At 69.9% G+C, this 84,052-nt stretch carries 78 protein-coding genes, 6 pseudogenes and 1 riboswitch; of the genes and pseudogenes, 63 read left to right on the top strand and 21 right to left on the bottom strand.

Translation table 11 applies throughout. The features are described from left to right. Positions 1 to 1,104, bottom strand: a 1,104-nt coding sequence (locus tag VJN29_RS05860; protein ID WP_324142650.1) for an FG-GAP-like repeat-containing protein, incomplete at its 3' end; no start/stop codon positions are given. 176 nt (positions 1,105 to 1,280) lie between these two features. On the opposite strand from VJN29_RS05860, the gene dapB reads away from it, so the two are divergent. Further along, the gene (gene dapB / locus VJN29_RS05865; protein WP_324142651.1) at positions 1,281 to 2,045 is read left to right on the top strand and encodes a 4-hydroxy-tetrahydrodipicolinate reductase; all 765 of its coding nucleotides are present in this window, start codon (positions 1,281 to 1,283) and stop codon (positions 2,043 to 2,045) included. Positions 2,046 to 2,077: 32 nt separating this feature from the next. Here dapB and VJN29_RS05870 read toward each other — a convergent pair whose 3' ends face one another. From VJN29_RS05870 to VJN29_RS05890, 5 genes are all read right to left on the bottom strand, one after another. Next, positions 2,078 to 2,974 (bottom strand): alpha/beta fold hydrolase, encoded by an 897-nt coding sequence (locus VJN29_RS05870; protein ID WP_324142652.1) that lies wholly within the window; start codon positions 2,972 to 2,974, stop codon positions 2,078 to 2,080. Between the two features lie 246 nt (positions 2,975 to 3,220). After that, positions 3,221 to 3,595: an MmcQ/YjbR family DNA-binding protein gene (locus VJN29_RS05875; protein WP_324142653.1), complete on the bottom strand. Its 375-nt coding sequence runs from the start codon at positions 3,593 to 3,595 to the stop codon at positions 3,221 to 3,223. Then, the gene (locus tag VJN29_RS05880; protein WP_324142654.1) at positions 3,595 to 3,909 is read right to left on the bottom strand and encodes an AzlD domain-containing protein; all 315 of its coding nucleotides are present in this window, start codon (positions 3,907 to 3,909) and stop codon (positions 3,595 to 3,597) included. The genes VJN29_RS05875 and VJN29_RS05880 overlap by 1 nt, the downstream gene beginning before the upstream one ends. After that, entirely contained in the window at positions 3,906 to 4,673 is a 768-nt protein-coding gene (locus tag VJN29_RS05885) for an AzlC family ABC transporter permease (RefSeq protein WP_324142655.1), read from the bottom strand. The genes VJN29_RS05880 and VJN29_RS05885 overlap by 4 nt, the downstream gene beginning before the upstream one ends. Continuing rightward, positions 4,670 to 5,260, bottom strand: coding sequence for a GNAT family N-acetyltransferase (locus VJN29_RS05890; RefSeq protein ID WP_324142656.1), 591 nt, complete (start codon positions 5,258 to 5,260; stop codon positions 4,670 to 4,672). The genes VJN29_RS05885 and VJN29_RS05890 overlap by 4 nt, the downstream gene beginning before the upstream one ends. 80 nt (positions 5,261 to 5,340) lie before the next feature. Between VJN29_RS05890 and paaA the strand changes: the two genes are divergently transcribed. From paaA to VJN29_RS05945, 11 genes are all read left to right on the top strand, one after another. Further along, on the top strand, positions 5,341 to 6,384 hold the full coding sequence (paaA, locus tag VJN29_RS05895; RefSeq protein WP_324142657.1) for a 1,2-phenylacetyl-CoA epoxidase subunit PaaA: 1,044 nt from the start codon (positions 5,341 to 5,343) through the stop codon (positions 6,382 to 6,384). Beyond that, positions 6,381 to 6,689 (top strand): 1,2-phenylacetyl-CoA epoxidase subunit PaaB, encoded by a 309-nt coding sequence (gene paaB, locus VJN29_RS05900; RefSeq protein ID WP_324142658.1) that lies wholly within the window; start codon positions 6,381 to 6,383, stop codon positions 6,687 to 6,689. The genes paaA and paaB overlap by 4 nt, the downstream gene beginning before the upstream one ends. Positions 6,690 to 6,766: 77 nt before the next feature. Then, the gene (paaC, locus tag VJN29_RS05905) at positions 6,767 to 7,525 is read left to right on the top strand and encodes a 1,2-phenylacetyl-CoA epoxidase subunit PaaC (protein WP_324142659.1); all 759 of its coding nucleotides are present in this window, start codon (positions 6,767 to 6,769) and stop codon (positions 7,523 to 7,525) included. A gap of 5 nt (positions 7,526 to 7,530) precedes the next feature. After that, the gene (gene paaD, locus VJN29_RS05910) at positions 7,531 to 8,040 is read left to right on the top strand and encodes a 1,2-phenylacetyl-CoA epoxidase subunit PaaD (protein WP_324142660.1); all 510 of its coding nucleotides are present in this window, start codon (positions 7,531 to 7,533) and stop codon (positions 8,038 to 8,040) included. Position 8,041: 1 nt separating this feature from the next. Continuing rightward, positions 8,042 to 9,163 (top strand): 1,2-phenylacetyl-CoA epoxidase subunit PaaE, encoded by a 1,122-nt coding sequence (gene paaE, locus VJN29_RS05915; RefSeq protein ID WP_324142661.1) that lies wholly within the window; start codon positions 8,042 to 8,044, stop codon positions 9,161 to 9,163. Positions 9,164 to 9,169: 6 nt separating this feature from the next. After that, positions 9,170 to 9,640 (top strand): hemerythrin domain-containing protein, encoded by a 471-nt coding sequence (locus tag VJN29_RS05920; protein ID WP_324142662.1) that lies wholly within the window; start codon positions 9,170 to 9,172, stop codon positions 9,638 to 9,640. A gap of 133 nt (positions 9,641 to 9,773) precedes the next feature. Then, a complete protein-coding gene (locus tag VJN29_RS05925; protein ID WP_324142663.1) occupies positions 9,774 to 10,586 on the top strand; it encodes a thymidylate synthase in 813 nt (270 codons plus the stop codon). Positions 10,587 to 10,615: 29 nt separating this feature from the next. Then, positions 10,616 to 11,080 (top strand): dihydrofolate reductase, encoded by a 465-nt coding sequence (locus tag VJN29_RS05930; protein WP_324142664.1) that lies wholly within the window; start codon positions 10,616 to 10,618, stop codon positions 11,078 to 11,080. A gap of 232 nt (positions 11,081 to 11,312) precedes the next feature. Beyond that, the gene (gene dapA, locus VJN29_RS05935) at positions 11,313 to 12,197 is read left to right on the top strand and encodes a 4-hydroxy-tetrahydrodipicolinate synthase (protein WP_324142665.1); all 885 of its coding nucleotides are present in this window, start codon (positions 11,313 to 11,315) and stop codon (positions 12,195 to 12,197) included. 65 nt (positions 12,198 to 12,262) lie between these two features. Next, positions 12,263 to 13,948, top strand: coding sequence for a ribonuclease J (locus VJN29_RS05940; protein WP_324142666.1), 1,686 nt, complete (start codon positions 12,263 to 12,265; stop codon positions 13,946 to 13,948). Beyond that, the gene (locus VJN29_RS05945; RefSeq protein ID WP_324142667.1) at positions 13,945 to 14,922 is read left to right on the top strand and encodes an endonuclease/exonuclease/phosphatase family protein; all 978 of its coding nucleotides are present in this window, start codon (positions 13,945 to 13,947) and stop codon (positions 14,920 to 14,922) included. Before VJN29_RS05940 ends, VJN29_RS05945 begins: the two co-directional genes overlap by 4 nt. A 14-nt stretch (positions 14,923 to 14,936) precedes the next feature. Here the strand turns inward: VJN29_RS05945 and VJN29_RS05950 are convergent, their stop codons facing one another. Continuing rightward, positions 14,937 to 16,364 carry an aminotransferase class V-fold PLP-dependent enzyme gene (locus VJN29_RS05950; protein WP_324142668.1) on the bottom strand — a complete coding sequence of 476 codons (1,428 nt, stop codon included), beginning with the start codon at positions 16,362 to 16,364 and terminating at the stop codon, positions 14,937 to 14,939. A 36-nt stretch (positions 16,365 to 16,400) separates the two neighbouring features. Then, a riboswitch (SAM riboswitch) is annotated at positions 16,401 to 16,535 on the bottom strand. Positions 16,536 to 16,746: 211 nt separating this feature from the next. Here VJN29_RS05950 and VJN29_RS05955 point away from each other — a divergent pair. Beyond that, on the top strand, positions 16,747 to 19,701 hold the full coding sequence (locus VJN29_RS05955; protein ID WP_324142669.1) for an FtsK/SpoIIIE family DNA translocase: 2,955 nt from the start codon (positions 16,747 to 16,749) through the stop codon (positions 19,699 to 19,701). Positions 19,702 to 19,928: 227 nt separating this feature from the next. Continuing rightward, on the top strand, positions 19,929 to 20,675 hold the full coding sequence (locus tag VJN29_RS05960; protein ID WP_324142670.1) for an ion channel: 747 nt from the start codon (positions 19,929 to 19,931) through the stop codon (positions 20,673 to 20,675). Between the two features lie 111 nt (positions 20,676 to 20,786). On the opposite strand, the gene VJN29_RS05965 is transcribed toward VJN29_RS05960, so the two are convergent. Further along, positions 20,787 to 21,968: a dipeptidase gene (locus VJN29_RS05965; protein ID WP_324142671.1), complete on the bottom strand. Its 1,182-nt coding sequence runs from the start codon at positions 21,966 to 21,968 to the stop codon at positions 20,787 to 20,789. Between the two features lie 37 nt (positions 21,969 to 22,005). Between VJN29_RS05965 and rimO the strand changes: the two genes are divergently transcribed. The 4 genes from rimO (at position 22,006) to VJN29_RS05985 (ending at position 25,084) form a co-directional block, all read left to right on the top strand. After that, positions 22,006 to 23,469 (top strand): 30S ribosomal protein S12 methylthiotransferase RimO, encoded by a 1,464-nt coding sequence (gene rimO / locus VJN29_RS05970; RefSeq protein ID WP_324142673.1) that lies wholly within the window; start codon positions 22,006 to 22,008, stop codon positions 23,467 to 23,469. Beyond that, positions 23,469 to 24,131 carry a CDP-diacylglycerol--glycerol-3-phosphate 3-phosphatidyltransferase gene (gene pgsA, locus VJN29_RS05975; protein WP_324142731.1) on the top strand — a complete coding sequence of 221 codons (663 nt, stop codon included), beginning with the start codon at positions 23,469 to 23,471 and terminating at the stop codon, positions 24,129 to 24,131. Before rimO ends, pgsA begins: the two co-directional genes overlap by 1 nt. Before the next feature lie 7 nt (positions 24,132 to 24,138). Further along, positions 24,139 to 24,627 carry a nicotinamide-nucleotide amidohydrolase family protein gene (locus VJN29_RS05980; protein WP_324142674.1) on the top strand — a complete coding sequence of 163 codons (489 nt, stop codon included), beginning with the start codon at positions 24,139 to 24,141 and terminating at the stop codon, positions 24,625 to 24,627. Between the two features lie 157 nt (positions 24,628 to 24,784). Then, positions 24,785 to 25,084 carry a helix-turn-helix transcriptional regulator gene (locus tag VJN29_RS05985; RefSeq protein ID WP_324142675.1) on the top strand — a complete coding sequence of 100 codons (300 nt, stop codon included), beginning with the start codon at positions 24,785 to 24,787 and terminating at the stop codon, positions 25,082 to 25,084. Positions 25,085 to 25,162: 78 nt separating this feature from the next. Here VJN29_RS05985 and VJN29_RS05990 read toward each other — a convergent pair whose 3' ends face one another. Then, positions 25,163 to 26,776, bottom strand: a complete 1,614-nt coding sequence (locus tag VJN29_RS05990; protein ID WP_324142676.1) for a DUF3352 domain-containing protein — start codon at positions 26,774 to 26,776, stop codon at positions 25,163 to 25,165. A 147-nt stretch (positions 26,777 to 26,923) separates the two neighbouring features. Between VJN29_RS05990 and VJN29_RS05995 the strand changes: the two genes are divergently transcribed. The 6 genes and pseudogenes from VJN29_RS05995 to VJN29_RS06020 all read left to right on the top strand — a co-directional run bounded on the left by VJN29_RS05995 (position 26,924) and on the right by VJN29_RS06020 (position 30,735). After that, the gene (locus VJN29_RS05995) at positions 26,924 to 27,178 is read left to right on the top strand and encodes a DUF3046 domain-containing protein (RefSeq protein ID WP_414654326.1); all 255 of its coding nucleotides are present in this window, start codon (positions 26,924 to 26,926) and stop codon (positions 27,176 to 27,178) included. Further along, complete coding sequence (locus tag VJN29_RS06000; protein WP_324142677.1) at positions 27,175 to 27,720, top strand: O-acetyl-ADP-ribose deacetylase; 546 nt, start codon at positions 27,175 to 27,177, stop codon at positions 27,718 to 27,720. The genes VJN29_RS05995 and VJN29_RS06000 overlap by 4 nt, the downstream gene beginning before the upstream one ends. Positions 27,721 to 27,957: 237 nt before the next feature. Further along, positions 27,958 to 28,809 (top strand): annotated as a pseudogene (gene recA / locus VJN29_RS06005) (recombinase RecA); the annotation flags it as partial. A gap of 3 nt (positions 28,810 to 28,812) precedes the next feature. Beyond that, a pseudogene (locus VJN29_RS06010) lies at positions 28,813 to 29,424 on the top strand (recombinase RecA); the annotation flags it as partial. A gap of 102 nt (positions 29,425 to 29,526) precedes the next feature. Further along, a pseudogene (locus tag VJN29_RS06015) lies at positions 29,527 to 30,093 on the top strand (recombinase RecA); the annotation flags it as partial. A 78-nt stretch (positions 30,094 to 30,171) separates the two neighbouring features. After that, positions 30,172 to 30,735, top strand: coding sequence for a regulatory protein RecX (locus VJN29_RS06020; protein ID WP_414654327.1), 564 nt, complete (start codon positions 30,172 to 30,174; stop codon positions 30,733 to 30,735). A 106-nt stretch (positions 30,736 to 30,841) separates the two neighbouring features. On the opposite strand, the gene VJN29_RS06025 is transcribed toward VJN29_RS06020, so the two are convergent. After that, positions 30,842 to 31,450, bottom strand: coding sequence for a YceI family protein (locus VJN29_RS06025; protein ID WP_324142679.1), 609 nt, complete (start codon positions 31,448 to 31,450; stop codon positions 30,842 to 30,844). Between the two features lie 176 nt (positions 31,451 to 31,626). Between VJN29_RS06025 and miaB the strand changes: the two genes are divergently transcribed. From miaB to VJN29_RS06065, 8 genes are all read left to right on the top strand, one after another. Beyond that, entirely contained in the window at positions 31,627 to 33,186 is a 1,560-nt protein-coding gene (gene miaB / locus VJN29_RS06030; protein ID WP_324142680.1) for a tRNA (N6-isopentenyl adenosine(37)-C2)-methylthiotransferase MiaB, read from the top strand. A gap of 159 nt (positions 33,187 to 33,345) precedes the next feature. Then, positions 33,346 to 33,966, top strand: a complete 621-nt coding sequence (gene def, locus VJN29_RS06035) for a peptide deformylase (RefSeq protein ID WP_324142681.1) — start codon at positions 33,346 to 33,348, stop codon at positions 33,964 to 33,966. Beyond that, positions 33,963 to 34,874: a tRNA (adenosine(37)-N6)-dimethylallyltransferase MiaA gene (gene miaA / locus VJN29_RS06040; RefSeq protein WP_324142682.1), complete on the top strand. Its 912-nt coding sequence runs from the start codon at positions 33,963 to 33,965 to the stop codon at positions 34,872 to 34,874. Before def ends, miaA begins: the two co-directional genes overlap by 4 nt. A gap of 106 nt (positions 34,875 to 34,980) precedes the next feature. Further along, positions 34,981 to 35,340, top strand: a complete 360-nt coding sequence (locus VJN29_RS06045; protein ID WP_324142683.1) for a metalloregulator ArsR/SmtB family transcription factor — start codon at positions 34,981 to 34,983, stop codon at positions 35,338 to 35,340. Further along, a complete protein-coding gene (locus VJN29_RS06050) occupies positions 35,337 to 37,046 on the top strand; it encodes a SulP family inorganic anion transporter (protein ID WP_324142684.1) in 1,710 nt (569 codons plus the stop codon). The genes VJN29_RS06045 and VJN29_RS06050 overlap by 4 nt, the downstream gene beginning before the upstream one ends. Positions 37,047 to 37,170: 124 nt before the next feature. Further along, complete coding sequence (dapF, locus tag VJN29_RS06055) at positions 37,171 to 38,022, top strand: diaminopimelate epimerase (RefSeq protein WP_324142685.1); 852 nt, start codon at positions 37,171 to 37,173, stop codon at positions 38,020 to 38,022. Positions 38,023 to 38,130: 108 nt separating this feature from the next. Continuing rightward, the gene (locus tag VJN29_RS06060) at positions 38,131 to 38,559 is read left to right on the top strand and encodes a DUF1801 domain-containing protein (RefSeq protein WP_324142686.1); all 429 of its coding nucleotides are present in this window, start codon (positions 38,131 to 38,133) and stop codon (positions 38,557 to 38,559) included. Positions 38,560 to 38,602: 43 nt separating this feature from the next. Next, on the top strand, positions 38,603 to 39,835 hold the full coding sequence (locus tag VJN29_RS06065) for a cysteine desulfurase-like protein (RefSeq protein ID WP_324142687.1): 1,233 nt from the start codon (positions 38,603 to 38,605) through the stop codon (positions 39,833 to 39,835). Between the two features lie 37 nt (positions 39,836 to 39,872). On the opposite strand, the gene VJN29_RS06070 is transcribed toward VJN29_RS06065, so the two are convergent. Then, a complete protein-coding gene (locus VJN29_RS06070) occupies positions 39,873 to 40,484 on the bottom strand; it encodes a class I SAM-dependent methyltransferase (protein WP_324142688.1) in 612 nt (203 codons plus the stop codon). A 78-nt stretch (positions 40,485 to 40,562) separates the two neighbouring features. On the opposite strand from VJN29_RS06070, the gene hflX reads away from it, so the two are divergent. Both hflX and VJN29_RS06080 read left to right on the top strand, forming a co-directional pair. Then, on the top strand, positions 40,563 to 42,044 hold the full coding sequence (gene hflX, locus VJN29_RS06075) for a GTPase HflX (protein WP_324142689.1): 1,482 nt from the start codon (positions 40,563 to 40,565) through the stop codon (positions 42,042 to 42,044). A 127-nt stretch (positions 42,045 to 42,171) separates the two neighbouring features. Further along, a complete protein-coding gene (locus VJN29_RS06080; protein WP_324142690.1) occupies positions 42,172 to 43,269 on the top strand; it encodes a GNAT family N-acetyltransferase in 1,098 nt (365 codons plus the stop codon). Positions 43,270 to 43,342: 73 nt separating this feature from the next. On the opposite strand, the gene VJN29_RS06085 is transcribed toward VJN29_RS06080, so the two are convergent. Then, positions 43,343 to 45,058, bottom strand: a complete 1,716-nt coding sequence (locus tag VJN29_RS06085; RefSeq protein ID WP_324142691.1) for a formate--tetrahydrofolate ligase — start codon at positions 45,056 to 45,058, stop codon at positions 43,343 to 43,345. 98 nt (positions 45,059 to 45,156) lie between these two features. Between VJN29_RS06085 and VJN29_RS06090 the strand changes: the two genes are divergently transcribed. The 4 genes from VJN29_RS06090 to holA all read left to right on the top strand — a co-directional run bounded on the left by VJN29_RS06090 (position 45,157) and on the right by holA (position 49,892). Further along, on the top strand, positions 45,157 to 47,397 hold the full coding sequence (locus VJN29_RS06090) for an ATP-dependent DNA helicase (RefSeq protein ID WP_324142692.1): 2,241 nt from the start codon (positions 45,157 to 45,159) through the stop codon (positions 47,395 to 47,397). Positions 47,398 to 47,530: 133 nt separating this feature from the next. Beyond that, complete coding sequence (locus VJN29_RS06095) at positions 47,531 to 48,508, top strand: phosphotransferase enzyme family protein (RefSeq protein ID WP_324142693.1); 978 nt, start codon at positions 47,531 to 47,533, stop codon at positions 48,506 to 48,508. Positions 48,509 to 48,582: 74 nt separating this feature from the next. Continuing rightward, positions 48,583 to 48,753 carry a hypothetical protein gene (locus VJN29_RS06100; protein WP_324142694.1) on the top strand — a complete coding sequence of 57 codons (171 nt, stop codon included), beginning with the start codon at positions 48,583 to 48,585 and terminating at the stop codon, positions 48,751 to 48,753. 179 nt (positions 48,754 to 48,932) lie between these two features. Next, on the top strand, positions 48,933 to 49,892 hold the full coding sequence (holA, locus tag VJN29_RS06105; protein ID WP_324142695.1) for a DNA polymerase III subunit delta: 960 nt from the start codon (positions 48,933 to 48,935) through the stop codon (positions 49,890 to 49,892). Positions 49,893 to 50,010: 118 nt separating this feature from the next. Here holA and VJN29_RS06110 read toward each other — a convergent pair whose 3' ends face one another. After that, positions 50,011 to 50,280: a hypothetical protein gene (locus tag VJN29_RS06110; RefSeq protein WP_324142696.1), complete on the bottom strand. Its 270-nt coding sequence runs from the start codon at positions 50,278 to 50,280 to the stop codon at positions 50,011 to 50,013. Between the two features lie 271 nt (positions 50,281 to 50,551). Between VJN29_RS06110 and rpsT the strand changes: the two genes are divergently transcribed. Further along, the gene (gene rpsT / locus VJN29_RS06115) at positions 50,552 to 50,812 is read left to right on the top strand and encodes a 30S ribosomal protein S20 (RefSeq protein ID WP_324142697.1); all 261 of its coding nucleotides are present in this window, start codon (positions 50,552 to 50,554) and stop codon (positions 50,810 to 50,812) included. Between the two features lie 66 nt (positions 50,813 to 50,878). On the opposite strand, the gene VJN29_RS06120 is transcribed toward rpsT, so the two are convergent. Further along, entirely contained in the window at positions 50,879 to 51,400 is a 522-nt protein-coding gene (locus tag VJN29_RS06120; RefSeq protein ID WP_324142698.1) for a type II toxin-antitoxin system PemK/MazF family toxin, read from the bottom strand. A gap of 147 nt (positions 51,401 to 51,547) precedes the next feature. On the opposite strand from VJN29_RS06120, the gene VJN29_RS06125 reads away from it, so the two are divergent. The 3 genes from VJN29_RS06125 to VJN29_RS06135 are packed head-to-tail and all read left to right on the top strand — an operon-like array spanning position 51,548 to position 55,220. Further along, positions 51,548 to 52,579 carry an extracellular solute-binding protein gene (locus tag VJN29_RS06125; RefSeq protein ID WP_324142700.1) on the top strand — a complete coding sequence of 344 codons (1,032 nt, stop codon included), beginning with the start codon at positions 51,548 to 51,550 and terminating at the stop codon, positions 52,577 to 52,579. 26 nt (positions 52,580 to 52,605) lie between these two features. Continuing rightward, the gene (locus tag VJN29_RS06130; protein ID WP_324142702.1) at positions 52,606 to 54,186 is read left to right on the top strand and encodes an iron ABC transporter permease; all 1,581 of its coding nucleotides are present in this window, start codon (positions 52,606 to 52,608) and stop codon (positions 54,184 to 54,186) included. 20 nt (positions 54,187 to 54,206) lie between these two features. Continuing rightward, complete coding sequence (locus VJN29_RS06135) at positions 54,207 to 55,220, top strand: ABC transporter ATP-binding protein (protein ID WP_324142703.1); 1,014 nt, start codon at positions 54,207 to 54,209, stop codon at positions 55,218 to 55,220. A gap of 119 nt (positions 55,221 to 55,339) precedes the next feature. Here VJN29_RS06135 and VJN29_RS06140 read toward each other — a convergent pair whose 3' ends face one another. Then, the gene (locus VJN29_RS06140) at positions 55,340 to 55,693 is read right to left on the bottom strand and encodes a cupin domain-containing protein (RefSeq protein ID WP_324142704.1); all 354 of its coding nucleotides are present in this window, start codon (positions 55,691 to 55,693) and stop codon (positions 55,340 to 55,342) included. Positions 55,694 to 55,925: 232 nt separating this feature from the next. Here VJN29_RS06140 and lepA point away from each other — a divergent pair, with 232 nt between their 5' ends. The 3 genes from lepA (at position 55,926) to VJN29_RS06155 (ending at position 59,152) form a co-directional block, all read left to right on the top strand. Further along, positions 55,926 to 57,779 carry a translation elongation factor 4 gene (gene lepA, locus VJN29_RS06145; protein ID WP_324142705.1) on the top strand — a complete coding sequence of 618 codons (1,854 nt, stop codon included), beginning with the start codon at positions 55,926 to 55,928 and terminating at the stop codon, positions 57,777 to 57,779. A 36-nt stretch (positions 57,780 to 57,815) separates the two neighbouring features. Continuing rightward, positions 57,816 to 58,673, top strand: a complete 858-nt coding sequence (locus VJN29_RS06150; RefSeq protein ID WP_324142706.1) for a helix-turn-helix domain-containing protein — start codon at positions 57,816 to 57,818, stop codon at positions 58,671 to 58,673. A gap of 65 nt (positions 58,674 to 58,738) precedes the next feature. Then, positions 58,739 to 59,152 carry a VOC family protein gene (locus VJN29_RS06155; RefSeq protein ID WP_324142707.1) on the top strand — a complete coding sequence of 138 codons (414 nt, stop codon included), beginning with the start codon at positions 58,739 to 58,741 and terminating at the stop codon, positions 59,150 to 59,152. A gap of 39 nt (positions 59,153 to 59,191) precedes the next feature. On the opposite strand, the gene VJN29_RS06160 is transcribed toward VJN29_RS06155, so the two are convergent. Continuing rightward, complete coding sequence (locus VJN29_RS06160; RefSeq protein ID WP_324142708.1) at positions 59,192 to 59,479, bottom strand: hypothetical protein; 288 nt, start codon at positions 59,477 to 59,479, stop codon at positions 59,192 to 59,194. Positions 59,480 to 59,498: 19 nt separating this feature from the next. Between VJN29_RS06160 and VJN29_RS06165 the strand changes: the two genes are divergently transcribed. Continuing rightward, positions 59,499 to 60,218 carry a Gmad2 immunoglobulin-like domain-containing protein gene (locus tag VJN29_RS06165; protein ID WP_324142709.1) on the top strand — a complete coding sequence of 240 codons (720 nt, stop codon included), beginning with the start codon at positions 59,499 to 59,501 and terminating at the stop codon, positions 60,216 to 60,218. Positions 60,219 to 60,307: 89 nt separating this feature from the next. On the opposite strand, the gene VJN29_RS06170 is transcribed toward VJN29_RS06165, so the two are convergent. Continuing rightward, positions 60,308 to 61,123 (bottom strand): tyrosine-protein phosphatase, encoded by an 816-nt coding sequence (locus VJN29_RS06170; protein ID WP_324142711.1) that lies wholly within the window; start codon positions 61,121 to 61,123, stop codon positions 60,308 to 60,310. Positions 61,124 to 61,382: 259 nt separating this feature from the next. Between VJN29_RS06170 and VJN29_RS06175 the strand changes: the two genes are divergently transcribed. From VJN29_RS06175 to VJN29_RS06185, 3 genes are all read left to right on the top strand, one after another. Next, positions 61,383 to 63,233, top strand: coding sequence for a sialidase family protein (locus tag VJN29_RS06175; RefSeq protein WP_324142712.1), 1,851 nt, complete (start codon positions 61,383 to 61,385; stop codon positions 63,231 to 63,233). A gap of 88 nt (positions 63,234 to 63,321) precedes the next feature. Then, entirely contained in the window at positions 63,322 to 64,563 is a 1,242-nt protein-coding gene (gene hemW, locus VJN29_RS06180; protein WP_324142713.1) for a radical SAM family heme chaperone HemW, read from the top strand. Between the two features lie 10 nt (positions 64,564 to 64,573). Next, positions 64,574 to 66,010 carry an aldehyde dehydrogenase family protein gene (locus tag VJN29_RS06185; RefSeq protein WP_324142714.1) on the top strand — a complete coding sequence of 479 codons (1,437 nt, stop codon included), beginning with the start codon at positions 64,574 to 64,576 and terminating at the stop codon, positions 66,008 to 66,010. Here the strand turns inward: VJN29_RS06185 and VJN29_RS06190 are convergent. Then, complete coding sequence (locus VJN29_RS06190) at positions 65,988 to 66,881, bottom strand: DUF3097 domain-containing protein (protein WP_324142715.1); 894 nt, start codon at positions 66,879 to 66,881, stop codon at positions 65,988 to 65,990. The genes VJN29_RS06185 and VJN29_RS06190 overlap by 23 nt on opposite strands. Positions 66,882 to 67,123: 242 nt before the next feature. Between VJN29_RS06190 and hrcA the strand changes: the two genes are divergently transcribed. The 3 genes from hrcA to VJN29_RS06205 all read left to right on the top strand — a co-directional run bounded on the left by hrcA (position 67,124) and on the right by VJN29_RS06205 (position 70,176). Then, positions 67,124 to 68,167, top strand: a complete 1,044-nt coding sequence (gene hrcA, locus VJN29_RS06195) for a heat-inducible transcriptional repressor HrcA (RefSeq protein WP_324142716.1) — start codon at positions 67,124 to 67,126, stop codon at positions 68,165 to 68,167. A gap of 130 nt (positions 68,168 to 68,297) precedes the next feature. Further along, positions 68,298 to 69,425, top strand: a complete 1,128-nt coding sequence (gene dnaJ / locus VJN29_RS06200; RefSeq protein WP_324142717.1) for a molecular chaperone DnaJ — start codon at positions 68,298 to 68,300, stop codon at positions 69,423 to 69,425. Between the two features lie 7 nt (positions 69,426 to 69,432). Then, positions 69,433 to 70,176, top strand: coding sequence for a 16S rRNA (uracil(1498)-N(3))-methyltransferase (locus VJN29_RS06205; protein WP_324142718.1), 744 nt, complete (start codon positions 69,433 to 69,435; stop codon positions 70,174 to 70,176). 111 nt (positions 70,177 to 70,287) lie between these two features. Here VJN29_RS06205 and VJN29_RS06210 read toward each other — a convergent pair whose 3' ends face one another. Both VJN29_RS06210 and VJN29_RS06215 read right to left on the bottom strand, forming a co-directional pair. Then, on the bottom strand, positions 70,288 to 71,466 hold the full coding sequence (locus VJN29_RS06210; RefSeq protein ID WP_324142719.1) for a Gmad2 immunoglobulin-like domain-containing protein: 1,179 nt from the start codon (positions 71,464 to 71,466) through the stop codon (positions 70,288 to 70,290). Then, the gene (locus VJN29_RS06215) at positions 71,463 to 72,104 is read right to left on the bottom strand and encodes a SigE family RNA polymerase sigma factor (protein WP_324142720.1); all 642 of its coding nucleotides are present in this window, start codon (positions 72,102 to 72,104) and stop codon (positions 71,463 to 71,465) included. Before VJN29_RS06215 ends, VJN29_RS06210 begins: the two co-directional genes overlap by 4 nt. A gap of 68 nt (positions 72,105 to 72,172) precedes the next feature. Here VJN29_RS06215 and VJN29_RS06220 point away from each other — a divergent pair, with 68 nt between their 5' ends. The 9 genes and pseudogenes from VJN29_RS06220 (at position 72,173) to VJN29_RS06260 (ending at position 79,367) form a co-directional block, all read left to right on the top strand. Beyond that, on the top strand, positions 72,173 to 72,526 hold the full coding sequence (locus VJN29_RS06220; protein WP_324142721.1) for an HIT domain-containing protein: 354 nt from the start codon (positions 72,173 to 72,175) through the stop codon (positions 72,524 to 72,526). Then, entirely contained in the window at positions 72,526 to 74,133 is a 1,608-nt protein-coding gene (locus tag VJN29_RS06225; protein ID WP_324142722.1) for a S10 family peptidase, read from the top strand. Before VJN29_RS06220 ends, VJN29_RS06225 begins: the two co-directional genes overlap by 1 nt. A gap of 34 nt (positions 74,134 to 74,167) precedes the next feature. Continuing rightward, positions 74,168 to 74,896 (top strand): annotated as a pseudogene (locus tag VJN29_RS06230) (PhoH family protein); the annotation flags it as partial. Between the two features lie 348 nt (positions 74,897 to 75,244). Then, a pseudogene (locus VJN29_RS06235) lies at positions 75,245 to 75,718 on the top strand (LAGLIDADG family homing endonuclease); the annotation flags it as partial. 252 nt (positions 75,719 to 75,970) lie between these two features. After that, a pseudogene (locus tag VJN29_RS06240) lies at positions 75,971 to 76,381 on the top strand (PhoH family protein); the annotation flags it as partial. After that, positions 76,378 to 76,845 carry an rRNA maturation RNase YbeY gene (gene ybeY / locus VJN29_RS06245; RefSeq protein WP_324142724.1) on the top strand — a complete coding sequence of 156 codons (468 nt, stop codon included), beginning with the start codon at positions 76,378 to 76,380 and terminating at the stop codon, positions 76,843 to 76,845. The pseudogene VJN29_RS06240 and the gene ybeY, both read left to right, overlap by 4 nt. 12 nt (positions 76,846 to 76,857) lie before the next feature. Beyond that, a complete protein-coding gene (locus VJN29_RS06250; RefSeq protein WP_324142725.1) occupies positions 76,858 to 78,174 on the top strand; it encodes a hemolysin family protein in 1,317 nt (438 codons plus the stop codon). Continuing rightward, the gene (era, locus tag VJN29_RS06255) at positions 78,155 to 79,126 is read left to right on the top strand and encodes a GTPase Era (protein WP_324142726.1); all 972 of its coding nucleotides are present in this window, start codon (positions 78,155 to 78,157) and stop codon (positions 79,124 to 79,126) included. Before VJN29_RS06250 ends, era begins: the two co-directional genes overlap by 20 nt. A gap of 88 nt (positions 79,127 to 79,214) precedes the next feature. Then, on the top strand, positions 79,215 to 79,367 hold the full coding sequence (locus VJN29_RS06260) for a hypothetical protein (RefSeq protein ID WP_324142727.1): 153 nt from the start codon (positions 79,215 to 79,217) through the stop codon (positions 79,365 to 79,367). A gap of 343 nt (positions 79,368 to 79,710) precedes the next feature. Here the strand turns inward: VJN29_RS06260 and VJN29_RS06265 are convergent, their stop codons facing one another. Continuing rightward, positions 79,711 to 80,934, bottom strand: coding sequence for a DMT family transporter (locus VJN29_RS06265; protein WP_324142728.1), 1,224 nt, complete (start codon positions 80,932 to 80,934; stop codon positions 79,711 to 79,713). A 70-nt stretch (positions 80,935 to 81,004) separates the two neighbouring features. Here VJN29_RS06265 and VJN29_RS06270 point away from each other — a divergent pair, with 70 nt between their 5' ends. Then, positions 81,005 to 81,952, top strand: coding sequence for a LysR family transcriptional regulator (locus tag VJN29_RS06270; protein ID WP_324142729.1), 948 nt, complete (start codon positions 81,005 to 81,007; stop codon positions 81,950 to 81,952). A 201-nt stretch (positions 81,953 to 82,153) separates the two neighbouring features. Beyond that, positions 82,154 to 83,929, top strand: coding sequence for a 2-isopropylmalate synthase (gene leuA / locus VJN29_RS06275; RefSeq protein ID WP_324142730.1), 1,776 nt, complete (start codon positions 82,154 to 82,156; stop codon positions 83,927 to 83,929). Positions 83,930 to 84,052 lie beyond the last annotated feature (123 nt).

Genomic DNA, 84,052 nt, shown 5'->3' on the forward strand with positions numbered 1-84,052 from the left:
GAAGTCCCCGGGGCCGATGATGGAGTTGAAGGGGTTCCAGCCCGTACCCACCCGTACACGGGAGCTGGACCAGCCGCCCTTGCCCGTGGTCCGGTACATCCACAGGTAGCCCGTGGCCGGGTCGCGGGCGAGGACGTCGAGTGCGCCGTCACCGCTGAAGTCACCGACCGTCTCCAACGCGCTGAACGGGCCCCAGCCGCTGCCGATTTGGACGTGGGAGGAGATCCGGCCGTCCCCCCGGCCGGCGTAGAGGTGCAGCGTTCCGGTTGCCGTCCACCGAGCGAGGACGTCGTTGTTCCAGTCGCCGTTGAAGTCTGCCGTGGAGTTGGAGAGCGTCGAGGCGGGAATCGGCAGGTCGCTGAACGCATACGTCCCACAGGTCCGGTCGTAGTCCCGGGTGTCGTCGTACCACTGCGAGAGGTACACGCGCCCACCCGAGAAGCTCGCCTGGGTGCACCGGTCCAGAGCCTCGTCGGGGTAGTCCAGCTCCCCGGCCGTCGCCCACACCGGCACGCCCGGGAGCCGCCAGCCGCCGGTGATCTCCTGCCAGCCGTTGGTGAACGAGTAGAGGCCGTAGGCGTAGCCGTTGTCGCGCAGTCCGCGCATCAGTCCCTCGATGACGTAGCGGTTCTCGCGGTACTGGGCGGCATTGCTCGTGGGCCAGGGCTGCGCCGGCCGCGGCTCGACGTCGATCCATACCACCGGCGGCGCCCACCCGACGCGGTCGAGGCTCGCTGCGGCGTAGGTCGCCTCGGCATATCCGACGTTCGACAGCTGGCCGGCCCGCGTGCTCGTCGACCAGGGTCCCTGCGAACCGTAGGTGCTCAGCTGGGCGCTCGTGGGGAAGGCGGCCATCGTGTACCCGTGGGCCGGCTTGCTGCGGTCCTGGACCCAGTCGACCTGGGACGCGAGGCACGGGTTCTCGGTGAACGGCAGGCCCTTCGTCAGGCCCACGATGACGAAGTGGGTGCTCTCCGGGGGCATCGGCAGATCGAAGCCGCCGACGCTCGACGAACACTGCGGCCACGAGATGTCGTGCCCGAGCAGGGGTGCGGCCTGGGCGGGGGGCGCGATGGCGGGTAGCAGCCCGGTCAGCAGCGCCACGGCCGCGAGCGGGGCGAGGAGGATCCTTCGGACGCACCGTACGCTGCTGCGGGCATGACGATCGCGCATGATGACCACTCCCTCGATCTGTTCCAGTGTGCTCCCGGATGGTCGGTCCAGCTGGAGCTTTGGTCCCGAAACACGGACTCCCGGGTCGGCCTCGATAGGGTTTCGCCGTGACGGACATCAAGGTTGCGGTGATCGGCGCGAACGGCCGGATGGGCTCCGAAGCCGTCAAGGCAGTCGGGGCGGCTGAGGGACTGAGGATCGTCGGGACCTACGGCTCGGGTGACGAGCTGGGGGACCTGGGCGGCGCCGACGTCGCTGTCGAGCTGACGGTGCCGGCGGCGTCACCCGACAACGTGGCCCACTGCGTCGACCGGGGAGTCCACGTCGTCGTCGGCACAAGCGGCTGGGACGACGCTCGCCTCGAAGCGCTCCGGCACCAGCTCGAGGCAGCTCCACCCTCCAGCACCGGCACCGGGGTCGGCGTGCTCATCGCGCCGAACTTCGCGATCGGGGCCCTGCTCATGATGTCGTTCGCCGCCAAGGCGGCGGCGTACTTCGAGTCCGTCGAGATCCTCGAACTCCACCACCCGAGCAAGGTCGACGCACCATCCGGGACCGCAGCCCGCACGGCTGCGCTGATCGGGGCCGCGCGTGGCGAGGCGGGCCGGCCCGCCATCCCGGACGCGACCACCCACGATCCTCATGGCGCGCGCGGGGCCGTGCTCAGCGGCATACACGTCCACTCCGTCCGGCTGCGTGGGCTCGTCGCGCACCAGGAGGTTCTCCTCGGCAACGCGGGCGAGCAGCTGACGATCCGTCACGACTCGTTCGACAGGGCCTCGTTCATGCCGGGGGTCCTCGCCGCCGTCCGGGCGGTGGCCGACCACCCCGGTCTCACGGTGGGACTGGAGCGGTACCTCGGCCTCGACTGACCCTCAACCAACACCGGAACGCAGCGCTCCGGTCATCCCAGGGCGGGAATCGCCTCGAACGCCCTCATCACCGCCGCGGGCTGCTCGAAGGCGGGGTCGTCGGCGGCCCCGTCGATGATGTGCAAGGGCCAGCCGTATCGTGCGCTGGCGCGTTGTCCCACGGACAGTGGCGTCTGGCGGTCCTCGCGACCCCAGATGAGCGTGGTCGGCACCGTGATCCTGGCGAGGTCGGCCTCGGGGATCGACCGGGTGCCGAAGGCGGACATGAGGCTGCGCATGGCCGTCTTCTGCTCCCGCGACCTGGCGCCCTCCAGACCCAGCGTCATCAGCGGGTCCCAGTGTGGGCCCAGCCCGTCCTGCAGCTGCGGGACATCGACGAAGCACTGCCGGAAGAAGCGGTCCCGGCTCGTGGGCGTCGGATGCGCGATGAAGGTGGCCAGGGTGATGGCGAACGCCGGGGACGGGCGGAGGCGGCTCAGGCCGTGGGTGTCGACCAGGGCGATGCCACGCAGCCGGCCCGGTCGATCGAGCGCGAAGCGCATCGCGATCGCACCGCCAACCAGGTGGCCGGCCACGTAGGGAGGCGAGGGGCAGGTCTGCTCGATCAGGTCGTCGAGCCAGGACAGCACACGCTCGCGGTCGAGCGGCCCGTCTCCCAGACCGGAGGCGCCGTGGCCAGGCAGATCGGGAGCCACGACCCGATGCGCCGTGGCGAGCGGAGGTATGACGCGCATCCACGTCAGGGCGAACTCACCCGGCCCGTGCAGCAGCACGACAGGAGGGCCCTCGCCCCCGACGAGCACCGCCGTTGGTATTCCGGCCGCGGTCAGGTGCTGCTCGACGAGTGGAGTGGCTGCGATCAGCTGCCGGCGCTCCCGCGCCGCACCGTCGACGACCGGTCCTCCATCACGCGCTGGTTCGCTGCTCATCGGACTCGCCTCCCAAGGGTTTGTCATGCAGCTCGACGCTACGTTCAGGCAGCATCAACCGCGTCGGGAGATGTGCCCATCTGGATGCGCCGGCCATGGGTGGAAATGCCCATGCGCCGCGCAGGGGTGACGAACGCCGCGACCCGGCTTTGGGTCGGCGCAGGCGTCGTCGGCCTGCACGAGGACTGCGCACTCCTGGTGAGGGGTGCTGCCCGTGGAGAGCGAGGCCAGCGCCATTCGGTTGCCCTATCGCGCGGCGTCGGGCAGATCCGCGGCGAGGTCCGCTGGCGCCCGCATGCGCCAGGCATCCGTCACCAGCTCGGCGAGCCGCCCGGTGTCGACCGCCTCGAGACGCAGCATGACGAGTGGCCAGCCGTCGTAGGCGGGGGTGGTGAAGAACAGGGCGGGCTCACCGAGGAGCAGTGCCTGCTTCTCGGCCTCGTCGCCGACGAAGAGGACGGCGATGTCGGTGCGGATCACCCGGCGCCTGCCGGGGCTGCGCTCCGGGTAGGACCACACGAATCCCTTGTCGCCGACCCGGAAGTCGAAGCCGTCGCTCTCGATCTCCACGACGTGGGGCAGGGCGAGCGCGATGCGACGCACCTCGTCCGAGCCAGCCATCACGCCCAGCCGGCGAGGCGCAGGAGCGCCGCGGTCAGGGCGCCGAGTGCGACGACGACGATGAACGGAGCTCTGAGGACCAGCGCCACGATGGCCACGCCGACCGCCGCGACCCTCGCGTCGAGCGTCCAGACGCCACCCGAGCCGGTCAGGGTCTGGATCGCGACCAGCGCGGCGAGGAGCGCGACGGGCAGCGCCGCAGTGACGCGCTTGACGTGCGGCTCGGCCAACAGGTCCGCTGGCACGAGGTAGCCGAGGAGCTTGAGCCCGAACGCGATGGCGGTTGCGATGAGCAGGGCGACCCACATGCTCATGAACGCACCTCCGACTCTCGCCCCGGCTGCGTCGGGCCGTGGCCGCGGTGGGAACCCTCCGGGACGTCCTCGACCTCCGCGGTCGCACGTGGCTCCCGCCACGCGATGAACGCAGCCAGCGCGGCGACGATGACCGGGATGCCGGGCGGCGTGGCGGGGGCGAGCACCACGGCGACCACGGCGGCGACGACGGCGATCGCCACCGAGTCGCGGTTCTTCAGCCGCGGCCAGAGCAGGGCGGTGAACGCGGCGCAGGCGGCCGCATCCAGACCCCACGCCTTCGGGTCCCCGAGGGCGTTGCCCACGAGGGCGCCGACCAGCGTGGTGAGGTTCCACAACGCGAAGACCGTCAGACCGGTCAGCCAGAACCCCAGGCGAGCGGCCCTGACGTGCGACTGTGACACCGCCACCGCGGTGGACTCGTCGATGGTGATGTGCGCAGCGGCGAGCCGCCGGATTCCTCTCACCCCGAGCAGCTGGGTCAGCTCCAGCGCATAGAGCCCGTTTCGCACGCCGAGGAGCGATGACGCGGCGATCGCGGCGGGGGCTGCCTGCAGGCCGGCCGAGATGATCCCGATGAAGGCGAACTGGGAACCGCCGGTGAACATCAGCAGGGAGAGTGCGCAGGTCTGCCACACGTCGAGGCCGGCAGAGACCGCCAAGGCGCCGAAGCTGATGCCGTAGGCGCCCGTCGCGATGCCGACGGACAGGGCTTCCCGGGTGACGAGGCGACGCTCCTCCGTGGTGAGGGCCTCTGACCTCACGCCGCCTCCAGCGAAGCAGAGAGGCGGAGCTCCTTGGCGGTCTCGCCGTCGGGGCCCACCACGCGCTCCCGGTTCGCGCCGTCCGGGCCGAGTCCAGCCGCGACGAGGAACTCGCGCACCGCGCCAGCGGAGGCCAGGGCCCACGCAGTCAGCCGGTCGCGTCCCCGGGCCCGGGCGGTGTCGACGACGGCATGGAGCAGGCGGGAGCCGTGGCCCTGGCGGCGTGCGTCCGGATGAACGGCGAGCACGAGCAGCTCGGCGGTGCTGTCGTCGGCATCGGGGTCGCTCGAGGCTCCCACCGCGGCCAAGCCGACGACCTGCTCACCCGCACACGCGACGAGGAGCACGCCGTCGTCCGCGGCCGCACCCTCGAGCGTCGTCCGCCACGCGCTCGCGAACGCCTGGGGCTGGAACTGGGCGACGACCTCGGGAGCCAGCAGAGCGGCATACGCCTCCCGGAACACGACCGCCTGCACGAACCCCACGGCGGGGGCGTCGGAGACTCGGGCCACCCGGACGCTCGCGTCGGCGAGGGGGCCGGGCGGGTGGTCGTGTCCGTGATGGACGGGCTGGTGCGGCTGGCTCATCACAGCATCGTCTCAGGCGCTCCGCGGGTCCGAGAAAGGCCACTTTGGTGCGACTGGCGCCCATCTCGCATACTGGACGCATGTATGGCAACGACGTCATCGACCCGAACGAGCCGTTGAACGCGGCGGAGACGGGCGCCTACGACGAGGCTCTCGCGCACGAGGACCGCCGAGAGCAGGTCGGGGGTGACTTCGATGCGCTCATCACCGCCGATCAGCGGATCGAGCCCCGCGACGCGATGCCGGAGGAGTACCGGCAGACGCTGATCCGTCAGATCGCCCAGCACGCCCACTCCGAGATCATCGGCATGCAGCCCGAGGGCAACTGGATCACCCGCGCGCCCTCGCTCCGACGCAAGGCCATCCTCATCGCCAAGGTCCAGGACGAGGCGGGGCACGGCCTCTACCTCTACAGCGCTGCCGAGACGCTCGGCGTCGACCGCGCCGAGCTGCTCGACCGGCTGCACAACGGCAAGCAGAAGTACTCGTCGATCTTCAACTACCCGACGCTGACGTGGGCCGACTGCGGCGCCATCGGCTGGCTCGTCGACGGTGCCGCGATCATGAACCAGGTGCCGCTGTGCCGGTGCTCCTACGGCCCCTACGCGCGAGCCATGATCCGCGTGTGCAAGGAGGAGTCGTTCCACCAGCGCCAGGGCTTCGAGATCCTCTGGAACCTCATGCGCGGCACCGAGGCGCAGCAGGCCATGGCCCAGGACGCGGCCAACCGCTGGTGGTGGCCGGCCCTGATGATGTTCGGCCCACCGGACACCGGTGAGGCCGCCAAGGGCGGACACACGGCCCAGTCGATGGCGTGGGGGATCAAGCGGTTCAGCAACGACGACCTGCGCCAGAAGTTCGTCGACATGATGGTCCCGCAGGCCGAGAAGCTCGGCATCGTGCTGCCCGACCCGGAGCTGAGGTGGAACGAGGAGCGCGGCCACTACGACTTCGGGCCCATCGACTGGGACGAGTTCTGGCGGGTGCTGCGCGGTGACGGACCGTGCAACGCCGAGCGGATCGTCCACCGCCGCCGCGCCCACGAGGAGGGTGCCTGGGTGCGCGAGGCTGCCAACGCCTATGCCCGCAAGCACGCCGACGAGCTGAAGGGAAGTGCCGCGTGAGCGAACCCGTCTCCGGGACCACCGAGCGGAGCTGGCCACTCTGGGAGGTGTTCGTGCGCGGCAAGCGAGGGCTCTCGCACGCCCACGTCGGCTCGCTCCACGCGCCGGACGCCCAGATGGCGCTGCGCAACGGTCGCGACGTCTACACCCGCCGCCAGGAGGGCGTCTCGATCTGGGTCGTCCGTGCCTCGGACATCGTCGCGAGCAGTCCGGAGGAGAAGGACTCGTTCTTCGATCCCGCGGCCGACAAGGTCTACCGGCACCCGTCGTTCTACGAGGTGCCCGAGGACGTCGAGTACCTATGAGCGCCGACCGGAGTGGGGACACGAGCGAGGAACGAGCGAGGCCCGGAGCGGACGGAAGGGGCGCGACAGAGGGTGTGATGCCCGAAAGCTCCTCTGCCGCATACCTGCTCGGACTGGCTGACGATGCGATGGTCTACGCGCAGCGGCTGGGCGAGTGGATGACCAACGCCCCGCAGCTCGAGGAGGACATGGCGCTCGGCAACGTCGCGCTCGACCTCCTCGGACACGCCCGCGGCCTCTACCCCTACGTCGGGAGGCTGGACGGCACCGGGCGGAGCGAGGACGACTTCGCGATGATGCGGGACGAGCGGGAGTGGCGCAACGTCCACCTCGTCGAGCAGGAGCGGGGTGACTTCGGGCAGGAGATGGCGCGGTTGCTGTGGTTCTCCGCGTACCAGAAGCAGTTGTATGCCGCTCTGCTCGCTTCCAGCGACGGCGTCCTCGCCGGGGTGGCCGGCAAGGCGCTCAAGGAGGTGCGCTACCACTTCGACCACGCGGCCCAGTGGGTCGTGCGGCTCGGTGACGGCACCGATGAGTCGCACCGCCGGATGCAGGCGGGCCTGGAATGGGTGTTGCCCTACCTCGCCGAGATCTTCGACGACGATGACGCGTCCATGGCGGCCGCGCAGGCCGGCATCGGGGTGCTGCCCTCGTCCCTGCACGACCCGGTCGTCGCCGCCGTGGGTGCCGTGGTCCGGCAGGCGACCCTGACTCTGCCGGACGGCCCGACGTGGCGCTCCCGGGGCGGACGTGCCGGGATCCACTCGACGCCGATGGGATACCTGCTCGCCGAGATGCAGCACATCGCGCGCTCTCACCCCGGTGCGACATGGTGATCGGGATGCCGACCCTGTCAACGGAATCCCCTGTGGCCGAGGCGATCTCACGGATCCCCGACCCGGAGATCCCGGTCATCACCATCGCCGACCTCGGCATCCTGCGCGACCTGGAGGTCGACGAGGACGCCCGCGCGCTCGTGGTGACGATCACCCCGACCTACTCCGGCTGCCCCGCGATGGCGGCGATCACCGACCGGATCACCTGGGAGGCCGAGGCCCATGGCTATCGAGCCGAGGTGCGGACCCAGCTGTCCCCGGCGTGGACGACCGACTGGATGACCGAGGAGGGTCGCGCCGCGCTCGAGGGCTTCGGCATCGCGCCGCCCGGGCCGGTCTCCGATGGGGAGGGCCGTGGTCCCGTCGCCGTCCAGCTCCAGCGGCACGTCGTCAGCTGTCCGCAGTGCGGCTCGGACGACACCACGGAGATCGCCCACTTCGGTTCCACCGCGTGCAAGGCCCTGCGCCGGTGCAACGCGTGCGGTGAGCCCTTCGACGAGTTCAAGGCCATCTGAGATGACCGACCTCACGACCGAGGGCGCTCCCGCTCGCCACCGGGCGCGCTTCCACGACCTGACCGTGGCCGACGTCGAGCGCCTGACCGACGAGTCCGTCGCCATCACGTTCGCCGTCCCGCCCGAGCTCGCGGACGAGTACCGGTTCGAGCCGGGCCAGCACCTCACCGTGCGCGCCACCATCAACGGCGAGGAGGTCCGGCAGTCCTACTCGATCTGTCAGTCGCGCGCGAGGGCAGGGGCGACCCGCACCCTGCGCGTCGCCGCCGCGCGGGTCCCTGAGGGACGGATGTCGAACTGGCTCAACGACGTCGTGGCCACCGGGGATGTTCTCGAGGTCATGACCCCGTTGGGCAGCTTCACGTGCGCAACCCGGCCCAGCGGCATACGGCATCACGTGGCGATTGCGGCGGGATCCGGGATCACGCCAGTGATGTCCCTGCTCTCGACGGCGCTCGAGGAGGAGCCACGCTCACGCGTGACGCTGCTCTACGGCAACCGGAGGACGAGCTCGATCATGTTCCTCGAGGAGCTCGAGGACCTCAAGAACCGCTTCCCGGGACGCTTCCACCTGGTCAACGTCCTCTCCCGCGAGGCGCAGGACGTCGAGCTCTTCAGTGGGCGGCTCGACCGGGAGCGGCTTGAGCGGATCTTCGCCGCGCTCGTGCCGATCGAGTCCGCGGACGAGTGGTACCTCTGCGGACCCTTCGGGATGGTGACCGCGGCCGAGGCCCTGCTCACGGAACGGGGCGTCCATCCGCGCCACATCCACCACGAGATCTTCCACGTCGACGACGGCACCGAGCCGAAGCGGAAGGTCGTCATCGACGAGGGCGCGCCGCCCGAGGCGACGGTGACGGTCAACCTCGACGGGCGCACGACCGTGGTCCCCATGCCGAGCCGGGACGAGACGATCCTCGACGCGACGCTCCGCCTGCGGCCCGATGCCCCCTTCTCGTGCACCAACGGCGTCTGCGGCACGTGCCGGGCGAGGCTGGTCTCCGGCGAGGTACGGATGGACCGCAACTACGCACTCGAGCCGGACGAGGTCGCGGCAGGCCTGGTGCTCACCTGCCAGAGCCACCCGGTGACCGACGACGTCTCGCTCGACTACGACGCCTGAGCCGACGTGACTGACCGCGAGACGGCAAGGGTCGTCGCATGGAGCGAGGAGCTGCGCCGGGTTCATGCCCGCCTTCGTGAGGCCCTGGACGTGACCCGGGACGCGTTGCAGGAGGGGACGGGCGCGGCAGACGTCTCACAGGACCTGCTGCTCCACTGCCATGGCTTCTGCGCCGCGCTCGACGGCCACCACCAGGGCGAGGACCGCACGCTGTTCCCGGCCATCGAGGCGGCGCACCGGCAGCTGGCGCCCGTGCTCAGGGCGCTCGAGCACGACCACTCGATGATCGCGCACCTGCTGGGCGAGCTTCGTGCTGCCATCGATCGGGCCGCGCCGCCCGAGGAGCTGCACAGCCACCTCGAGGGCGTCGCAGCGATCATGGAAAGCCATTTCCGGTATGAGGAGCGCCAGCTCCTCACCGTCTTGGAGACCCTCGAGCTTCGCGCCGAAGCGGCGGAGGTTCTCGGACCGCTGTGATCCGGGCGCGACTCCACAGGTCGGCCCGGTTTCGATCTGGATGGGCTGGAAGAGTGGGTCGCGGGGGAGCCGGCCGAGTGGTATCCGGCCCCACCTCCTCGGTTGTGACACCGGGGCGAACTACGCTGCCTGTGTGCGGCAGTACCTCGATCTCCTCGACCACGTCCTGACCCACGGCCAGGAGAAGTCCGACCGGACCGGGACCGGGACGCTCAGCGTCTTCGGCCACCAGATGCGCTTCGACCTCGCGGACGGCTTCCCCGCGATGACGACCAAGAGGCTGCACCTGCGCTCGATCATCGGCGAGCTGCTGTGGTTCCTCCGGGGTGACACCAACGTGCGGTGGCTCCAGGAGCGCGGCATCTCGATCTGGGACGAGTGGGCCGACAAGGACGGCAACCTCGGGCCGATCTACGGGTACCAGTGGCGCTCGTGGCCGACGCCGGACGGGCGCCGCGTCGACCAGATCGCCAAGGTCATCGAGCAGATCCGCACCAATCCGGACTCCCGGCGCCTCATCGTCTCGGCCTGGAACGTCGCGGATGTCGACGACATGGCGCTGCCGCCGTGCCACACGCTGTTCCAGTTCTACGTCTCACCTCCCGGCGCTGATGGCGAGCGGCGCCTCTCCTGCCAGCTCTACCAGCGCAGCGCCGACGTCTTCCTCGGTGTGCCGTTCAACATCGCGAGCTATGCGCTGCTGACGCAGATGGTCGCCCAGCTGACCGACCTGCAGCCCGGTGAGTTCGTCCACACGCTGGGCGATGCCCACCTCTACCTCAACCACCTCGAGCAGGCGCGGCTCCAGCTGGCGCGCACCCCGCACCCGCTGCCGACCATGCGCATCACCCCCGGCAGGACGAGCATCGACGAGTTCGACCTGGACGACTTCGAGCTCGTCGACTACGTCGCGGAGCCGAGCATCCGCGCCCCGATCGCTGTCTGAGCCGGGGCAGGTGCTGCCACAGTGGCTCCATGACGAACGTGACGATGATCGCGGCCGTAGGGCGCAATGGCGTGATCGGTGACGGCTCCTCGATGCCGTGGCACATCTCCGAGGACCTCAAGTTCTTCAAGCGCACGACGATGGGCCACCCGATGATCATGGGCCGGCGCACGTTCGAGGCGATGGGCGTGCTGCGTGGCCGCCGGAGCATCGTGATGACCCGGCGGGAGGACTGGCGCCACGCGGACGTCGAGACCGCGCACTCGCTCGCCGAGGCCCTGAGCCTCGCCGGCCCTGCCGACGAGGTGTTCATCGTGGGCGGCGGCGAGGTCTACCGGGAAGCGATGCCGTATGCCGCTCGCCTCGTCATCACCGAGGTCGACCAGTCCCCGGACGGCTCGGTGACCTTTCCCGAGATCGACCAGACACAGTGGCAGGAGACCGAGCGCGAGTCGCGCGACGGGTTTGCGTGGGTCACCTACGTCCGCCGCTGACAGCCCGCCAGAGATTCGCCCGAACGGTGTAACGCTGCCGCCGGCCGCGCGATGGTAGGGGTGGCGAGGCACTACTCGGACCCCCGAGCGAGTAGTGCCTCGCTTCGTGCGCTCAGGCACGTCCTGATCGAGTGAACAGCTTTCGGGCGGGTTCGAGCCCGAATGTTGTCCACTCGATCGGGGGTGGGCGCCGCATGGAAGGACGGGAACCAGCGGGCGCTAACCTTGCCCCATGGCAGACGCACCCCGGCTAGGACGTGTCCTCTCGGCGATGGTGACGCCGATGCGGGCGGACGGATCAGTCGACCTGGACTCCGCCCAGCGATTGGCGGCGCACCTGGTCGACCAGGGCCACGACGGCATCATCGTGTCCGGGACGACGGGCGAGTCGCCGACGACCACGGCTGCCGAGAAGGAGGACCTGCTCAGGGCCGTCATCGGCGCTGTCGGTGACCGGGCCGTGATCGTCGCAGGCGCGGGCAGCAACGACACCACCAAGAGCGTCGAGTCAGTGCGCGTCGCCGAGAAGGTCGGAGCCGACGCGGTCCTCGCCGTCACGCCGTACTACAACAAGCCGCCGCAGTCTGGCCTGGTCGCCCACTTCATCGCACTCGCTGACGCGAGCGACCTGCCGGTCATGGTCTACGACATTCCCGGTCGATCCGGCATCGCCATCGCCCGCGAGACGTACCTGCAGATAGCCGAGCACGAGCGCATCGTCGCCGTGAAGGACGCCCGTGCCGACCTGTGGCTCGCCAGCCAGCTCATGGAGGCGACCGGCCTCGACTGGTACTCCGGCGACGACGCGATGAACCTGGCCCACTTCGTCAACGGCGGCGTCGGATTCGTCGGCGTCACCTCGCAGACCTGCCCCGCGGTCTACCGGCGCTTCGCCGACGCTGTCGTGGAAGGGAGCTGGGACGATGCCCGCGCCATCCACCGGTCGCTTCACGCCATGGTGGACGCCGTCATGAACGTCACCCAGGGCGCCATCATGGCGAAGGCGGCCCTGGCCGAGCAGGGCCTCATCGAGTCCGCCATGGTGCGGCTCCCGCTCGTCGAGGCGACCCCCGAGCAGCGGCAGGTCGTTCGCTCCGCTCTGGCCACGGTCGCCTGACCAGTGCGCCCCCACCGCTGGCCCAGCCAGCTCGCCTGACCTCGCACCCGACCGACAGGAACCCTGTGAGCCACCCTCACCCCGAGCTGACCGAACCGCCCGCACTGCCCAGCAACGGCCTGCGCGTCGTCGCCCTGGGTGGGCTCGGCGAGATCGGCCGGAACATGACCGTCCTCGAAACCCAGGGCCGGCTGCTCGTCATCGACTGCGGCGTGCTCTTCCCCGAGGACCACCACCCGGGGGTCGACCTGATCCTGCCCGACTTCTCCTACCTGGAGGACCGTCTCGGCGACATCGAGGCCATCGTCCTCACGCACGGGCACGAGGACCACATCGGAGCCGTCCCCTACCTGCTCCGCCTCAAGGAGGACATCCCGCTCATCGGCTCGACCCTGACCCTGGCGCTCGTCGAGGCCAAGCTCAAGGAGCACCGCCTCCGGCCCTTCACGCTGGCCGTTGCCGAGGGGCAGCGCGAGCGGGTCGGTGCCTTCGACCTCGAGTTCGTGGCGGTGAACCACTCGATTCCCGACGCACTCGCCGTGTTCGTGCGCACCCGGGCCGGCAACCTGCTCCACACCGGCGACTTCAAGATGGACCAGCTGCCACTGGATGGTCGGATCACCGACCTGCGCGCCTTCGCCCGACTGGGGGAGGAGGGTGTCGACCTGTTCCTCACCGACTCGACGAATGCCGACATGCCGGGCTTCACCACCCCTGAGCTCGAGATCGCGCCGGCGATCGACAAGGTCTTCCGGCATGCCGAGCGGCGCATCATCGTCGCCTGCTTCAGCAGCCACGTCCACCGGGTCCAGCAGGTGCTCGACGCGGCCGAGAAGGCCGGACGCAAGGTCGCCTTCGTCGGCCGCTCGATGATCCGCAACATGGGGATCGCCTCCGATCTCGGCTTCCTGCACGTGCCCGACGGCATCCTCGTGGACGCCAAGCGCTTCGGCGACCTCCCTGACGACAAGCTGGTGCTCGTCAGCACCGGGTCGCAGGGTGAGCCGATGGCGGCGCTGTCCCGGATGGCCAACGGTGACCACCGCATCAACGTCGGAGCCGGCGACACCGTCCTGCTCGCCAGCAGCCTCATTCCCGGCAACGAGAACGCCGTGTACCGGGTCATCAACGGCCTCATGCGCCTCGGTGCGAACGTCGTGCACAAGGGAAACGCCAAGGTGCACGTCTCGGGCCACGCCAGTGCGGGCGAGCTGCTCTACTGCTACAACATCGTGCGACCCCGCAACGTCATGCCGGTGCACGGGGAGTGGCGCCACATGTACGCCAACGCCCAGCTCGCCATCCAGACGGGCGTGCCGGAGCAGAACGTCGTCCTCGCCGAGGACGGCGTCGTGGTCGACCTCGTCAACGGACAGGCCTCGATCACTGGAGTCGTGGACTGCGGCTACATCTACGTCGACGGGACCAACATCGGCGGCGCGGACGAGGCGCTGCTCAAGGACCGTCGCATCCTGCGGGACGAGGGCTTCATCACGTGCATCGTCGTGCTCGACGCCGCGACCGGGAAGATCGCGTCCGGGCCGGAGATCACGGCGCGGGGCTTCGTCGAGGACCAGGAGATCTTCCGACAGGTGATCCCCAAGGTCGAGCGGGCGGTCGAGGAGGCCGTCGCCAACGGTGTTCGTGATGACCAGCAGCTCCAGCAGGTCATCCGGCGGGCCGTGGGCTCCTGGGTGGGCGGCAAGGTCCGCCGGCGCCCGATGATCATCCCCGTCGTCCTCCAGGCGTGACCAGGTCCGAGGTGCGTCCGAGGTGGCGCTGGGCCGACCTCGGTATCGCGGCTGTCCTCGTTGTCCTCGCGGTGGTCGGCGCCGCGCGTTGGCTCGACACGACGGCCCGGCCGGTCATCGTGCTGCAGACCGCCGGCCCGTTCGTCGCGATCGGCCTCCTCGGCCTCCTCGTCGCGACTGCCGTGCTGCGGCGGTGGTGGATGCTGCTGCCGGTGACCGTGGCCGTCGTCGTCGCGGCGACCATCGCGCTCCCGGGATGGTTCGCCCACACGTCGCCAGGGGCGCCACGTGAGCTCACGGTCATGACGATCAATCTCTACTTCGGCAGGGCGGATCCGGACCAGGTGGCGGAGGCAGTACGGGCGCACTCCGTCGACGTCCTCGTGGCCACCGAGCTCACGCCGGAGGCAGAGCTGGCGCTGGACGCGTCCGGGCTCGACGAGTGGTTCATCGAGCGGGCGGGGGAGGCGCGCCCGGACTCCTCCGACGGCACCATGGTCTACTCGCGTTTCCCGATCACCGAGGTCACTGGTACCGACCCGGTCGACGCGTACACGCCGAGCGTCCAGCCGGAGGTCATCGTGGACGTCAGCGGCACACCGGTGCGGGTCAAGGCCGTGCACGTCACGGCGCCAACGCATGAAGGCGAGCAGTGGCGCGCGGGACTGCGTGCCCTGGCCACGTGGCGCGACCGCCAGGGCGAGCAGGCAACCGTGCTCGTCGGCGACTTCAACGCGAGCCAAGGGCATCCCGCCTTCCGCAGTCTCGTGGAGGAGGGTCTGGAGGACGCACACCGCGTGGCCGGGTTGGGCTGGGTCCGGGCGTGGCCATTCGGCGGCCGCCGGGTGCCGCCCTACGTCCAGCTCGACCACCTGCTCACCCGCGGGTTGAGCGTCATCGAGGCGGGACAGGTCGCCATCCACGGCACGGACCACGCCATCATCTGGGGTGCCTACTCGCTGCCGAGCCGCTGACCGACTGCCCCGGTTTACCAGGGCCGGGCCACCTCACGGTCGCGCGGGTCGTTGCCCGAAACCACCCAACCGGTGTCGCCGCGCGACCACGTGGCTGCGGGTCCGGCTTCGACGAGCTCGCGCACCGCGCCGATGAGTCGGTCCACCGCTTCGACTGTCGTGCCGAGGCCGATGCTGGCGCGCACGGCGGTCGCGAGCCCGCCGCCGGGCAAGGTGTCGCCCGTGACTCTCGCGTCGGCCAGCAGGTCATCGACGAGCAGGTGGGCGCAGAACCTCCCGTCCCGCACGCCGATGCCGTGCTCGACCGAGAGGACCTGCGAGACGAGGGACGGCTCGAGACCTCGGACCGTGAACGCCACCACGCCCACCCGGTCGTGGCCGTCGCCGAAGGCCGACAGCTGCTCGACCCCCTCGATCGACCGCAACCCGTTGCGCAGCCGCGCCAGCAGGCGCGCCTCGTGCGCCTCGATCGCCTCGCGGTGGCGGGCGATCGTCGCGCAGGCGGCTGCCAGGGCAATCGCCCCGATGACGTTGGGGCTGCCGCCCTCGTGCCGCGCCGGCCCGGTCGCCCAGCTCGTCCCGTGCTCGCCGACCGTGCGGGTCGCGCCGCCGCCGCGCAGGTACGGCGTGCCGGCGTCAAGCCAGTCGGACCGCCCCGCAAGCACGCCGGCGCCGAACGGTGCATAGGTCTTGTGCCCCGAGAACGCGACGTAGTCGACGTCCCATCCGGCAAGGTCGATGGGCCGGTGCCCCGACAGCTGCGCGGCGTCGACCGCGATCCGGGCGCCGTGGACGCGTGCGACCCGGGCGAGTTCCTCGATCGGCCACACCTCGCCCGTGACGTTGGACGCAGCCGTGACGACGACAAGTCGCTCACCGTCACGATCCACCGAGCGGGCTCGGGCGAGCGCCGCGCCCAGAAGGGAGCGGGCCTCCTCGACGCTGCGCGGCACGGGAAGCCGGACGGTGCGGTCGTCACCCCAGGGCAGCAGGGTCGAGTGGTGCTCGGACGCGAAGACGAAGACCGTCGTCGCGGCCGGCAGTGCCGACGAGAGCAGCGCCCACGAGTCGGTCGTCGTCCGCGTGAAGACGACCGAGTCGTCGGCCCGGGCCCCCACGAACTCGGCCACCTGTGCACGGGCCTGCTCGTACCAGGCACTCGTCAGCCGGGACGCATGGCCCGCCCCTCGGTGGACCGAGGCGTAGGTCTCCAGCGCACGGTCGACGGCTTCCTTGGCGGCGACCAGTGCGGGTGTCGAGGCAGCGTGGTCCAGGTTTGCGTAGGTCGTGCCCCCCGACAGGGTCGGCACCTGCAGCTCGGCGCCGACGACGGCAGGCAGGGCCGGCCCTTCTGTCCGTGCGCTCTCGACTCGGGGACGGCTGTGCAGCAAGGGTGCCGGGGCACTGCAGGTGGACGTGGGGGTACTCGGAATGACGGACATGCAGTGGCTCCTGGGGTCGGGGACCCACCGGATGCGGGTCCGCGCTTGCCGCCTCGGGTGCCACGGACATGACGGACGTGGCGAGGACGGCCTGGTCGTCACCCGGAGCACCCCACCGCGGAGGAGGGTTGCTGGCCAGCTAGCCGGGGCTTGTCGCTGGCGCTCATGACCTGTCGATGACGATAGACACCGCCCTCCTCGGCTGTCCACCGCCAGTCGGCCACGTGTTGCCATCTGAGACACCACAGTGATGCCGTATGCCGCTGAGCTCGCTCTCGCTGTCCGTCCGCCGGGTGCCTGACAGGTGCCCGGTCAGGATCGAAGTGGCCGTGGTGCGCGTGTGACGCGTGAGTTCAGCGTGGCATTGACGTACCGTGCCAGCATGGCGACACGTGGGTCCAGCAGTGCGCGCTCGAGCACCTCGGCAACGAGCCGTGCGGCGACCGGTTCCCGGGGGTCCGGCTCCGGGCGTGGCCAAGGGGCATCGTCCCGATCGAGCACTGGGCGCGGCGGCGGACGCACGACGAAGCGGCCGGCGCCACGGGCCAAGGCCAAGGGCGGCGGGCTCCCGTTGCCGTTGCGGGCGGTGCGCAACACCTGGATGGGGGTCTCGCACGTCGCGGGTGGTGCGGTTCGCCGGGTGGGCACGAGCGCGCGCGAGCTGGAGCCGCAGCATCGTCGCGACGGGCTCGGCTTCGCCCTCATCGCGCTGGCCATCGTCGTCGCGGCTCGCGAGTGGTGGGGCGTCGACGGCGTCTTCGGTCAGGTCGTCCACGCAGTCTTCGCGGGCACGTTCGGCCGCATCGCCTATGCCGTCCCCCTGGTGCTGCTCGCGCTCGGTCTGCGCCTGCTACGCGCTCCCGAGGACGAGGCGGCAACCAACCGCATCATCGTCGGCACCATCGCGCTGACCTTCGCGTCATGCGGCCTCGCGCATCTCAGCGACGGGATCCCCAACCCGCCGGACGGGGCCGACGGGATGCGAGCGGCGGGAGGCATCATCGGCTTCCTCGCGTCGAGCCCGCTCGCAGCGGCGGTGTCGCAGTACGGAGCCCTGGCGATCCTCATCCTGCTCGGCAGCTTCGGCCTGCTCGTGATCACGGCGACTCCGGTCAGCCTCATCCCGCACCGACTGCGCCAGCTGCGTGAGCTCGTCCTGCACCGCGACCACCCGTCGGAGCAGGCCCAGGACGAGGCCGCGGAGGGGGTCGCCAAGCGGGGCCGACGCAAAGCGGTGGACCTGTCGGAGCGTGAGGGCGACGAGGCCTTCCGTCAGGCCGCGACGCGCGGCGCCGAGGACGAGCAGACGCTGCAGCTGCGGCCCGGCGAGAAACGCCCCACGGCGCCCGGGCTGCTCGCGCCGCGTCCATCGGGTGTGTCCAGCTCATCCCAGGCGATCGACGCCACCGACCCCCGGACCCACGGTGCCCCGGACACGCAGACGGGCTCCAAGCCGGACCTCGCGCCGCCTCCGACGTCGACGATGCCGGCACGTGTCGAGCAGCTCTCTCTGCAGGGCGATGTCACCTACCACCTGCCGGACCTCGCGATGCTGGCTCATGGCGCGCCGCACAAGACGCGCAGCCAGGCGAACGACAAGGTCGTCGAGTCGCTCACCCATGTCTTCGAGCAGTTCGACATCGACGCCGCCGTCACCGGCTTCACCCGCGGTCCGACGGTGACGCGCTACGAGGTCGAGCTCGGTTCCGGGACGAAGGTCGAACGCGTCACGGCGCTCTCCAGGAACATCGCCTACGCGGTTGCCTCCGCGGACGTGCGCATCCTCAGCCCGATCCCGGGCAAGAGCGCGATCGGGATCGAGATCCCCAACGCCGACCGTGAGAACGTCGCGCTCGGTGATGTGCTGCGCAGCCACACCGCCCGGTCCAACGAGCACCCCATGGTCATGGGGGTCGGCAAGGACGTCGAGGGCGCCTACGTCATCGCGAATCTCGCCAAGATGCCGCACCTGCTGGTCGCGGGCGCCACCGGCTCCGGCAAGTCGAGCTTCGTCAACTCGATGATCACCTCGATCCTCATGCGTTCCACGCCCGAAGAGGTGCGCCTCGTCCTCGTCGACCCCAAGCGGGTGGAGCTGACCGCGTACGAAGGCATCCCGCACCTGATCACCCCGATCATCACCAGCCCCAAGAAGGCGGCGGAGGCGCTGCAGTGGGTGGTTCGCGAGATGGACCAGCGCTACGACGACCTGGCGGCGTTCGGGTTCAAGCACGTCGACGACTTCAACAAGGCCGTTCGCGCGGGCAAGGTCAAGCCGTTGCCGGGTTCCGAGCGGCAGCTGACCACCTACCCCTACCTGCTCGTCGTCGTCGACGAGCTGGCGGACCTGATGATGGTCGCGCCCCGCGACGTCGAGGAGTCGGTCGTCCGCATCACGCAGCTCGCTCGGGCAGCAGGCATCCACCTCGTGCTCGCCACCCAGCGGCCCTCCGTCGACGTCGTGACCGGCCTCATCAAGGCCAACGTCCCGTCGCGGATGGCCTTCGCGACGAGCTCTCTCGCCGACTCGCGGGTCGTCCTCGACCAGCCAGGAGCGGAGAAGCTGATCGGCCAGGGGGACGCCCTCTTCCTCCCCATGGGCGCCAGCAAGCCGATGCGCGTCCAGGGTGCATGGGTCAACGAGTCGGAGATCCACGAGGTGGTGGGACGCGTCACCACCCAGCTCAAGCCGAACTACGTCGAGAACGTCACCGTCGCCCAGCCCAGGAAGCAGATCGACGATGACATCGGCGATGACCTGGACGTGCTGCTGCAGGCGACCGAGCTCGTCGTGACGACCCAGTTCGGGTCGACGTCGATGCTCCAGCGCAAGCTGCGCGTCGGCTTCGCCAAGGCGGGGCGCCTCATGGACCTGCTCGAGTCTCGCGGGGTCGTCGGCCCGAGCGAGGGGTCGAAGGCGCGCGACGTGCTCGTCCGACCGGACGACCTGGAGCAGACCTTGGCGCTGCTGCGCGGCGAGGACGTCCCGCACCCCAACGAGCCGGTCGACCCAGCCGAGGAGCCCGTGCCGTTTGCCGCCGACCCGAGCATCGTCGAGCGGCAGCAGGTGGAGGACGGGGCTGCTGAGGAGGGGGTCGCAGGCGAGCCCAGCCCAGCGGCATCCGACCCCATGCCCCCCGTCGGAGATGGCCAGGTGCGCACGGCGGCGATCGTCGTCCAGCGCGGCCAGCGCCGTGCGCACGGAGAGGACCTCGACGACCTGTCCAGCGGCCCGGTCGCAGCCTGGCAGCCGGGTGACCTGACCCCGGTCGCCACCGAGGACGACGACGAGTCGGAGGATGCCTGGCAGCTGACCGATCGGCGCGACGAGCGCTGAGGAGGCGTCGGCGTGGCACCCTGGCCTGATCGAGTGAACACGTTTCGGGGCGAACTCGCCCCGAATGCTGTTCTTTCGATCGTCTGGGGAAGTGGCCGTATGCCGCTGGGCCGGCTCGCGGCCCACCCTGCCCTGATCGAGTGAACCCGTTTCGGGGGGCGGCGACGGCGTCCGGCCTCTCGCGCAGGGGATCCCGTCGGGGGCCCCTGCGGGCTAGAGTCGGCGTCGTGAGCGCATCACTGGAGCTCTGGCCGTCGACCTCGCGTCGGGCCGGACCACCGACCCGCTGGGACCGGCTCCGTCGAGGCTTCGTCGAGACCCCCTGCGCCGTGCTGCTGGGAGTTCAGCTCGTCGCCCTGCTCGCGTACCCGTTCATGGAGACCGCGACGCTCGGTGAGTTCCGCGAGTTCGGTCGGATGCTCTTCGGCCTCGTCGGCCTCGTCGTGCTGTTCCTCGCCATCCGCGCCGTCCAGGCGACGCCCGCGCACACCTGGGTGGCGGCGGTCATCGGCGTCCCCGTGGTCGCCCTGACCATCGCCGAAGCGGTCTGGCCCGACAGCGACCCGGTCCTCTTCTGGAGCTCGCTGCTGCACGCGCTCTTCTACTTCTACACGGGCTACGGGCTGCTCCGGTACATGTTCGCCGACAACTGGGTGACGCGCGACGAGCTCTTCGCCACTGGCGCGACGTTCACGGTGGTGGCCTGGGGTTTCGCCTACCTCTACGTCGCGGTCCAGATGATCTGGCCGAACTCCTTCACGATCTACGGCGAGGCCCTGCCGGGTGAGCGATCGTGGTACGAGCTGCTCTACCTGTCCATCACGACGATGACGTCCACCGGCCTGTCCGACATCTCCGCGGTGACGCCACACGCGCGGTCGTTCATCATGCTCCAGATGATCACGGGCATGCTCTACGTCGCGCTCGTCGTCGCTCGCCTCGTCGGCCTCACCATCGCCCGATTCCGCCAGTAGTCGGTGACCGCGCCCTTCCTGCCGAGTGGTCCTCGATGTCGTGTGCCTCCTCGGGCTGGGCATCAGGCTCGGGACCTGATCGGCGGACTCCGCCCGGGCGACGAGGAGGAGTCAGCCGTCGAGCTCCTCGATCGTCCTGAGACTGGGTCCCCGCGCTACCGACAGGTGCCGCGAGACGGCCTCGACGTCCCGCATGACCCGCAGGGTGTTGCCGCGGGCGAGCTGCGCGATGTCCGCATCCGACCACGTGCGCTCGACCAGCGCAGCGACGAGCCGCGGGTAGCCGCTCACGTCCTCGAGCCCCACCGGATAGGTGTCGGTGCCGTCGTAGTCCCCTCCGATTCCCACGTGGTCGATACCCGCGACGTCGCGCACGTGCTCGAGGTGGGCGACGACGTCCTCGATCGTTGCGTCGGGCTTGGGGTGCTCCCGCCGGTAGTCGGTGGCGAAGCGCTGGAAGGCTACCCAGTCCTTGGCGTCGACGCCCGCCCCTGCGGCTGCGGCCGCCGCTTCGAGGCGCCACTCTGCGGTCGCAGGGGAGACGAACTCGGGGACGAAGGTCACCATGCACACGCCACCGTTGTCCCGCAGGGCCTCGAGGACGTCGTCGGGCACGTTGCGCGGTGAGTCACAGAGCGCCCGGGCGGAGGAGTGGCTGAAGATCACCGGGGCAACGCTCACCTCGAGGGCCTGCCGCATCGTCGATGTCGCGACGTGGCTGAGGTCGACCATCATCCCGATCCGGTTCAGCTCCCGCACCACCTCGCGGCCGAACGCCGTGAGCCCGCCCACGGCCGGGACGTCCGTGGCGGAGTCGGCCCAGGGCACGTTGTCGTTGTGCGTCAGCGTGAGATACCGCACCCCGAGGACATGGAGCGCCCGCAGCGTGGCGAGCGAGCAGCCGATCGAGTGGCCACCCTCCGCGCCGAGGAGCGAGGCGATTCGCCCTTGGGACCTGGCCACGTCGACGTCTGCCGCGGTCCGCGCGAGAGCGAGCTCAGCGGCATACGACCTGATCATGTGGTGGACGCCGTCGATCTGTTCGAGCGTGGCGGTCACCGCGGCGTCGCCCTGGAGGCTGCTGGGCACGAACACGGACCAGAACTGGCCGCCGACACCGCCCGCTCGGAGGCGGGGCAGGTCGGTGGCCGTCGAGGCCACGGGCGCGGAGATGTCGAGGCGCTCGAAGTCGTAGCGGGCCTGCACCCTGGCCTCCCACGGGAGGTCGTTGTGGCCGTCCAGGAGCGGGTGCTCGGCGAGGAGTGCGTGCGCACGGGCCAGGGCGTCGGGCATTCAGCCATTGAACACCGGCCCATCTAGAGTGGGGCGCATGACCCCTCCCGCCGCGGCCCCGTCCCGGAGTGTCGCCCTCGTCACCCTGGGGTGCACCCGCAACGAGGTCGACTCGGAGGAGCTGGCGGGCCGGCTGCAGGCGGAGGGGTGGACGCTCGTCGACGACGCTGCGGAGGCGGACGTCGCGGTCGTCAACACGTGCGGCTTCGTCGAGCAGGCCAAGAAGGACTCCATCGATGCCCTGCTCGAGGCCTCGGACCTCAAGGAGGACGGCCGCACCCGGGCCGTCGTCGCGGTCGGCTGTCTGGCCGAACGGTACGGCAAGGACCTCGCCGAGCAGCTGCCGGAGGCCGATGCGGTGCTCGGATTCGACTCGTACCGGGACCTGTCCACGCATCTGCGGACGATCCTGGGCGGTGGACACGTGCCCAGCCATGCGCCCGGCGACCGGCGACGCCTGCTTCCCCTCTCGCCCGTGGCGCGGCAGGACATGGCGGTGCAGGTCGCGCTTCCCGGACACAACACCCTGTCGTATGCCGCTGAGCCGGGTCCCGCACCCGCGAGCGGTCCGCGCGTGGTCCGTGCCCGCCTCGACGGACGGCCGTGGGCACCGCTGAAGATCGCATCAGGGTGCGACCGGCGCTGCTCCTTCTGCGCGATCCCGATGTTCCGGGGGGCCTTCGTCTCCCGCCCGCCCGCCGACGTCCTCGCGGAGGCGCGGTGGCTCGCGGCCCGAGGTGTCAAGGAGCTCTTCCTCGTCTCCGAGAACTCGACCTCCTATGGCAAGGACCTGGGGGACCTGGGGCTGCTCGAGAAGCTGCTGCCGGAGCTGACCGCGGTGGACGGGATCGAGCGGGTGCGGATCAGCTATCTCCAGCCCGCCGAGATCCGGCCGGGGTTGCTCGAGGCGATGGCACGGACTCCGGGCGTCGTGCCCTACTACGACATCTCCTTCCAGCACGCGTCCGAGCCGGTGCTGCGGCGCATGCGGCGCTTCGGCTCGCGCGAGGCCTTCCTCGACCTGCTGGCGCGCGTGCGGGCGACTGCTCCCGAGGCCGGGATCCGGTGCAACGTCATCGTCGGCTTCCCCGGCGAGGCGGAGCCGGACCTCGAGGAGCTGGAGGCCTTCCTGACCGAGGGCGGGCTCGATGTGGTCGGCGTGTTCGGCTACTCGGACGAGGACGGGACCGAGGCGGAAACCTACGCCGAGAAGCTGCCGTCAGAGGTCATCGCCGAGCGCGTCGACCGCGTCACGCGTCTCGTCGAGGAGCTCAACGCGCAGCGTGCCGAGGAGCGGATCGGCGAGGCCGTCGAGGTCCTCGTGGAAGAGGTCGACGCGGAGGACGGACGGGTCGTCGGACGGGCGGCCTTCCAGGGCCCCGACGTCGATGGCGTCACGTATGTGGAGGCTGGCCACGGGCGGCAGGCGGCAGTGGGCGACCTCGTGCCCGCCGTCGTCGTGGCCACGGAGGGCATCGACCTCGTCGCGGAGTGGCGATGATGGAGCCGCCCCTGCTCCCGCACGGTGAGGGCCCCTCGCCACGCCCCACGGACTGGAACATTCCCAATGCGCTGACCGTGCTGCGTTTCCTGCTCGTGCCGGTCTACGCGGTGCTCCTGCTCCATGACGGTGGGGCCGATCCGTGGTGGCGCTTCTGGGCGTTCGTCGTGTTCGCGCTCGCCGCGGTGACCGACTGGGTAGACGGGCGCCTCGCGCGACGCAACGGCCAGATCACCAACTTCGGCAAGGTCGCGGACCCGATCGCCGACAAGGCCCTGACCGGGACCGCCTTCATCGGGCTGTCGGTGCTCGGGCTGATCTGGTGGTGGGTGACGATCGTCATCCTCGTTCGCGAGATCGGGATCACGCTGCTCCGCTTCATCGTCATCCGCCACGGCGTGCTCCCCGCTGGGCGCGGCGGCAAGCTCAAGACGATGCTCCAGACCCTCGCCCTCGGCGGCCTCACCCTGCCCCTCTGGGTGTTCCCACTCGGTGAGCTCTGGACGTGGCTGGCCCACGGGATCCTCGCGGCCGCGCTCGTCGTCACGGTCGTCTCGGGGGCCGACTACGTCTCCCAGGCGCTGAGCCTGCGGGAGAACAGCGAGCGGACCCGGGTGCGGCGCGCGGCAAGGGCCAGCAGGCGCTCGGACGGTCTGCCGTGAGTACCCGGTGACCGACCGCCGGAGCCTCTCCGAGCGCATCGTCTCCCACCTCACGGCCGTGGGTGAGACCATCGCGTGCGCGGAGTCGCTGACGGCCGGGCTCGTCTCGGCCACGATCGCGGACACCGCCGGGGCCTCGCTCGTGCTCCGCGGCGCCATCGTGGCGTATGCCGCTGACGTCAAGGTTGCGCTCCTCGGTGTCCCCCCGTCAGTCGTTGCCGAGGCAGGAACGGTGGACCCGCGCGTCGCGCGCGCCATGGCCGAGGGCGCGAGACTCCGACTGGGTGCGACCTGGGGCGTCTCGACGACGGGTGTGGCCGGGCCGGGACCTGCCGAGGGGAAGCCGGCCGGCACCGTCCACCTCGCCGTGGCTGGGCCGAGGGGAACAGTCACGAGGGAGTTGCGGTTGAAGGGTACGCGCGACGACGTGCGGAGAGGGGCCGCGGCGGCCGCGCTTGAGCTCGCCCTGGACGTCATGACGTACCCCGCCGCGTAGGGCGAGAGCCCCGTGCCGCGCGACCCGGTTCACGACGCTGACGGCCAAACCCCTGCGCCGTCCTGACGGGCAGGCGGTACGGTAGGAACAGCGGCGCCTGCTTCCCGCACTTAACCAACGGACACGACGACGGATACGACCACTGGAGGAGGACGGCATGACCCTGTTGCGACGTGAGCTCGGAGACGTCCTCCGGGAGCGCCGGCGCGCACAGGGGCGCACGCTGCGTGAGGTCTCGGCCACCGCCTCCGTCTCGTTGGGCTACCTCAGTGAGGTGGAGCGGGGCGAGAAGGAGGCCTCCTCCGAGCTGCTCGCCTCGATCTGCGGCGCCCTCGAACTGCCGCTTTCCCAGGTCCTCATCGATGTCTCGAGCCGCATGGCCGAGTCCGAGGGCTTCGCCCCCACCGTCACACTGCCCGTCCCCTCGGACGAGGTCGTCGCCGCGTCTGCTGCGTGAGCTCTTCCCACCGCCGGTTGAGGTGAACACGCCGGCGACCATCCGGCGCGTCCACGTCGAACCGCAACGGGTGGTCCGTCAGTTTGCGACGAGGCGGAACGCGAACGCAGCCTCACCCGGACCGGTCACCGTGGATGAGATGCCGACGGCGCGCATCGCTTCGAGCGCCGCGCGGGTCTCGCCGTCGGCCTCCTCGAGGTAGAGCTTCTCGAGCCGGTCGAGGTCCACGTAGACCGCGTAGTCGGCGTCGGACGCGTCGCCGACGGCGGCCTTGAAGCCGTCGGTGTCACCGAGGTTCCCGCCCGACTTGAGCCGGTCGACGTAGTCCGGGGTGGTGGCGACGTAGAGCCGGTCTCCGTCGACGCTCTTCGTCAGAATGCCGGCCGAGCCGCTCGCGTCCTCGATCGTGGACACGACCTCCTCCGCGCGCTGGGCGTCGCTCGTCACGACCTTGGCGCCGATGGCCGGGACGTCGCTGCCGAACACCTGGTCCGGCAGGGCGAGCGTGAACGAGCTGCCGAGGAGCACCTTGAGGTCGTCAGGCAGGGCGAGACCGAGCTCGTCCTCGATCTCGCCGAGAGGGTCGTCCATGCCGCCCGACGAAGCCACGTCATTGATCTGCTTCTTCAGCTGGGGCCAGGCCTGGTCCAGGAGCTGCGCCCCGCCGGAGATGTGCACCGCAGCGAGCGTGTCCTCGGGCAGGGCGGCCAGCTCAGACAGGTCGCCGTCCACGGGCTGGATCGACTGGGCGGCACCGCTGAAGCCACGGGCGATCCCGGCGATCTCGGCGTAGCCGGGGTCGAAGCGCAAGGCTGCGGCCACCCGCCCTTCGAGGTCCTGCGGGGCGTCCGGCCCCCGTACACCGAAGAGCAGAGCCGAGGAGAACTCCTTGGCGATCGGCCCGACGTTCCACCACGTCGTGGCGACACCCTGCTCGCCGAGAGCAGCCATGTCGCCGCTGAACGTCGCGTTCTGCGACAGCGTGCCCTTGGCGATCGCCGCGAGCATGTCGTCGCCCTGCCCGTGCTTGGTGACGAGGACGTAGCCGTCCTTGGCACGGAGGTCGACCTGGTCGCCTCCCTCGCCGCAGTCTGCGAGGCGGCCGAGCGTCGACATGGCCTGGTCCTGGTCCTTGACCTGGAGAGCGGCGACGACGTTCGGGTCATCGGCCGTGCCTCCGGGGCGCAACCCGAAGCCGACGCGGTCACCGAGCCAGGGGTCGATGTCCCGCGCGAAGTCGAAGTCCCTGACGCAGTCGTCGTCCGACGAGGCGACGGCGAGGTCCCAGAGCTTCTTGCGGGTGTCGCCCGACTCGAGGTCCTTGATCTCGGGGATCTTGCCGAGGAAGCGCACCGCCGCGAGCTTCTGGCCGGCAGAGGGGTCGATGTCCACCTGGACGTAGCCGAAGGTGTCGCCCGGCAGGACGTCGGATGGACGCGGACCGCTGCCGCTCAGCTGTTGGATGGCGACCGCACCGCCGACTCCGAGCACGAGGACGGTGGCCACCCCGCCGACGAGAAGCGCTCGGCTCGTCTTGCGGCGGGGCGGGGTGGCGGGGCCACCTTGGCTCGAGACTGGATCCGTGAGCCCGACCGGCTCGGTGGCACCGGGGAACGTGTACGACGTCGGACCACCGTGGGCCGGCTGGGGCGGGTTGTTCTCGGGCATGGAGGCGTCGGTCGGCTGGTTCATGTGATTTCCCCTGGTTGGATCGAGCCCGCCGTCGCGCGGGACGAGGACGACCCTACCGGCCTCCTCGCCAGCTCCTCAGCGGGTTTGGCAACGGTCAGACGACGATTCGCGCCATGGCGGTTCCCGGTTCGGTGGCAGACTCGGCTCGTGCGGATGAGCCACTTCTGGACCCTGATGAACGACGAGTTCGGCGAGGCCTACGCCGGGTCGCTGGCCCGGGACCACGTGCTGGGTGCGCTCGGTGGTCGCACCGTCCTCGAGGCACTCGAGCAGGGCGAGCCACCCCGCGCCGTCTGGGAGGCCCTCTGCGACGACATGGACGTCCCGCCCGAGCGCCGCCTGGGCCGTAGCGCCCGCGTGGCGCGGGGCGCCCAAGGAAGCCAGCCGGAAGGCAAGCCATGACGGGAACGAGCCCAGCGGCATACGGCATCGAGCTGCTCCGCGGCGACATCACGACCGACACGGAGGCGGATGCAATCGTCAACGCGGCCAACCAGTCGCTCCTCGGGGGCGGCGGTGTGGACGGGGCGATCCACCGGACGGCAGGTCCGGAGCTGCTGGCCGAGTGCCGCACGCTCGGCGGCTGCGAGACCGGCGACGCGAAGATCACTGGGGCAGGCCGGCTGCCGGTGCGCCACGTCATCCATGCCGTGGGACCGGTCTGGCGCGGTGGCAGTGCCGGAGAGGCTGAGCTGCTGGCGTCGTGCTATCGACGGAGCATCGAGCTGGCGGCCGGCGCGGGGTGCGCCGTGGTGGCGTTCCCGGCGATCTCGTGCGGGATCTACGGCTACCCGGTGGGGCAGGCCGCGGGCGTTGCCATTGGTGCGGTGGCCGAGGCGATGGCGGAGTTCGGTGTCGTCGAGCGGTCCCGCTTCTGGCTCTTCGGCGACGAGACGTATGCCGCTTTCGACCGAGCGCTCCAGGGTGCCGTCCGTCGGCAGTGACGGGTCAATACGCCGGTGTCGGCGTGTCGTGGGTGACCTCCACTGCGTCGAACACGTGTTCGGTAGTGTGATCCACAGGTGGGGCGCCATGCTCGACGTCGTCCACAGGCCGTCTCGTGGGAACACCCCGATGTCGGTGCCCTCACCTAACGTCTGACCCGACAGCGAGACCGGACGAGCCGTCGCTGGGGGTCGAAGGTAGACGACCGCAGCGCAGACGGCAGATAGGTGACCGAGATGGCATCGGCGCAGGACAAGGACAAAGCCCTCTCCACCGTGATGGGGCAGATCGAGAAGAACTTCGGCAAGGGCGCCGTGATGCGCCTGGGCGACGACGTGCGCCCACCCATCGAGGTCATCCCGACGGGGTCGATCGCCCTCGACGTCGCCCTCGGGATCGGCGGTCTGCCGCGCGGGCGGATCGTGGAGATCTACGGACCGGAGAGCAGTGGAAAGACGACTGTGGCGCTCCACGCGGTCGCCAATGCGCAGAAGGGGGGCGGGATCGCGGCGTTCATCGATGCCGAGCACGCGCTCGACCCTGACTACGCCAAGAAGCTGGGTGTCGACACCGACGCGCTTCTCGTGTCGCAGCCGGACACGGGGGAGCAGGCCCTGGAGATCGCGGACATGCTGATCCGGTCGGGGGCGATCGACATCATCGTCATCGACTCCGTCGCCGCACTCGTGCCGCGCGCCGAGATCGAGGGCGAGATGGGCGACAGCCATGTCGGCCTCCAGGCGCGCCTCATGAGCCAAGCATTGCGGAAGCTGACCGGTGCGTTGAATACGACTGGTACGACAGCGATCTTCATCAACCAGCTCCGCGAGAAGATCGGCGTCATGTTTGGCTGCATGAGCTACAGCACCCGGGTCACCCTCGCCGACGGGACGACGGAGAAGATCGGCAAGATCGTCAACCAGAAGCTGCCGGTAGAGGTGCGGACCTATGACCCGGAAACGAACCGGATCGTCGCGCGGCCCGTGACGAACTGGTTCGACAACGGCGTGACCGAGCGGTTCCTCCAGTTCACCGTCGCCAAGTCCGGCGGCAACGGCAAGTCCCAGTTCGCGGCAACCGAGAACCACTTGGTGCGCACGCCCGGTGGCTGGTGCGAGGCAGGCGAGATCATTGCTGGCGACCGGGTCATGGTCAACGAGACGGCTCGCCTGAGCGGGCACCAGTGGCAGGTCGTGCTCGGTGGTCTCATGGGCGACGGCCACCTCGCGCCGAACACCCACGGGCGCAGCGGGGTTCGCTACCGGATGGGTCATGGGGAGAAGCAGGTGGCCTACCTCGACTGGAAGGCGGCCCTCCTCGGCAACATCGGCCAGAGCCGGTCAGTGCGGCCGACCGGTGCGGTCCACGTCGACCTGACACCACTGCCGGAGCTCGGCGAGCTGCGGGAGGTCGTGTACTGGGGCGACGGCAAGAAGCACCTCACCGACGACGTCATCAAGCTGCTCTCGCCCCTCGCCCTCGCGATCTGGTACATGGACGACGGGTGCTTCACCCTTCGATCGAAGGGACTGCAGGAGCGCACCGCCGGCGGAAGCGGGCGGATCGAGATCGGTGTCGAGGCGATGAGCTCGGGAAGCCGTGACCGTCTCGTCGACTACCTGCGTGACACACACGGGGTCGAGGCACGGTGGTTCCTCAGCGGCACTGCCCAGAAGGCAGTGCTCCAGCTGACGACTGCGGGGTCGACTCGCTTCCAGGAAATCGTCGCGCCCTACATCCACCCATCGATGGACTACAAGTTGCTCCCGCGCTTCCGCGGTCAGTTCACCGTGAAGCCGGAGTTCGTCGACCCGACCCAGGTGCTCGTCCCGGCGCGGGTCCTCGACGTCCATGTCAAGCCAAAGACGCGTTCGATGCACCGCTTCGACATCGAGGTGGCCGGCACGCACAACTACTTCGTCGACGGGGTCATGGTGCACAACAGCCCCGAGACGACGACGGGTGGCAAGGCGCTGAAGTTCTACGCGTCCGTCCGTCTCGACGTGCGTCGCATCGAGACACTCAAGGACGGCACCGACCCGGTGGGCAACCGGACGCGCGTCAAGGTCGTCAAGAACAAGGTGTCCCCGCCGTTCAAGCAGGCGGAGTTCGACATCCTCTACGGGCACGGCATCTCCCGTGAGGGCGGCCTCATCGACATGGGCGTCGAGCACGGCTTCATCCGCAAGGCCGGTGCCTGGTACACGTACGAAGGCGACCAGCTCGGTCAGGGCAAGGAGAACGCGCGGAACTTCCTGCGCGACAACCCCGACCTCGCCGACGAGATCGAGAAGAAGGTCAAGGAGAAGCTCGGCGTCGGCCCCAAGGTGGACAAGCCCGCCGACGTCGCGGACGTGCCCGTCGAGTTCTGAGCCTGAGCCACCGTGTCGGCCGAGATCCACGACGACAAGCTGGCCCGCGCCGCGGCCGCCCTCGCGAGAGCAGAGGGTCTGGCCGCGGCGGAGGGGTCAGGTCGAGGGCGTCGTTCGTGGACGCCCCCGCCCGAGGACCCCGAGCAGACCCGTGCGGACGCCGATCCCGAGTCGGTCGCCCGGGCGATCGTGCTGCGCCAGCTGTCGATGGCCCCGCGCAGCCGGGCGCAGCTCGAGCGCAAGCTGAGCCAGCGTGGCTGTGATCCGGAGGTGGCGGCCCGGGTCCTCGACCGGATGACCGAGGTCGGGCTGGTCGACGACGAGGCCTACGCCGAGATGCTCGTGCGCTCGAAGCAGGGGACGAAGGGTCTCGCCCGCAAGGGTCTGGCCCATGAGCTGCGCAAGCAGGGGATCGACCAGGAGACCGCCGAGGAGGCGCTCGGCCAGGTGGGCAGCGACGACGAGCGCGCCAAGGCCGAGGAGCTCGTGGCCAAGAAGCTCCGGACGATGACGGGCCTGGCGCCCGACGTCCAGGCGCGCCGCCTCGCGGGCATGCTTGCGCGCAAGGGCTACTCGGGCGAGGTCGCCTGGCCGGTCATCCGCGACGCCATCAACGACGCTCCCGAGCACCAGCGCGACTGAGCGCGGTGTGGGTGGTGGGCCCAGCGGCATACGGCATGGTCTTCTGGGCATGAGAAAGGGGCGGGGACCATACGGTCCCCGCCCCTCTCTGGGTGGTCGGTGTCGCTCAGGCCTGGGACGGGACCAGTGCGATCGCCGACACGTCGAACTCGAGCTTGACCTTCTCGCTCACGAGGACGCCGCCGGTCTCCAGGGCCGCGTTGAACGTCAGGCCCCAGTCGGTGCGGTCGATGGTGGTCTCACCCTCGAAGCCGATGCGGATGTTGCCGAACGGGTCCTTTGCGGAACCGGTCTCGTCGAACGGGATGGTGATCGACTTGGTGACCGCGTTGATCGTCAGGTCACCGGTGATGGCCCACTCGGAGCCATCGCGCTCGACGTTGGTCGAGACGAAGCTGATCTCCGGGTAGTTCTCGACGTCGAAGAAGTCGGGGGTCTTGAGGTGGCCGTCGCGCTGCTCGTTGTGCGTCGTGACGCTGGCGGCCTTGATGACGACCTTGACGGAGGAGTTGGCCGGCGTCTGCGTGTCGACGTGGGCGGTACCCTCGAACTCCTCGAAGTTGCCGCGAACCTTGGTCACCATCGCGTGGCGGGCGGAGAAGCCGATGCGCGTGTGGCTCGGGTCGAGCGTGTAGTCGCCGGAGATGTCGTTGACGGCGACGGAAGGGGCCTCGACGGTCTCGGTGGCCTCGGCCTTGCGGTTGAACAGTCCCATGATCAGTCCTTAGGGGGTTGTGGTTGAACCTTCAACGACAACTATGTAGCACTTTCGTTGAACTGTCAAATATTGCGCCGTCCAGCTCGGCGCTTCTCCGACCCGATTCGCGACGTCCAACCGGTGAGCGCGAACGACGTACCCTTGTCCATGCCCATGACGGCCCATGACGGCCCATGACGGCCATGACGGCCGTGACGGCCATGACGATGCGGAAGGCCATGCCCAGGACCTACGACGTGCGGACGCACGGCTGCCAGATGAACGTGCACGACAGCGAGCGCCTCGCCGGCCTGCTCGAGACGGCGGGCTACATCGACCTTGCCAGCCTGCCGCAGGACGCGCGACCCGAGGTCGCCGACGTCGTCGTCTTCAACACCTGCGCCGTGCGGGAGAACGCCGACAACAAGCTCTACGGCAACCTGGGCCAGCTCCGCCAGGCCAAGCAGAAGCACCCAGAGATGCAGATCGCCGTCGGTGGCTGCATGGCCCAGAAGGACCGCGGCACCATCGTCGAGCGGGCTCCGTGGGTCGATGTCGTCTTCGGCACGCACAACATCGGGTCCCTGCCGGCGTTGCTGGACCGGGCGGCGCACAACAAGCGCGCCGAGGTGGAGATCCTCGAGAGCCTGGAGACCTTCCCGTCGACGCTCCCGACGCGGCGTGACTCGGCCTACAGCGGGTGGGTCTCGATCTCGGTCGGGTGCAACAACACGTGCACCTTCTGCATCGTGCCGAGCCTTCGGGGCAGGGAGCAGGACCGCCGCCCGGGCGAGATCCTCGCCGAGATCGAGGCGCTCGTGGCACAGGGCGTCGTCGAGATCACCCTGCTGGGGCAGAACGTCAACACCTACGGCGTCGAGTTCGGCGACCGGCTCGCCTTCGGCAGACTGCTGCGCGCCTGCGGCGAGATCGACGGGCTCGAGCGGGTCCGCTTCACGAGCCCACACCCGGCGGCCTTCACCGACGACGTCATCCTCGCGATGGCAGAGACGCCGAACGTCATGCCGAGTCTGCACATGCCGCTCCAGTCGGGATCCGACAAGGTCCTGAAGGACATGCGCCGCTCGTATCGCAGCGCCAGGTTCCTCCGGATCCTGGATACCGTCCGCGATCACATCCCGCACGCCGCGATCACGACCGACATCATCGTCGGGTTCCCGGGCGAGACCGAGGAGGACTTCCAGGGCACGCTCGACGTCGTGCGCGAGGCCCGCTTCTCGAGCGCCTTCACGTTCCAGTACTCCATCCGCCCCGGTACGCCCGCGGCGACCATGCCCGGCCAGGTGCCCAAGGCGGTCGTCCAGGAGCGGTTCGACCGACTGATAGCCCTCCAGGAGGAGGTCAGCTGGGCGGAGAACCGGCGTATCGAGGGCCAGTCAGTGGAGGTGCTCGTCGCGCCTGCCGAGGGTCGCAAGGACGTTGCCACCCACCGCCTGTCCGGCCGGGCCCGCGACAACCGGCTCGTCCACTTCGCCGTGCCCGAGGGAGCCGCGGTCCCGCGCCCCGGCGACCTCGTCACGGTGGGGGTGACCTATGGGGCGCCGCACCACCTCGTCGCCGACGCCGCCCTCACCGGTGGTCCCTTCGCGGTCCGTCGGACCCGAGGCGGGGACGCATGGGAGGCCCTGCAGGCGGACCCCGCGAGCAGCGGAAAGCCGAAGGTGAGCCTCGGCATCCCCACGGTTGGCCGGCCGGTGACGGTGCCCACTGCACCCGCTTGCGCCACCCATTGAAGGTCCAGCCTGGCCACTCTCCGATCGAGTGGACACATTTCGGGCTGGTTCGTCCCCGAAGTGGTTCACTCGACTGCGGAGGGGTCGTATGCCGCTGGGCTGGCTTCCCAGTGGAAGACGGGTTGGGGCGCGGCGAACTCGCGTGCTTGGATGCAGGGCATGGCCGTTCGACCCATCGTCATCGCCGGCGACCCGGTGCTGCACCGCCCCGCCGCGCTCGTGACCGAGTTCGACGAGGACCTGCGCACTCTCGTCCAGGACATGTACGAGACGAATGAGGCCGCCAACGGTGTCGGCCTGGCTGCTCCGCAGATCGGGGTCGGTCTCCGAATCTTCGTCTGGAAGATGGAGAACCAGGACGGCGTCCCCGTCCAAGGGCACGTGATCAATCCGACGGTGACCACCTCGCGCATTCCGCGGGAGCGGCCGGACCCTCGCGAGGAGACCGAGGGATGCCTCTCCGTGCCGGGTGAGTCCTTCCCGCTCAAGCGGGCGGCGACGGCACACGTCGTCGGGTTCGACGTCGACGAGCAGCGGGTCGAGTTCGACGCGACCGGCTGGTTCGCGCGCTGCATGCAGCATGAGTACGACCACCTCAACGGCACCCTCTACATCGATCGCCTGGACGACCGTCAGTCGAAGAAGGCGCGCAAGGCCGTCAAACGCAACGGCTGGGGCAAACCCGGTGGCACGTGGATGCCCGGCGTGGACCCAGACCCGTTCGGCCATGACGAGGACGTCGATCACGAGCACGAGCACGCCCACAGCGAGGGCATGTGACGGCTCCGGCCAACCTGCCGATCATCGCCGTCGTCGGAGCCACCGCGACGGGCAAGAGCGGACTGGGACTGGATCTCGCTGAGCGCCTCGGCGGCGAGATCATCAATGCCGATGCGATGCAGCTCTACCGTGGCATGGACATCGGTACCGCCAAGTTGACCCCCGAGGAGCGGCGCGGCATCCCGCACCACCAGCTCGATGTGCTCGAGGTCACTGAAGAGGCAAGCGTGGCGGCCTACCAGGAGTCCGCTCGCCGGGACATCGCCGAGATCAGGCGTCGAGGTCGTCTGCCCATCCTCGTCGGAGGATCCGGCCTCTACGTCCGGGCCGCCCTGGACCGGCTCGAGATCCCACCGACCGACCCTGCGGTGCGCGGCCGCCTCGAGGCGCAGGCGTCCGACATGGGGGCGGAGTCCATCCATCGCCTCCTGCTGCAGAAGGACCCGGCCGCGGCGGCGCAGATCCAACCCGCCAACGTCAGGCGGGTCGTCCGCGCGCTCGAGGTCATCGAGCTGACCGGTCGACCGTTCAGCGCCTCCCTGCCGAGTCGCGAGTTCGTGGCACCCGCGGTCGTCATCGGGCTGTCCGTGGACCGCTCTGCCCTCGACGCGCGGATCGACGCCCGGGTCGACGAGATGTGGCGCACGGGCCTGTGCGGGGAGGTCGAGGGCCTGCTTGCCCTGGGTTTGCGGGACGGGTTCACCGCCAGCCGAGCCATCGGCTACGCCCAGGCGATCAGTGTCATCGACGGGCGGTCGACCGAGCCCGAGGCCATCGCCGAGACCGGCCGGGCGACGAGGCGGTTGGCCCGGCGGCAGGAGAGCTGGTTCCGCCCGGACCCGAGGATCCGGTGGGTCGAGGCGACCCACGGGATCGATCTCGACGAGGTGCTCGCCCTGGTCGGGTGACGAGCGAGGACCCGGAAGCTGTTCACTCGATGAGACGGGGATGACACCAACCTAAAGACTTGATAACTTCTTCAAGTCATAAAGTTGTCAATGGGAAGGGTCACCGGTGAGCGTGCCGCTCTACCAGGCGAAAGCCGAGTTCTTCAAGACGCTGGGCCATCCGGCCCGGATCCGCATCCTCGAGCTGCTGTCCGACCGCGACCACGCCGTGCACGAGCTCCTCGAGCGGATCGAGATCGAGCCGAGCAACCTCTCGCAACAGCTCGCCGTGCTCCGTCGCACGTCCCTCGTGACGTCCACGCGGAGCGGGGGCGAGGTCGTGTACTCGGTCAGCGTTCCCGAGGTGCGGGACCTGCTGTTGGCCGCTCGGACCATCCTGTCCGGCATCATCGTCGTCCGGGGCGAGCGGGAGTCCGAGCTCTCCGGGACAGCGACCGAGAGCCTCACGGGAGCCTCGACCTCATGAGCAGCACCGTCGACGGAACTCGCACCGCACGCTGGACACAGGTCGTCTGGCGCCGTGCCCGTCAGCTGGCTCCACGGCGATCGGACTGGACGTCCGCGCGGCCCGGCCGCGACCTCCCAGCGGGGCTCATGGTGGGCCTCGTCGCCCTGCCCCTCGCGCTCGGCTTCGGCGTCAGCTCCGGAATGGGCGCAACCGCTGGACTCGTGACGGCGATCGTCGCTGGCGCGCTCGCCGCCTTCTTCGGTGGTAGCCGCGTCCAGGTCAGTGGCCCGACGGGCGCCATGACCGTCGTGCTCGTGCCCATCATCGCGACCCATGGAGCGAGCGGCGTGCTCGTGGTGGGCATCCTGGCTGGACTGATCCTCATCGGGCTCGCGTGGTTCGGCGCGGGCCGCTTCATCCGCTACGTCCCCGTCCCCGTGGTCGAGGGCTTCACCCTGGGCATTGCCGCCATCATCGGCCTCCAGCAGATACCTGCCATCCTCGGCCAGCACGCCGAGGGCGAGAAGGTCCTCGGCGTCGCGTTCGACGCGTTCGGTCTCTGGGTGCAGAACCTCACCTGGGCGCCCGTCGTCATGGCGCTCGGCGTCGCCCTCGGCATCATCCTGCTGGCGCGCCTGCGTCCAGGGGTGCCCTGGGCCCTCGTGGTCGTGGTCCTGGCCACCGTGGCGAACCAGGCCTTGGGACTGCACCTCGGGGACATCGGGACCATGCCCGCCGGCCTCCCCGCGCCGGCGTTCCCGATGGTCGACCTCGGGGCCCTCGACGACCTGATCCTGCCCGCCGTGGCGGTCGCGGCGCTGGCCGCGCTCGAGAGCCTGCTGTCCGCGACCGTGGCCGACGGGATGAGCGTGGGACAGCGGCACGACCCGGACCGGGAACTGCTGGGTCAGGGCGTTGCCAACCTTGCGGCACCGCTCTTCGGCGGCATCCCGGCGACCGCGGCGATCGCGCGGACCGCCGTCAACGTCCGGTCCGGTGCGGCCTCGCGCTTGGCCTCCGTCAGCCACGCGGTCGTCCTGCTCATCGTCGTGCTCGTGGCGGCCCGATGGGTCGGGATGATCCCGCTCGCGGCGCTGGCCGGCGTGCTCGTCGCCACCGCCGTGCAGATGGTCCGCTTCTCGAGTCTGGGGGCGCTGATGCGCTCCACCCGCGGTGACGCAACGGTGCTGGTCGTGACCGCGCTGGCCACCGTGCTCACCGACCTCGTCGTGGCCGTGCTCGTCGGCCTCGTCGTCGCTGGCTTCTTCGCGCTGCGGCAGGCGTCCCGCGCCGCGCGCATCGACCAGGTGCCGCTGGATGAAACCGACCACAGCGACGAGGAGCGGGCACTGCTCGACGAGCACATCGTCGCCTACCGGATGGACGGCCCACTCTTCTTCGCGGCCGCGCACGACTTCCTGCTGGAGCTGACCAACGTCAGCGACGTGCGGGTCGTCGTGCTGCGCATGGCGCGGGTCACCGTCATCGACGCGACCGGGGCGACCGTGCTCGCAGACACGATCTCCCGGCTCGAGGGCCAAGGCATCACGGTGATGCTCTCGGGCGTGCAGGAGCAGCACAAGAAGGTGCTGCGCGAGCTCGGCGTCTACGAGGAGCTCGCCCATGAGCGTCACCTGTTCCCGACGACGCCCGAGGCGATCGCCCATGCACGAGTGCACGCGGCCCGGATTGCCCACGAACCAGCCGCGGCCACCCACGCCTGAGCCCCATTGATCGAGTGAACAGCTTTTGCACCCAAAGTTGTTCACTCGATTGTGGGACTGGGTGTGAGCGCAAGGAGAGCGGCCGGTGGGAGCGGGCTCAGCGGCATACAGCACAATGACGGGCATGACGCGGTTCACCAAGGGGCACGGCACCGAGAACGACTTCGTCCTCGTCCCGGACCCCGACGGCACGCTCGAGCTGACCCCCGCCCAGGTGCAGCGGCTGGCGGACCGGAGGGCCGGAATCGGCGGGGACGGCGTGATCCGGGTCATGCCGACGCGCCACGCCACCGAGGATTTCGTGCGCGCCCAGGCGAGCGATGCCGAGTGGTTCATGGACTACCGCAACGCCGACGGCTCGTTGGCCGAGATGTGCGGCAACGGCACCCGCGTCTTCGCCTCGTACCTCGTCCGCGAGGGGCTGGCGCAGGGCGAGCGGTTCGACATCGCGACTCGCGCCGGAGTCAAGCACGTCCGCGTGGTACCCGAGGGCTTCGCGGTGGACCTGGGTCCGTGGCGCTACGGCGACGAGCAGGGCGCCCGCCGCGACGGCTTCGACATCATGGTGCGACCGCGGCACGGCAAGCCGGTGCCGGCCCTCACGCTCGATCTCGGGAACCCGCACGCCGTCGTCATGCTGCCCGAGGCCATCGAGCTGGAGAACCTCGACCTCACCGCGCCGCCGGAGGTCCAGCCGGAGCAGCCCGACGGGATCAACGTCGAGTTCGTCCGGGCGGTCGGGCCCTCGCACATCGCGATGCGCGTGCACGAGCGCGGGGTGGGGGAGACCAGGTCGTGTGGCACCGGCGCCGCTGCCGCCGCGCTCGCGACCCGGTTCTGGTCCGGTGAGGAGGACCTCAAACCATGGCGGGTCGACGTGCCGGGCGGCACCCTCACCGTCACGCCGCTCCCGGGCAACCGGGTGGAGCTCGCCGGTCCAGCCGTGTTGGTGGCCGACGGCGAGATCGGCCTCTGAGGCACGCGCGAGGCCCGGTTTGCCCCGTTCGGGGGTTGTTAGGATTGTCGTCTTCCGACGCGTTCGCGTGCAGTTCGCCAGCAACCGACCGGACGAGGACGAGATTCCATGACCGATCGCAGGAAGAGCGAGGCGGGACCGAGGTTGCTCTCGGGCGGCAACCCGCAGATTCCCAAGGGCGAGGGGAACGGCCCGGTTCAGGACTACGTCGCCGCCATGCCCGGGTGGAAACGAGAGGTCGGGCAACGCCTCGATGAGCTCGTCGAGCGCACGGTCCCCCACGTACACAAGGCCGTGAAATGGAACCAACCGTTCTACGGCGTCAAGGACGATGGGTGGTTCCTGTCGTTCCGCTGCTACACCGAGTACGTGCAGCTGCAGTTCTTCAGGGGGACGTCGCTCGATCCCATGCCGCCGAAGGCGTCCAAGCACGACGAGGTGCGCTACCTCGACGTCCACGAGGGCGATGACCTGGACGAGGACCAGCTTCGGTCCTGGATCGAGCAGGCCAGCGCGCTGCCGGGCGAGAAGATGTGAGGGTGCTCGATCGGTTCGGTCGCTCTGCTGTGATCATGGCCCCATGAGCTACGACGTCGCAGCAGTCCGATCGCACTTCCCCGCGCTGCGAGAGGGCGCCGCCCACTTCGATGGTCCGGGCGGCAGCCAGACGCCCGACCTGGTGGCCGGGGCGGTTCACGACACGCTGGTCTCTGCCATCGCCAACCGGGGCACGGTGACGCCGGCGGAGCGACGCGCCGAGCAGGTCGTCACCGACTGCCGGGCCGCACTCGGCGACCTGCTCGCCAGCGACCCACGGGGGATCGTCTTCGGGCGCAGCGCGACCGCCCTCACCTACGACCTGTCGCGCGCCCTGGCCAGGACGTGGCGCCCGGGCGACGAGGTCGTCGTGACGCGGCTCGACCATGACTCGAACATCCGGCCCTGGGTGCAGGCAGCGGCAGCGGTCGGGGCGACGGTGCGCTGGGTCGACTTCGACCCGACGACGGGTGAGCTGTCCGTCGACGCCGTCGCGGACCAGCTCTCCGATCGGACGCGCCTCGTCGCGACGACGGGTGCCTCCAACCTCATCGGCACCAGGCCGCCCGTCGCCGAGATCGCCGAGGTCGTCCACGACGCGGGTGCCCTGTACTGGGTCGACGGCGTCCACGCCACCGCGCACGTGCTCGTCGACCGCCCGGCCCTCGGTGCCGACTTCTGGTCGTGCTCGCCGTACAAGTTCCTCGGACCGCACTGTGGTGTCGTGGCGGCCGACCCCGCGCTGCTCGAGACGCTCGAGATGGACAAGCTCCTCCCGTCCTCCGACGACGTCCCCGAGCGCTTCGAGCTGGGAACCCTGCCGTACGAGCTCATGGCCGGCACCACGGCGGCGGTCGAGTTCCTCGCGGGCCTGGCCACGGCCGACTGGGACCATGACCCGGCTGAGCGGGCTGACCGGTCCGATCGACGGGGGCGCCTCGTCGCGAGCCTGCACGCCCTTGAGGAGCACGAGGACCGGCTGGGTGAGCGACTCGAGGCCGCTCTCCGGTCGATGCCGGGTGTCCGGGTCCACAGCAACGCGGCAGTCCGGACGCCAACGCTGCTCTTCACGGTGGCTGGGAAGGATCCACGGGAGGTGCGCAGCGCCTTGGCGGACAAGGGAGTCAACGCCCCGGCCAGCAACTTCTACGCCCTCGAGTGCTCACGCGTTCTCGGCCTGGGCGACGGCGGCGGCGTGCGAACAGGGCTCGCCCCCTACACCGACGACGAGGACGTGGACCGGCTCATCGAGGCCCTGGAGGCGGTCACGGGCTAGCGCTGGCCAAGCGCCAGCTGGAACCGCCCGCGCCGGCTCAAGCGCGCCGCACCTCCAGGATCCGGAACGCCTTGGACGACGACAATCGCGTACAGACCAGTCCCCGGTCCACGGCATTGATCCACTTCTGCAGGGAGTCCGAGCCGAGATGTCTCTGGACGACGAGGTGGGCGGCGCCGTCGTCTGCCAGTCGCGGCAGCCACCGCTCGAGCAGGGCGTGCAGGGCGGCCTTGCCGACGTGGATCGGAGGATTGGACCAGATCGTCTCGAACCGTACGTCGGCCGGCACCTCGTCCGGCTCGCAGAACGTGACGTTGCCGACTCCTGCCACGTCGGCGTTGTGGGCCGCCAGCTGCAGGGCCCGGCGGTTGACGTCGACGCCCCACACCTGCGCACCGGGGGAGCGGAGCGCAAGGGTGATCGCGATCGGACCCCAACCGCATCCGAGGTCGAGCAGGTGGCCGCTGGCGCTCGGGTCAGGTGCCCCCGAGAGGAGGACCGCAGTGCCCGGGTCCAGCCGACCGGGGGAGTACACGCCGCGGGCGGTCGTCAGGGTGAGGTCGTGACCGTCGAGCCGCACCCGGATCTGCTGCCTCTCCTCGGGTGAGGCCGGCTCGGCGCTGTAGTAGTGGTCTGGGCGCTCGCTCATCACGGGCAACCGTACTTCGCCGGCACGGGCACAAATGTGTGGCCGCCGGCGTTGTGGGAATGGGACCCTATGAGGAACATGACACGAAGCCACAGCACCAAGCCATCCGCACCCGAAGACCTGCTCTCGACCCCCGCCGAAGCGCTGGCCGACGAGGCGCTGGAAGCCGACTCAGCGGCATACGGCCGCCTCTATGACGGCGACCAGCTCGACCGCGAGGAGCGCGCTGCCCTGCGACGCGTCGCGGGTCTGTCCACCGAGCTCGAGGACATCACCGAGGTCGAGTACCGCCAGCTCCGCCTCGAGCGCGTCGTGCTGGCCGGTGTCTGGACCGAGGGCACGTCCCAGGATGCGGAGAACTCGCTCCGCGAGCTCGCCGCCCTGGCCGAGACCGCCGGGTCGACGGTCCTTGCCGGCGTCATCCAGCGTCGCCAGCGGCCGGACCCGGCGACCTACCTCGGCAAGGGCAAGGCCCTCGAGCTACGTGACATCGTCATCGCGGAGGGCGCCGACACGGTCATCTGCGACGGTGAGCTCGCCCCGAGCCAGCGCCGCGCCCTGGAGGACGTCGTCAAGATCAAGGTGATCGACCGGACGGCCCTGATCCTCGACATCTTCGCCCAGCACGCGAAGAGCCGGGAAGGCAAGGCGCAGGTCGAGCTCGCGCAGCTCCAGTACCTCCTGCCGCGCCTTCGTGGCTGGGGTGAGTCGATGTCCCGGCAGGCCGGTGGCCGAGTCGCCGGCGGTGAGGGCATCGGCTCGCGCGGCCCCGGTGAGACGAAGATCGAGCTCGACCGCCGCCGTATCAACACGAAGATCGCCAAGCTGCGCCGCGACATCAAGGGCATGAAGACGACCCGCGACACGAAGCGCCGCGGCCGCCGCGAGGGCGGCATCCCCAGCGTCGCCATCGCCGGCTACACGAACGCCGGCAAGAGCTCCCTGCTCAACCGCCTCACCGGCGCGGGCGTGCTCGTGCAGAACCAGCTCTTCGCCACCCTCGACCCGACGGTCCGCCGCGCCGAGACCCAGGACGGGCGGGTGTACACGCTCGTCGACACCGTCGGTTTCGTGCGCAGCCTGCCGCACCAGCTCGTCGAGGCGTTCCGCTCGACGCTCGAGGAGGTTGGCGACGCGGACCTGCTCCTCCACGTCGTGGACGGCTCGCACCCCGATCCCGAGGGTCAGATCTCCGCGGTTCGCGAGGTGCTCGCCGAGGTCGGTGGCGACGACATCAAGGAGCTCGTCGTCATCAACAAGGCGGACATCGCCGATCCCGAGGTCCTCACCCGATTGCGCCGCCACGAGAAGCACTCGATCGCCGTGTCCGCCCGCACCGGCGAGGGCGTCGCCGAGCTGCGCGAGCTCGTTGCCCGCGAGCTGCCGAAGCCGGACATCGAGGTCGAGGCGCTCGTGCCGTACGACCGTGGCGACCTGCTCTCCAAGATCCACGAAGAGGGCGAGATCCTCGAGAGCGAGCACGTCGAGGACGGCACGCGCGTGCGTGCCCGCGTGACCCCCGCCGTCGAGGCGGACCTCTCCGACTACGTCGTCGCCTGAGCCACCCGCCAAGGGTGCGTATGCCGCTGAGCCGGCTCAGCGGCATACCTTCTTGGGGCGCCTCCCGCGTGCGAACGCGGGCAGGCCGCGCCGTGCCGTTGTCGGTCCCGTCGGAGAGGATGCCCGAATGGCCCTGGACATGACACAACCCCCTGTCGTCGACGCAGCGACCACGTGGATCAACACCCCGCGCCTCGGGCTGAGGCGGCCGGTCGAGGAGGACCTGGCGGACTATGTGCGGCTGCACACCGACCCACGGACCTACGTGCACAAGCCAACCGCCATGGCGACGGTTCAGGAGTGCGGGCAGCACTTCGCAGCGTCCCTCGAGCGATGGCGGGCCGAGGGGATCGACTACGCACCGGTTGAGGAGGTGGCCACCGGGCAGCTTGTCGGGTGGGCCGGGCTGCGCGTGGTCCGCGACCGCGGCGAGCCGCACCTCAACCTCTACTACCGGTTGGAGTTCGCGGCACTGGGGCGGGGGCTCGGGCGTGAGCTCGCCCGCGGGGTCGTGAGCTGGGCGGCCGAGCACCGGCCGGACCTGCCCGTCCGGGCGGCGGTCGCCCCGGTCAACGACGCGTCCCTCGCGACCGCCCTGGCCGCGGGCCTCGTCGAGGTGGGCCGAGAGGTCCATCCGGACTTCCCCGAGGACGAGCCGGACATCATCCTCAGACTGCCGGAGGTTGCTGTGGTCCACCCCGACGGCGCCGAGGCGGACGCGTTCGTCGACCTGTGGGGCCGGGTCAACGACGCCGGGGGAGCGGTGGGCTTCCTCCCCGGCGCGCCCGTCACGCGGGTCCGGGCAGCGTTCGACAAGCATGCCGAGCTCGTGCGTGCGGGAAGGTCGCTGCTCATCGGGCTGCGCGAGCCCGACGGCACGCTGCGCGGCTTCGGCTTCTGGGAGTACACGGGTGAGCCCGGCTTCGCCCACGTCGCCTGGCTCAAGCGGCTCATGATCGACCCCACAGCGCAGGGTCGGAACTGGGGCGCCCTGCTCCTCGCCGGGATGGTGGGGATCGCCCGGCGGGCGTTGCCCGACGTCACCCTCCTGCTGCTCGACTATCGGAGCGGCCTCGGGCTCGGCGACTTCTACGAGCGGGCCGGGTGGGCCGAGGTCGGGCGGATCCCGGGGGCGATCTGGCTCGAGGGGGACGAGTATCGCGACGACGTGTTCATGGCGCGCCGGATCGATGGCGTGCCCTTGGTCACGGACGGCCGCACGTGACCTGGGTCGGTCGGCCCGCCATGACGCGCTCGCGCCGGCGGCTCCCTCGAGTGCGTGGAGGATCCCGTCGCGGTCAGCTCAGGCCGGTGATGTTGCCGTCCGCGTCCACGTCGATCCGCTGCGCGTTCGGCGCTGCGGAGAGGCCCGGCATGGTCCGCATCTCGCCACAGATGGCGTAGACGTAGCCGGCGCCGACCGCCGCCCGCACCTCGCGCACCGGCATCCGCCAGCCCCGCGGGGCACCCTTGAGCGTCGGGTCCGAGGAGATCGACAGGTGCGTCTTGGCGATCACGACCGGCAGGCCGCCGAAGCCGAGGCGCTCGTAGTCCCGAAGGGCTCTCGTTGCAGCGGGGCTCACGTCGATGCCGTCCGCGCCGTAGATCTGCATCGCGATGGCCTCGATCTTCTGCTCGAGCGGCAGGTCCAACGGATACAGGAACTCGAAGCTCGTGTGCTCTCTGGCCGCCTCCATGACGACCTCGGCCAGCTCGATGGCGCCCGCCCCGCCCTCGGCCACGTGCCTGGTCACCGCGCTGCGCACCCCGATGCCGTTGCAGTAGCGCCGGATCACGTCGTGCTCGGAGTCGTGGTCCTGCGGGAAGGCGTTGATCGCGACGACCGGCTGCACGCCGAACCGGCGCACGATCTCGATGTGCTTGCGGAGGTTGGGCAACCCGGCCTGCACGTCAGTCGGGTTCTCGTCGAGCAGTCCGGGAGGCAGGGGCTTGCCCGGCCGGATGACGTAGTTGCCCGAGTGCGACTTGAGCGCGCGCACCGTGACCACGATGACCGCCACGTCGGGCTTGAGTCCGCTCACGCGGCACTTGACGTTGAAGAACCGCTCCGCGCCCATGTCCGCGCCGAACCCGGCCTCGGTGATGGCGTAGTCACTGCCCTGGATCGCGATGAGGTCGGCCGTGACGGACGAGGTGCCGGTCGCGATGTTGCCGAACGGTCCGCAGTGGATGATCGCCGGACCGCCTTCGAGGGTCTGCAGCAAGTTCGGCTTGATCGCGTCCTTGAGCATCGCGGCCATCGCGCCCGCTGCGCCGAGGTCCTCCGCCGTCACGCTCTTTCCCTCGGTCGTGTACCCGATGACGATGCGGCCGAGGCGCTGTCGCAGGTCGGTGAGCGACTTGGCCAGCGTGAGCAGCACCATGATCTCGCTGGCGGCCGTGATGTCGAAGCCGGACTCGCGGGGCACGCCGTCCTCCCGGGCACCCAGGCCGACGACGATGTTGCGCAACGACCGGTCGTTGACGTCGAGGACGCGGCGCCAGGTGATGTTGCGGACGTCGATGCCGAGCGCGTTGCCCTGGTGGAGGTGGTTGTCGACCATCGCGGCGAGCAGGTTGTGCGCTGCAGTGATGGCGTGGAAATCGCCCGTGAGGTGCATGTTGAGCCGCTCCATCGGGACGACCTGGCTGTACCCGCCGCCCGCGGCGCCGCCCTTGATGCCGAACGTCGGGCCCATCGACGGCTGTCGCAGCGCCACGACCGCCCGTTTGCCGAGCCGCTGGAGGCCCTGCGCCAGGCCCACCGACGTGGTCGTCTTCCCTTCACCGAGTGGCGTGGGCGTCACTGCCGTGACGACGACGTACTTCCCGGCCGATCCCGTATGCCGCTGGGCTGGCTCGTCGAGGAACGCGAGGTCGATCTTGGCGACGTCGCGCCCGTAGGGCTCGAGGTGTTCGGTCGAGATGCCGAGCTGGGCGCCGATCTCGTCCATCGGCCGCAGGGTTGCCGCGGAGGCGATGTCGAGGTCCGAGGGAAACGACGTGGTGGTCATGATCCGATCCAACCGCACCTTGGCGGGTCGCGGCGGGTTCTCCACAGAGGCGGAGAGGCGTGGCCGGAGTCGACGTCGCGCGGGAATACCCTGACGCAATGGCCCCGCGACCGACGCTCGACCAGCTCCTGCATGCAGCCGTGGCCGCAGTTGGGGGGCAGGAGCGCCCGGGGCAGGTGGAGATGGCGCGAGCCGTGACCGTTGCGATCGAGCGGGACGAGCACCTGCTCGTCCAGGCGGGCACCGGGACCGGCAAGTCCCTGGCCTACCTGGTGCCTGCGGTGGCTCACTCCTTCGACACCGGACGGCCCGCAGTCGTGGCGACGGCCACGCTGGCCCTGCAGGCGCAGATCGTCGACCGCGACATGCCTCGTGTGGCGACCGCACTGGAGCCCCTTCTCGGCAGGCGCCCGACCTATGCCCTCGTCAAGGGGCGCCGCAACTACGTGTGCGTCAACAAGCTGGAGGGTGGCTTCCCGGACGAGGATGACGGGCTGCTCTCGGTCGGTGCTGTCGACGCGAGCGCCGGCCGGCTCGGACAGGAGGTCGTGCGACTGCGCGCCTGGGCGTCCGAGACGGAGTCGGGTGACCGGGACGAGCTCGTGCCGGGGGTGCCGGAGCGGGCCTGGCGCCAGGTCTCTGTCTCCGCGCACGAGTGCCTGGGCAGCAGGTGCCCCTTCGTCGCGGAGTGCTTCGTCGAGCGGGCCAGGGCGGCTGCCAAGGATGTCGACGTCATCGTCACGAACCACTCGTTCATGGCGATCGATGCGTTCGAGGGGCGGCAGATGCTCCCGGAGCACGACCTTCTCGTCATCGATGAGGCCCATGAGCTCGTCGACCGCGTGACCGCGACGATCACCGATGAGCTCACCGGAGCGATGGTGAGGACCGCGGCGAAGAAGGCCGGTCGCCTATCGGAGAACACCCAGCCGCTCGACGAGGCGGGCGACCTGCTCAGCTCGGCTCTCGACCCGCTGGAGGACGGCCGGCTCATCGGGCTGCCCGAATCGGTGTCCCTCGCGCTGGCGCGCATCCGCGACTCGGCCCGCGTCGTCCAGTCCGATCTCAAGCCGACCCCCGGGCAGGATGCGGACGGTGCCCAGCAGGTCGCCCGCGCCGCGGTCGAGGAGGTGCACGAGAACGCGGAGCGGATCCTCGAGGAGCGAGAGCTCGACGTCGTCTGGCTCGGCCAGGACCCACGACGCGGGCCGGTCCTGCGGGTCGCCCCGATGAGCGTTGCCATGCTCGTGCGCGACAAGATCTTCAGTGACCGCACCGTGGTGCTCACCTCTGCCACCCTCGAGCTCGGGGGCACCTTCGATGCCGTTGCCGGAACGATCGGGCTGCGAGGCGAGGGCGGGCCGGAGTGGCGTGGGCTGGACGTGGGCAGTCCGTTCAACTACCCGAAGCAGGCCATCGCCTACGTGGCCGCCCACCTGCCACCTCCCGGGCGGGACGGCGCGAGTGACGAGAGCCTGGCCGAGATCGAGCAGCTCGTCCGGGCAGCGGGAGGCCGGACCCTGGGGCTGTTCTCGTCAATGCGAGCGGCCCAGACCGCCGCCGAGGTCATGCGTGCCCGGCTCGGCAAGGACATCCCGGTCCTCTGCCAGGGGGAGGACCAGATCTCCACGCTCGTGCGCCAGTTCGCCCGCGAGCCGCGCACGTGCCTGTTTGGCACCTTGACCTTGTGGCAGGGCGTGGACGTGCCGGGCTCGTCGTGCCAACTGGTCATCATCGACCGCATTCCGTTCCCGCGGCCCGACGACCCGCTCGCGTCGGCGCGATCGCAGGCCATCGCGCGGATGGGCGGGAACGGCTTCATGGCCGTCTCTGCCACCCACGCCGCGCTGCGCCTCGCCCAGGGTGCCGGCCGCCTCGTGCGCCGAGGCGACGACCGCGGCGTGGTCGCGTTCCTCGACTCGCGGATGATGACGGCGCGATACGCCGGCTTCCTCCAGCGGTCCCTCCCGCCCTTCTGGCCGACGACCGACAAGGCGATGGTCCTCGCGGCGCTGACGCGGCTGGACGAGACGGCCCCCGCGCCTCTGCCAGTCGAGGAACCGGCCCTGCGCTCGCTGACGGGGGCCCGCACCGACCAGGACGGGACGGAGCACCCGCGCCCCATCGCGCCTCCACCCCCAGTCGCCGACTCGGCGCGGAGCGGTGTGACGAGCGGTCACGCCTGGACCGACGAGCAGGACGAGGAGCTCCGTGACGCGGCCGAGTCCGGGATGCTCCTCGACGAGCTCGTCGACCACTTTGAGCTTCCCGAGGCAGCCATCGCGGCACGTGCCGACCAGCTCGGCCTCAAGCTGGCGACGGGCCAGCTGTTCGACTGACCGCACTGCCAACTCGAACGCAGGTTGCCTGCCTAAGCCCGTGTGACCATGCCGGGGAGGTCACCGGCCGAACAGTGCTGCCGTGTCGGTGGAACGGACTGTTGGGTCCTCCCACACCGGGCACAGTAGGGGGATGGTGACCAGACGCGCGGAGCTGGCCCGGCTCCGTCAGGTGGCCGTGGCGGCGCTTGCCCGGTATCCGCTTGCGGCGGGTCGGCTTGCCTTCGTCTCCCATGGCGAGAACACCACGTTTCGGCACGACGGCGCCGACGGCAGCCACCTCGTGCGGGTGCACCGGCCGCGACGACACGGCCGCGCGGTCGACTCGGCGGCGGCGATCCGTTCCGAGATTGACTGGCTTCGGGCCATCCGGAAGGACACGGATCTGGCCGTTCCAGAACCGGTCGCGGCCCTCGACGGTGCGCCGACCGTCACGGTGGGCGTGGAGGGTGCGACCCGGGTCTGCTCCGTGCTGCGCTGGATGGACGGGCGCATCCATGAGACGTCTGCTCGTCCGGTACACCTGCGCCGGCTGGGGGACGCGATGGCCTGCCTGCACGACCACGCCGACGGGTGGCGGCCGCCGGCCGATTTCGTGCGCATCCGGTGGGACCACGAGGCCTTCTTCGGGGACGTCATGATTTATGGCGGTATCCCGGCGGCCGCGTGCTGGGACCTTCTGCCCGAGGAGGTCCGTGCGCGGTTCCGGGCGGTGGATGAGCGCATGGTCGGCATCTTCGCGGCCGTCGGCGACGCCGGGCTCATCCATGCCGATCTGCATCTCGGCAATGCGCTCTTCCATCGCGGCGCGGTCAAGCTCATCGACTTCGACGACTGCGGGACGGGGCCCCGCCTCTACGACCTCGCCGTCGCCCTGTGGGAGCTGCGGGATGGTCCCGACTATCCGGCGTTCCGGGACGCGCTCTTGTCGGGCTACCGTGCCCGGCGAGACGTCGACGTCAGGCACCTGGACGACTTCATCGGCCTCCGCCAGGTGGCGTTCGACCTGTGGTACACCGGCACCGCTCAGGTCAACAGCGCGTTCTCCGCGCGCCTTGACCGGGTCCACCGGTGGTCACTCGCGATGCTCGACCTGGTACAGACCCCCTGATGCGCTGTGGCCACGTTGGTCCCTGCCAGTCAACCGAGAGGGAGAGCCATACGAACGACGTAGGTGGGCCATGGATGTGGTCCGAACACGGAGTCGCCAACGGGACGTGGTTGGAAGGCACGAGCGGCTCGGCGAAGGGCCAGCGCACGGCTCCGTCGAAGGGCACTGGGGAGGTGCGCATCCAGCGCGTCCACGACCGCGCAAGCCACCGGCTACGGCACGACACGCCCGTCAACGTCACCTGACCCATGCGACTTACCGTGCCAGCGGCGGTGAATGAAGCCGAGCCCGCGCCGCGAGTCATGTCATGGCCGTTCACGGCGCCAGTTCGGCAGTGGCACCACGAACATGGCGTCTCCGTGGCTCGCCACTCGGTACGAACGGGGAGATCGAACTGTCAGAACCGCATGGCAGGGTTGGCGCCATGACCGATGCGGCCGCCCCCTCTCTCGTCCTCGTCAGTGGTCCTGAGGAAGTGCTCGTCGAGCGGGCTGTCGCGAGCGTTGTGACACGGGCCAAGGCGGTGGGCGCCGAGGTGATCCGGGTCGACGCCGCCGGCTACGAGCCCGGCTCGCTCATCCTCCACGCGAGCCCGTCCCTCTTCGGCGGGACCAAGTGCATCGTCGTCAAGGGGCTCCACGAGGCGCCGGACGAGCTCCAGCTCGACCTGCTCACCCTGCTTGACGCGCCCCTGGAGGACGTGTCCCTCGTGGTGTCCCATGGGGGTGGGATGAAGGGCAAGAAGGTCCTCGACACACTCAGGAAGCAGCGCGCAGCGATCTTCGAGTGCCCAGCGATCAAGTCCGACCGCGACAAGTCCGACTTCGTCATGAAGGAGTTCGCGGAGGCGCGGCGCAGGATCACGAGCGACGGTGTCCGGGCCCTCGTCGAGGCCGTTGGCAAGGACCTGCGCGAGCTCGCCGCGGCCTGCAGCCAGCTCATGGCGGACACCGAGGGCACCGTCGATGACGCCATCGTCGACACCTACCACGGCGGCAAGGTGGAGGCCAGCGGCTTCCGGGTCGCCGACGCAGCGATCGCCGGCCAGGCCGGCGAGGCGCTTCGGCTGCTCCGCCACGCCATCGCCACCGGGCTGGACCCGGTGCCCATCGTGGCGGTGCTCGCCTCCCAGCTGCGCCAGCTGATCAAGGTCGGCTCGGCCGGGCGGGGCAGCTCCGCGCAGGTCGCCAAGTCCTTGGGCCTGGCGCCTTGGCAGGTCGACCGGGCCCGTCGTGCCGTGGCGCACTGGAGCCCAGAGGGCCTGGCGGTCGCCGTACAGGCCGTCGCGGCCGCCGACTTCGAGGTCAAGGGTGGTGGGCGAGATCCCGTGTACGCAGTGGAGCGGGCGATCCTCACCATTACCCGAGCCCGGGCGGCGCAGTGACTCGCCACAGCCGCACGTGACCGCCTCCTGGGTGCGATCGACACCTGACTACGCGCGGGAGCCGAGCCTTGGACATCCGGACAAGGTGGTCGGACAGTAGTACTTGGCGAGTGCGAGGTCACCCCTCCGCGAACCGTGTCTCCAGGTACGGGTGGGGACCATTGACGACGAGATCTTCGCCGATGACGACCCGTCCAGCGTCGATGACGACCACTCCGCCGTCGCGGCCGATGAGCTGGACCGGCTTGCCGACGACCGTCAGCGTGCCGTCCGGGGCGAAGAATCGTGTGTCGGCCTGCTTTTCGATCGGCAGTCGCGGATGAAGTCGTCCGGGACCGTGTCGACGGACGTGAAGCGGTCGATGACCGGGCCGTCTGGCGCGCGGCAACGGCTGCAGCTCCCCCAGGGGATGGGCTGCCCTTCGAAGTATCCGGCGTGTCCGGCCAGTGGACAGGCGATCCGCCCAGAAGCCAGAAGGCACCCGGCCGGTTTGGCTGGGTGCTCGCCACGCTGGTAACTTTGTGCCTTGCGTGCGCGCTCAGGTCGTGCGCGCATGCATGCACCATCCAGAGCGGCTCACGCAAGGGTGCCCCACGCCCGGTCCCGAGCAGCTTTGCCGCCCTCTAACGGCAACCATTCCGACCCAGAAAGTACATCACGTGGCAAACATCAAGTCGCAGCTCAAGCGCATCAAGACCAACCAGAAGCGCACCGAGCGCAACAAGGCGGTCAAGAGCGAGCTTCGCACGTGGGTCCGCAAGTTCCGCGAGGCTGCCGCCTCCGGCGACAAGGACGCCGCCGCCGACGCCCTGAAGACCGCCTCGAAGAAGCTCGACAAGGCCGTGTCGAAGGGTGTCATCCACAAGAACCAGGCCGCCAACAAGAAGTCGACCATGGCCAGGAAGGCCGCGTCCCTCTGACGCGACCATCGAACGCTTCACCGAGCCCCTCGCCCGATCGGGTGGGGGGCTCAGTGCATACCGGGCTCAGGTGTAGTGCGTGCGCACGGCCGCGATGACGTCCTCGTAGCGGTCGCGTGACAGGACCGCGCCCTCCCGGCGCACGTGTGCCGGGTCGAGTCGGAGCAGGCGGTTGACGCGCACCTCGCTCGGGCGTTTGCGGTGGTCCCAGGCCCCGGTCCCGATGTCGACCCACTCGCGACCGACGCGACGCTCCTGGTTCGCGTCCCTGTCGTGGTCCTGGCTCGTCAGCTGCAGCCCGATGAGCTGGTTCCCTTCCCGCCCGATGACGAGGACGGGACGGTCCTTGCCGCGGGTGTGGTCCTCCTCGTAGGGCACCCAGGACCAGACGATCTCACCCGGGTCCGGCGCGCCGTCGGAACGCGGGGCGTACGTCATGTCGGGCAGCGTCGTCGCGTCTCCGACATAGGGGGCGTATGCCGCTGGGCTCGCTTTCGACGCCTGCCGGGCGGGTGCCCGGCCACGCTTCGTCGTCGCTCGGGTGAGGCTGCGCAGTGCAGCCTTGATCCGTCCAAGGGTCGACGACATGGAGTCACCGTAGTGTCCCGTCGTCATGGGCGAGTCCGGCGCCGGTCGGCGGGTCGTTGTTCCGCTTTGAGGAACAGCTGTCGAGGCACCACTCGGGGTGCACTAAGGTAAGCATGTCCTAACTTGACCCTGTGGCAGGAGCAGCACGTGCACCTTCGTCGTTTCCTCACCGCGTCCGTCGCGGCGCTCGCCGTTCTTGGTGCCGCAGCGTGCGGTGGCAGCGACGGCCCGACAGACACGACCGAGGGTGCGGACCTGGTCATCTACAGCGGCCGCAGCGAGGCGTTGGTCGCCGGTGTGCTGGAGGACCTGGAGCAGCAGACCGGGGTGAAGGTGGGGGTCCGCTATGCGGGCTCGAGTGAGCTTGCGGCCCAGCTGCTCGAGGAGGGCGACGCGACCAAGGCCGACGTCTTCTTCAGCCAGGACGCCGGCGCCCTGGGGGCGCTCGCGAAGGCGGGCCGGCTCGAGCCGCTCGACCCGGCGGTGTCGGAGCAGGTCATCGACGGCTTCGCGGACCCCAACGGGCTCTGGGTCGGGACGTCGGCTCGGGCCCGGGTCATCGCGTTCAACCCTGAGCAGGCTCCAGAGGTCGAGCAGATGACCTCGGTCGACGAGGTGCTCGACCCCAGGTACAAGGGGAAGATCGGCTACGCGCCCTCCAATGCCTCCTTCCACGCCTTCGTCACCGCGCTGCGCGTCGCGAAGGGCGAGGACGGGGCCAAGGAGTGGCTGACGAAGTTCAAGGCGAACGAGCCGCGCAAGTACGACAACAATGTTCTCGTCCTGGACGGAGTCGACAAGGGCGAGGTCGCGCTGGGTCTGATCAACCACTACTACTGGTATGAGCGGGTCGCCGAGAAGGGCGCCGACGCGGTCACGGCCAAGATCCACTTCCTCGATGCCGACGACCCGGGCGCCCTCATCAACGTCGCGGGCGTTGGGATCCTCAAGGGCACCGACCAGAAGGAGGCCGCCGCGAAGGCGGCGAGCTACCTGCTGTCCGAGGAGGCGCAGCAGTACTTCGCCGACGAGACGGCGGAGTATCCGGTCATCGAGGGCATCGCCTCGAAGCACGACCTCCCGCCGCTCGCTGACCTGAGGAAGTCGAGCATCGACCTCAACGACCTCGACTCGTTGGAGACCACCCTGGCCATGCTGGGCGAGGTGGGACTGACCTGAGCGAGCTGACGACGACCGAGCGCCCGGTGGCCGACCCTGCCACCGGTCCGGTCGGCGCTGCCACGGCTCGTGCGGGCCTCGGACGTCCTCCGTGGTGGCTCGTCCTCCCGGCTATCGCGGGTGCGGCGCTCGCCGTGCTGCCGCTCGGGTACCTGCTGGCGCGCACCTTCGAGGCTGGCCCGAACCGGATCCTCGAGATCCTGGGCCGTCCCGGAACGCTGCCTCTGATCGGCCGCAGCCTGGGGCTGGCCGCCGTTGTGACCGGGCTGTGCCTGTTCATCGGGATCGGTCTGGCCGCACTCGTGACCCGCACCGCGATGCCGGCACGTCGGTCCATCGCGGTGCTGGCGCCGCTGCCGCTGGCCATCCCGAGCTACGTGGCCGCGTTCGCCTGGGTGGCCGCCGTCCCGTGGGCGCGCGGCTTCATGGGTGCGGTCATCGTGCTGACCGCCTGCACCTACCCGTACGTGTACCTGCCGGTGATGGCCGCGATGCGGTCGGTGGACCCGGCGCAGGAGGAGGTCTCCCGCAGCTTGGGAAGGTCCGCGTGGCGCACCTTCTGGACCGTGACGGCGCGGCAGGTGTGGCCGGCGGCGGCGTCGGGTGGCCTGCTCGTGGCGCTCTACACGCTCAGTGATTTCGGCGCAGTCTCGATCCTGCAGTACGACGTGTTCACCCGGGTCATCCACACCTCCTACACCGCGACCTTCGACCGGACGCCCGCCGCGGTCCTCTCGACGCTGCTGGTCGTCATCACGGTGATCATCGCCGTGGGGGAGCGGTGGACCCGCCGGCCGGTCGAGCACACCCGGATTGGTGGTGGGGTCTCGAGGCGACCTGAGCTGCAGCGGCTCGGCCCGCTGGGACCGGTCGCGTCGGGGCTCGCCGGGGTCCTGCTCGTCGTCGCCCTGGCCTTCCCGGTCGCGTCGCTGCTCTACTGGTTCGCGACCGGCCTGTCCGCCGGCATCGACACCGAGCGGCTGCTGACGAGCACCGGGACGACGCTGTTCCTGGCCGTCCTCGGCGCCGTGGCGACCATGGCCCTGGCGATCCCGATCGGGGTCCTCGTGGCGCGGCACCGCAGCCGGTCGAGCGCCGTCATCGAGACCGCGACCTGGGCTGGTCATGCGCTGCCGGGCATCGTCGTCGCGCTCGCCCTCGTCTTCTTCGGCGTCCGGGTTGCCCAGCCGATCTACCAGCAGACGCCGCTGCTGCTCATCGCCTATGCGGTCCTCTTCCTTCCGGCCGGCATCGGTGCGGTGCGGGGTGCCGTGGCGATGAGCCCTCCGCGGATCGAGGAGGTCGCCCGGTCCCTCGGCAGCGCACCGCTGACGGTGCTGCGGCGGGTCACCATCCCGCTCGCCGCCCCCGGCATCGCCGCGGGAACCGCCCTGGTCATGCTGACGATCATGAAGGAGCTGCCCGCGACGCTGCTCCTGCGCCCCACCGGCGCCAACACCTTGGCCACCAGCCTGTGGACCGAGACGGGCGTGGCCGCCTACGCGGCCGCCGCGCCCTATGCGCTCGCCCTCGTCCTGCTCGCCGTGCTGCCCACGCTGTGGCTCATGCGGACGCAGGGCCGATTCACCGCAACGGAGGACCTGTGAGTGAGGTAAAGCTCTCTGGCGTGTCGAAGGACTTCGGCTCGACGACCGCGCTGGCGGACGTGGACCTGACCGTGTCCTCGGGCGAGCTCACGGCGGTCCTCGGGCCGTCCGGTTGTGGCAAGACGACGCTGCTGCGGATCGTTGCCGGGTTCATCCGCCCCGACCGGGGCCGGGTGGAGATCGAGGGCCGCGCGGTCGTCGACGAGGTCAGCGTCGTCGCGCCCGAGCGGCGCGGCGTGGCCGTCGTGCCGCAGGAGGGCGCGCTCTTCCCGCACCTCGACGTCGCCCGGAACGTCGGCTACGGCCTGCCCCGCTCGGGTGCGAGCCGACGGCGGGTCGACGAGATGCTCGAGCTCGTCGGCCTCGCCGGACTCGGCACGCGCCGGCCCGACCAGCTCTCCGGTGGCCAGCAGCAGCGGGTCGCCCTGGCCCGGGCGCTGGCCCCCAGCCCACGAGTCGTCGTGCTCGACGAGCCGTTCTCCGCCCTCGACGCCGGACTGCGCGCCCAGGTCCGTGACGAGGTGAGCCAGGTGCTGCGGACCATAGACGCCACCGCCATCATCGTCACGCACGACCAGGAGGAGGCCCTGTCCATGGCCGATTCGGTCGCCGTCATGGAGGCCGGCCGGCTCGTCATGCACGGCAGCCCGACGGAGGTCTACTACCGACCCGTCGACCTCGACGTCGCCCGCTTCGTCGGTGACCTCGTCGAGCTGCCCGGCACCAAGTCCGGCCCCACCGTCGACACGGTCCTGGGCCGGCTCCCGATCCACGGCAGCGTGCTGCCCGCCGACGGCCCGGTCGTCGCCGTCGTCCGTCCGGAGCAGATCCGGGTCGACGCCCGGGTCGAGCGCGGAGCAACGGGCGCCCATGTCGACGACGTCAGCTTCTTCGGGCACGACGCCCTGGCCCGCCTGACCGTCCGGTCCGGCGACGTCCCGGTCCGGGTCCTGGCCCGGACGGTCGCACCGCTCCAGCGCGGCGACGACGTCGCCATCCGCGTCATCGGCCCGGCCCTCGTCTACCCCGCCTGACCCATCGATCGAGTGAACCGCTTTCGGGCCGATCTCGACTCGTCCCTGCCCGAAAGCCGTTCACTCGATCGTGGGAAAGGCGTCAGGGCAGGGCGTCGCACGGCAGGGCGGTGGAGCGGTCACTCGAGCCACTCGGTGACGAACTCGGAGTTGGCGTGGATGTGCACGGCCTCGTAGCCCCCGGGGCCGGTCCGGAAGCGGTGCGGCGTCTGCGCCGGGACGACGAGGACCTGGCCGCCGCGGCCGATGATGTGGCGCGCGTCCTCGCCCGCACCGACGGTGAAGGTCGCTGAGCCGCGGCGGATGATGAACGTCTCCGCGTAGGGATGCCGGTGCAGCCGCGGCCCGACGCCCTCCTTCGTCGTCGACTCGAGGATGATCGAGATGCCTGCGCCGCCAGGGAGCCGCTCGTAGTTCTCGGTCCACTCCTCGCCGTCCTCTCGCCCATCAGCGCGGGTGATCAGGGTCTCCATGGGTCTTCCCCTCTCGTCGCGGTCGGTCGTCCACCAACCTCTCACCCGGACGTCGATCGGCTCGAGACCTTTTCGACCCGTTCGGTCACCGGCGTGCGGGAGCCAGCCCAGCGGCATACGTGAAAAGCGGTCCGGCAAAGCGTGGGAGACTGACCCACGGGACCGTGGCGCACCGCTACGCCCCCGACAGACCATCCCCACGACCTGCGAGGTTCTTCCCACCGTGTCGCCCATGGCCCGCTCCGCGTTGGCGCCCCACGCAACGCCGCCGGACCTGATCCGCAACTTCTGCATCATCGCGCACATCGACCACGGCAAGTCGACCCTCGCCGACCGGATGCTCCAGCTGACCGGGGTGGTGGAGGCGCGTCAGATGCGTGCGCAGTACCTCGACCGGATGGACATCGAGCGCGAGCGGGGCATCACCATCAAGAGCCAGGCGGTGCGGATGCCCTGGGCTGTCGAGCGGGACGGGGCCGAGTCGACCTTTGCGCTGAACATGATCGACACGCCCGGCCACGTCGACTTCACCTACGAGGTCTCGCGCAGCCTCGCCGCCTGCGAGGGCGCCGTGCTGCTCGTCGACGCCGCGCAGGGGATCGAGGCGCAGACCCTCGCGAACCTCTACCTGGCGATGGAGAACGACCTCACGATCATCCCGGTCCTCAACAAGATCGACCTGCCCGCCGCACAGCCGGAGAAGTACGCCGAGGAGCTGGCCAAGCTCATCGGCGGCGACCCCGCCGACTGCCTCCGCGTGTCCGGCAAGACCGGGGAGGGGGTCGAGCCGCTGCTCGACCAGATCGTCGCCCAGATCCCGCACCCCGTCGGTGACTCGGACGCACCCGCCCGGGCGATGATCTTCGACTCCGTCTACGACACGTACCGGGGCGTGGTCACCTACGTCCGCGTCGTCGACGGCAACCTCAACCCGCGTGAGCGCATCGTCATGATGTCGACCAGGGCGACGCACGAGCTGCTCGAGATCGGCGTCATCAGCCCCGAGCCGATCCCGTCCAAGGGCCTCGGCGTGGGCGAGGTCGGCTACCTCATCACCGGCGTCAAGGACGTGCGCCAGTCCCGGGTCGGTGACACGGTGACCAATGCGAGCAAGCCGGCCAAGGCGTCGCTCGGCGGGTACCGCGATCCCAAGCCGATGGTCTTCTCCGGGCTCTACCCGCTCGACGGGTCCGACTACCCCGACCTGCGCGACGCCCTCGACAAGCTCAAGCTCAACGACGCCGCGCTCGTCTACGAGCCGGAGACGTCGGCCGCGCTGGGCTTCGGCTTCCGGTGCGGCTTCCTCGGCCTGCTCCACCTCGAGATCGTCCGCGAGCGGCTCGAGCGGGAGTTCAACCTCGACCTCATCTCGACCCAGCCCAACGTCGTCTACGACGTGATGATGGATGACGGATCCGAGGTCCACGTCACCAACCCGAGCGAGTTCCCCGAGGGCAAGATCGCCTCGGTGAGCGAGCCGATCGTCCGGGCGACGATCCTCGCCCCGAGCGAGTTCATCGGGGCGATCATGGAGCTCTGCCAGCAGAAGCGCGGGCAGCTGCGCGGCATGGACTACCTGTCCGAGGACCGGGTCGAGATGCGCTACACGCTGCCGCTTGCGGAGATCGTCTTCGACTTCTTCGACCAGCTGAAGTCGCGGACCCGTGGTTATGCCTCGCTCGACTACGAGCCCGACGGCGAGCAGGTCGCCGACCTCGTCAAGGTGCAGATCCTCCTGCAGGGCGAGCCCGTCGACGCCTTCTCGGCGATCGTCCACAAGGACAAGGCGTACTCCTACGGCGTCATGATGGCGACCAAGCTCAAGGAGCTCATCCCGCGGCAGCAGTTCGAGGTGCCGATCCAGGCCGCGATCGGCTCCCGGATCATCGCCCGCGAGAACATCCGCGCGATCCGCAAGGACGTGCTCGCCAAGTGCTACGGCGGCGACATCAGCCGCAAGCGCAAGCTGCTCGAGAAGCAGAAGGAGGGCAAGAAGCGGATGAAGATGGTCGGGCGCGTCGAGGTCCCGCAGGAGGCGTTCATCGCCGCGCTCTCCAGCGACGGCGGCGACCAGGCGAAGAAGTAGCCGCGCCGACGTCAACCCCGCCGTTACGGTGGAGTGGTGCCGCCCCATGCCGAGCACCACGAGCACGTCGTCAGCCCGGCCCTTGCGCCGTGGGTGGAGCGTGCGGTGGGCTACCGACTGTCCGGCTTCCGACCGGGAGTCCATGTCGGTATGCCGTCGGGCTCGCTCACGCTCGTCATCCCCCTCGATGCCCCGCTGACCGTGTCAGACCCGCCGGGTGACCCCAGTGCCTACGGCTCTGTCCTCGCCGGGCTGTCGGCCGCGCCGACCCATGTCCACCACGACGGCAACCAGCACGGCGTGCAGCTCGCGCTCCGCCCGGGAGCGGCGCGGGCCATCTTCGGCTGCCGGGCGGCGGAGCTCGCGGACGGGTCTTTCGAGCTCGCTGACGTCCTCGGCGCAGATGCGGAGCGGCTGCGGGAGCGGCTCCACGAGACGGACTCGTGGGGCCGGCGCCTCGAGCTCGTCGAGCAGCTGCTTCTCGCCCGGCTCGGGGACAGCCGTACTGGGGGAGGGCGCGACAGCGTTCCCCGCGGCGAGGTGGCCGAGGCGTGGCGGCTCATCCGCCGCAGTCGCGGATCGGTCGCGATCACCGACGTCGCGCGCCACCTCGGCTGGTCCATGCGCCACCTCCAGCAGCAGTTCTCGGCCGAGTTCGGCCTGGCCCCGAAGGCGGTTGCGAAGGTGAGCAGGTTCGAGAGGTCGGTGCGGCTCGTCGCCTCAGGTGGCACCCCGCTCGCCGACGTGGCCGTTGAGTGCGGCTATGCGGACCAGGGCCATCTGACGCGTGACTGGCGCGCCCTCGCCGGGACGTCGCCGGCGCGGTGGCGGCGCCAGGACGCCCTCGCGAAGGCCACTCGCGAGACCGACCCGGCACAGCGGCATACGGCCTGATCTGCTTGCTGGTGTGGTTCGCATTCGTCCAAGACCCGGCGCCCGCTCCGTGGGAGCGTTTCGTCATGGCTACTCAGACACAGGGAACCACCACCCGCACTGACCACAACATCTGGGCGGGGATCAGCTACGACGACGCAGTCGGGGCACGGGCCTGGCTGCGGGCGCTCGGCTTCTCGGACGGCATCCTCATGCAGGACCATGACGGAACCGTGACCCACAGCGAGATGATGTGGCCGGAGGGCGGCCGAGTCATGGTCCACTCGAGCGGCAAGGAGAACGACGCGTTCGCGACGCCCCCTGGTGGGGCCAACGTCTATGTCGTCGTGGACGACCCCGACGCGGTGTGGGCGCGTGCCCAGGAGCTGGCCGCGAAGGTCGTCCGGCCGATGGAGGACACGGACTACGGCTCACGCGGCTTCTCCATCGCCGACGGCGAGGGCAACCGCTGGAGCTTCGGCACCTACGCCGGCGGGTAGCCCGCTCGCGCGCAGAAAGGCGGACCTTCGACTCTGGCGTCACCACACCAGCAGCGCTGCACTGGAAGTGAGGGACTCGAGGACAGGAGGGGCCATGGAGGCCAAGGGACGGCGTGCGATGCGGATGTGGATGGGGGTCCTCGCCGTAGCCCTCGTCGCTCTGGCAGGGTGCGGCAGGTCGCCGGCCACCCCGGGAGCAACGGCGACCGTCGCCCCCACCTCCACATCGACGTCCCCGACAACCGAACCGAGCACAGAACCGAGCACGAGCACATCGGAGCCCACGACGACCCCGACCTCGCCGCGCCCGACGACCTCGCCGACCACCCGCACGATGCTGACCGGGATGCCGGTCTACTTCGTCGGTGCAAGTTCAGGCCCTGGGCTCAAGCTCTACCGCGAGTTCCGAACCGTTCCCCGTATCGATGGACCGATCTCGTCGACGATCTCGGCGATGACCCGCCTCACGCCAATGGACCCGGACTACGTCAACCCGTGGCGTTCGGCCAGCTGGGTGAAGGTGTCCGACGAGGCCGCCACCCTCACTGTGGACATATCGGCCGACGCCTTCCGCAACACGAACGTCGGCAGTGAGCTGGCCTCGGTGGCAGTCCAGCAACTCGTGTACACCGCGCTCGCAGCGGGGGAGGTCACGGGCAACGACGCGCACTCGGTGGTCATCACGGTCAACGGCGGTAGGTACGACGCATGGGGTGCCGTTCACCTCGAGGGTCGCTGGCAGCGCGCTCCCATGGTTGAGGTACAGGCGCAGTCCTGGATCGTCGAGCCGCAGGAGGGCGCCGCGGTGCGAGCCGGCACGGTGCAGTTCACGGGCTACGGAACCTCATTCGAGGCGACGTTCAGGTGGCGAGTCCTTGGCATGGACAACCGGACCAACCTCAGTGGCACCGCGATGGGTGGCTCAATGGGGACCTTCGGGCCCGTGCGGTTCTCCGCCAAGCTCTCGCCCGGCTTGTACCTCGTGGAGCTGTATACGGACGACCCGTCCGGGAGTGCGGAGGGCGACGGACCAGCCGTGGACACCAAGCAGTTCACCGTGAGGTGAGCTGATCGGTTCGAGGTGATCGGTTCGAGGTAACAATCCGCTCCATGGAGCCGTGGAATACCTCGAACCGGGTGCTGGCTGGCGTCGGCTCAGTCGAGCAGTTTGCGGCGCATCCGGTCGGTGTCCCGGCTCGTCCAGCCCTGGTCGCTCAGCCAGCAGTGGACGCCCCCGTGCCGCGTCTCGAGCGCGCCCAGCAGCATCCGCATCGTGTCGGTCGTCGGTGACTGCTGCGCGACGGTCTTGTTCCGCATGTTCTCGGCGTAGGCCGGCTTGAGGCGCAGCCGCTCGAGGATCAACGGGACCTTCTGCGCGGAGGCGGCGAAGTCGGCGATCACGACGTCGTCCGGCACGCCGACGATCTTGAGGGCGAGGCCGATGATGGTGCCCGTCCGGTCCTTGCCGGCCGCGCAGTGCACGATGGCTGCGCCCTCGCTGCTGGCGATGGCGTGCAGGGCGGCGACGACGGAGTCCGGCCGCGTCGAGAGATACGACAGGTAGTGCTCGGACCAGAACTCGTCGTGGCTCCGGCGGCGCTTCTCGCGCTCCCCCCGTCGCGCCGCTGCCTCGGCCTCGTCCCGCTCCCACGGGAGCACGCGCTCCGCCGCCGGGATGCCGGACTCGTCGCTTTCCTCGCGGTAGAGGGTGAAGTGGTGGTGGTGCACCGCCGTGGCGCGGAGCGGTCCGTCTCCCTCCTTGGCCACCTCGACGTGGGTGCGCAGGTCGACGACGTCGGTCAGGCGGTACTCCTCGAGCAGCGCCGTGACCGAGGGCGCTGCCAGGTCCTGCAGGTTGTCGGACCGCAGCAGGCGGCGGTGGCGGACGACCTCGCCGCCATCGGTCGGCAGACCGCCGAGGTCGCGCATGTTGACGACGCCGCTGAGGTCGATCCAGCTTGGTTGGTACACCCTTACGACGATAGGCGATCCGGCTGGATCGCTTGCCTCGCCCTCGTGGCCAGCCACTGCGGCTCATCTTCGCGGCAGCACCTTGCGGCGCTCCTCGTCCGGAGGCGGGCCGCCAACGGGTGGCTTCGAACGCCTCGGGGGGTTGCTCGGCGCTCGTTGCGGTTGCACGATGCTCAGTGCGACCACCGCGGCCAGACAGGCAACACCTGTGCCGACCGGGGCGCGCCGCGCATGCCTGTTCCCACTACCTAGGAGTGCCATGCGCATCACACGGTTGGCTGCCTTCACCGCAGCCGCTGCAATCGCTGTACTGGTTCCGGGGCTGGCCCAGGCCGCCCCTGTCACACCCGGTGGCTCCACCGAGGTGACCGTCGGAAGCAATGACAACCTGTTCTCGCAGAACAAGCAGAACGAGCCCGGCCTCACCGTCAGTCCGATCACTCCGGGACTCCTGGCGGCGGGTGCCAACGACAACATCGACATGGAGGCCTGCAACGCCGGTGACGACCGCACCTGTCCGTTCACCCCGGGCGTCGGCGTGTCCGGGGTGCAGTTCTCGACGGACAACGGCGTGAGCTGGCTGCAGCCGGAGTACACGGGATTCTCGGCACGGACGGCACCGAGCTGTCTCGGCGTGGAGGATCTCTCGCCCGGCGTACCGCCGCCCGGCGACACGGGGTGCGTCCCTGACCCGTCCGGGCCGATCGGGACGCTGCCCGGCTACTTCGAGGCCGGCATGGTCTCCAACGGCGATCCGGAGCTCGTGTTCGGGCCCCAGCCCGCAGCGGACGGCTCGTTCTCCTGGGCCAATGGCCAGCGCCTGTACTACTCGAACATCGCCACGCCCTTCCCCGGTCGCGCACCGTTTGCCGGTGCGGCAGCGATCGCGGTGTCCCGGACCGACGACCTCGCAGGCGCCATCGCCGGCGAGAACTCGGCGTGGATGCCCCCGGTGGTGGTCACGAGGCAGAACTCCGCCCTGTTCAGCGACAAGGAGCAGATCTGGGCGGACAACGCGGAGTCCAGTGCCCACTTCGGCAACGTCTACGTGTGCAACGTCGGCTTCCGCGGCGCCGCGGGGTCCGAACCGGTCCTGTTCGCCCGGTCGACCGACGGTGGCGACACGTGGCGGACCCGGCAGCTGACCGCCGCCACGAACAACAACCAGACTGGTGGGCGCCAGGGCTGCGCCATCCGTACGGACAGCGAGGGTGTGGTCTACGTCATCTGGGGTGGCACCGACATCCTCACCCGTGGCAGCGTCCTCTTCCAGGCCCGCTCGTTCGACGGCGGCGCCAGGTTCGAGCGTCCGAGGGTCATCGCGACCCAGGCGGGAATCGGCCAGTTCGACCCGGTGCAAGGCCGCTTCACCATCGACGGCATCGCCGGCGCCCGGACGAACACCTTCCCGAGCTTTGACATCGCCAACGGCGCCCCGTCAGGCGCTGACGCCACCGACCAGATCGTCGTCACCTGGTCGGACGACCGGGCCGGGCAGAACCAGGAGCGGGCCCTCGTCATCACGTCGACCAACGGCGGTGGCTCGTACACCGGTCCCGCGGGCGTCAGCGACGCTGGGGACCGGGCGAACTTCCCCGCCATCGCGATCTCGCCCGATGGCACCGACGTCTGGCTCACGTACAACGCCTGGCTCGATCCGTGGCGTGCCAACACCACGGCATCCCGTCGGGTGCTCGGCGTGGTGAAGCACGCGGAGGTCTCGGCTTCGGGTGCCATCTCGAGCTGGACCACCGAGCACCGTGGTGGCGTGGGCGACGGCCGCGCGTCGAGCGCAAACGGCCTCACCTCGGAGTTCCTCGGCGACTACAACTACGCGGTCGCCACGAGGGACTTCGGCTACGCCGTCTGGAACGACATGCGAAATGGCGAGGTGTGCACGGCGATCAACACCTACCGCCAGGCGTTCTTCGAGGACGTCGTCGCAGGTGATGTTGCGCCCATCGTCGGCGACGAGAAGGAGGACCTGGAGCAGGCGGCCGAGCTACCGGCCACGCACTCGACCGCACTGCGTCCGGGCCCCAACAACGACTGCCCGTCGCGGTTCGGGAACTCCGACATCTTCGGAGGTACGTTCAGCGACGACAGCTGAGTCCAACGGAGGCGGCGCCGTCCCATCGACGGGACGGCGCCACCTCGCCGCGCGGAGAGTTGCCTCCCGAGGCTGAGACAATGGCCGTATGCCGCCCAGCTCGCTCCCTGACGGAGATGCCGCCCCCGCGTCGGGCGAGCTTCCGAGCTCGGCCCTGGCGGGCCTCGCCACCACGGACCTGGGCATCTACGTCCACGTGCCGTTCTGCCGGATCCGGTGCGGCTACTGCGACTTCAACACCTACACGCTGACCGAGCTGGCCGCCCGCGACGGGTCGGGGCCGTCCATCGGCCTCGACACCTATGCCGACGCCGCGCTCGCGGAGCTGGACCTGGCCCGGACCGTGCTCGGGGCCGACTCACCCATGATCTCAACGGTCTTCGTGGGTGGTGGAACTCCCACGATGCTGAGGTCAAGCGACCTCGTGAGGGTGCTCAGCGGCATACGGACTCGTTTTGGGCTCGCACCCGAAGCGGAGGTCACGACGGAGGCCAACCCCGACTCCGTGACACCCGACTCGCTGGCCGAGCTCGCGGCCGGAGGCTTCACCCGAGTGTCGCTGGGGATGCAGTCGGCGGTGCCGCACGTGCTCGCGACCCTCGAGCGCACCCACGACCCCGACAACGTCGCGCGCGCTGTCGATGCGGTCCGGGCAGCCGGGATGCAGGTCAGCGTGGACCTCATCTACGGGACGCCGGGGGAGTCGCTCGACGACTGGCGACGCAGCCTCGACGTGGCCATCGCGATGGAGCCCGACCACATCTCCGCCTACGCGCTCGTCGTCGAGGAGGGGACCAAGCTGGCCGCCCAGGTGCGGCGCGGCCAAGTGCCGATGCCGGAGGACGACGACGAGGCGGACAAGTACGAGCTCGCGGACGAGGTGCTGTCGGCGGCCGGCTACGACTGGTACGAGGTGAGCAACTGGTCCCGGACGGAGCAGGCCCGATGCCGGCACAACGTCGCATACTGGTCGGGGGCGAACTGGTGGGGGGTCGGCCCCGGCGCGCACAGCCACGTCGGCGGAGTGCGCTGGTGGAACGCCAAGCACCCCGCTGCCTACGCGGCCCGGTTGGCGGCGGGCCAGTCGCCGGCGCAGGGTCGGGAGACCCTGACCGGGGTGCAGCGCTACGACGAGACTGTGCTGCTCAGCACACGGATCATCGAGGGGCTTCCGCTTGACTACCTGCGAGTATCAGGACGTGCCGCCGTTGCGGGACTGATCGCCGACGGGCTCGTCGATGGACCGGCGGCGGTGGGCGGCGGCCGGGTCGTACTGACCCGACAAGGCCGGTTGCTCGCCGACACGGTCGTGCACCGACTGATCACGTGACAGGAGCAGGATGACCCAGACGATCCAACCACCAGTGGCAGGGGCCGACGGCCCGGACCCGCTCGACGCCGCCCGCCTGGTCGACGAGCTCCGAGGTGTGTTCGGCACCGGCGTGACCAAGCCGCTCGCCTGGCGAAGGGCCCAGCTGACGGGACTGCGACGGATGCTCTCGGAGCAGGAGGGCGCCTTCATCGAGGCGCTCGACGCCGATCTCGGCAAGCACGCGAGCGAGTCGTGGATCACCGAGCTCGGGTTCACGTCCAACGAGATCACCCACGTCCTCAAGGAGCTGAAGTCCCGGACCCGGCCACGGTCGGCTCCGTTGCCGCTCTGGATGCGGCCGGCCCGCGCGAAGGTGGTGCGCGAACCCCTGGGCGTCGTGCTCGTCATCAGCCCCTGGAACTACCCGGTCCAGCTCGCCCTCGCTCCCCTCGCCGGTGCGCTGGCTGCAGGCAACGCGGTCGTCCTCAAGCCGAGCGAGCTGGCCCCGGCGACGTCGGCCACGCTGGCTCGGCTGCTGCCCCGCTACGTCGACCCCGCGGCGGTTCGCGTCGTCGAGGGTGGCGTCCCGGAGACGACCGAGCTGCTGACACAGCCGTGGGACCACATCTTCTTCACCGGCAACGGCACCGTGGGGCGGGTCGTTCTCGAAGCGGCGGCTCGCCACCTCACGCCGGTGACGCTCGAGCTCGGTGGCAAGTCGCCGGCGTTCGTCGATGAAGGTGTGGACCTGGACACGGCCGCCCGCCGCATCGTGTGGGGCAAGTTCACCAACGCGGGGCAGACCTGCGTGGCACCCGACTACGTCATCGCCACCCGACCCGTGCTGGACGCGCTGAAGCCATTGCTGGACAAGGCGATCCGCGACTTCTACGGAGAGGACCCCGCACAGTCGGACGCCTACGGGCGCATCATCAACGAGCGCCACTTCGGCCGGATCTCGCGCCTCATCACGGGGGACCACGTGGTCCGGGGAGGTGGCACTGACTCCGGGTCCCGCTACATCGAGCCGACCGTGCTCGATGGCGTCGACGGTGACCACCTGGCCATGCAGGAGGAGATCTTCGGTCCGATCCTGCCCCTCATCGAGGTCAGCGGCGTCGACGCAGCGGTCGAGTTCATCAGCGCGAGGGACAAGCCGCTCGCCCTCTACGTGTTCACCTCCCGCGGCGAGACGAAGCGCCGCTTCATCCGTGACACCTCGTCGGGGGCACTGGCGTTCAACGCGCCGTTGGTCCACATGGGGGCACCGTCCCTGCCCTTCGGCGGAGTCGGTGCAAGCGGGATGGGCAAGTACCACGGTGAGGAGTCGATCGCGCTCTTCAGCCACGCCAAGCCGGTGCTGGACGTGCCGGCGAAGCCCGACCTCCTCGCGGCCATCTACCCGCCGTTCACCTCGATCAAGGAGACGCTCGTGCGGCGCTTCATCGTGCCGCCACGTCGGTGACGAAGTCGATGAGCTCCTCGACGCTGGCCAGGAGGGCCGGCTCCAGGTCGGCGTAGGTCCGCACGGTGCCGAGGATCCGCTTCCAGGCCTGGGCGATGTCGGCCTGTGACTCGTGGGGCCAGCCCAGCGCCGCGCAGATCCCGTGCTTCCACGACAGCCCTCGAGGGATGACGGGCCACTGCTCCCACCCCAGGCGTGCGGGTCGCACCGACTGCCAGACGTCGACGTAGGGGTGCCCGAGGATCTTGACGTGGTCGTTGAGCCCGGGCAGCGCCCGGGCCTGCGCCACGATCCGGGCCTCCTTGGTGCCCGGCACGAGGTGGTCGACGAGCACGCCGAGCCGCCTGCCGGAGCCCGGCTGGAACTCGGCGACGATGCCGGCCAGGTCGTCGACGCCGTCCATCATCTCGACGACGACGCCCTCGATGCGCAGGTCGTCGCCCCACACCTTCTCGACGAGCTCGGCGTCGTGGCGGCCCTCGACGTAGATGCGAGAGCCGCTGGCCACCCGCGCGGCGGCCCCAGGCACGGCGACGGACCCGCTCGCCGTACGGGACTGTGCCTGGCGCCTGGCGTCCAGAGCGGCCGAGGCGGCCGCGAGGGGCTTGGTCAGCGTGACCGGCCTACCGTCGACGAGGAATCCGGGCCCGAGCGGGAACGCCCTCACCCGCCCGCGGCGGTCCTCGAGCGTGACGACGTGCATGCCGCCGGCCTTCTCCACCCGCACGACGGCGCCGACCCAGCCGGTCTCGACCTCCTCGACGACGACCCCCGGCTCGGCGGGCACGTCGACCGAGCGCCCCCGCCGGGGCGCTCGCCAGTCGCCGGAGAGGACGTCGGAGCCGTAACGATCGTGGTGCGACACGATCATGGAGCGTATGCCGCTGGGCTCGCTCCCAGCCGGACCGCCACGCGGGTGCCCGCCCTCCTCTCGTCGAGTGTGCACTTCGTGCCGCCCCGCCCGCCCTCCTCTCGGTCGAGTGTGCAGGTGACGCCGCGGCGCGAAGTGCACACTCGACCAGGACGGCCCTGGGCGGAGAGGCTTTCGCGAGGGGACGTGCCACGACGTAGACTTGGCACTCGAGTGACGAGAGTGCCAGCGGGAGGTGAGGAATGAGCGAGGAGCGCAAGCTCATGGTGCTCCGTGCGATCGTGCAGGACTACGTCCAGACCTCCGAGCCCGTGGGCAGCAAGGCGCTCGTCGACCGCCACCACCTCGGCGTCAGCGCCGCGACCGTGCGCAACGACATGGCCCAGCTCGAGGAGGAGGGGCTGATCCACGCGCCCCACACCTCCGCCGGCCGCGTGCCCACCGACGCCGGGTACCGGGTCTTCGTCGACCGGTTGAGCCAGATCAAGCCGCTCAGTGCGGGGGAGCGGCGCGCGATCAGCCAGTTCCTCGAGGGAGCGGTCGACCTCGACGATGTCGTCGACCGGACCGTCCGCCTGCTCGCCGGCTTGACGCGCCAGGTCGCAGTGATGCAGTACCCCTCGCTGACCCGGTCCACGATCCGGCACATCGAGCTCGTCCCGGTCGGCGTCATGCACCTGATGGTCATCCTCATCGTCAACACCGGTCGGGTCGAGCAGCGGGTCGTCGAGGTCCGGGCCCTGCCCACTGGCAGCGCCGGTGAGCAGCTCGTCGCCAGCCTCCGGGCCTCGCTCAACGAGGTGGCTGCCGGTGTGCCCTTCACCGTCGCGGCGACGGAGCTGCGCCACCTCGTGGAGGACGCCCCTGCTGACGAGCGTTCCATCGTGGAGGCCATCGTGTCGGCGCTCAGCGATGCCCTCGTCGAGGAGCGGGAGGAGCGCGTCGTGCTCTCCGGACAGGCGAACCTGGCCCGGCCCGGTGGCGACTTCGCGACGTCGATCGGTCCGATCCTGGAGGCCCTCGAGGAGCACGTGGTGCTGCTGCGCCTGCTCGGACAGCTCGGTGACGACCCGGATGCCGTCTCGGTCCGGATCGGCTCGGAGAACCCCGTCAGCGGACTGCAGAAGACCTCACTTGTCTCGGTGGGGTACGGGTCTGGTCTGGAGCGCGTGGCCAGTTTGGGCGTGCTCGGTCCGACCCGCATGGACTACCCGACGACGATGGCCTCGGTCAGGGCCGTTGCCCGCTACGTGTCGCAGATCCTCGACGAGAACCACACGGGATGACCGTTCGTTGCATCAGGTGAGCGAGCGGCCCTGGCCGGGCGCGGCACCATGAGAGACGACTGACCGAACCCTCTGACCCACCACCGACACACGACCTGGACGCCAGACGAAGATGACAGGAACCACCCGCTTGAACGACTACTACGCCGTCCTCGGTGTCTCCCGTGACGCAAGTCAGGAGGAGATCAAGAAGGCCTACCGTCGGCTCGCCCGCAAGCTGCACCCTGACGTGAACCCCGGGCCCGAGGCGGAGGAGGAGTTCAAGCGCGTCTCTCAGGCGTATGACGTCCTCTCCGACCCGGACAAGCGGCGGTCCTTCGACCTCGGTGCCGACCCGTTCGCCACTGCCGGCGCGGGCTTCGGCACCGGCCCCGGCTTCTCGTTCAGCGATGTCATGGACGCCTTCTTCGGGGCGGGTGCAGCGGCAGGCACGCGGGGTCCCCGTCCACGGGTGCAGCGGGGCCAGGATGCGCTCGTCCGGCTCGACATCGACCTCGCGAAGGCGGTGTTCGGCTCCGAGGAGGAGCTGACCCTCGACACGGCCATCGGCTGCTCGCGCTGTGGCGGCGACGGAGCCGAGCCCGGCACCGGTCGCCAGACCTGCCCGATCTGTCGGGGTCGCGGCGAGATCCAGCAGGTCCAGCGCAGCTTCCTCGGCCAGGTCATGACGTCCCGGCCGTGTGTCAACTGCCAGGGCTACGGCTCCACCCTGACCGACCCGTGCCACGACTGCTCCGGTGACGGCCGGGTCCGCACCCGTCGCACCCTCAAGCTCAAGATTCCCGCCGGCGTCGACACGGGCACCCGCATCCAGCTGACCGGCGAGGGCGAGGTCGGAACCGGCAACGGACCGCAGGGTGACCTCTACGTCGAGATCCGCGTGGCGGGGCACGACACGTACATCCGCCGCGGCGACGACCTGCACTGCACGATCGAGCTGCCCATGGCGGCTGCCGCGATGGGCACGACGCTCAAGCTGTCGACGTTCGACGGGATGCAGGACCTGGAGATCAAGCCCGGCGCCCAGAGCGGTGACGTCATCACGCTCCGCGGCCTCGGAGTCACCCACCTGCGGCACGGCGGACGCGGTGACCTGCTCGTCCACACGACCGTCGTGACGCCGACGCGGCTCACCGAGGAGCAGGAGGACCTGCTCCGGCAGTTCGCGGCCCTGCGCGGCGAGGAGCGGCCCGAGGGCCGCCTGACGCCCAACAAGGGCCTGTTCGGCAAGATCAGGGACGCCTTCAAGGAGAAGTGAGGGTCGCGTGACCCATCAGCTCTTCCTCGGCGATGCTGCCGGGCTGGCTGCAGCCACGCCGGGCGCGACCGTCGTCCTCGACGGCGACGAGGGGCGGCATGCGGCGGCTGTCGTCCGGGTCCGGGTGGGGGAGCGCTACTTCGTGGCCGACGGGCTGGGTCGTCGCGTGCTCGCGGAGGCGGAGCAGGTGGACAGGACGTCGGTGCGCGGGAGGGTCCTCGAAGTCGTCGACGAGCCGGAGCCCGCGGTGCGGTTCGTGCTCGTCCAGGCCCTCGCCAAGGGTGATCGAGACGAGCAGGCGATCGAGGCGGCGACCGAGCTCGGCGTCGACGAGGTGGTGCCGTGGGCAGCCGAGCGCTCGATCGTCGTGTGGCGTGGCGACCGGGCCGCCAAGTCCTTGGCGAAGTGGGCCTCCGTCGTGACCCGGGCCTCGAAGCAGTCCCGACGAGCCCGTATGCCGCTCACCTCCTCCCCGGTCGACCTCCCTTCGCTGGTCGGCCGGGTCGGCACGGCGGCGCTGACCCTCGTCCTCCACGAGGACGCCACGGAGCCGCTCGCTGGGGTCGAGGTGCCGGAGTCCGGCGATGTGCTGGTCGTCGTCGGACCGGAGGGTGGGATCTCGGACCGGGAGCTGGAAGCTCTGGAGGCAGCGGGCGCGCGGACCGTGCGGCTCGGTTCGACGATCCTGCGTTCCTCGTCCGCTGGGCCGGCCACGCTCGCGGTGCTCAACGCCAGGTCGCGCTGGCGCTAGCCGATCGAGCGTGCAACTTCTGCCGGATCTGCCCACGGTCACGGCGGGCTGGTAGCGCAGAAGTTGCACACTCGATCGTTCGGTGTGTGGCGGTGGGGTGGAGCGGCCGGGTCAGCGGACGGTGAAGGACTTCGTGTCGACGTGCGCACCGCCACCTTCGGCGCCGCCGGACGGGTCATCCGTCGACATCCTGACGACATAGTCGCCGGCAGGCAGAGTGTGCTCGAACGCGAACTCCCCGAAGCCGCCGGTGCCCGTACCACCCATGGCGTTTCCCTCGGCCACCACGGTCCCGCCCTGCCGGGTGATCTGCCACAGGAAGTTGGCCTCGAACGAGGTGCCGAAGCCCCTGAACTGCACTCGGCGAGTCGACAGCCTCTGCCCTTCCTCAGGGACCAGCACCCAGACATGCGACTGGACCTCGGCCTGGGGCGCCCGGGCGATCGGGTCGCCGAGCTGTACCGCACCCCAGGCCTCAGCCGGCTGACCGTCGACGAGGATCGTCACGGTCCGGACAGGGGTCCCGGCCATTTGGGCCGCAGCGGTCGCCGTGTAGACGAGCTGCTGGACGGCCCGGTCGGCGAGCTCGCTGCCGACGTTCGTCCCCGAGATGGCGTCGGCGGAGAGGTCCACGGTCAGCCCGTCACCCTGCCGCGTGACCTCCACGCGGGACGCAGGTCGCCACGGCGTGAGGTAGTCGGGGTCGCGAGGCTGCATCGCCGTCATGGCGGTCACCGCCGAGTCGACCTGCCCGCCGGTGTCCGGCACGGTGCGGAACTCGCGGAACAGGCGCGGCGCACCGCCTGTCTGCCCGATCCAGTAGACCGGGATCCCGTCGATCGATCCCTGTGGCGGATCCGTCGTCGCAGCGCCGGTGGTGGGAGGGGCGGTCGGGGGGACGGGCACGATCGGCGGAGACGGGGACGGCGACCTCGGTGTCGTCGGTGACGGCGAGGGTGCAGCCGTGTTCGTGGATGTCGTCTGCGAGGGAGCCGGCGGCGGGGCGTCAGGGCGGCCGGCGAGCCAGAGCGTGCCCCCGGCCACGAGCGCGACCGCGGCCGCCGCCGCGAGGATCGTCCACCGCTGCTGTCCGGACGGGTGCTGGCCCCCCACCGGGCCGGCCTCATGGGCCGCGGAGAGGATCGCGTCAAGGCGCTCGCCGGGCTGGAAGGACCGTGCGTCGTCGGCCAGCGCGTCTCGCAGTCCCGCCTCGATGGCCCGGAGGTCCGCGCCGATCACCACGGGCTCTGCGTCGGGGTCGGTCCGTCGACGGCTGTCGTCGGGGTTCATGACTGCTCCACCTCGGGGTTGGGGTACTGGTGGGGGCCGCGCGGGGGCATGCCCTGCCGGAGCGAGCTGAGGCCCCGGTGGGCATGGGCCTTGACCGAGCCCGGAGCGATCCCGAGCGCTTCCGCGATCTGTGCCTCGGACAGGTCGGCGTAGTAGCGAAGGACGAGAACCTCCCGCTGACGAGCGGGTAGCCCGCGCAGCGCCTCGATCATCGCGCCGCGTTCGGCCGCGTTGAGCACCTGGGTCTCGGCGCTGTCGGCGCTCCGTCGGTCCGGAAGGTCCGCAGCGCCGGCGTCACGCTTCCATTGCCGGTCGACGACGACCTGGTGGCGTTGTACCGAGCGGCAGGTGTTGACCACCGCGGTGTGGAGGTACCCGACGGCTCCTCCGGTCTGCCGGATCGAGCGCCAGTTGCGGTGCGTCGCGACAAAGGCGTCCTGGACCGCGTCCTCCGCTGCGCCCTGGTCATGGAGCAGCAGCCACGCGAGCCGCACGAGCCGGTGCCAGTGCGCGGCGTAGAGCTCCGTGATCGCCCGGTCCGGGTCGTCCGGAAGGTCGGTCGCGGACGCGCCCCTTCCGGGCGAGGGGTCGCTCCCGGACGACGCGCGGTCCTCGGCGTCGTGCGAGGTCGCAGCCATGCCCCACGTTCTCACGATGAGGGGACGCCCAGGTGCGTGGTTCGGTTGACATCTTTAGGGTGGCGATCATGACCGCCACTCCAGGGCAGGACGACTGCCTCTTCTGCAAGATCATCGCCGGCGAGATCCCGTCGGACCGGGTTGCCGAGAGCGAGCATGCCGTTGCCTTCCGGGACATCAACCCGGCTGCTCCCGTCCACGTGCTCGTCGTGCCGAGGCGGCACGAACCGACCATCGGTGCTCTGGCGGCCGCCTCCCCAGCGGACCTCGCTGCCCTGTTCGAGCTCGTCGCCGAGGTCGCTGCCAAGGAGGGTGTCGACGAGCACCATCGGCTCGTCTTCAACACGGGCACCGACGCCGGGCAGACGATCTTCCACGCCCACGGCCACGTGCTGGGCGGCAAGACCTTCACCGAGCGCTGATGCCAGACGAGAACCCGGCCGGGAAGCCGCTCGGCGAGAAGGAGTCCCAGCAGCCCGGACCGGAGGCCCAGCACCCGCAGTCCAAGGACACACAGTCCAAGGACACACAGGCCAAGGACACACAGGGCAAGGACGGCTCGACCACCGAAACGGATCGCAAGAAGCCGGAGGTGGAGCCGAAGGACGACCTCGTCACCACGAAGCACGTCCTGCGGGTCGGACGACGGCGGCTCAGGTACACCGCGTTGGCCGGACGCGTCGTGCTCCGCGAGGAGGAGCACAAGGACGGCACCTTCGGTGGGCACCCGGCGCGCGCGGAGCTGTCCATGACGAGCTACACGCTCGACGACGCCGACCCACACACCCGGCCGGTGGTCTTCGCGTTCAACGGTGGACCCGGCAGCTCGAGCGTGTGGCTGCACCTGGGCCTCCTCGGTCCCCGCCGCGTCGTCATGGGAGATGTCGGCGATCTCAAGCCACCGCCCTACGACCTGGTCGACAATCCCGAGTCGCTGCTCGCCGTCGCGGACCTGGTCTTCATCGACCCGATGTCCACGGGTTTCAGCCGTGCGGTCGAGGGCGGCAAGCCGGGTGAGTACCACGGGTACCAGCGGGACGTGGAGCACGTCGCCGAGCTCATCCGGCTCTGGACATCGCGCAACGGACGCTGGATGTCGCCGAAGTTCGTCGCGGGCGAGTCCTACGGGACGCTCCGCGGCGCAGCGCTGGCCGCCCACCTCCAGGATCGCTACGGCATGTACCTCAACGGGCTGATCCTCATCAGCAGCGTCCTCGACCTGTCGTCCATCGACTTCGAGAAGCAGCGCAACGACCGTGCGCACGCGCTCTACCTGCCGACGTACGCCGCGATCGCGCACTACCACGGCAAGCACGGACGCCGCTCCCTCCGATCCGTCCTCACGGAGGCCGAGGCGTATGCCGCTCGCGACCTCCCGTGGGCCCTGTCCCAGGGTGCCCGGCTGGGACCCGACGACCGTGCTGCGGCCGTCTCCACTCTGGCGAGGCTGTCCGGGTTGTCGGAGGACTACGTCGATCGCTGCGACCTGCGGATCGAGCACTGGCGCTACTTCACCGAGCTGCTGCGGGACCGGCACCTCGCCGTCGGGCGCCTCGACGCCCGGTTCACCGGGCCGGCCGCGAGCGCCATCGCCGAGAACATGGACGCCGACCCGTCCCACGACGCGATCATGGGCCCCTATGCCGCGGCCTGGAACCACTACGTCCGAGACGAGCTCGGCTACCAGTCGGACCTGCACTACGAGCAGATCACCTCGCGGGTCCAGCCGTGGTCGTTCAAGGACTTCGAGGGCCGCCCCGTCGACGTCTCGGACCGCCTCGAGCGCGCGATGCGGCAGAACCCGCACCTGCGGGTCCACGTCGCCTACGGCTACTACGACGGCGCGACCCCTCACTTCGCGGCCGAGCACGTCTTCGCCAAGCTCCGGCTGCCGGACTCCCTCCGGGCCAACATCGAGCACGCCTATTACGAGGCGGGCCACATGATGTACGTCCACGAGCCGTCGCGAGTCCAGCAGAGCAGTGACCTCGCCGAGTTCGTGGTGAGGTCGTCCGGTCTGCCCACGTAGACCCCACGTAGACCCCACGTAGACTCGACCCACGATGACTGACGCCGATGATCCGTTCGATACCGACCTTCCCATCACGGCGGACCCCCGCGATGCCCACCGGCTGACCAGGGAGATGCCGCCGCCGATCGAGATGGTGTCCCTGCTCGGACCGCGCGATGAGCTCCTGCGCACCATGGAACGTCAGTTCCCGCTGGTCGACACCCACGTGCGCGGCAACGAGATGACCTTCCAGGGACCGGCAGGCGAGCTCGAGATCATCGACCGGCTCCTCGACGAGCTGCTCGTCATCGTCGAGGCGGGCCAGCCACTCAACCGCGACGCCGTCGAGCGCTCCATCTCGATGCTCCGCAACCAGACGGCGGAGCGGCCTGCCGATGTCCTGACGATGAACATCGTCAGCCACCGGGGCCGCACCGTCCGGCCGAAGACGCTGAACCAGAAGCGCTACGTCGACGCCATCGACGAGCACACCATCGTCTTCGGCATCGGTCCCGCCGGCACCGGCAAGACCTACCTCGCGATGGCCAAGGCGGTGGCGGCCCTGCAGGCCAACCAGGTCGACCGCATCATCCTGACCAGGCCGGCGGTCGAGGCCGGTGAGCGCCTCGGCTTCCTCCCCGGCACGCTCAACGAGAAGATCGACCCCTACCTCCGGCCGCTCTATGACGCGCTCCACGACATGCTCGCGCCGGAGACGATCCCCAAGCTCATGGCCTCCGGAACGATCGAGGTGGCTCCATTGGCCTACATGCGTGGCCGAGCGCAGCCGCTCGACAGCCAGGTGCTCACGCCGACGGGTTTTCGCCCCATGGGCTCTCTCGAGGTGGGCGATCTCGTCGTCGGCTCCGACGGCCTGCCCACGGTCGTCCTGGGCGTGTACCCGCAGGGCGCCAAGGATGTCTATCGCGTTACGACCCAAGATGGCGCGTCGACGCTCTGCTGTGGCGAGCACCTCTGGACGGTGCGCACGCCGGAGGACAAGCGCAGCAACCGCTGGCGCACCCTCCAGACCCAGGACATGATCGGCGAGCTGCGGCGTGGCCACATCCGACGTTACGAGCTCCCGTTGGTCGGTCCGGTGGAGTTCTACAGTGCCGGAAAGCTGCCCATGGATCCGTACGCGCTCGGACTGCTCCTGGGAGACGGGTGCCTGACGACGCAGACGACGCCGTCGTTCACGACAGCCGACCCTGAGCTCATCGAGTACCTCGACGAGCGCATCGATGGCGTCGAACCACAGCACAAGAGCGGACATGACTATGTGCTGCGCAGACCCGGAGTTGGGCGCGGGGGACTGGCCACAGCAAACCCGGTGACAGCCGTCCTGCGGGACCTCGGGCTCGCGGGGGCCCGGTCGGCGACCAAGTTCGTTCCCAAGCGGTACCTCCACGCTTCGGCAACCGTTCGCAACGAGCTGCTGAAGGGCCTGCTCGACACCGACGGCGGACCGGTCGTACAGTCGGGCCGATCGTGTCGAGTGCAGTACACGACAACGTCGCCGCAGTTGCGTGACGACGTGGTGTTCCTCGTGCGTTCACTCGGAGGAGTCGCCTACTGGAGGACCCGAACGGCGGCGGGGCGCCAGCCCGGCTACGCCAACGGTCGACCGGTGCCGTACAGGAACGACGCCTTCGTCGTGGACATCCGGCTCCCCGTCGGCATCCCGGCTTTCCGTCTGAGGCGGAAGCGGGATCTCTTCGACGTGACGGGCGGCGGACGGCCCATGCGACACATCGAATCGATCGAGTACGTCGGGGTCCAAGAGGTGCAATGCATCCAAGTCGCGTCTCAGGACTCCCTCTACGTCACCGATGACTTCCTCGTCACGCACAACACGCTGAACTCGGCATTCATCATCCTCGACGAGGCACAGAACACGTCGATGGAGCAGATGAAGATGTTCCTGACCCGGCTGGGCTTCGGATCCAAGATGGTCGTCACGGGCGACATCACCCAGGTGGACCTGCCGGGCGGCACCCGGTCCGGGCTTCGGGTGGTCCGCGACATCCTGGACGACATCGACGACATCCACTTCGCCGAGCTGACCTCCAACGACGTCGTCCGTCACCGGCTCGTCAGTGCCATCGTCGACGCGTACGACCGGGAGGACGCTCGCGCACGGCGCCGCGACGCCCGCGCGGCGAAGGAGGCGGCCGCCAAGCCGGCCGGCCAGCGGCGGCGAGCCCAGCGGCATACGGCATCGTCCCCTGCGCAGGCCCCGCCCGCTCACGAGGACCTGGCATGAGCATCGACGTCCTCAACGAGACCGACGAAGCGGTCGACGAGCTCGAGCTGCTGTCCTGCGCCCGGTACGTCTTGGAGCAGATGCGCGTGCATCCGCAGGCCGACCTCTGCATCAAGCTCGTCGACGAGCCCGCGATGGAGGTGCTCCACGAGCAGTGGATGGACCTGCCCGGGCCGACCGACGTCATGAGCTTCCCCATGGACGAGCTGCGACCCGGCAAGGAGGGGCACGAGCCCGAGGAGGGGACGCTGGGGGACATCGTGCTCTGCCCGTCGGTGGCTGGGCGCCAGGCCACGGAGGCGGGGCACGCGGCGATCGAGGAGATGCTGCTGCTGACGACGCACGGGATCCTGCATCTGCTCGGCTACGACCACGCGGAACCGGAGGAGGAGCGCGAGATGTTCGAGCTCCAGCGGCAGCTCCTGCTGACCTACCTGGCCACCCGCAACAGACCGGTCGACTGAGGCCCGAGCCCGATGTTCCCGCAACTGGTCATTACGGCCCTCATCAGCATCGTCGTCGCCTTCCTCCTGTCGGCCGCCGAGGCAGCCATCTTCCGGATGTCGCGCGTCCGCGCCCAGGAGCTCTACGACGAGGGCCGCTCCGGCGCGAAGTCCCTCGTGACGGTCGTCGCCGAGTCGCCGCCCTACATCTCCGTCATCGCGTTCGTCCGTGTGGTGGCCGAGGCGACCACGGCCGTCCTCGTCACCCTGGCCGTGGCCGAGGCGGCCGACTCGATGGTCAAGGCGCTGCTCCTCAGCATTGCGATCATGGCGGTCGTCTCCTTCGTCATCGTCGGCGTCTCGCCGCGCACCCTCGGGCGACAGAACTTCGAGGCCGTGGCACTGTGGAGCGCGCCCTTCGCCGTGGGCCTGCACCGGGTGCTCGGCCCGCTGGCCCGGCTCCTCGTCGTCCTCGGCAACGCCGTGACGCCCGGCAAGGGCTATCGCGACGGCCCGTTCCAGACCGAGTCGGAGCTGCGTGACCTGCTCGACCGGGCCGGGGAGTCGGAGGTCATCGAGGCGGAGGAGCGCGAGATGATCCACTCCGTCTTCGAGCTCGGTGACACGGTGGCGCGTGCCGTCATGGTCCCGCGCACCGACATGGTCGTCATCGAGCACGACAAGCCGTTGCGCAGCGCGATGTCGCTCTTCCTGCGCTCCGGGTTCTCCCGCATCCCCGTGGTGGGCGAGGACACCGACGACATCCTTGGCCTGCTGTACTTCAAGGACGTCGCCCGCCGGCTCAACGCTGCCCCCGAGGACGCCCGCCGACCGGTGACCATCGTGATGCGGCCGATGCACTTCATCCCCGAGAGCAAGCCCGTCGACGACCTCCTGCGGGAGATGCAGCGCGAGCAGAACCACTTCGCCATCGTCGTCGACGAGTACGGCGGTACTGCCGGCCTCATCACGATCGAGGACATCATCGAGGAGATCGTCGGCGAGATCGCGGACGAGCACGATCGCGAGTCGCCCGGCGTGGAGGCCCTGGAGGACGGGACGCTGCGCGTGCCGGCGTCGCTGGACATCGACGACCTCGCCGAGATCTTCGACGTGACGATCGACGAGGAGGACGTCGACACCGTCGGCGGCCTGCTCACCAAGGTGATTGGTCGGGTCCCCATCGTCGGCTCCTCCGGCACCGTGTCCGGACTGACGCTGACGGCCGAGCGGATGGCGGGCCGCCGTCACCGGGTGGCGTCGGTGATCGTCCACCGCGCCAGACCGGAGGAGGCCGAGGCCGCCTTGGCCCCGGAGACGGAGGATGCCCATGGCCACTCACGATCCTGACGGTGCGCCGGCCAGCGGAGGCGGCTCTGCTCCAGACCCCCAGCAGGGGTATCGGGCCGGGTTTGCCTGCCTCATCGGCCGGCCCAATGCAGGCAAGTCGACCCTGACCAACGCCCTCGTCGGGCAGAAGGTCGCCATCACCAGCTCGAAGCCGCAGACGACGAGGCACACGATCCGGGGCATCGCGACGACGCCGACGGCCCAGCTGATCCTCGTGGACACCCCGGGCCTGCACAAGCCACGCACGCTGCTCGGGGAGCGGCTCAACGACCTCGTCCGGGAGACGCTCCTCGAGGTCGACGTCATCGGCTTCTGCCTGCCCGCAGACCAGCGGATCGGCCCGGGGGACACGTTCATCGCCAACGAGCTGGCGGAGCTGCGTCGGGTCCGTCGCCGCCCCGTCGTCGCCGTCGCCACGAAGGCCGACGCCGTCGACCGGGAGCGCGTGGCCGAGCACCTCATCGCCATCGACCAGCTCGGGGACTGGGATGCGATCATCCCGTGCTCGGCCGTGTCGGGCGAGCAGGTCGAAGTGGTGCGCGACGTCCTGTCGTCCTACCTGCCGGAGTCGCCGCAGCTCTACCCGGACGGTGTCCTCACCGACGAGCCGGAGGCGGTGATGATCGCCGAGCTCGTCCGCGAGGCAGCCCTGGAGGGCGTGCGTGACGAGCTGCCGCACTCGTTGGCCGTCGTCGTGGAGGAGATGGTGCCGCGCGAAGGGCGCTCGGAGGACAACCCGCTGCTCGACGTTCGGGTCAACGTCTTCGTCGAGCGGCCGAGTCAGAAGGCGATCGTCATCGGCCGGGGTGGCTCGCGACTGCGCGAGGTCGGCACGAACGCTCGCAAGGCCATCGAGGCGCTCCTCGGCCAGAAGGTCTTCCTCGACCTCCACGTCAAGGTGGCCAAGGACTGGCAGCGCGACCCGAAACAGCTCCAGCGGCTCGGTTTCTGACAACAGCCCATGCCGTATGGCGCTGAGCTCGCTCCGCGTGGCAGGCAGGGTTGCGACGTGCCTCGTAGACTTGGAGCGGGAGGCCACCATGAGCGTTCAGCCCGACCATGAGTTCGAGGTCCTCGAGGACGACCAGAGCGTTCCACCGCGTCCAGAGGAGCTCATCGCCGACGCCGGCCGCGCGTGGGAAGGCGGGGCCGTGCCGCCACCTGACGAGAGCGAGCCCGCCGCTGGCGGATGATGCGCGGTTCGCGAGCAACGTTGTGGGGGCTCGGCGTGTCCTTGAGGGTGCATACATCCGCGTCTCGTCAAGGAGTGACCATGCGGTTCCTGCCCCTCAAGGCATTCCTCGCCATTCTCGTGCTCGGCACGGGAGCGTGCGCCGCGCCGCCGAGCGGGGACGGTCGTGCGGACGCGGACTCCAATGTGGTCGTCGTGCAGGATTTCCCGGTGGGTCCCCTCGGGAGCCCTCCACCGGACGACGACGACATTGGAGGTGCGCTCATGTCACTCGTCGACGAGCAACCCACCCGATGGGGCGGGGTCTACGGCGAGGGCGACCGGCTCGTCATCGCCTACGTCGGTCAGACGCGTGAAGAGGCGCTCGGGACAGTCGCCGAACGCGTCGGCTCGGTTCCCTTTGTTGAGGTGCGCGCGGCCTCGGTCAGCGTCAGCGACCTGCGGCGCGCGAGGGACGTCGTCATCTCCGTGCTCGGAGACGGACCTGGATTCGTCATGGTGGGCCTGTCGTACGCCCGGGCGGCCGTTCTCACGGAGGTCACCGGTGACGCCGCCGAGGCTGCAAACCTCCTCCGCGGCAAGGTGCCCGGCCCGGTGCGAGTCCTGGTCAGGGGTGGGGCGGAAGCTAACACGCTGCCCTTCTCACCGGCTCCACTGAGCTGACGCCGCGCCATCCTGGGTAGCACCGGCAACTGGACGACGACGACCCCGGCGAGGATGACGAGGCCACCGGTCAGCTGGACAGGCGTCATCGACTCGCCGTAGACCAGGGCGACGGCCCCGGCCGCGACGAGCGGCTCGATGCTCGAGAGGATCCCGCCGGTCGCGGCGCCCACGCGGGTGATGCCGCGTTGATGCAGGAGCATCGCCAGGATCGTCCCCACGACGACGTAGGTGACGACCCAGCCGAGCACGACCGGGTTGGGCTCCAGCGCGATTGGCTGGCCGGACGCCACGGTGAAGATCGTGACGGAGGCCAGCGCAGACGTTGTCACGATTGCCATGAGCAGGAACACATCCGCGTCGACCGGCAGCGACGAGGCGACGATCGTGTAGACCGCGTAGGTCACGGCCGCGGTGAGGGCGAGCCCGATGCCGACGGGGGAGACCGACGAGAAGCCGCCGAGCCCGAGGAGCAGGAGCATGCCGGCGCCGGAGCAGCCGAGCGCGACGAGGCGTCGGCGCGGGGGTGGCTCCCGGCGAGTGAGGAACCCGATGAGCGCGATGATCGCCGGATACGTGTAGACGAGGAGCGCCGCAAGGCCGGCGTCCATCACGGCGACGGCGCCGAAGTACGTCAGCGCCTGCACCGCGTAGCCGATTGCACCCAGCCCGATGCAGGTGAGCACGATGCGACGGCTCACCCGTGCCTGGCGACGGAGCGCTACCAGCGACCAGAACACGCCGGCTCCGATGGCGAAGCGCCACAGCGTGAGCGTCGCGACCTCGATGTCGTTGGCGTAGGCGCCCTTGGCGAAGACGACGGACAGCGCATAGCAGCAGGCAGCTCCCATGACGAGGATTGCGCCCATGGGGTCGACGCGGGGTCTGGTGGTCGGCTGGCTCACGAGGAGACCGTATGCCGCTCACCTCCTATCGAGATATCCTGAGTTTCCTTTCACATCCATAGGGAAAACCTTGGCCACGATCCATCAGTTCCGCGTCTTCCTGGCGGCGTACGAGCTCGGCTCGCTCACTGCAGCGGCGGCACGACTGGGCTACGCCCAGCCGACCGTGTCCGAGCAGGTACGGCTGCTCGAGCGCTCGCTCGGCGCACGTCTCTTCGAGCGGGTCGGCCGCGGACTCGTTCCCACGGAGGCAGCCCACGCCCTGCGCCCCCACGCCGAGCGCGCCCTCGTCGCTGCCGACGCCGCAGCAGGTGCCGTCCGATCGGTGAACCAGCTCGAGTCGGGCACGATCCGTTTCGGCGTCTTCGGCGCCTCGCGGCTCTATCTCGGGTCATCCGTCGTGCTCGAGCTCCTCCGACGGCACCCAGGCGTTCGGGTCGAGCTCGTCGGCCGGCACTCGACCGACGTCATCGACCAGCTGCGCCGCGGCCGCATGGAGGCCGCGGCAACCGCGCTTCCCGTCGACGATCCGACGCTGGAGGTTCACCCCGTCTTCAATGACGAGCTCGTCTACGTCAGCGCCCACGCGGACCGGATCGCCGCGCCCGTCACGGGCGCCCGGCTCGGCGAGGCGCCCCTCGCCCTCGCCTGGGCGAGCTGGGTCAACGACCCGACCCGCGCGGCAATCGCCACCCTGGTTCAGTCGGCCGGCGGCAGCCTGCAGGCTCGGGTCGAAGTGGAGGACCTCGAGACGACCATCGAGCTCACCGCGAGCGGGGAGGCCGACACGGTGGTCTCACTCGGCGTCCTGGCCCAGCTCGGCGAGCGGGTCCCGCGGCGCCTCGGCTGGGCGCCAATCCGGCCGAGGCAGTACGACCGCTTCGCGATTGTCCACCGCCGCGATGCGGTGCTGTCCCCGGCGACGCAGCTCATGGTCGAGCTCGTCACGGCTCAGATGCAGGCGGTCGCGGACAAAGCCAAGCGCCTCGGGCGCACCCGGGCACCCAACGCTCGGTGAGACGCTTGGCGGTCTCAGGATCCGGGCGCCCGAGCCCGCGTGGTGGACGAAGCGAGCTCAGCGGCATACGGTGAATTCATGCGTTCGGCGCTGCTCCTCCTTCGCTGCCGCGACGAGGCCTGACCCCGGCCCCCCTCGTCGCGGAGTTTCTCGTGTCCGGCCGGACACCCAAGAGAGACACAGAGACGAGAGAGCGAAGCGATGATCCACTCACAGCAGACGTCCGGGATGCCGTTCCAGAAGTATGTCCCCTTCCACGAGCAGATTCCGTTCGACCTGCCCGACCGCACCTGGCCGACGAAGCGGATCGAGCAGGCCCCGCGTTGGTGTGCGGTTGACCTGCGGGACGGCAACCAGGCCCTCATCGACCCGATGAACTCCGAGCGCAAGCTGCGCATGTTCCAGCTGCTGGTCGCGATGGGCTACAAGGAGATCGAGGTCGGCTTCCCCTCGGCGAGCCAGACCGACTACGACTTCGTCCGCGAGCTCATCGAGGGTGGCCACATCCCCGACGACGTGACGATCCAGGTGCTGACGCAGTGCCGTGACCAGTTGATCGAGCGCACCTACGACGCGATCCGCGGCGCGAAGCAGGCCATCGTGCACTTCTACAACTCGACCTCGGTCCTCCAGCGGCGCGTCGTCTTCGGTCTCGACCAGGACGGCATCATCGACATCGCCCTGCAGGCCGCGCGGCTGTGCCGGAAGCTCGAGGAGACGATCCCGGACACGACGGTCTACTACGAGTACTCGCCCGAGTCCTACACCGGCACCGAGCTCGACTTCGCGGTGCGGATCTGCAACGAGGTCATCAACGTGATCGACCCGACGCCGGACCACAAGATGATCGTCAACCTGCCGGCGACGGTGGAGATGATCACGCCGAACGTCTACGCCGACTCCATCGAGTGGATGGTCCGCAACCTCGACCGGCGCGAGTCGGTCGTCGTGTCGCTGCACCCGCACAACGACCGCGGGACGGGCGTGGCGGCGGCCGAGCTGGGCTACCTCGCGGGTGCCGACCGCATCGAGGGCTGTTTGTTCGGCAATGGCGAGCGCACCGGCAACGTCGACCTCGTCACGCTCGGCATGAACATGTTCAGCCAGGGCATCGACCCGCAGATCGACTTCAGCGCGATCGACGAGATCCGCCGCACCGTCGAGTACTGCAACCAGCTCCCGGTGGGTGAGCGGCACCCCTACGGCGGCGACCTCGTCTTCACCGCCTTCTCCGGCTCGCACCAGGACGCCATCAAGAAGGGCTTCGAGGCGATGGAGGTCGAGGCCAAGGAGAAGGGCACCAGCGTCGACGACCTCGTCTGGGGCGTGCCGTACTTGCCGATCGACCCGCACGATCTCGGCCGCTCCTACGAGGCGGTCGTCCGCGTCAACAGCCAGTCGGGTAAGGGCGGCGTCTCGTACATCATGAAGAGCGAGCACCAGATGGACCTGCCGCGCCGCCTGCAGATCGAGTTCTCCGGTGTCGTCCAGCGCGGCGTCGACCAGGATGGGGGAGAGGTCACTCCGGCCGAGCTGTGGGCGAGGTTCCAGGACGAGTACCTGCCGAACCCGGACGCACCCTGGGGCCGCTTCGAGCTCGTCAACGTCGTCACCGACTCGACCGTCGACGGGGACAGCAGCATCGAGGCGAGCCTCATCGACAACGGTGAGCCGATCACTGTCTCCGGACGGGGCAACGGCCCGATCGCGGCGTTCCTCGACGCCTTCATGACCATCGACGGCGCGCCGGACATGCGGGTCCTTGACTACGCCGAGCACGCGCTCTCCGCTGGTGGCGACGCCCGGGCGGCTGCCTACGTCGAGTGCGCGATCGGCGAGCGGGTGCTCTGGGGTGTGGGTGTCGACCCGTCCATCGTCAACGCGTCGCTCAAGGCCGTGGTGTCGGCGGTGAACCGGGCCGTCCGCGACCGCCTGGCCGCTGAGGCGGTGGGTTCAGAGATCAACGCCGTGGGATAGGCGCGACGCGTCGCACAGACCCCGGTTGGCAGGGCATGGACACGCAACCGCCGACCGGGGTCTCGGCGGACGCCGACGTGCGGTCGCTCCCCCGTGGCCTGCTCCGGTCAGCGATAGCCCGAC

The sequence above is a fragment of the Intrasporangium sp. genome, from assembly GCF_035280925.1.
Lineage (GTDB): Bacteria > Actinomycetota > Actinomycetes > Actinomycetales > Dermatophilaceae > Intrasporangium.

Bases quoted from the DNA above. Each gene is read 5' to 3' on its own strand.
- def (WP_324142681.1), top strand. From the start codon at position 33,346: ATGGCCGTTCGACCCATCGTCATCGCCGGCGACCCGGTGCTGCACCGC.
- paaD (WP_324142660.1), top strand. From the start codon at position 7,531: ATGCCGACCCTGTCAACGGAATCCCCTGTGGCCGAGGCGATCTCACGG.
- dapF (WP_324142685.1), top strand. From the start codon at position 37,171: ATGACGCGGTTCACCAAGGGGCACGGCACCGAGAACGACTTCGTCCTC.
- VJN29_RS06065 (WP_324142687.1), top strand. From the start codon at position 38,603: ATGAGCTACGACGTCGCAGCAGTCCGATCGCACTTCCCCGCGCTGCGA.
- VJN29_RS06215 (WP_324142720.1), bottom strand. From the start codon at position 72,104: ATGGCTGCGACCTCGCACGACGCCGAGGACCGCGCGTCGTCCGGGAGC.
- leuA (WP_324142730.1), top strand. From the start codon at position 82,154: ATGATCCACTCACAGCAGACGTCCGGGATGCCGTTCCAGAAGTATGTC.
- hemW (WP_324142713.1), top strand. From the start codon at position 63,322: ATGCCGCCCAGCTCGCTCCCTGACGGAGATGCCGCCCCCGCGTCGGGC.
- pgsA (WP_324142731.1), top strand. From the start codon at position 23,469: ATGGAGCCGCCCCTGCTCCCGCACGGTGAGGGCCCCTCGCCACGCCCC.
- hflX (WP_324142689.1), top strand. From the start codon at position 40,563: ATGACACGAAGCCACAGCACCAAGCCATCCGCACCCGAAGACCTGCTC.
- VJN29_RS05930 (WP_324142664.1), top strand. From the start codon at position 10,616: ATGACGAACGTGACGATGATCGCGGCCGTAGGGCGCAATGGCGTGATC.
- VJN29_RS06155 (WP_324142707.1), top strand. From the start codon at position 58,739: ATGGCTACTCAGACACAGGGAACCACCACCCGCACTGACCACAACATC.
- VJN29_RS06220 (WP_324142721.1), top strand. From the start codon at position 72,173: ATGACCGCCACTCCAGGGCAGGACGACTGCCTCTTCTGCAAGATCATC.
- VJN29_RS06190 (WP_324142715.1), bottom strand. From the start codon at position 66,881: ATGATCGTGTCGCACCACGATCGTTACGGCTCCGACGTCCTCTCCGGC.
- lepA (WP_324142705.1), top strand. From the start codon at position 55,926: ATGGCCCGCTCCGCGTTGGCGCCCCACGCAACGCCGCCGGACCTGATC.
- rimO (WP_324142673.1), top strand. From the start codon at position 22,006: ATGACCCCTCCCGCCGCGGCCCCGTCCCGGAGTGTCGCCCTCGTCACC.
- VJN29_RS05965 (WP_324142671.1), bottom strand. From the start codon at position 21,968: ATGCCCGACGCCCTGGCCCGTGCGCACGCACTCCTCGCCGAGCACCCG.
- paaC (WP_324142659.1), top strand. From the start codon at position 6,767: ATGCCCGAAAGCTCCTCTGCCGCATACCTGCTCGGACTGGCTGACGAT.
- VJN29_RS06185 (WP_324142714.1), top strand. From the start codon at position 64,574: ATGACCCAGACGATCCAACCACCAGTGGCAGGGGCCGACGGCCCGGAC.
- paaA (WP_324142657.1), top strand. From the start codon at position 5,341: ATGTATGGCAACGACGTCATCGACCCGAACGAGCCGTTGAACGCGGCG.
- ybeY (WP_324142724.1), top strand. From the start codon at position 76,378: ATGAGCATCGACGTCCTCAACGAGACCGACGAAGCGGTCGACGAGCTC.
- hrcA (WP_324142716.1), top strand. From the start codon at position 67,124: ATGAGCGAGGAGCGCAAGCTCATGGTGCTCCGTGCGATCGTGCAGGAC.
- VJN29_RS06225 (WP_324142722.1), top strand. From the start codon at position 72,526: ATGCCAGACGAGAACCCGGCCGGGAAGCCGCTCGGCGAGAAGGAGTCC.
- VJN29_RS06070 (WP_324142688.1), bottom strand. From the start codon at position 40,484: ATGAGCGAGCGCCCAGACCACTACTACAGCGCCGAGCCGGCCTCACCC.
- VJN29_RS06095 (WP_324142693.1), top strand. From the start codon at position 47,531: ATGGTGACCAGACGCGCGGAGCTGGCCCGGCTCCGTCAGGTGGCCGTG.
- era (WP_324142726.1), top strand. From the start codon at position 78,155: ATGGCCACTCACGATCCTGACGGTGCGCCGGCCAGCGGAGGCGGCTCT.
- VJN29_RS06210 (WP_324142719.1), bottom strand. From the start codon at position 71,466: ATGAACCCCGACGACAGCCGTCGACGGACCGACCCCGACGCAGAGCCC.
- VJN29_RS06000 (WP_324142677.1), top strand. From the start codon at position 27,175: ATGACGGGAACGAGCCCAGCGGCATACGGCATCGAGCTGCTCCGCGGC.
- dapA (WP_324142665.1), top strand. From the start codon at position 11,313: ATGGCAGACGCACCCCGGCTAGGACGTGTCCTCTCGGCGATGGTGACG.
- VJN29_RS05950 (WP_324142668.1), bottom strand. From the start codon at position 16,364: ATGTCCGTCATTCCGAGTACCCCCACGTCCACCTGCAGTGCCCCGGCA.
- VJN29_RS06120 (WP_324142698.1), bottom strand. From the start codon at position 51,400: ATGTCGTCGACCCTTGGACGGATCAAGGCTGCACTGCGCAGCCTCACC.
- VJN29_RS05875 (WP_324142653.1), bottom strand. From the start codon at position 3,595: ATGGCTGGCTCGGACGAGGTGCGTCGCATCGCGCTCGCCCTGCCCCAC.
- VJN29_RS06250 (WP_324142725.1), top strand. From the start codon at position 76,858: ATGTTCCCGCAACTGGTCATTACGGCCCTCATCAGCATCGTCGTCGCC.
- VJN29_RS06090 (WP_324142692.1), top strand. From the start codon at position 45,157: ATGGCCCCGCGACCGACGCTCGACCAGCTCCTGCATGCAGCCGTGGCC.
- VJN29_RS06080 (WP_324142690.1), top strand. From the start codon at position 42,172: ATGGCCCTGGACATGACACAACCCCCTGTCGTCGACGCAGCGACCACG.
- VJN29_RS06025 (WP_324142679.1), bottom strand. From the start codon at position 31,450: ATGGGACTGTTCAACCGCAAGGCCGAGGCCACCGAGACCGTCGAGGCC.
- miaB (WP_324142680.1), top strand. From the start codon at position 31,627: ATGACGGCCATGACGGCCGTGACGGCCATGACGATGCGGAAGGCCATG.
- VJN29_RS06175 (WP_324142712.1), top strand. From the start codon at position 61,383: ATGCGCATCACACGGTTGGCTGCCTTCACCGCAGCCGCTGCAATCGCT.
- VJN29_RS06140 (WP_324142704.1), bottom strand. From the start codon at position 55,693: ATGGAGACCCTGATCACCCGCGCTGATGGGCGAGAGGACGGCGAGGAG.
- paaE (WP_324142661.1), top strand. From the start codon at position 8,042: ATGACCGACCTCACGACCGAGGGCGCTCCCGCTCGCCACCGGGCGCGC.
- VJN29_RS05955 (WP_324142669.1), top strand. From the start codon at position 16,747: ATGGCGACACGTGGGTCCAGCAGTGCGCGCTCGAGCACCTCGGCAACG.
- VJN29_RS06165 (WP_324142709.1), top strand. From the start codon at position 59,499: ATGCCGGTCTACTTCGTCGGTGCAAGTTCAGGCCCTGGGCTCAAGCTC.
- VJN29_RS06100 (WP_324142694.1), top strand. From the start codon at position 48,583: ATGTGGTCCGAACACGGAGTCGCCAACGGGACGTGGTTGGAAGGCACG.
- VJN29_RS06085 (WP_324142691.1), bottom strand. From the start codon at position 45,058: ATGACCACCACGTCGTTTCCCTCGGACCTCGACATCGCCTCCGCGGCA.
- VJN29_RS06260 (WP_324142727.1), top strand. From the start codon at position 79,215: ATGAGCGTTCAGCCCGACCATGAGTTCGAGGTCCTCGAGGACGACCAG.
- VJN29_RS05990 (WP_324142676.1), bottom strand. From the start codon at position 26,776: ATGAACCAGCCGACCGACGCCTCCATGCCCGAGAACAACCCGCCCCAG.
- VJN29_RS05880 (WP_324142654.1), bottom strand. From the start codon at position 3,909: ATGAGCATGTGGGTCGCCCTGCTCATCGCAACCGCCATCGCGTTCGGG.
- VJN29_RS05985 (WP_324142675.1), top strand. From the start codon at position 24,785: ATGACCCTGTTGCGACGTGAGCTCGGAGACGTCCTCCGGGAGCGCCGG.
- VJN29_RS06060 (WP_324142686.1), top strand. From the start codon at position 38,131: ATGACCGATCGCAGGAAGAGCGAGGCGGGACCGAGGTTGCTCTCGGGC.
- VJN29_RS05890 (WP_324142656.1), bottom strand. From the start codon at position 5,260: ATGAGCCAGCCGCACCAGCCCGTCCATCACGGACACGACCACCCGCCC.
- VJN29_RS06050 (WP_324142684.1), top strand. From the start codon at position 35,337: ATGAGCAGCACCGTCGACGGAACTCGCACCGCACGCTGGACACAGGTC.
- VJN29_RS05870 (WP_324142652.1), bottom strand. From the start codon at position 2,974: ATGAGCAGCGAACCAGCGCGTGATGGAGGACCGGTCGTCGACGGTGCG.
- holA (WP_324142695.1), top strand. From the start codon at position 48,933: ATGACCGATGCGGCCGCCCCCTCTCTCGTCCTCGTCAGTGGTCCTGAG.